The 115343-nt window shown below is 60.1% G+C and carries 103 protein-coding genes (2 of these 103 cut by a window edge); 33 read left to right on the top strand and 70 right to left on the bottom strand.

The window, feature by feature from the left end; genetic code table 11:
- The 6 genes from HV782_RS06720 to HV782_RS06695 form a co-directional block, all read right to left on the bottom strand.
- Positions 1-450, bottom strand: partial view of a protein-L-isoaspartate(D-aspartate) O-methyltransferase gene (locus HV782_RS06720; RefSeq protein ID WP_169841266.1) — the 5' portion only. It extends 186 nt beyond the left edge of the window; the window shows 450 of its 636 coding nt (coding positions 1-450); the start codon lies at positions 448-450; its stop codon lies off the left edge, out of view.
- Between the two features lie 41 nt (positions 451-491).
- Positions 492-1241, bottom strand: a complete 750-nt coding sequence (gene surE, locus HV782_RS06715; protein WP_123465116.1) for a 5'/3'-nucleotidase SurE — start codon at positions 1239-1241, stop codon at positions 492-494.
- Complete coding sequence (truD, locus tag HV782_RS06710) at positions 1229-2287, bottom strand: tRNA pseudouridine(13) synthase TruD (RefSeq protein WP_186745133.1); 1059 nt, start codon at positions 2285-2287, stop codon at positions 1229-1231. The genes surE and truD overlap by 13 nt, the downstream gene beginning before the upstream one ends.
- Positions 2284-2757: a 2-C-methyl-D-erythritol 2,4-cyclodiphosphate synthase gene (gene ispF, locus HV782_RS06705; protein WP_008057340.1), complete on the bottom strand. Its 474-nt coding sequence runs from the start codon at positions 2755-2757 to the stop codon at positions 2284-2286. Before ispF ends, truD begins: the two co-directional genes overlap by 4 nt.
- Before the next feature lie 43 nt (positions 2758-2800).
- On the bottom strand, positions 2801-3652 hold the full coding sequence (gene fghA / locus HV782_RS06700) for an S-formylglutathione hydrolase (protein WP_186745212.1): 852 nt from the start codon (positions 3650-3652) through the stop codon (positions 2801-2803).
- A gap of 90 nt (positions 3653-3742) precedes the next feature.
- Positions 3743-4855: an S-(hydroxymethyl)glutathione dehydrogenase/class III alcohol dehydrogenase gene (locus tag HV782_RS06695; protein WP_123465111.1), complete on the bottom strand. Its 1113-nt coding sequence runs from the start codon at positions 4853-4855 to the stop codon at positions 3743-3745.
- Positions 4856-4971: 116 nt separating this feature from the next.
- Between HV782_RS06695 and HV782_RS06690 the strand changes: the two genes are divergently transcribed.
- Positions 4972-5868 (top strand): LysR substrate-binding domain-containing protein, encoded by an 897-nt coding sequence (locus HV782_RS06690; protein ID WP_123465109.1) that lies wholly within the window; start codon positions 4972-4974, stop codon positions 5866-5868.
- A gap of 117 nt (positions 5869-5985) precedes the next feature.
- On the opposite strand, the gene ispD is transcribed toward HV782_RS06690, so the two are convergent.
- The 23 genes from ispD to rpsB form a co-directional block, all read right to left on the bottom strand.
- A complete protein-coding gene (ispD, locus tag HV782_RS06685; RefSeq protein WP_186745130.1) occupies positions 5986-6693 on the bottom strand; it encodes a 2-C-methyl-D-erythritol 4-phosphate cytidylyltransferase in 708 nt (235 codons plus the stop codon).
- Entirely contained in the window at positions 6690-6968 is a 279-nt protein-coding gene (gene ftsB, locus HV782_RS06680) for a cell division protein FtsB (protein WP_007964293.1), read from the bottom strand. The genes ispD and ftsB overlap by 4 nt, the downstream gene beginning before the upstream one ends.
- Before the next feature lie 171 nt (positions 6969-7139).
- Positions 7140-8429, bottom strand: a complete 1290-nt coding sequence (gene eno / locus HV782_RS06675) for a phosphopyruvate hydratase (protein ID WP_003222156.1) — start codon at positions 8427-8429, stop codon at positions 7140-7142.
- Between the two features lie 157 nt (positions 8430-8586).
- Positions 8587-9432 carry a 3-deoxy-8-phosphooctulonate synthase gene (kdsA, locus tag HV782_RS06670; protein ID WP_123465105.1) on the bottom strand — a complete coding sequence of 282 codons (846 nt, stop codon included), beginning with the start codon at positions 9430-9432 and terminating at the stop codon, positions 8587-8589.
- Positions 9433-9437: 5 nt separating this feature from the next.
- Positions 9438-11069, bottom strand: a complete 1632-nt coding sequence (gene pyrG, locus HV782_RS06665; RefSeq protein WP_123465103.1) for a CTP synthase — start codon at positions 11067-11069, stop codon at positions 9438-9440.
- 274 nt (positions 11070-11343) lie between these two features.
- On the bottom strand, positions 11344-12672 hold the full coding sequence (gene tilS, locus HV782_RS06660; protein WP_186745128.1) for a tRNA lysidine(34) synthetase TilS: 1329 nt from the start codon (positions 12670-12672) through the stop codon (positions 11344-11346).
- Between the two features lie 146 nt (positions 12673-12818).
- Positions 12819-13766 carry an acetyl-CoA carboxylase carboxyltransferase subunit alpha gene (locus HV782_RS06655; protein WP_123465099.1) on the bottom strand — a complete coding sequence of 316 codons (948 nt, stop codon included), beginning with the start codon at positions 13764-13766 and terminating at the stop codon, positions 12819-12821.
- Positions 13767-13905: 139 nt separating this feature from the next.
- The gene (gene dnaE, locus HV782_RS06650) at positions 13906-17427 is read right to left on the bottom strand and encodes a DNA polymerase III subunit alpha (RefSeq protein ID WP_128615930.1); all 3522 of its coding nucleotides are present in this window, start codon (positions 17425-17427) and stop codon (positions 13906-13908) included.
- Positions 17428-17503: 76 nt separating this feature from the next.
- Complete coding sequence (gene rnhB / locus HV782_RS06645) at positions 17504-18130, bottom strand: ribonuclease HII (protein ID WP_064586190.1); 627 nt, start codon at positions 18128-18130, stop codon at positions 17504-17506.
- 11 nt (positions 18131-18141) lie between these two features.
- Positions 18142-19272: a lipid-A-disaccharide synthase gene (gene lpxB, locus HV782_RS06640; RefSeq protein WP_123465095.1), complete on the bottom strand. Its 1131-nt coding sequence runs from the start codon at positions 19270-19272 to the stop codon at positions 18142-18144.
- Positions 19273-19274: 2 nt separating this feature from the next.
- The gene (lpxA, locus tag HV782_RS06635; protein WP_123465093.1) at positions 19275-20051 is read right to left on the bottom strand and encodes an acyl-ACP--UDP-N-acetylglucosamine O-acyltransferase; all 777 of its coding nucleotides are present in this window, start codon (positions 20049-20051) and stop codon (positions 19275-19277) included.
- Positions 20048-20488: a 3-hydroxyacyl-ACP dehydratase FabZ gene (gene fabZ / locus HV782_RS06630; RefSeq protein ID WP_003222142.1), complete on the bottom strand. Its 441-nt coding sequence runs from the start codon at positions 20486-20488 to the stop codon at positions 20048-20050. Before fabZ ends, lpxA begins: the two co-directional genes overlap by 4 nt.
- Positions 20489-20594: 106 nt before the next feature.
- Positions 20595-21650 (bottom strand): UDP-3-O-(3-hydroxymyristoyl)glucosamine N-acyltransferase, encoded by a 1056-nt coding sequence (gene lpxD / locus HV782_RS06625; protein ID WP_186745118.1) that lies wholly within the window; start codon positions 21648-21650, stop codon positions 20595-20597.
- A 3-nt stretch (positions 21651-21653) separates the two neighbouring features.
- The gene (locus tag HV782_RS06620) at positions 21654-22157 is read right to left on the bottom strand and encodes an OmpH/Skp family outer membrane protein (protein ID WP_007908849.1); all 504 of its coding nucleotides are present in this window, start codon (positions 22155-22157) and stop codon (positions 21654-21656) included.
- A gap of 45 nt (positions 22158-22202) precedes the next feature.
- A complete protein-coding gene (bamA, locus tag HV782_RS06615; RefSeq protein ID WP_128615929.1) occupies positions 22203-24593 on the bottom strand; it encodes an outer membrane protein assembly factor BamA in 2391 nt (796 codons plus the stop codon).
- 74 nt (positions 24594-24667) lie between these two features.
- Positions 24668-26020 carry a sigma E protease regulator RseP gene (rseP, locus tag HV782_RS06610; RefSeq protein ID WP_123465085.1) on the bottom strand — a complete coding sequence of 451 codons (1353 nt, stop codon included), beginning with the start codon at positions 26018-26020 and terminating at the stop codon, positions 24668-24670.
- Between the two features lie 54 nt (positions 26021-26074).
- On the bottom strand, positions 26075-27265 hold the full coding sequence (gene ispC / locus HV782_RS06605; RefSeq protein WP_123465084.1) for a 1-deoxy-D-xylulose-5-phosphate reductoisomerase: 1191 nt from the start codon (positions 27263-27265) through the stop codon (positions 26075-26077).
- Positions 27262-28068 (bottom strand): phosphatidate cytidylyltransferase, encoded by an 807-nt coding sequence (locus HV782_RS06600; RefSeq protein WP_123465082.1) that lies wholly within the window; start codon positions 28066-28068, stop codon positions 27262-27264. Before HV782_RS06600 ends, ispC begins: the two co-directional genes overlap by 4 nt.
- Positions 28068-28823 (bottom strand): polyprenyl diphosphate synthase, encoded by a 756-nt coding sequence (gene uppS / locus HV782_RS06595; protein ID WP_064120741.1) that lies wholly within the window; start codon positions 28821-28823, stop codon positions 28068-28070. The genes HV782_RS06600 and uppS overlap by 1 nt, the downstream gene beginning before the upstream one ends.
- 13 nt (positions 28824-28836) lie before the next feature.
- Entirely contained in the window at positions 28837-29394 is a 558-nt protein-coding gene (gene frr / locus HV782_RS06590; protein WP_123465080.1) for a ribosome recycling factor, read from the bottom strand.
- Positions 29391-30134 carry a UMP kinase gene (gene pyrH, locus HV782_RS06585; protein WP_011332683.1) on the bottom strand — a complete coding sequence of 248 codons (744 nt, stop codon included), beginning with the start codon at positions 30132-30134 and terminating at the stop codon, positions 29391-29393. Before pyrH ends, frr begins: the two co-directional genes overlap by 4 nt.
- A 210-nt stretch (positions 30135-30344) precedes the next feature.
- Entirely contained in the window at positions 30345-31208 is an 864-nt protein-coding gene (gene tsf / locus HV782_RS06580) for a translation elongation factor Ts (RefSeq protein WP_025110889.1), read from the bottom strand.
- A 190-nt stretch (positions 31209-31398) separates the two neighbouring features.
- Positions 31399-32136: a 30S ribosomal protein S2 gene (gene rpsB / locus HV782_RS06575; RefSeq protein WP_003222119.1), complete on the bottom strand. Its 738-nt coding sequence runs from the start codon at positions 32134-32136 to the stop codon at positions 31399-31401.
- 373 nt (positions 32137-32509) lie between these two features.
- On the opposite strand from rpsB, the gene map reads away from it, so the two are divergent.
- The 3 genes from map to dapC are packed head-to-tail and all read left to right on the top strand — an operon-like array spanning position 32510 to position 37279.
- A complete protein-coding gene (map, locus tag HV782_RS06570) occupies positions 32510-33292 on the top strand; it encodes a type I methionyl aminopeptidase (protein ID WP_007964271.1) in 783 nt (260 codons plus the stop codon).
- Between the two features lie 41 nt (positions 33293-33333).
- Positions 33334-36036 (top strand): [protein-PII] uridylyltransferase, encoded by a 2703-nt coding sequence (locus tag HV782_RS06565; RefSeq protein WP_123465076.1) that lies wholly within the window; start codon positions 33334-33336, stop codon positions 36034-36036.
- A 43-nt stretch (positions 36037-36079) separates the two neighbouring features.
- On the top strand, positions 36080-37279 hold the full coding sequence (dapC, locus tag HV782_RS06560; protein ID WP_186745116.1) for a succinyldiaminopimelate transaminase: 1200 nt from the start codon (positions 36080-36082) through the stop codon (positions 37277-37279).
- 48 nt (positions 37280-37327) lie between these two features.
- Here dapC and HV782_RS06555 read toward each other — a convergent pair whose 3' ends face one another.
- A complete protein-coding gene (locus HV782_RS06555) occupies positions 37328-38959 on the bottom strand; it encodes a Na+/H+ antiporter (protein ID WP_123465072.1) in 1632 nt (543 codons plus the stop codon).
- 293 nt (positions 38960-39252) lie between these two features.
- On the opposite strand from HV782_RS06555, the gene HV782_RS06550 reads away from it, so the two are divergent.
- The 4 genes from HV782_RS06550 to HV782_RS06535 all read left to right on the top strand — a co-directional run bounded on the left by HV782_RS06550 (position 39253) and on the right by HV782_RS06535 (position 42420).
- Positions 39253-39615, top strand: a complete 363-nt coding sequence (locus HV782_RS06550; protein ID WP_123465070.1) for an ArsC family reductase — start codon at positions 39253-39255, stop codon at positions 39613-39615.
- A gap of 32 nt (positions 39616-39647) precedes the next feature.
- Positions 39648-40682, top strand: a complete 1035-nt coding sequence (gene dapD / locus HV782_RS06545; RefSeq protein WP_186745114.1) for a 2,3,4,5-tetrahydropyridine-2,6-dicarboxylate N-succinyltransferase — start codon at positions 39648-39650, stop codon at positions 40680-40682.
- A 131-nt stretch (positions 40683-40813) separates the two neighbouring features.
- Positions 40814-42019 carry an aminotransferase class V-fold PLP-dependent enzyme gene (locus HV782_RS06540; protein ID WP_186745112.1) on the top strand — a complete coding sequence of 402 codons (1206 nt, stop codon included), beginning with the start codon at positions 40814-40816 and terminating at the stop codon, positions 42017-42019.
- Positions 42016-42420, top strand: a complete 405-nt coding sequence (locus HV782_RS06535; protein WP_186745109.1) for a SufE family protein — start codon at positions 42016-42018, stop codon at positions 42418-42420. Before HV782_RS06540 ends, HV782_RS06535 begins: the two co-directional genes overlap by 4 nt.
- A gap of 115 nt (positions 42421-42535) precedes the next feature.
- On the opposite strand, the gene tcdA is transcribed toward HV782_RS06535, so the two are convergent.
- The gene (gene tcdA / locus HV782_RS06530) at positions 42536-43354 is read right to left on the bottom strand and encodes a tRNA cyclic N6-threonylcarbamoyladenosine(37) synthase TcdA (protein WP_437180211.1); all 819 of its coding nucleotides are present in this window, start codon (positions 43352-43354) and stop codon (positions 42536-42538) included.
- A 214-nt stretch (positions 43355-43568) separates the two neighbouring features.
- On the opposite strand from tcdA, the gene HV782_RS06525 reads away from it, so the two are divergent.
- The 4 genes from HV782_RS06525 (at position 43569) to HV782_RS06510 (ending at position 48812) form a co-directional block, all read left to right on the top strand.
- Entirely contained in the window at positions 43569-46160 is a 2592-nt protein-coding gene (locus HV782_RS06525) for a glycosyltransferase (protein WP_123465060.1), read from the top strand.
- Positions 46161-46398: 238 nt separating this feature from the next.
- Positions 46399-47550, top strand: coding sequence for a succinyl-diaminopimelate desuccinylase (gene dapE / locus HV782_RS06520; protein ID WP_123465058.1), 1152 nt, complete (start codon positions 46399-46401; stop codon positions 47548-47550).
- Positions 47550-48359: a putative RNA methyltransferase gene (locus HV782_RS06515; protein ID WP_123465056.1), complete on the top strand. Its 810-nt coding sequence runs from the start codon at positions 47550-47552 to the stop codon at positions 48357-48359. Before dapE ends, HV782_RS06515 begins: the two co-directional genes overlap by 1 nt.
- A gap of 75 nt (positions 48360-48434) precedes the next feature.
- Positions 48435-48812, top strand: coding sequence for a hypothetical protein (locus HV782_RS06510; protein ID WP_039769649.1), 378 nt, complete (start codon positions 48435-48437; stop codon positions 48810-48812).
- 83 nt (positions 48813-48895) lie between these two features.
- Here the strand turns inward: HV782_RS06510 and HV782_RS06505 are convergent, their stop codons facing one another.
- A complete protein-coding gene (locus HV782_RS06505) occupies positions 48896-49105 on the bottom strand; it encodes a cold-shock protein (RefSeq protein ID WP_007908870.1) in 210 nt (69 codons plus the stop codon).
- 237 nt (positions 49106-49342) lie between these two features.
- On the opposite strand from HV782_RS06505, the gene plsB reads away from it, so the two are divergent.
- The 3 genes from plsB (at position 49343) to HV782_RS06490 (ending at position 53063) form a co-directional block, all read left to right on the top strand.
- A complete protein-coding gene (plsB, locus tag HV782_RS06500) occupies positions 49343-51844 on the top strand; it encodes a glycerol-3-phosphate 1-O-acyltransferase PlsB (protein ID WP_186745105.1) in 2502 nt (833 codons plus the stop codon).
- 103 nt (positions 51845-51947) lie between these two features.
- Positions 51948-52346: a YbaY family lipoprotein gene (locus HV782_RS06495; RefSeq protein ID WP_123465052.1), complete on the top strand. Its 399-nt coding sequence runs from the start codon at positions 51948-51950 to the stop codon at positions 52344-52346.
- 27 nt (positions 52347-52373) lie between these two features.
- Positions 52374-53063, top strand: a complete 690-nt coding sequence (locus HV782_RS06490; protein ID WP_123465050.1) for a DUF4197 domain-containing protein — start codon at positions 52374-52376, stop codon at positions 53061-53063.
- An 837-nt stretch (positions 53064-53900) separates the two neighbouring features.
- Here the strand turns inward: HV782_RS06490 and HV782_RS06485 are convergent.
- The gene (locus HV782_RS06485; RefSeq protein ID WP_186745095.1) at positions 53901-56969 is read right to left on the bottom strand and encodes an efflux RND transporter permease subunit; all 3069 of its coding nucleotides are present in this window, start codon (positions 56967-56969) and stop codon (positions 53901-53903) included.
- 6 nt (positions 56970-56975) lie between these two features.
- Positions 56976-58076, bottom strand: coding sequence for an efflux RND transporter periplasmic adaptor subunit (locus tag HV782_RS06480; protein ID WP_123465046.1), 1101 nt, complete (start codon positions 58074-58076; stop codon positions 56976-56978).
- Between the two features lie 94 nt (positions 58077-58170).
- Here HV782_RS06480 and HV782_RS06475 point away from each other — a divergent pair, with 94 nt between their 5' ends.
- A complete protein-coding gene (locus HV782_RS06475; protein WP_123465044.1) occupies positions 58171-58806 on the top strand; it encodes a TetR/AcrR family transcriptional regulator in 636 nt (211 codons plus the stop codon).
- A gap of 128 nt (positions 58807-58934) precedes the next feature.
- Here HV782_RS06475 and HV782_RS06470 read toward each other — a convergent pair whose 3' ends face one another.
- A complete protein-coding gene (locus tag HV782_RS06470; RefSeq protein WP_123465042.1) occupies positions 58935-59717 on the bottom strand; it encodes a class I SAM-dependent methyltransferase in 783 nt (260 codons plus the stop codon).
- 93 nt (positions 59718-59810) lie between these two features.
- Between HV782_RS06470 and HV782_RS06465 the strand changes: the two genes are divergently transcribed.
- Positions 59811-60431 carry an energy transducer TonB gene (locus tag HV782_RS06465; protein WP_123465988.1) on the top strand — a complete coding sequence of 207 codons (621 nt, stop codon included), beginning with the start codon at positions 59811-59813 and terminating at the stop codon, positions 60429-60431.
- Positions 60432-60434: 3 nt separating this feature from the next.
- On the opposite strand, the gene HV782_RS06460 is transcribed toward HV782_RS06465, so the two are convergent.
- The 6 genes from HV782_RS06460 to adk form a co-directional block, all read right to left on the bottom strand.
- Positions 60435-61127, bottom strand: a complete 693-nt coding sequence (locus tag HV782_RS06460; RefSeq protein ID WP_186745093.1) for an extensin-like domain-containing protein — start codon at positions 61125-61127, stop codon at positions 60435-60437.
- Positions 61128-61129: 2 nt separating this feature from the next.
- A complete protein-coding gene (locus HV782_RS06455; protein ID WP_186745091.1) occupies positions 61130-61966 on the bottom strand; it encodes an isocitrate lyase/PEP mutase family protein in 837 nt (278 codons plus the stop codon).
- Between the two features lie 29 nt (positions 61967-61995).
- Positions 61996-62856 (bottom strand): DUF72 domain-containing protein, encoded by an 861-nt coding sequence (locus HV782_RS06450; protein ID WP_123465036.1) that lies wholly within the window; start codon positions 62854-62856, stop codon positions 61996-61998.
- Positions 62856-63164, bottom strand: a complete 309-nt coding sequence (locus tag HV782_RS06445; protein ID WP_123465034.1) for a hypothetical protein — start codon at positions 63162-63164, stop codon at positions 62856-62858. Before HV782_RS06445 ends, HV782_RS06450 begins: the two co-directional genes overlap by 1 nt.
- A 221-nt stretch (positions 63165-63385) precedes the next feature.
- Entirely contained in the window at positions 63386-64060 is a 675-nt protein-coding gene (tsaB, locus tag HV782_RS06440) for a tRNA (adenosine(37)-N6)-threonylcarbamoyltransferase complex dimerization subunit type 1 TsaB (RefSeq protein ID WP_128615720.1), read from the bottom strand.
- 93 nt (positions 64061-64153) lie between these two features.
- The gene (adk, locus tag HV782_RS06435; RefSeq protein ID WP_123465030.1) at positions 64154-64804 is read right to left on the bottom strand and encodes an adenylate kinase; all 651 of its coding nucleotides are present in this window, start codon (positions 64802-64804) and stop codon (positions 64154-64156) included.
- On the opposite strand from adk, the gene HV782_RS06430 reads away from it, so the two are divergent.
- On the top strand, positions 64794-64997 hold the full coding sequence (locus HV782_RS06430) for a hypothetical protein (RefSeq protein WP_128615721.1): 204 nt from the start codon (positions 64794-64796) through the stop codon (positions 64995-64997). The two genes, adk and HV782_RS06430, sit on opposite strands and share 11 nt — an antisense overlap.
- Before the next feature lie 106 nt (positions 64998-65103).
- Here HV782_RS06430 and ppc read toward each other — a convergent pair whose 3' ends face one another.
- The gene (gene ppc, locus HV782_RS06425) at positions 65104-67734 is read right to left on the bottom strand and encodes a phosphoenolpyruvate carboxylase (protein ID WP_186745089.1); all 2631 of its coding nucleotides are present in this window, start codon (positions 67732-67734) and stop codon (positions 65104-65106) included.
- A gap of 214 nt (positions 67735-67948) precedes the next feature.
- Between ppc and HV782_RS06420 the strand changes: the two genes are divergently transcribed.
- The 3 genes from HV782_RS06420 (at position 67949) to lptF (ending at position 69909) form a co-directional block, all read left to right on the top strand.
- On the top strand, positions 67949-68293 hold the full coding sequence (locus HV782_RS06420; protein ID WP_186745087.1) for a pilin assembly protein: 345 nt from the start codon (positions 67949-67951) through the stop codon (positions 68291-68293).
- Between the two features lie 366 nt (positions 68294-68659).
- Complete coding sequence (locus HV782_RS06415; RefSeq protein WP_025112229.1) at positions 68660-69064, top strand: DUF4398 domain-containing protein; 405 nt, start codon at positions 68660-68662, stop codon at positions 69062-69064.
- A gap of 56 nt (positions 69065-69120) precedes the next feature.
- Positions 69121-69909, top strand: a complete 789-nt coding sequence (gene lptF / locus HV782_RS06410; protein ID WP_085712811.1) for a lipotoxin F family OmpA-related lipoprotein LptF — start codon at positions 69121-69123, stop codon at positions 69907-69909.
- A 241-nt stretch (positions 69910-70150) separates the two neighbouring features.
- On the opposite strand, the gene HV782_RS06405 is transcribed toward lptF, so the two are convergent.
- From HV782_RS06405 to HV782_RS06325, 17 genes are all read right to left on the bottom strand, one after another.
- Entirely contained in the window at positions 70151-70480 is a 330-nt protein-coding gene (locus HV782_RS06405; protein ID WP_034154859.1) for a PA3694 family proteiin, read from the bottom strand.
- On the bottom strand, positions 70477-71382 hold the full coding sequence (locus HV782_RS06400) for an alpha/beta hydrolase (protein ID WP_123465024.1): 906 nt from the start codon (positions 71380-71382) through the stop codon (positions 70477-70479). Before HV782_RS06400 ends, HV782_RS06405 begins: the two co-directional genes overlap by 4 nt.
- A 101-nt stretch (positions 71383-71483) precedes the next feature.
- Positions 71484-72761: a flavohemoglobin expression-modulating QEGLA motif protein gene (locus tag HV782_RS06395; protein ID WP_123465022.1), complete on the bottom strand. Its 1278-nt coding sequence runs from the start codon at positions 72759-72761 to the stop codon at positions 71484-71486.
- 24 nt (positions 72762-72785) lie between these two features.
- Positions 72786-73340, bottom strand: a complete 555-nt coding sequence (locus HV782_RS06390; RefSeq protein ID WP_186745085.1) for a hypothetical protein — start codon at positions 73338-73340, stop codon at positions 72786-72788.
- A gap of 162 nt (positions 73341-73502) precedes the next feature.
- A complete protein-coding gene (locus HV782_RS06385; RefSeq protein WP_123465016.1) occupies positions 73503-74216 on the bottom strand; it encodes a TetR/AcrR family transcriptional regulator in 714 nt (237 codons plus the stop codon).
- Between the two features lie 105 nt (positions 74217-74321).
- Positions 74322-75824, bottom strand: coding sequence for a lysine--tRNA ligase (gene lysS / locus HV782_RS06380; RefSeq protein WP_003222049.1), 1503 nt, complete (start codon positions 75822-75824; stop codon positions 74322-74324).
- 114 nt (positions 75825-75938) lie between these two features.
- Positions 75939-77034 (bottom strand): peptide chain release factor 2 gene (prfB, locus tag HV782_RS06375; RefSeq protein ID WP_099758102.1). Its coding sequence is split into 2 segments (ribosomal slippage): positions 75939-76961 and positions 76963-77034, totalling 1095 coding nucleotides; the frame shifts between segments, so codons are not numbered across the junction.
- 313 nt (positions 77035-77347) lie between these two features.
- Positions 77348-78349 (bottom strand): response regulator, encoded by a 1002-nt coding sequence (locus HV782_RS06370; protein WP_123465014.1) that lies wholly within the window; start codon positions 78347-78349, stop codon positions 77348-77350.
- A gap of 48 nt (positions 78350-78397) precedes the next feature.
- Positions 78398-79408 (bottom strand): chemotaxis response regulator protein-glutamate methylesterase, encoded by a 1011-nt coding sequence (locus HV782_RS06365; protein WP_123465012.1) that lies wholly within the window; start codon positions 79406-79408, stop codon positions 78398-78400.
- On the bottom strand, positions 79405-81681 hold the full coding sequence (locus HV782_RS06360; protein WP_186745083.1) for a hybrid sensor histidine kinase/response regulator: 2277 nt from the start codon (positions 81679-81681) through the stop codon (positions 79405-79407). The genes HV782_RS06365 and HV782_RS06360 overlap by 4 nt, the downstream gene beginning before the upstream one ends.
- On the bottom strand, positions 81678-82361 hold the full coding sequence (locus HV782_RS06355) for a chemotaxis protein CheW (RefSeq protein WP_123465008.1): 684 nt from the start codon (positions 82359-82361) through the stop codon (positions 81678-81680). Before HV782_RS06355 ends, HV782_RS06360 begins: the two co-directional genes overlap by 4 nt.
- On the bottom strand, positions 82358-83629 hold the full coding sequence (locus HV782_RS06350) for a CheR family methyltransferase (RefSeq protein WP_186745081.1): 1272 nt from the start codon (positions 83627-83629) through the stop codon (positions 82358-82360). Before HV782_RS06350 ends, HV782_RS06355 begins: the two co-directional genes overlap by 4 nt.
- Positions 83626-84144, bottom strand: a complete 519-nt coding sequence (locus tag HV782_RS06345) for a chemotaxis protein CheW (protein WP_186745079.1) — start codon at positions 84142-84144, stop codon at positions 83626-83628. Before HV782_RS06345 ends, HV782_RS06350 begins: the two co-directional genes overlap by 4 nt.
- Entirely contained in the window at positions 84144-85766 is a 1623-nt protein-coding gene (locus tag HV782_RS06340; protein ID WP_186745076.1) for a methyl-accepting chemotaxis protein, read from the bottom strand. The genes HV782_RS06345 and HV782_RS06340 overlap by 1 nt, the downstream gene beginning before the upstream one ends.
- Positions 85767-86044: 278 nt before the next feature.
- Positions 86045-87133: an acyltransferase family protein gene (locus tag HV782_RS06335; RefSeq protein WP_225931061.1), complete on the bottom strand. Its 1089-nt coding sequence runs from the start codon at positions 87131-87133 to the stop codon at positions 86045-86047.
- Entirely contained in the window at positions 87130-88227 is a 1098-nt protein-coding gene (locus HV782_RS06330) for an acyltransferase family protein (RefSeq protein WP_186745072.1), read from the bottom strand. The genes HV782_RS06335 and HV782_RS06330 overlap by 4 nt, the downstream gene beginning before the upstream one ends.
- Positions 88228-88499: 272 nt before the next feature.
- Complete coding sequence (locus HV782_RS06325) at positions 88500-89222, bottom strand: tellurite resistance TerB family protein (protein ID WP_123464997.1); 723 nt, start codon at positions 89220-89222, stop codon at positions 88500-88502.
- Positions 89223-89441: 219 nt separating this feature from the next.
- Between HV782_RS06325 and HV782_RS06320 the strand changes: the two genes are divergently transcribed.
- From HV782_RS06320 to HV782_RS06285, 8 genes are all read left to right on the top strand, one after another.
- Entirely contained in the window at positions 89442-90356 is a 915-nt protein-coding gene (locus HV782_RS06320) for a LysR family transcriptional regulator (protein WP_123464995.1), read from the top strand.
- Between the two features lie 100 nt (positions 90357-90456).
- On the top strand, positions 90457-91944 hold the full coding sequence (locus HV782_RS06315) for a gamma-aminobutyraldehyde dehydrogenase (RefSeq protein WP_186745070.1): 1488 nt from the start codon (positions 90457-90459) through the stop codon (positions 91942-91944).
- 112 nt (positions 91945-92056) lie between these two features.
- Positions 92057-93208 carry a putative ABC transporter substrate-binding protein YdcS gene (gene ydcS / locus HV782_RS06310; RefSeq protein ID WP_186745068.1) on the top strand — a complete coding sequence of 384 codons (1152 nt, stop codon included), beginning with the start codon at positions 92057-92059 and terminating at the stop codon, positions 93206-93208.
- A gap of 319 nt (positions 93209-93527) precedes the next feature.
- Positions 93528-94565, top strand: coding sequence for an ABC transporter ATP-binding protein (locus HV782_RS06305; protein WP_123464989.1), 1038 nt, complete (start codon positions 93528-93530; stop codon positions 94563-94565).
- A gap of 1 nt (position 94566) precedes the next feature.
- On the top strand, positions 94567-95502 hold the full coding sequence (locus HV782_RS06300) for an ABC transporter permease (RefSeq protein WP_186745065.1): 936 nt from the start codon (positions 94567-94569) through the stop codon (positions 95500-95502).
- On the top strand, positions 95492-96319 hold the full coding sequence (locus HV782_RS06295; protein WP_186745063.1) for an ABC transporter permease: 828 nt from the start codon (positions 95492-95494) through the stop codon (positions 96317-96319). The genes HV782_RS06300 and HV782_RS06295 overlap by 11 nt, the downstream gene beginning before the upstream one ends.
- Positions 96320-96485: 166 nt before the next feature.
- Positions 96486-97910 (top strand): gamma-aminobutyraldehyde dehydrogenase, encoded by a 1425-nt coding sequence (locus HV782_RS06290; protein ID WP_186745061.1) that lies wholly within the window; start codon positions 96486-96488, stop codon positions 97908-97910.
- 217 nt (positions 97911-98127) lie between these two features.
- The gene (locus HV782_RS06285; RefSeq protein ID WP_186745059.1) at positions 98128-99609 is read left to right on the top strand and encodes an APC family permease; all 1482 of its coding nucleotides are present in this window, start codon (positions 98128-98130) and stop codon (positions 99607-99609) included.
- A gap of 44 nt (positions 99610-99653) precedes the next feature.
- On the opposite strand, the gene HV782_RS06280 is transcribed toward HV782_RS06285, so the two are convergent.
- Positions 99654-100286: an RloB family protein gene (locus tag HV782_RS06280; RefSeq protein ID WP_186745057.1), complete on the bottom strand. Its 633-nt coding sequence runs from the start codon at positions 100284-100286 to the stop codon at positions 99654-99656.
- Positions 100283-101536 (bottom strand): AAA family ATPase, encoded by a 1254-nt coding sequence (locus HV782_RS06275; RefSeq protein ID WP_186745055.1) that lies wholly within the window; start codon positions 101534-101536, stop codon positions 100283-100285. The genes HV782_RS06280 and HV782_RS06275 overlap by 4 nt, the downstream gene beginning before the upstream one ends.
- 300 nt (positions 101537-101836) lie before the next feature.
- Between HV782_RS06275 and HV782_RS06270 the strand changes: the two genes are divergently transcribed.
- Complete coding sequence (locus tag HV782_RS06270) at positions 101837-102349, top strand: BRO-N domain-containing protein (RefSeq protein WP_186745053.1); 513 nt, start codon at positions 101837-101839, stop codon at positions 102347-102349.
- Between the two features lie 50 nt (positions 102350-102399).
- Here the strand turns inward: HV782_RS06270 and HV782_RS06265 are convergent, their stop codons facing one another.
- Entirely contained in the window at positions 102400-102585 is a 186-nt protein-coding gene (locus HV782_RS06265) for a hypothetical protein (protein ID WP_123464975.1), read from the bottom strand.
- 403 nt (positions 102586-102988) lie between these two features.
- Between HV782_RS06265 and HV782_RS06260 the strand changes: the two genes are divergently transcribed.
- A complete protein-coding gene (locus tag HV782_RS06260) occupies positions 102989-104617 on the top strand; it encodes a glucan biosynthesis protein D (protein WP_186745051.1) in 1629 nt (542 codons plus the stop codon).
- Between the two features lie 202 nt (positions 104618-104819).
- On the opposite strand, the gene HV782_RS06255 is transcribed toward HV782_RS06260, so the two are convergent.
- The 3 genes from HV782_RS06255 to HV782_RS06245 all read right to left on the bottom strand — a co-directional run bounded on the left by HV782_RS06255 (position 104820) and on the right by HV782_RS06245 (position 108501).
- Entirely contained in the window at positions 104820-105926 is a 1107-nt protein-coding gene (locus HV782_RS06255) for an NADH:flavin oxidoreductase/NADH oxidase (protein ID WP_186745049.1), read from the bottom strand.
- A 267-nt stretch (positions 105927-106193) separates the two neighbouring features.
- Complete coding sequence (gene recJ, locus HV782_RS06250; protein WP_128615251.1) at positions 106194-107903, bottom strand: single-stranded-DNA-specific exonuclease RecJ; 1710 nt, start codon at positions 107901-107903, stop codon at positions 106194-106196.
- 55 nt (positions 107904-107958) lie between these two features.
- Positions 107959-108501, bottom strand: a complete 543-nt coding sequence (locus HV782_RS06245; RefSeq protein WP_047601370.1) for a YaeQ family protein — start codon at positions 108499-108501, stop codon at positions 107959-107961.
- Between the two features lie 146 nt (positions 108502-108647).
- On the opposite strand from HV782_RS06245, the gene HV782_RS06240 reads away from it, so the two are divergent.
- Positions 108648-109847, top strand: a complete 1200-nt coding sequence (locus HV782_RS06240) for a CaiB/BaiF CoA transferase family protein (protein WP_128615252.1) — start codon at positions 108648-108650, stop codon at positions 109845-109847.
- A complete protein-coding gene (locus HV782_RS06235) occupies positions 109795-110754 on the top strand; it encodes a TIGR02285 family protein (protein WP_186745047.1) in 960 nt (319 codons plus the stop codon). The genes HV782_RS06240 and HV782_RS06235 overlap by 53 nt, the downstream gene beginning before the upstream one ends.
- Positions 110755-110929: 175 nt before the next feature.
- Here HV782_RS06235 and HV782_RS06230 read toward each other — a convergent pair whose 3' ends face one another.
- From HV782_RS06230 to HV782_RS06210, 5 genes are all read right to left on the bottom strand, one after another.
- Positions 110930-111211: a DUF3509 domain-containing protein gene (locus tag HV782_RS06230; protein WP_128615254.1), complete on the bottom strand. Its 282-nt coding sequence runs from the start codon at positions 111209-111211 to the stop codon at positions 110930-110932.
- A gap of 167 nt (positions 111212-111378) precedes the next feature.
- Entirely contained in the window at positions 111379-111783 is a 405-nt protein-coding gene (locus tag HV782_RS06225) for a response regulator (RefSeq protein WP_128615255.1), read from the bottom strand.
- Between the two features lie 118 nt (positions 111784-111901).
- The gene (locus HV782_RS06220; protein WP_186745045.1) at positions 111902-113275 is read right to left on the bottom strand and encodes a transporter substrate-binding domain-containing protein; all 1374 of its coding nucleotides are present in this window, start codon (positions 113273-113275) and stop codon (positions 111902-111904) included.
- A 120-nt stretch (positions 113276-113395) separates the two neighbouring features.
- Complete coding sequence (gene thrC / locus HV782_RS06215; protein WP_123464957.1) at positions 113396-114805, bottom strand: threonine synthase; 1410 nt, start codon at positions 114803-114805, stop codon at positions 113396-113398.
- A gap of 109 nt (positions 114806-114914) precedes the next feature.
- A protein-coding gene (locus HV782_RS06210) for a homoserine dehydrogenase (protein WP_123464955.1) crosses the window boundary here: on the bottom strand, positions 114915-115343 show its final stretch. It continues 876 nt past the right edge of the window; 429 of the gene's 1305 nt are visible here — the last part of the coding sequence; its start codon lies off the right edge, out of view; it ends in the stop codon at positions 114915-114917.

The following is a 115343-nucleotide window of genomic DNA, read 5'->3' as shown; positions in this document are numbered from 1 at the left end:
GGTGACGATAATGCCGTTATAAGGCGCCAGTGCAGGCCAGCCCTCCCAGCCATCGCCCCAGCGAAATACCACATTGCGCAGGTTCAACTCGACCAGGCGTTCCTTGGCCCGATCCTGCAAAACCTTGATGCGCTCCACCGAGAATACCCGCTCGACCAGTTGCGACAGCACCGCTGTCTGATAGCCAGAGCCGGTACCGATCTCCAGCACCTTGTCCAGCGGGCCGGCCTCCAGCAGCAGCTCGCTCATGCGCGCCACCATATAAGGCTGGGAAATGGTCTGGTTGTGGCCGATCGGCAGCGCCGTGTCTTCGTAGGCGCGATGTGCCAGCGCTTCGTCGACGAACAGGTGACGTGGCGTACGGCGGATCACTTCCAGCACCTTGGCGTTGGACAAGCCTTCTTCATATAGACGCTGGATCAGACGCTCGCGCGTGCGCTGCGACGTCATCCCGATGCCGCTGCGCATTCTGTCTTCGTGTTCACGAGCCATCAGCGCAGTCCCTCCAGCCAGCCGTCGAGACTTCTGAAGGCATCGTTGAAGGTGCGATCAAGCTGCAACGGGGTGATGGAAACGTAACCCTGCATCACCGCATGAAAGTCGGTGCCCGGCCCGCCGTCTTCGGCATCGCCGGCAGCCGCAATCCAGTAACCGGCCTTGCCACGCGGATCGACCACTTTCATCGGCGCCGCCGCCCGGGCGCGATGGCCGAGACGGGTCAGTTGAATACCGCGAATGTGGTCGATCGGCAGATTCGGAATGTTCACGTTGAGTACCGTGCGCGGCGGCAGATCGAGCCCGGCATGGGCCTCGACCAGTTTGCGCGCAAACCAGGCCGCTGTCGGCAGATTATCCACCTGGCGCGAGACCAGCGAGAAGGCGAACGACGGACGCTCGAGGAAGCGCCCTTCGAGAGCAGCCGCCACGGTGCCGGAGTACAGCACGTCATCACCCAGGTTGGCGCCGAGATTGATGCCGGACACCACCATGTCCGCCTCGCGCTCCAGCAGGCCGTTGAGGCCCAGATGCACGCAGTCGGTCGGGGTGCCGTTGAGGCTGATAAAACCGTTGGCCAGATATTGCGGGTGCAATGGACGGTCGAGCGTCAGCGAACTGCTGGCGCCGCTTTTGTCCTGCTCCGGGGCGATAACCACGCATTCGGTGTAATCCGCCAGCGCAGCATAAAGCGCGGCGAGACCGGGTGCAGTTACCCCATCGTCGTTAGAAATCAGAATACGCATGGGCTGTCCGTCTGCCCCACCGGCACCAGATCAACGAGTTCGCGCACCAATACGGTGGCGAAGCATCCGGCCGGAAGGACGAATTCCAGTTGCAGAATGTCAGGCTGGGGATAATGCCACGACAACCCGCCAATGGGCAGTCGCAGGATGCGACGTTCGTGGCTCATGCCGGCGTGAATCAACCAATCGCGCAGATCCGCCTCACGGGCGGCGATCCCCTGTTCGAGTTCATGGACAGCGCCTGCGGTCGGAGAGTCACCTTCGCCCCATTGCGGCCCGGTCGGGTGCAGGTCGAGAATCGCCAGACGCGGGTCACTGCACTCGGCTTCACCGGCCGGGAAAAAACTGCGGCTGTCGGTGAACGCCAACAGATCGCCGACCTGGGCTGTTTGCCAGGTGCCATCGGCGACCCGTGCTGCGAGCAGCTGATTGAACAGAAAACTGCGCGCCGTCGACAACAGTCGCGAACGCACATTGCGCTGTTCCGGCAAGGCTTTGCGCGCCGCCCAGGCACGAGCATCGACGACGTTGCCGCCGTCATGGCCGAAACGCTGGGCGCCGAAATAATTGGGAATGCCCTGCCTGGCGATCAGTTGCAGCCGCTGCTCGATCGCCGCCTTGTCGCCGGCGAACTGGGTCAGGCGCAGGGTAAAACCGTTGGCCGAATGCGCGCCGCGTTGCAGCTTGCGCTTGTGGCGCGTGGTCTTGAGGATCTTCAGCGTGTCGTTTTCCGCCGCCGACAGATCCGGGTCAGCCTTGCCCGGCAGTTGCACGCTGAACCACTGACGGGTCAACGCCTGCCGATCCTTGAGCCCGGCATAGCTGACGGTACGCAATGGCACACCCGCCGCCTTGGCAAGACGCCGCGCCGCTTCCTCGGTGTTCAGGCCACGTTTTTCGACCCAGATCCACAGGTGTTCGCCATCGCCGCTGAACGGGATGTCGAGCACTTCATCGACCTGAAAATCTTCGGCGATGGCTTTCAGTACCGCGGTGCCGAGCGGTTCGCCCCAGGCCCGCGGGCCGAGCAATTGCAGTTCGTTCATGCGCGCAGCAACAAGGCAACGGAATGCACGGCAATGCCTTCTTCGCGACCGACAAAGCCGAGCTTTTCGGTGGTAGTAGCTTTCACGTTCACTTGATCCAACTCAACTTGAAGATCGGCGGCGATCAACGCGCGCATGGATTCGATATGCGGAGCCATTTTCGGCGCCTGAGCGACGATGGTGTTGTCGACGTTGGCGACTTTCCAGCCTTTGGCGTGGATCAGCGCGACCACATGACGCAGCAGCACACGGCTGTCGGCGCCCTTGAATTGCGGGTCGGTGTCCGGAAAGTGCTTGCCGATATCACCCAGCGCGGCCGCGCCGAGCAAGGCATCGCTCAAGGCGTGCAGCAGGACGTCACCGTCGGAATGAGCGAGCAGCCCGAAGCCGTGTGCAATGCGCACGCCGCCCAGAGTAATGAAATCGCCTTCAGCGAAACGGTGCACATCATAGCCGTGGCCAATACGCATAAAAAAACGCCCCGATTTTTGTCAGGGCGTGATTCTACCTGCATTAGGCCCGAAGGGCGCGTGCGTGATGCTGCAAGTGGTCGTCAATGAAGCTTGAGATAAAGAAATAGCTATGGTCGTAGCCCGGCTGCAGACGCAGGGTCAGCGGATGACCCGCTTGTTTTGCCGCCTGTTGCAGGGCTTCGGGTTTGAGCTGAGTGGCGAGGAAGTCATCCCGATCACCCTGATCGACCAGCAACGGCAGCTTTTCAGTGGCCTCGGCGATCAGTGCACAGGCATCCCACTCTTTCCACTTCGAACGGTCTTCACCCAGATAGCGCGAGAACGCCTTCTGGCCCCACGGGCAATCCATCGGATTGTTGATCGGCGAAAACGCCGACACCGATTGGTAACGTCCCGGATTGCGCAGTGCACAGACCAGCGCCCCGTGGCCGCCCATGGAATGGCCGCTGATGCTGCGTTTTGCCGATGCCGGGAAATGCGCTTCAACCAGTGCTGGCAATTCCTGCACGACATAGTCATGCATCCGATAGTGCCGCGCCCACGGTTCCTGCGTGGCGTTCAGGTAAAACCCGGCACCGAGGCCGAAGTCCCAGGCGCCATCCGGATCACCCGGCACGTCCGGGCCACGCGGACTGGTGTCCGGCGCCACAATGATCAACCCCAGCTCAGCCGCCATGCGCATCGCGCCAGCCTTTTGCATGAAATTCTCGTCGGTACAGGTCAGGCCCGACAACCAATACAGCACCGGCAGCTTGCCGCCCTGCTCCGCTTGCGGTGGCAGATACACGGCAAACACCATGTCACAGCCGAGCACCTCGGAGCGATGGCGATAGCGCTTGTGCCAACCGCCGAAACTCTTCTGACAGGAGATGTTTTCCAGACTCATGGGGATTCTCCCAGCTGCAAGCGGCAAGCTTCGAGCTTCAAGAAAAGGCAAAAGCGCCCGGACTTGCAGCTTGAAGCTTGTAACTTGAGGCTGCTTTTAGAAATGAATGACGGTACGGATGCTCTTGCCTTCGTGCATCAGGTCGAAGGCCTTGTTGATGTCTTCCAGGCCCATGGTGTGGGTGATGAAAGTATCCAGCGGGATCTCGCCGCTCTGCGCCATGTCGACGTAGCTTGGCAGCTCGGTACGACCACGCACGCCGCCGAACGCCGAACCGCGCCAGACACGCCCGGTCACCAGTTGGAACGGACGGGTGGAGATTTCCTGACCGGCCCCGGCCACGCCGATGATCACCGACTCGCCCCAGCCTTTGTGGCAGCACTCAAGGGCTGCACGCATCAGTTGCACGTTGCCGATGCACTCGAAAGAGAAATCGACGCCACCGTCGGTCATGTCGACGATGACTTCCTGGATCGGGCGATCGAAATCCTTCGGGTTCACACAGTCGGTGGCGCCGAGCTGTCTGGCGATCTCGAACTTGGCCGGGTTGATGTCGATGGCAATGATCCGCGAGGCCTTGGCCTTCACGGCGCCGATCACGGCGGACAAACCGATGCCGCCCAGGCCGAAAATCGCCACGGTGTCACCTGGCTTGACCTTGGCGGTGTTGAGCACTGCACCGATACCGGTGGTCACGCCGCAACCGAGCAGGCAGACCTTTTCCAGCGGCGCATCCTTGGCGATTTTTGCCACGGAGATTTCGGGAAGCACGGTGTACTCGGAGAAAGTCGAGGTGCCCATATAGTGGAAAATCGTTTCGCCCTTGTAGGAAAAGCGCGAAGTACCGTCCGGCATCAGGCCTTTACCCTGAGTCGAGCGAATCGCCTGACACAGGTTGGTCTTGCCCGACTTACAGAATTTGCACTGGCCGCATTCCGGGGTGTACAGCGGGATCACGTGATCACCGACAGCTACCGAGGTCACGCCCTCGCCAATGGCTTCAACGATGGCACCGCCCTCGTGGCCAAGGATAGACGGGAAGATCCCTTCCGGGTCAGCGCCGGACAGGGTGTAGGCGTCAGTGTGGCAAACCCCGGACGCGACCACACGCAGCAACACTTCACCGGCCTTGGGCATGGCGACATCGACTTCTACGATTTCCAGCGGCTTCTTGGCCTCGAAGGCTACGGCGGCGCGCGACTTGATCATGCTGACTCTCCAGTGAATCCATTGAATAAAAAACCAGACAGCCAGTGTAGTTCAGCGCCAGGTGATGAATAATCGGGTCAAAAGCAAAACATTATTGCCATACAGGGATAATCCCGATGTCCGAAAACCGCTGGGAAGGCATTGACGAGTTCGTCGCCGTCGCCGAATGCAGCCAGTTCACCGCCGCCGCCGAACGCCTGGGTGTTTCTTCCTCGCACATCAGTCGCCAAATCGTACGGCTCGAAGAGCGTTTGCAGACACGCCTGCTCTACCGCAGTACCCGCCGCGTGACATTAACCGAGGCCGGACAAACGTTTCTGCAACATTGCCAACGCTTGCAGGACGGTCGCGAAGAAGCGCTGCGCGCGGTCGGCGACCTGACCAGCGAACCGAAAGGCATGCTGCGCATGACTTGCGCCGTGGCTTACGGCGAGCGTTTCATCGTGCCGTTGGTCACTCGATTCATGGGGTTGTACCCGCAGTTGCGCATTGATATTGAACTGTCCAACCGCCCACTCGATCTGGTTCATGAAGGCCTGGATCTGGCGGTCCGCCTGGGCCGATTGCAAGATTCACGATTAGTGGCCACGCGACTGGCGCCTCGGCGCATGTATCTGTGCGCGTCGCCGTCCTACCTCGAACGGTATGGACGCCCGCACAGCCTGTCGGAACTGAGTCGGCACAATTGCCTGATTGGCAGTTCGGATATCTGGCAGCTGGAACAGAACGGGCGGGAATTTTCCCAGCGGGTGCAGGGAAACTGGCGTTGCAACAGTGGGCAAGCGGTGCTGGATGCAGCGCTGCAAGGGGTCGGGTTGTGTCAGTTGCCGGATTATTACGTGCTGGAGCATTTGCACAGTGGCGCGTTGATTTCCCTGCTGGAGGCGCATCAGCCGCCGAATACGGCAGTGTGGGCGCTGTACCCGCAGCAACGGCATTTGTCGCCGAAGGTGCGCAAGTTGGTGGATTTTTTGAAGGAAGGGTTGGCTGAGCGGCCGGAGTATCAGGAATGAGTGTTGCGTTGGCTGTAAATGCGCTATCGCGAGCAGGCTCACGCCTACAGGCGAACGCATTTCAAAATGTAGGAGTGAGCCTGCTCGCGATGGCGATTCAACAGGCACCACAAAAATTCAGCGGCGGTTAGCCCAACGCTGACGCAACCACTCCAGGTCTTCCGGCCGGGTGACCTTGAGGTTATCCGCCCGCCCTTCGATCATACGTGGCGCCAGACCGGCCCACTCCATTGCCGAGGCTTCATCGGTAATCAGTGCATCCGCCACCAGACTGTCCGCCAGCGCTCGATGCAGCGCACCGAGGCGGAACATCTGCGGCGTGTAGGCCTGCCAGATCACGCTGCGATCGACCGTTTCGACCACACGGCCATGCTTGTCGACCCGCTTCAGCGTGTCGCGTGCCGGCACCGCCAGCAAACCACCCACCGGGTCATGCGCCAGCTCAGCCAGCAGCTTGTCGAGGTCATCACGGCCCAGGTTCGGTCGCGCGGCGTCATGCACCAGCACCCAATCCTCATCATCGGCACCTTGCGCATGCAGATGCAGCAAGGCATTGAGCACCGAGCCTGAACGCTCGGATCCGCCCTCGACACGCTGAATTCGCGAGTCGGTAGCGCACGCCAGGTTCGGCCAATAAGGATCGTCAACCGCCAGACTGACCACCAGGCCCTTCAGACTCGGGTGATCAAGGAAACAGCCAAGGCTGTGTTCGAGAATTGTACGTCCGCCCAGTTGCAGGTACTGCTTGGGACGGTCCGCGGCCATTCGGGCACCGACGCCCGCGGCAGGAATCACGGCCCAGAAGGCCGGCAGAGAAGCGATCATTGGGCCAGCTGGTAAAGGGTTTCACCGTCCTTGACCATGCCCAGTTCGTGACGAGCCCGCTCTTCCACGGTCTCCATGCCTTTCTTCAGCTCGCTGACTTCAGCGTCCATCACCCGGTTGCGCTCCAGCAGGCCTTCGTTCTCGGCGTGCTGATCAGCAATCTGCTGTTTCAGTTCGGCGACCTGCGCCAGACTGCCATTGCCCACCCACAGGCGGTACTGCAGACCGGCCAGCAGCAAGAGCAAAACGAGAAACAACCAGTAAGGACTGCGCATCGAATATCAGGTATCCAGTGAAAAAAGACAGCCACGCCAAAACTTTGAAACGTCTGATAGCACGAAGCCTGGAAGATCCAGGCTTGTGCATGTAAGGCATCAGATTAGTGGCAAATCCATCGCTGTCACGACTTTTCCGACACAATCCGGTGTCCTTCCATCAGTTTGTACTTAGCCGCGGAACTCGCTGCGACCGTTGTACTTGGCTTTGCCATTCAACTGCTCTTCGATACGCAGCAGTTGGTTGTACTTGGAAACGCGGTCGGAACGGCACAGCGAACCGGTCTTGATCTGGCCAGCCGAGGTGCCCACTGCCAGGTCGGCGATGGTCGAATCTTCGGTTTCGCCCGAACGGTGCGAGATCACTGCGGTGTAACCGGCGGCCTTGGCCATCTGGATGGCTTCCAGGGTTTCGGTCAGGGTGCCGATCTGGTTGAACTTGATCAGGATCGAGTTGGCGATCTTTTTATCGATGCCTTCTTTCAGGATCTTGGTGTTGGTCACGAACAGGTCATCGCCAACCAGTTGGGTCTTCTCGCCGATCTTGTCGGTGAGGATCTTCCAGCCAGCCCAGTCGGACTCGTCCAGACCGTCTTCGATCGAGATGATCGGATAACGTTCAGTCAGGCCTTTCAGGTAATCGGCGAAACCTTCAGCGGTGAACACCTGGCCTTCGCCGGACAGGTTGTACTTGCCGTCTTCGTAGAATTCGCTCGCCGCGCAGTCCAGCGCCAGGGTCACGTCGGTGCCCAGCTTGTAACCGGCGTTGGCCACTGCTTCGGAGATCACTTTCAGCGCGTCTTCGTTGGACGCCAGGTTCGGTGCGAAACCGCCTTCGTCGCCAACTGCAGTGCTCAGGCCACGAGCCTTCAGCACAGCTTTGAGGTGATGGAAAATCTCGGTGCCCATGCGCAGACCTTCCGAGAAAGTCTTGGCGCCAACCGGCTGCACCATGAATTCCTGGATGTCGACGTTGTTATCGGCGTGCTCGCCACCGTTGATGATGTTCATCATCGGTACCGGCATCGAGTAGACACCCGGGGTGCCGTTCAGGTTGGCGATGTGTGCGTACAGTGGCAGATCCTGATCCTGTGCAGCAGCCTTGGCCGCAGCCAGGGACACCGCGAGGATGGCGTTGGCGCCCAGGGTTGCCTTGTTTTCGGTACCGTCGAGCTTGATCATCGCGTGATCCAGGGCTTTCTGGTCGCTCGGGTCAGTGCCCAGCAGCAGATCGCGGATCGGACCGTTGATGTTGGCTACCGCTTTGAGCACGCCCTTGCCCAGGTAACGGCTCTTGTCGCCATCACGCAGCTCGAGCGCTTCACGCGAGCCAGTGGATGCACCGGACGGCGCGCAAGCGCTGCCGATGATGCCGTTGTCGAGAAGCACGTCCGCTTCCACGGTGGGATTGCCACGGGAGTCGAGAACTTCACGACCTTTGATGTCGACGATTTTTGCCATTGTTGTAAACACTCCAAAGTTGACGAAAACGACGCAGCTAGAGGAAATCTTTTTACCGTCGGCAAGGGGTGTGCAGCGGGCAGACTTGCAGACGATAACGCTCATGCCCGAGGGCATGAGCGACAAATCGTGCGGTACTTTACCGGAGAATTGAGGTTTACGCGGTTTCTACCGTCGGAAAACTCTTCACCAGTTCGTCCAAAGCTTTGAGCTGGGCCAGGAATGGCTCCAGTTTGTCCAGACGCAAGGCACAAGGGCCGTCGCATTTGGCGTTGTCCGGATCCGGATGGGCTTCGAGGAACAGACCGGCCAGCGACTGGCTCATGCCGGCCTTGGCCAGATCGGTGACTTGTGCACGGCGACCGCCGGCGGAGTCGGAACGACCGCCAGGCATTTGCAGCGAGTGGGTCACGTCGAAGAATACCGGGTACTCGAATTGCTTCATGATGCCGAAGCCGAGCATGTCGACCACGAGGTTGTTGTAGCCGAAGCTCGAACCACGCTCGCAGAGAATCAGTTGATCGTTACCCGCTTCCACGCACTTGTTCAGGATGTGCTTCATTTCCTGAGGCGCGAGGAACTGAGCTTTCTTGATGTTGATCACCGCGCCGGTCTTGGCCATCGCGACGACCAGATCGGTCTGGCGCGACAGGAAGGCCGGCAACTGGATGATGTCGCAGACTTCAGCGACGGCCTGAGCCTGATCAGGCTCGTGGACGTCGGTGATGATCGGCACGCCGAAGGCTTGTTTGATGTCCTGGAAGATACGCATGCCCTCTTCCAGGCCAGGACCACGATAAGAGGTCACAGAAGAACGGTTGGCCTTGTCGAAACTGGCCTTGAACACGTAAGGGATGCCGAGCTTTTCGGTGACCTTCACGTACTCCTCGCAAACCTGCATGGCCATGTCACGGCTTTCCAGCACGTTCATGCCGCCGAACAGCACCATGGGTTTGTCGTTGGCAATCTCGATGTCGCCGACGCGGATGATCTTCTGTGCCATCGGGGTTACGCCTTCTTCTGGTGTTGAGCCAATGCTGCTTTGACAAAACCGCTGAACAGCGGATGGCCATCACGTGGTGTCGAGGTGAACTCAGGGTGGAACTGGCAAGCGACGAACCATGGATGATCCGGTGCTTCGACCACTTCAACCAGCGCGGCGTCAGCGGAGCGACCGGAGATTTTCAGGCCGGCCTCGATGATTTGTGGCAGCAGGTTGTTGTTCACTTCGTAGCGGTGACGGTGACGCTCGACAATCACATCCTTGCCGTAGCAATCGTGCACCTTGGAGCCGGCCTCGAGCAGGCATTCCTGAGCGCCCAGGCGCATGGTGCCGCCCAGATCGGACGCTTCGGTACGCACTTCAACCGCGCCGGTGGCGTCTTCCCACTCGGTGATCAGACCCACGACCGGATGGCCGCTGGCGCGATCGAACTCGGTGGAGTTGGCGTCTTTCCAGCCCAGCACGTTACGGGCGAACTCGATCACCGCCACTTGCATGCCGAGGCAGATGCCCAGGTACGGAACCTTGTTTTCGCGAGCGTACTGAACGGCAGTGATCTTGCCTTCCACGCCGCGCAGACCGAAGCCACCCGGTACGAGGATCGCATCGACACCTTCGAGCAGCGCAGTGCCCTGGTTTTCGATGTCTTCGGAGTCGATGTAGCGCAGGTTGACCTTGGTACGGTTGCTGATGCCGGCATGACTCATCGCTTCGATCAGCGACTTGTAGGCGTCCAGCAGTTCCATGTACTTGCCGACCATCGCGATGGTCACTTCGTGTTCCGGGTTCAGCTTGGCATCAACCACAGCTTCCCACTCGGACAGGTCAGCGCTGCCGCACTGCAGGCCAAAACGCTCGACGACAAAATCGTCCAGACCCTGCGAGTGCAGGATGCCCGGGATCTTGTAGATGGTGTCGGCGTCTTCCAGCGCGATGACCGCACGTTCTTCAACGTTGGTGAACTGAGCGATCTTGCGACGCGACGAAACGTCGATCGGGTGATCGGAACGGCACACCAGCACGTCTGGCTGCAGGCCGATCGAACGCAGTTCCTTCACGGAGTGCTGGGTCGGCTTGGTTTTGGTCTCGCCAGCGGTGGCGATGTACGGCACCAGTGTCAGGTGCATCAACATCGCGCGCTTGGCGCCGACTTCGAAACGCAACTGACGGATGGCTTCAAGGAACGGTTGCGACTCGATGTCACCGACGGTGCCACCGATTTCGACCATTGCCACGTCAGCGTCACCGGCACCTTTGATGATGCGACGCTTGATTTCGTCGGTGATGTGCGGAATCACCTGAATGGTTGCACCCAGGTAGTCACCACGGCGCTCTTTGCGCAGCACGTGCTCGTAGACACGGCCGGTGGTGAAGTTGTTGTTCTGGGTCATGGTCGTGCGGATGAACCGCTCGTAGTGGCCCAGGTCCAGGTCGGTCTCGGCGCCGTCGTGGGTGACGAACACTTCACCGTGCTGGAACGGGCTCATGGTGCCCGGGTCGACGTTGATGTACGGATCCAGCTTAAGCATGGTGACCTTAAGCCCCCGCGCCTCCAGGATGGCCGCCAATGAAGCCGAGGCAATGCCTTTCCCCAATGAAGAAACAACACCGCCCGTGACGAATATGTAGCGCGTCATGAAAAACCCTAGAAGTCTGCGTTAAAGCGGTACGAGCCGCCGGGGAAAGCGAAGGAAGGCCGAAGCCCCCGATCACCTGCATTAATCACAGTGCACCTTTCAAAAAAACCGCCGCGTTGGGACAGACCGGCAGATGAAACACCGGTACGTTGCTCGCTACACATTTTTTGGAATCGCCCAGCAAAGACTGCTTGGTAATCGGCAACTCCTGCAATTCAGGCGAATCCACAGAAGTTGTATCAAGAAGGGAGCGTAGTCTACCGGAATGCTCCTTTCAGCTCAAACCTTGATCTTCGTCTGTTGGCTGCCAATGCAATTTCCAGCCATCGCGCCCATCGCCATCAAGCCCCGGCAGGTTCGCCACCGCGAGCAATTCTGCGCCACGAAACAGCAGCGGCAATCTGCCACGCACGAAGGCCGGCACTGCGCGCTCATTAAGCAGGCGTTTGAGATCGCGGTGGCCGCGATCGGCCAGACGCATCACTTCGCCGCCCTGCCGATAGGCAATGCGCAGCGGCCCGGCAGGCGCCTGCCCCATGAGCATGACACGGCCGTTATCGGGCAAGCGTAGCGCTGACGTCGGGGCTTGCCACTCGCCACCGATCACCGGCGTGCGCAGCCAGTTGCCACTGAGCCACCACAATCGACCGGCGCTGCGATGCAACTCGCCATCGGCCAGACGCCAGTTCGGTGAAGCATCGCTGGCGGCATGGCACAGATCGTCCCAACCCGACCAATGGTCAGTGTCGGGCAGTCGCGTCAGCGGTTCGAGCCAGTGCCTCAGCGCGTTTCGTTGACGGGCGGCAGACAGCCCGGACAGCGGGGCCAATGTCAGCGACGGCAGGCCCAGCCACTCGAAATCGTGGGCAGTGCCGGCCTGAGCCAGATCCATCTGCGCCAGCTCATCGAGCAAGCCTTGTGCGTCACGCAGATGCGCGGCGCTGCGGGCCATGTTCGCCTGCGCTTGCGGCCAGCGCTCGCTCAGCGCCGGCATGACCTGATGGCGCAGGTAATTGCGCGAGAACTGCCGATGCTGATTCGACGGATCTTCGATCCAGCTTAACGAGTGAGCCTGTGCATAACGTTCCAGCTCGGCGCGAGTGACAGCCAGCAACGGGCGAATCAACGTGCCCTGCCCCACAGGCCTTTGCTGCGGCATTCCCGACAATCCACGCACTCCCGCGCCACGCAGCAGCCGAAACAGCAACGTTTCCGCCTGATCATCACGGTGCTGGCCGGTGAGCAATACGTCATTGGCTAGTGTCTGGGCACTGAATACCGCGTAACGCGCATCCCGCGCCGCCCGCTCCAGACTCGCACCTGGCTGCACCTTCACCCGCTCGATCAGCAACGGCACCCCCAGCGCATCACACACGGCCTGGCAATGTTGCGGCCACGCATCAGCCGCAGTCTGAAGACCGTGATGGATATGGATGGCGCTCAGTGCAGGCAGTGATTCGGTTTTTGCCAGATCGGCAAGCAGGTGCAGGAGGACGGTGGAATCGAGACCACCGGAAAACGCGATGCGCCAATGCGCGGCGTTGCGCCACTGCTCAAGGTTGCGCAAAAGCCGTGAAGGCAAATCAATCGAAAGCGGACTCATTTTTTACCTTCACGGAAAGCCAATGTGGGAGCGAGCTTGCTCGCGAAAGCGGTTCAACATTCAACATTTTCGTTGTTTGTTATAACGCCTTCGCGAGCAAGCTCGCTCCCACAGTGTTTTGCATTGTCAGCCGAATCGGCTTTCGATTAGAGACCGTAGCTCATCAGTCGATCGTAACGGCGCTTCAACAGCGCTTCGTTGTCGAACTTCTTCAGCATCGCCAGTTGCGAGCTCAGCTCGGCGCGGATCGACGCAGCGGCAGCTGCCGGATCACGGTGGGCGCCACCCAGTGGCTCGCTGATCACCTTGTCGACAATGCCCAAGCCTTTCAGGCGCTCGGCGGTGATGCCCATCGCTTCAGCGGCATCCGGCGCTTTTTCGGCGGTTTTCCACAGAATCGAAGCGCAACCTTCCGGCGAGATCACCGCGTAGGTCGAGTACTGCAGCATGTTCAACTGGTCGCAGACACCGATCGCCAGTGCACCGCCGGAACCACCCTCACCGATCACGGTGGCGATGATCGGGGTTTTCAGGCGCGACATCACGCGCAGGTTCCAGGCAATCGCTTCGCTCTGGTTACGCTCTTCGGCGTCGATACCTGGATAAGCACCCGGGGTGTCGATGAAGGTCAGGATCGGCATTTTGAAACGCTCGGCCATCTCCATCAGACGGCACGCCTTGCGGTAGCCTTCCGGACGCGGCATGCCGAAGTTGCGGCGTACCTTCTCGCGCACTTCACGGCCCTTCTGGTGGCCGATGATCATCACCGGCTGGTCTTCCAGACGTGCCACGCCGCCAACGATTGCCGCGTCGTCGGAGAAGTGACGGTCGCCGTGCAGTTCGTCGAACTCGGTGAAGATGTGCTCGATGTAGTCCAGGGTGTACGGGCGTTTCGGGTGACGCGCCAGGCGTGCGATCTGCCAGCTGGTCAGCTTGCCGAAGATGTCTTCGGTCAGCGTTTTGCTCTTGTCCTGCAGGCGGGAGATCTCATCGCCGATATTCAGCGAATTGTCATTACCGACCAAGCGCAACTCTTCGATCTTGGCTTGCAGGTCGGCGATCGGCTGTTCGAAATCTAGAAAATTCGGGTTCATAGGCGTCCGTCTTGGGTCGTGTCCCAAATGAGCTTGGGCCGGCCGGTTGTCTATTCGCGCCCTACCTTAAGGGAGAGGCGCGCTCAGGTCGAGATTAAAAATTCAGGTTTCAGGCAAGCGCAATGATGGCACCTGCCGGTCAACGGTATTGGAGGAAGACGTTGTCTCGCCCGAACTGGTCACGCAGGGCTTGAATCAAGGCATCCGCCGGGTCGATCCGCCAGGTCTCGCCGAACTGCAGCAAGGTCTTCGCATCGGGACTGGTGTATTCCATGGTGATCGGGCACGCCCCGCGATGACGCTTGAGCAAATCCCCCAACCAGCGTAGCTGATCGCCTTTCAGATCCTGAGTCTGCAGCTTCAAACGCAGACTCTCGGCCAGGTTGGTGCGCGCATCTTCCATGCTCATCACGCGCTTGACCCGCAGGCGCAGGCCGCCGGAGAAGTCGTCGTTGCTGACCTCGCCTTCGACCACCACCATTGCATCGGTCTGCAACAGCGACTGTGCGGAGTGGAACGCATCGGCGAACAGCGACGCCTCGATCCGCCCCGAGCGGTCGTCGAGGGTAATGAAGCCCATCTTGTCGCCCTTCTTGTTCTTCATCACCCGCAGGGCAATGATCATCCCGGCCACGGTTTGCGTGTCGCGGGCCGGCTTCAGGTCGATGATGCGCTGCCGGGCGAAACGGCGGATCTCGCCTTCGTATTCGTCGATCGGGTGACCGGTCAGGTACAGGCCCAGGGTGTCTTTCTCACCTTTGAGACGTTCCTTGAGGGTCAGCTCCTTGGCCTTGCGATGCGACGCATAAACGTCGGCGTCTTCCTCGACGAACAGCCCGCCAAACAGATCGGCGTGACCGCTGTCGTGGGTACGCGCGGTTTGTTCGGCGGCCTTGATCGCCTCTTCCATCGCCGCCAGCAGCACGGCGCGGTTACGGTCGATGTTGGCCTGATAAGCCTTTTGTTCGTCGTGAAAGTACGGTCCGAGGCGATCCAGTGCACCGCTGCGGATCAAACCGTCCAGCGTGCGCTTGTTGATGCGTTTGAGATCGACCCGGGCGCAGAAATCGAACAGATCCTTGAACGGACCTTCCTGACGCGCTTCGGTAATTGCCTCAACCGGACCTTCGCCGACGCCTTTGATCGCCCCGAGGCCATACACGATGCGGCCGTCGTCGTTCACCGTGAACTTGAACTCGGAAGTGTTCACGTCCGGCGCGTCGAGGCGCAGCTTCATGGTGCGCACTTCCTCGATCAAGGTCACGACCTTGTCGGTGTTGTGCATATCCGCCGAGAGTACCGCGGCCATGAACGGCGCCGGGTAGTGGGCTTTCAGCCAGGCGGTCTGGTACGAAACCAGGCCGTAAGCGGCGGAGTGGGATTTGTTGAAGCCGTAACCGGCGAATTTCTCTACGAGATCGAAGATGTTACCGGCAAGGTCGGCGTCGATATTATTGGTCGCGCAACCTTCAATGAAACCGCCGCGCTGCTTGGCCATTTCTTCCGGTTTTTTCTTACCCATCGCCCGACGCAGCATGTCCGCACCACCGAGGGTGTAACCGGCCATGACCTGGGCAATCTGCATCACCTGTTCCTGATACAGGATGATGCCGTACGTCGGCGCCAATACCGGCTTGAGGCCTTCGTACTGGTAGTCCGAGTGCGGGTACGCCAGTTCGGCGCGACCGTGCTTACGGTTGATGAAGTCGTCCACCATGCCGGACTGCAGCGGGCCCGGACGGAACAACGCCACCAGTGCGATCAAGTCTTCCAGGCAGTCGGGCTTGAGCTTTTTGATCAGCTCCTTCATGCCGCGGGATTCAAGCTGGAACACTGCTGTAGTTTCAGCTTTCTGCAACAGCGTGTAGGTCGGTTTGTCGTCCAGCGGGATAAACGCGATATCCAGCGGCGGCTCGTTGACCTTGGCGCGGTCGCGGTTAATGGTTTTCAGCGCCCAGTCGATGATCGTCAGGGTCCGCAGACCGAGGAAGTCGAACTTCACCAGACCGGCGGCTTCAACGTCGTCCTTGTCGAATTGGGTTACCAGACCGTCGCCGGCCTCGTCGCAATAGATCGGCGAGAAGTCGGTCAGTTTGGTCGGCGCGATAACCACGCCACCCGCGTGCTTACCAACGTTACGCACCACACCTTCGAGCTTACGCGCCATCTCCCAGATTTCAGCCGCTTCTTCATCGACCTTGATGAAGTCACGCAGGATCTCTTCCTGCTCGTAGGCTTTTTCCAGGGTCATGCCGACTTCGAACGGAATCATCTTCGACAGACGATCCGCCAGGCCGTAGGACTTGCCCTGCACCCGCGCCACGTCGCGCACCACAGCCTTGGCGGCCATGGAACCGAAGGTGATGATCTGGCTCACCGCGTTGCGGCCGTATTTCTCGGCCACGTAGTCGATCACCCGGTCACGACCGTCCATGCAGAAGTCGACGTCGAAGTCGGGCATCGAAACCCGTTCCGGGTTAAGGAAACGTTCGAACAGCAGGTCGTATTCCAGCGGATCGAGGTCGGTGATCTTCTGCACATAAGCCACCAGCGAGCCGGCACCCGACCCCCGGCCAGGACCTACTGGCACGCCGTTGTTCTTGGCCCACTGGATAAAGTCCATCACGATCAGGAAGTAACCGGGGAAGCCCATCTGGATGATGATATCCAGCTCGAAATTCAAGCGATCGACGTAGACCTGACGCTTGGCTTCGTAGTCTTCGGTGGTGTCCTTGGGCAGCAGCACCGCGAGACGCTCTTCGAGACCGTCGAAGGACACCTTGCGGAAGTATTCGTCGATGGTCATGCCATCGGGGATCGGGAAGTTGGGCAGGAAGTGCGTGCCCAGCTTCACCTCAATGTTGCAGCGCTTGGCAATCTCGACGGTGTTTTCGATGGCGTCGGGAATGTCGCTGAACAGCTCGGCCATTTCCTCGGCGCTTTTGAGGTATTGCTGATCGCTGTAATTCTTCGAACGCCGCGGATCGTCGAGGGCACGGCCCTCACCGATGCATACACGGGTTTCGTGGGCCGCGAAGTCTTCCTGCTTGATGAAGCGCACATCGTTGGTCGCCACCAGCGGCGCGCCGAGCTTGTCGGCCAAGGCCACGGCGCCGTGCAGTTGTTCTTCGTCATTGGGACGGTTGGTGCGCTGGATTTCCAGGTAGAAACGATCCGGGAACACCGCCATCCATTCACGCGCCAGCGCTTCGGCTTCCGCGGGGTTGCCGCCGATCATGGCCATGCCGATCTCGCCTTCTTTGGCGGCGGACAGCATGATCAGGCCCTCGTTGGCCTCGGCGACCCACTCGCGCTCGACGATGATCATGCCGTTGCGCTGGCCTTCGATGAAGCCGCGCGAGATCAACTCGGTGAGGTTGCGATAGCCCTTGGCGTTCATCACCAACAGACTGATCCGGCTCAGCGGCGCATCCGGATCCTTGTTCGACAGCCACAGGTCGGCGCCGCAGATCGGCTTGATGCCTGCGCCCATGGCGTTTTTATAGAATTTGACCAGGGAACACATGTTGTTCTGGTCGGTGACTGCCACCGCGGGCATGTTCATGCCGGTCAGGGCCTTGACCAGTGGCTTGATCCGCACCAGCCCGTCGACCAGGGAGTATTCAGTGTGCAGGCGTAGATGAACGAATGAAGCCGGCATAGTGATCCTGTCCAGTTACATAGAGACAACAAGGCCCGGATTGTACCGGGCCTCGAACAAAACATCAGCCTTGCGACTAAACCTGCGTCAGGCCTTCCAGCGCCTCGTAAGCCTGACGCACCGGGGCAAACGAGCGCCGGTGAATCGGCGTCGGCCCGAGCCGGGCCAACGCTTCCAGATGAACGGGCGTCGGATAGCCTTTATGGCCGCCGATGCCGTAACCCGGGTAGATCAGTTCGAACGCGGCCATTTCACGGTCGCGGCTGACCTTGGCCAGGATCGACGCCGCCGCAATCGCGGGAACCTTGCCATCACCCTGCACCACCGCTTCGGCGCGCATCGGCAGTTTCGGGCAGCGATTGCCGTCGATCATCGCCAGTTTCGGCTGCACATGCAGGCCAGCCACAGCGCGCTGCATGGCCAGCATGGTGGCGTGGAGGATGTTGAGCTCGTCGATTTCCTCGACTTCGGCGCGGGCGATGCACCAGCTCAGGGACTTCTCGATGATCTCGTCGTAGAGCTTTTCGCGTTTGGCTTCGGTGAGTTTCTTCGAGTCGTTGAGACCAAGGATCGGCCGGTTCGGGTCGAGAATCACTGCTGCCGTGACCACCGCACCGCATAACGGGCCACGACCGACTTCATCGACACCGGCGACCAGTTCCTCGACTTCGGCGACCAGGGTGAAATCCAGGCCCATCTGCATAGTTTTCTTGCTCATCGTGATTGACCGATCAGGTTGAGGACGGCGTCCGCCGCCTGATTGGAAGCGTCCCGCCTCAGCGTGCGATGAATCTCGTCAAAGCCGCGGGTCTGCTCCTCGCCACCGTCGATCAAGGGCGACAGGGTCTGCGCCAACGCCTCGACTGTCGCATCATCCTGCAACAGTTCTGGTACCAGCAGCCGCTGAGCCAACAGGTTTGGCAGCGACACATAAGGGCTCTTGACCATGCGCTTGAGAATCCAGAACGTCAGCGGCGCCAGGCGATAAGCCACCACCATTGGCCGCTTGTACAGCAGCGCCTCAAGCGTGGCCGTGCCGGAAGCGATCAGTACGGCATTGCACGCCGCCAGGGCCAGATGGGATTTGCCGTCGAGCAGGGTCACCGGCAGGTCGCGGCCAACCAGCAGCGCTTCGATCTGCGCACGACGCTCGGCATTGGCGCACGGCAGGACGAAACGCAACCCCGGGTGCATGGCACGCAGGCGCTCGGCCGTATCGAGGAAAAGTGCACCGAGACGGCCGACTTCGCCACCCCGACTGCCCGGCATCAACGCGACCAGCGGACCGTCGGGCAGGCCCAGTTCGGCGCGCGCCGCAGCGCGATCGGCTTCCAGCGGGATGGTATCGGCCAGCGTGTGACCGACGAAGCGGACCGGCACGCCCTTCTCTTCGTAAAACCTGGCTTCGAACGGCAACAGCGTCAGCATCAGGTCGCAGCCTTCGCGAATCTTCAGCACGCGCTTCTGCCGCCACGCCCATACCGACGGGCTGACGTAGTGCACGGTTTTGATTCCGGCCTGACGCAGCTTGAGTTCGATATTGAGGTTGAAGTCCGGGGCATCGATACCGATGAATACGTCCGGTTTCGCCGCGATCAGCGTGGCGATCAGATCCTTGCGACGCTTGAGCAATTCGCGCAACCGCCCAAGGACTTCCACCAGGCCCATGACCGACAGGCGCTCCATGGGAAAGCAGGACGTCAGCCCCTCGGCCTGCATCAAGGGCCCGCCGACACCGATGAACTCGACCGCCGGGTGTTGTGCCTTGAGGGCGCGCATGAGACCGGCGCCCAAAATGTCACCGGAAGCCTCACCCGCTACCAGCGCAATACGCAGATTGGCCATGATCAGCGGGTGATGCCGCGAGTCGACGACAGGATGGAGTCACGGAACATTGCGACTTCCGGGAACTGGGCAGCAGGTTCGGCCAGTTCCGCCAAAGCCTGTTCAACCGTCAGCCCCTGGCGATAAACAGTCTTGTAGGCGCGACGCAAGGCGTGAATCGCCTCTTCGCTGAAACCGCGACGGCGCATGCCTTCGAAGTTCATGCTGCGGGCTTCGGCCGGGTTGCCGAACACGGTGACAAACGCAGGCACATCCTTGCCGATCGCCGTGCCCATGCCGGAAAAGCTGTGGGCGCCGATGTGGCAATACTGGTGAACCAGGGTGAAGCCGGAGAGGATCGCCCAGTCATCAACATGAACATGGCCGGCCAGCGCGGTGTTGTTGACGAGGATGCAGTGATTGCCAATGACGCTGTCGTGACCGATGTGGGCATAGGCCATGATCAGGTTGTGATCGCCCAGGGTGGTTTCGGAACGATCCTGTACCGTGCCGCGGTGAATCGTGACGCCTTCACGGATGACGTTGTGGTCACCGATCACCAGGCGGGTTTCTTCACCCTTGTATTTCAGATCAGGCGTGTCTTCGCCTACCGAGGAAAACTGGTAGATACGATTGTGCTTGCCGATGCGGGTCGGGCCTTTGAGGATCACATGCGGCCCGATCACGGTACCCTCGCCGATTTCCACACCTGCGCCGATGATCGACCACGGGCCGACCTCGACGCCGTCAGCCAGAACGGCCGACGGATCGATGATTGCGCGAGGGTCAATCAAACTCATAGCTTGCGTTCCGCACAGATGATTTCAGCCGAGCAGACCGGCTTGCCATCAACCGACGCCTGGCATTCGAACTTCCAGATCTGACGCTTGCAGCTGATGAATTTCGCTTCCAGGATCAGTTGGTCGCCGGGCAGCACTGGCTGGCGGAAACGCAGTTTGTCGGAACCGACGAAGTAGTAAAGCGTGCCATCGGCCGGCTTCACATCAAGCATTTTGAAACCGAGGATCCCGGCAGCCTGAGCCATCGCTTCGATGATCAGCACGCCCGGCATGATTGGATGCGCCGGGAAGTGACCATTGAAGAACGGTTCATTGATGCTGACATTCTTGTAGGCGCGAATGCGCTTGCCTTCAGTGTCCAGTTCCACCACCCGGTCCACCAGCAGGAACGGGTAACGGTGAGGCAGGTATTCGCGAATCTCGTTGATGTCCATCATTTCGGGGGGAAGCCTATGTAAAGATTGGGAGCGCGACTGACGCGCACTCCTCTAGCAAATCAAGGAGGCAGTCTAGAGGCTGTGCACACTTGATATGGAAATGGTATCAGCCATCTGATGAAGCATTACCGTCAGGGGTCACTTCCCCTACGCGCTTTTCCAGCTGTTTCAACCGTCGCGCGATATCGTCGAGCTGACGGATGCGGGCCGCGCTTTTGCGCCATTCGGCCGCCGGTTGCATGGCTGTTCCAGATGAATAGGCACCCGGCTCGGTAATCGAGTGGGTCACCATGGTCATCCCGGTCAGGAAAACGTTGTCGCAGATATCAATGTGCCCAACCAGGCCGACACCACCGGCGAGCATGCAGTGCTTACCGATTTTGGTGCTGCCGGAGATCCCCACGCACGCGGCCATGGCGGTGTGATCACCGACCTGGACGTTGTGGGCAATCTGGATCTGATTGTCGAGCTTCACGCCATTACCGATCACGGTATCGGCCAACGCACCGCGGTCGATGGCGGTATTCACGCCAATCTCCACATCGTCGCCGATGGTCACGCCACCGATCTGGGCGATTTTCTGCCAGATACCCTTCTCGTTGGCAAAGCCGAAGCCTTCACCACCGAGCACCGCACCGGACTGGATCACCACGCGCTTGCCGATGCGCACGTCGTGATACAGCGTCACTCGCGGAGCAAGCCAGCCGCCTTCGCCGATTTCGCTGCGCGCGCCAACTACGCAATGCGCACTCAGCGTCACGTGGGCAGCAATCCGCGCCCCCGCCTCGATCACCACGAACGGACCGATGCTGGCGGTTGGATCAACCACGGCATCCGCCGCAATCACCGCTGTCGGGTGGACACCCGCTACGGCTTTTGGCTTGGGATCGAACAGATGAGAAATGCGTGCGTAAGCCAGATAAGGATCCGGCACCACCAATGCATTACCGGCAAAGCCTTCGGCGTCGGCCGCTTTGAGCAACAGAGCTGCCGCCTGCGAGCCCGCCAGGTATTTGCGATATTGAGGGTTTGCCAGAAAGCTCAACTGAGCTGGGCCAGCCTCTTGCAAAGTGGCTAGCCCAGTAATTTGCGTCTCAGGGTCGCCACGCAAGGTGGCGCCGAGGAACTCGGCCAACTGGCCGAGCTTGATAGTCACGGTCATGGGTTACTTCAGCTGATTCATGCGCTCGATGACCTGGCGCGTGATGTCGTACTGAGGTTTGACATCAATCACTGCGCCACGCTCGAACACCAGGTCAAAACCACCTTTCTTGATGACTTCTTCCACTGCGCTATCCAGTTTCGGCTTCAGTTGCTTGAGCATTTCGCGGTCGGCAACGGCTTTGGCTTCGTTCAGTTCCTTGGACTGGAACTGGAAGTCACGGGCCTTTTGCTTGAATTCAAGCTCCAGACGCTCACGCTCGCCTTGCTGCATTTTGTCGCCACCGGCCATCAGACGGTCCTGAATGCCCTTGGCGCTGCTTTCCAGCGTCTTCAGCTTGGTCAGTTGCGGACCGAACTTCTTCTCGGCATCCACGGCGTATTTCTTGGCCGCGTCCGATTCCAGCAAGGCCATCTGATAGTTCAGAACGGCAATTTTCATGTCGGCAAATGCCGGGCCTGCCACCATCAAGGAGGCCAGGAGAACCAATTGAGTCAACTTACGCACGATGCACTCCTACAAAATCCATTGTCGTTATCTTGGGTCAGACGCTTAGAACGTCTGGCCGAGGGAGAATTGGAACACTTGGGTTTCAGCGTTATCCGGTTTCTTGACAGGCATCGCCAGGGCAAAACTCAGAGGACCCAGTGCGGTGACCCAGGTCACACCCACACCAACGGAACTGGCCATGTTGCTCAGGCTGATGTCGTTGCACTGCGTGGATGACGTGGAGCCTGCGGTCGCGTTGGTGGTCTTCTGGCATTTGGAATCGAATACGTTACCCACATCCCAGAATACCGAAGTACGCAGGGAGCGCTGATCCTTCACGAATGGCAGCGGGAACAGAACCTCTGCACCACCCTGAATCAGCACGTTACCACCGAATGGCAATGGATCCTGATCCGGGTCGGCAATCGTACCGGCGTTACCGGTAACCCCCTGACCACGACTCGGCGTACTGCGAGGACCCAAGGTGCTGTCCTTAAAGCCACGTACCGAGTTGAAACCACCAGCATAGTAGTTTTCATAGAAAGGCAAGCCATCGGTCGAACCGTAACCGTCGCCATAACCCAGCTCGGTGTGCAGACGCAGGGTGTAGTTCTCGGTGATCGGCTGGAACAGCTGGCCACGGTAGTCGAGTTTGTAGAACGACAGGTCGCTGCCCGGAATCGTGGTTTCCAGCGTCAGGCTCTGCGAACGGCCACGGGTCGGCAATACGCCCTTGTTCAGGGTCGACTCGGACCAGCCGGCCGAAGCCTTGAAGTTCAGATACTGATCGCCTTCCTTGTTAACGAAGTCGAAGATCTCGTCAACGGTGTACTGACCGGTCTTGATCTTGTCCTGTTGAGCGGACAGACCGAAGGTCAGGCGCGAAGTCTCGCTGATCGGGTAGCCAACGTTGACACCGGCACCCAGGCTGTCTACCGCATAGCTGGCTACGTCGATGTTGAGATCTTTGTAGTCGGTGGTGCGATAGAACGCGTTGTAGCCCAGGCTCACGCCATCGGCGGTCCAGTACGGGTCAACGTAGCCGAAGTTGTAGCGGCTCTGGTATTCGCTTCGGGTCAGGCCGACGCTGACGCGGTTACCGGTACCGAGGAAGTTGTTCTGGGTGATCGAACCACCGAGGATCAAACCGGCGCTCTGGGCGAAACCGACGCTGGCGGTAATCGAACCGGAAGCCTGTTCTTCAACGGCGTAATTCACGTCAACCTGATCGTCGACACCCGGAACGGCCGGCGTCTCGACGTTCACTTCTTTGAAGAAGCCCAGACGCTCAAGACGGGTCTTGGACTGGTCGATCAGGTAGGTCGAAGCCCAGCCACCTTCCATCTGACGCATTTCGCGACGCAGCACTTCGTCTTCGGACTTGGTGTTGCCACGGAAGTTGATGCGGTTGACATAGGCACGCTTGCCCGGATCGACAGCAAACAGGATGTCCACCGTGTGATCGTCGTCATGCGGCTGAGGCACACCATTGACGTTGGCGAAGGTGTAGCCCTCGTTACCCAGGCGACGGGTGATCAGTTCGGAGGTGGTGGTCATCAGCTTGCGCGAGAACACCTGGCCCTTCTGCACCAGCAACAGGGACTTGACCTGGTCTTCAGGGACTTTCAGGTCACCGCTGAGCTTGACGTCACGAACGGTGTACTTTTCACCTTCGGTCACGTTGACGGTGATGTAGACGTGTTTCTTGTCCGGGGTGATGGACACCTGGGTCGAAGCGATATCCATGTTGATATAGCCGCGGTCCAGGTAGTAGGAACGCAGACGCTCCAGGTCACCGGAAAGCTTTTCACGGGCGTACTTGTCGTCGTTCTTGAAAAACGACAACCAGTTGGTGGTTTTCAGTTCGAACAGGTCGGTCAGGTCTTCTTCAGGGAAAACCGTGTTGCCCACCACGTTGATGTGCTGAATGGCGGCAACGGTGCCTTCGTTGATCTTCACTTTCAGACCGACGCGGTTACGCGGCTGCGACACCACTTCGGTATCGACGGTAGCCGAGTAACGACCTTGCGCGACGTACTGGCGCTGCAGCTCGTTACGCACGCCTTCGAGGGTGGCACGCTGGAAGATCTCGCCTTCGGCCAGACCGGATTGCTTGAGGCCTTTCATCAGGTCTTCGGTAGAGATCGCCTTGTTACCTTCGATCTCGATACTTGCGACGGATGGACGCTCGACAACCGTGATTACCAGAACGTTGCCTTCGCGGCCCAGCTGGATATCTTGAAAGAAACCGGTTTTGAACAACGCACGAGTGGACTCCACCAGGCGACGATCATCCGCCTGCTCGCCGACGTTCAACGGCAAGGCACCAAAGACACTACCCGCGGAGACCCGCTGGAGGCCGTTGACGCGAATATCAGAGATAGTGAAGGACTCGGCGTGAACTTCGGCGATCATCAATACGGTGAGAACCGCAGTTAGCAGCAGACGTTTCATGAAGTCCTTTCTTATTCCAACTGGCAATAAACAAACTGCCGCAAAATGCGGCAGATTCGCAATTCAGCGAAGCGTTACAGTCGACCCAGATCGTTGACCAGAGCAAGCAACATCACCCCGACCACCAAACTGATACCGATCTGTATCCCCCAACCTTGCACCCGATCCGACAAGGGACGACCACGCGCCCACTCGATCAGATAAAACAACAAATGCCCCCCATCCAGTACAGGGATGGGCAGCAAATTCAGAACCCCCAGGCTAATACTCAGATAAGCAAGGAAATTCAGGAAATCAGCGACGCCCGACTGGGCAGAAGCGCCCGCCACTTTAGCAATGGTTATCGGTCCACTCAAGTTTTTTACCGAGAGCTCGCCGAACAGCATTTTCTTCAGCGAATCCAGCGTCAGAATGCTCATGGTCCAAGTGCGACGGGCACCCTCGCCAATAGCGGCCAACGGCCCGTAACTGACCTCGCGGATCATCTCCGGCGGCCAGTCGACCGCTTTCACGCCAGCACCCAGATAGCCGCTTGGCGACTTGCTTTCACCACGCGCTGCCAAAGTCACCGGGACGTCGATTTGAGCACTGTCGCGCTCGATGCGCAGCATGATTTTGGTATCAGGACGCGTACGAACCGTATCAACCACTTGCTGCCAGTCATTGAGCGCCTGCCCATCAAGGGCCAGCAACCGGTCACCGGTCTTGAGCCCGGCAGCCTGAGCCGGCCCCTTCGGGTCAAGCTCGGCCAGCACCGGCGGCAGGGCCGGACGCCATGGACGAATACCCAACGAACGAATCGGGTCGGGCTCATCAGCACCCTTGAGCCAGTTATCCAGAGCCAGCGTTCGCGGCGAATCGGCGCTCGAGCCTTGTTCGCGCACCAGCAATTGCAGGGAACCACTCTCACCGAGGCGGCGCACCAGTTGTAGATTCACGGCAGCCCAACCGGAAGTCGGCTCACCATCAATCGCGACGATTTCCTCGCCCGCGCTCAAACCGGCCTTTGCCGCAATGCTGCCGGACTCGACTGCACCAATGACCGGACGCACCTGCTCGCTGCCCAGCATGGCCAGCACCCAGAAAAACACCAGTGCCAGGAGGAAGTTGGCAATCGGGCCGGCAGCGACGATGGCGATGCGCTGACGCACGGACTTGCGATTGAACGACTGATGGAGCTGATCGGGTGGAACCTCGCCCTCACGCTCGTCGAGCATCTTGACGTAGCCACCCAGCGGAATCGCGGCAACCACGAACTCGGTGCCCTGCCTGTCGTGCCAGCGCAACAACGGCATGCCAAAGCCCACGGAAAAACGCAGAACCTTGACGCCACAGCGACGCGCGACCCAGAAATGGCCGAATTCGTGAAAGGTGACCAGCACACCCAAGGCGATCAGGGTGCCGGCAATCATATAGAGCGCGCTCATCTATTTTCTCCGCAATCCCGTTCAGTGCCGCGTGTAGCCATTTTGTAGCAAAATCTATCGACCGTGACGCTGCAACCATTGCCCGGCCAGAACCCGCGCCTTCGCATCCGCAGTAAACACGGCTTCGAGATCGTCCAGGGCCACCACCGGCTCCAGACTCAAGACTTCCTCGATGATACTCGCGATTTCCAGGTAACGTACCCGTCCGTCGAGAAACGCCGCCACCGCTACTTCGTTGGCCGCGTTAAGCATCGCCGGCGCGCTGTCACCCGCTTCGGCAGCTTGCCGCGCCAGACGCAGGCAAGGGAAACGCTGCTCATCCGGAGCTTCGAAGTCCAGACGTGCGATTGCAAACAGATCCAGCGGTGCCACGCCCGAATCGATGCGCTCCGGCCAGGCCAGGGCGTTGGCGATCGGCGTACGCATATCGGGATTGCCCAATTGCGCCAGCACCGAACCGTCCACATAGTCGACCAGCGAATGGATCACGCTCTGCGGATGAATCACGACCTCGACTTGCGACGGCCTTGCATCGAACAACCAGCAGGCTTCGATCAATTCGAGCCCCTTGTTCATCATGCTGGCCGAATCCACGGAGATCTTGCGCCCCATGGACCAGTTCGGATGGGCGCAAGCCTGGTCAGGCGAAACATGCGCCAGCTCGGCCATCGGTGTCTGCCGGAAGGGACCGCCGGAGGCTGTCAGTAAAATCCGACGCACGCCCACTGAGCTCAACCCACGAGCAAAATCCTGAGGCATGCACTGGAAAATCGCATTGTGTTCGCTGTCGATCGGCAACAGCACCGAGCCGCTCTTGCGTACCGCCTGCATGAACAAGGCGCCGGACATCACCAGCGCCTCTTTGTTGGCCAGAAGGATTTTCTTGCCGGCCTCGACCGCCGCCAGCGTCGGGCGCAACCCCGCCGCACCGACAATCGCCGCCATGACCGCATCGACCTCAGGGGCTGCAGCCACCTGACACAAGCCCTCCTCCCCGACCAACACACGGGTCGGCAGACCGGCCGCACGCAAGTCGTCCTGCAGACCGCGCGCGGCAGCGACTTCCGGCACCACGGCGAACTGCGGCACATGGCGCACACACAGGGCGAACAGCTCACTCAGGCGAGTGAAGCCGCTCAGTGCGAACACCTGATAGCGCTCAGGGTGACGAGCAATGACATCGAGGGTGCTCAGACCGATCGAGCCGGTCGCCCCAAGGACGGTAATCTGCTGTGGGCGACTCACGGTGCAGCCATCCACAACAGCACGGCAAATACCGGAATCGCCGCCGTGAGGCTGTCGATACGATCAAGCACGCCACCATGACCCGGAAGCAGATTACTGCTGTCCTTGATGCCGGATGAGCGTTTGAACATGCTTTCGGTGAGATCACCGACAACCGAAATGAACACGATCAGCGCAGCGCCGATCAGGCCTTTAAGCAGCTCGGCAACCGTCCAGTCGCGCACCAGACCGACAATGGCGGTAATCACCAGACTCAGCGCCAGACCGCCATAGACACCTTCCCAGCTCTTGCCCGGACTGACCTGCGGTGCAAGCTTGCGCTTGCCGAAAGCTCGACCGGAGAAGTAAGCGCCAATATCTGCGCCCCAGACCAGCACCATCACCGCCATGATCAACCAGTTGCCCAGTGGGTACTGCTTGATCTGCACCAGGCCTTGCCAGGCCGGCAACAGGATCAACAGACCGATCACCAGCCTGGTCGCCGCACTGGACCAGTGCTCGCTCGACTGCGGATAGGTCAGTACCAGCCAGGTCGCCACCATCCACCACAGTACTGCCGCGCCCAGCACCCACGGCGCGAGGCCGGGCAAGATGTACATGACGAACAGCATCAGCGCGACCGCGGCGGCATAACCGACACGGAACGTCTGGCCATTGAAACCGGCAAGCCGCGCCCACTCCCACGCGCCCAGACTGACCACCAGCCCGATGAACAGCGCAAAGCCGGAACCTTCGAGCAGGAAAAAACCGCACAAGGCTATCGGCAACAGGATCAGCGCAGTGATGATTCGTTGTTTAAGCATTAAACCCGGGCTCCAGCTTCAATCTGCTCACTCGTTTTACCGAAGCGACGCTGACGCGAAGCGAAATCGGCCAGCGCATTGCGCATGGCATCGTGTTTGAAGTCCGGCCAGAACAGGTCGGAGAAGTACAGCTCGGCGTAGGCCAGCTGCCACAGCAGGAAATTGCTGATGCGGTGCTCACCACCCGTGCGGATACACAGATCCGGCAACGGCAGGTCGCCGGTGGCAAGACAAGTCTGCAGCAGATCCGGCGTGATGTCCTCCGGACGCAGGTGTCCGGCCTGGACTTCCCTTGCCAGACGCTGCGCAGCTTGTGCGATATCCCACTGACCGCCGTAGTTGGCTGCGATCTGCAGAATGAAGCGGTTGGCACCGGCGGTCATGGCTTCGGCCTCGCGCATCGCCGCCTGAAGCTCAGGGTGAAAGCGCGAACGATCGCCAATGATCCGCAAGCTGATGTTGTTGTCGTTGAGGCGCTTGGCCTCACGACGCAACGCCTTGAAGAACAGATCCATCAAGGCGCTGACCTCATCGGCCGGGCGCTGCCAGTTCTCACTGGAAAACGCGAACAGGGTGAGCACTTCGACCTTGGCCTCAGCGCACACCTCGATCACTGCCCGCACAGCATCCACGCCCGCTTTATGCCCGGCGACACCCGGCATAAAGCGTTTTTTCGCCCAGCGATTGTTGCCATCCATGATGATCGCGACATGGCGCGGCACCGCGGACGGCGCAGTCTGCTTGGTCTTGTCCATTAAAACTCGACCCTTATACGGCCATCAGGTCTTTTTCTTTCTCAGCCAGTTTCGCGTCGATCTCGGCCACGTACTTCTTGGTCAGATCGTCGATTTCGCCAGTGGCGCGACGCTCTTCGTCTTCGCTGATTTCCTTTTCCTTGACCAGATCCTTCAGCGAGCTGTTGGCATCGCGACGGATGTTGCGCACGGCAACACGGGCGTCTTCGGCCACATCACGCGCCTGCTTGGTGAAACCACGACGGGTTTCTTCGGTCAGGGCCGGCATGCTGATCAGCAGCAATTCACCCAGGTTGGTCGGGTTCAGGTTCAGACCTGCACTGCCGATCGCCTTGTCGACAGCACCGAGCATGTTGCGCTCGAACGCAACCACTTGCAGGGTACGGGCGTCTTTGACGGTGATGTTGGCGACTTGCTTGATCGGGGTGTCCGCGCCGTAGTACGGCACCATCACGCCTTCCAGAATGCTTGGGTGCGCCTGGCCGGTACGGATACGGCCGAAGTTGTGAGCCAGAGACTCAACGGACTTCGTCATGCGCTCTTTGGCGTCTTTCTTGATTTCGTTGATCATTGTTGAACTTCCTCGATCAGGGTTCCTTCAGCGCCGCCGTGTACGATGTTCAGCAGGGCGCCGGGCTTGTTCATGTTGAATACGCGCAGCGGCATCTTGTGATCGCGGCACAGGCAAATAGCTGTCAGATCCATTACACCCAGCTTGCGATCCAGTACTTCATCATAAGTCAGATGATCGAACTTCTCGGCATGCGGGTCCTTGAATGGGTCAGCGGTGTAAACGCCATCGACCTTGGTTGCCTTGAGCACGACATCGGCGTCGATTTCAATGGCGCGCAGGCAGGCTGCCGAATCCGTTGTGAAGAACGGGTTGCCGGTACCGGCCGCGAAAATCACCACGTCCTTGGAGTTCAAGTGGCGCATGGCTTTGCGACGATCATAGTGATCGGTTACGCCCACCATGGAAATGGCCGACATCACGATGGCCGAGATATTGGCACGTTCCAGCGCGTCGCGCATGGCCAGGGCATTCATCACAGTGGCCAGCATGCCCATGTGATCGCCTGTCACCCGATCCATGCCAGCCTTGCTCAAGGCTTCGCCACGGAACAGGTTACCACCGCCGATCACCAGACCGACCTGAACGCCGATACCGACCAGTTGGCCGACTTCCAGCGCCATGCGATCCAGAACCTTCGGATCGATCCCGAACTCTTCCGAGCCCATCAGGGCCTCGCCGCTAAGCTTGAGTAGAATGCGTTTATAGCGAGCCTGATAACCACTGCCCTGCTGAGCCATTGCGAATCTCTCCTGCGGCGTATTTAAAAATTCTTTGCGAGCTGTTTACAGCTGGCGTTCACTCTAGCTTGGCGCTGCTTCAGCGCCATCGGAACATGGCTTTGTAAGTCAGTTCCAAGTGGAAACCAATTAAAAATTGGTAACCCCATCTGAAAAGAGGCTGCGCGCGTGAGCGGGCAGCCTCTTTCGGGCGACAGTTGAAAAACCGTCTTATTGCTTGGCTGCAGCCAGCTGGGCAGCAACTTCTTCAGCGAAGTTGTCGACCGGCTTCTCGATGCCTTCGCCTACTTTGAAGTAGGTGAAGGAAACGATTTCTGCGCCGCCTTTCTTGGCCAGCTCGCCAACCTTGATTTCAGGGTTCTTGACGAACGCCTGCTCAACCAGGCTCGCTTCTGCCAGGAACTTGCTGATACGGCCTTTGACCATGTTCTCAACAATGTTTTCTGGCTTGCCTTTGATCTTCTCTTCGTTCAGCTGCAGGAACACAGCTTTTTCACGCTCGATCGCTTCAGCCGAAACTTGCGAAGGCAGCAGGAACTCAGGGTTGCTGGCAGCTACGTGCATCGCGATGTCTTTGGCCAGCTCGACGTCACCGCCTTTCAGAGCCACGACAACACCGATCTTGTTGCCGTGCAGATACGAACCTACAACGTCACCTTCGATACGGGTCAGACGACGGATGTTGACGTTCTCGCCTACTTTGGCAACCAGTGCTTCGCGAGCGGCTTCTTGAGCAGCGATCAGCGGAGCAGCGTCGGTCAGCTTGTCAGCGAAGGCTTTTTCAACGCTGGCAGCAACAAAGTTTTTGAAGTCGTCTTGCAGGGCCAGGAAGTCGGTCTGCGAGTTCACTTCCAGGATAACGGCAGCTTTACCGTCGTCCTTGATTGCGATTGCGCCTTCAGCGGCAACGTTGCCAGCCTTTTTCGCAGCCTTGATCGCGCCCGAAGCACGCATGTCATCAATGGCTTTTTCGATGTCGCCGTCAGCCTTTTCCAGGGCTTTCTTGCAGTCCATCATGCCTTCGCCGGTACGCTCGCGCAGTTCTTTAACCAACGCTGCAGTAATTGCTGCCATTTTCAAATTCCTCTTGGATAGGTTTTCAACCATTCCACCCGATCGAACGGGCGTTCAATTCTTCCCGAACCAGCTTGTAGCCGCTGCAAGTTACAGATGCTGTAGCTGCGCCGCCGACAAATGGTTTTCGAGGTGGCAAAAAGGGGGCCAAGCCCCCTTTTTGCTTACTGAGTCAACGCCAAGGCGTCAATTACTCAGCTGCAGCCTGAGTTTCTTCAGCTGCGAATTCTACAGTGCCGCCAGCAACGTTGTTGCGACCACGGATAACAGCGTCAGCCATCGAACCCATGTACAGCTGGATAGCGCGGATGGCGTCATCGTTACCTGGGATGATGTAGTCAACGCCTTCCGGGCTGCTGTTGGTATCGACAACGCCGATGACCGGGATGCCCAGCTTGTTGGCTTCGGTGATCGCGATGCGCTCGTGGTCAACGTCGATCACGAACAGTGCGTCAGGCAGACCGCCCATGTCCTTGATGCCGCCCAGGGAGCGATCCAGCTTTTCCAGGTCACGGGAGCGCATCAGCGCTTCTTTCTTGGTCAGCTTGGCGAAAGTACCGTCTTCGGCTTGAACTTCAAGATCACGCAGACGCTTGATGGAAGCACGAATGGTTTTGAAGTTGGTCAGCATGCCGCCCAACCAGCGGTGATCGACGTACGGCGAACCGCAACGTGCTGCTTCTTCAGCAACGATCTTGCCAGCGGAACGCTTGGTGCCGACGAACAGAATCTTGTTTTTGCCCTGGGCCAGACGCTCTACGAAAGTCAGAGCTTCGTTGAACATTGGCAGGGTTTTTTCAAGGTTGATGATGTGAATCTTGTTACGCGCGCCGAAAATGTACTTACCCATTTTCGGATTCCAGTAACGGGTTTGGTGACCGAAGTGCACACCGGCCTTCAGCATATCGCGCATGTTGACTTGGGACATGATAGTTCCTTAATAAGTCGGGTTTGGCCTCCACGTATCCCAATGACCAACCAGTGGCATAAAGCCAAAAGCACCCAGGTCATCGTGTCGACACGTGTGTGGATTTAAGCTTTTCGGGGTATCCCCGGAAAGCGGCGCATTTTATACCACAGGGTGCGCAGAAACGGAACCCGGAATCTGTAATCGCACCCGGGACATGGACGCAGCCCCCTTGGAATCGCCTTCAAGCGCACCATTGTATAGAGAGACACGATGCACGCAGGCGCGGATTTGCTCCTTTCGTCTGTTAGAATCGGGTTTTTCAGGGTCGCAAAACGCACATGTGCCACCCAATACGTATCAACAAGCGCCGCCGAGCGTAGAGAGAGCCTGTATGACCGTCAACCTCAAAACCCCCGAGGACATCGCTGGCATGCGTGTCGCCGGCAAACTGGCCGCCGATGTGCTGGAAATGATTGCCGAACACGTCAAACCGGGCGTTACCACCGATCAACTGAACCAGATCTGCCACGACTACATCGTCAACGTGCAGCAGGCCATCCCCGCCCCACTGAATTACAAGGGTTACCCGAAGTCGATCTGCACTTCGATCAACCATGTGGTCTGCCATGGTATTCCGAACGACAAGCCGCTGAAAAACGGCGACACCCTGAACATCGACGTGACCGTGATCAAGGACGGCTACCACGGTGATACCAGCCGCATGTTCCACGTCGGCGAAGTACCGGTCTGGGCCGAGCGCCTGTCGCAAGTCACTCAGGAATGCATGTACAAGGCCATCGAGATCGTCAAACCTGGCTGCCGCCTCGGCGATATCGGCGAAATCATCCAGAAGCACGCGGAAAAGAATGGCTTCTCGGTGGTTCGCGAATTCTGCGGCCACGGCATCGGCAAGGTGTTCCACGAAGAACCGCAGATCCTGCACTACGGTCGCGCCGGCACCGGCATGGAACTGAAGGCCGGCATGACCTTCACCATCGAACCGATGATCAACCAGGGCAAGGCCGACACCAAGGTGCTGGGTGACGGCTGGACCGCGATCACCAAGGACCGCAAACTCTCGGCGCAGTGGGAACACACCTTGCTGGTCACCGACACCGGCTATGAGATCTTCACCCTGCGCGCCGACGACACCATCCCGCGCGTATCGGCCTGATCCGCAACGCTCCCAGCCTTATATAGAAGGAAAGCCAACCGATGCCGCAGGTGGATCCCGAACTCTTCGACCGCGGCCAGTTCCAGGCAGAACTGGCTCTGAAAGCGAGTCCTATTGCGGCGTTCAAAAAGGCGATCCGCCAGGCTCGCGAAGTGCTCGACGCGCGTTTTCGCAGTGGCCGCGATATCCGCAGGCTGATCGAAGACCGCGCCTGGTTCGTCGACAATATCCTGCAAAAGGCCTGGGAGCAGTTCAACTGGAGCGAGGACGCCGACATCGCGCTGGTTGCGGTCGGCGGTTATGGCCGGGGGGAGTTGCATCCCTATTCCGACATCGACTTGCTGATCCTGCTGGACAGCGCCGATCACGAAGTTTTCCGTGATTCCATTGAGCGCTTTCTGACCTTGCTGTGGGACATCGGCCTGGAAGTAGGTCAGAGCGTTCGCTCGGTCGACGAGTGCGCCGAAGAGGCCCGTGCCGACCTGACGGTGGTCACCAACCTCATGGAAAGCCGCACCATCTGCGGCCCCGAGCATCTGCGCCAGCGCATGCTCGACGTCACCAGCACTGCGCACATGTGGCCGGCCAAGGAGTTCTTCCTGGCCAAGCGCGCCGAACAGAAGGCCCGTCACCACAAATACAACGACACCGAGTACAACCTGGAACCCAACGTCAAAGGCTCGCCGGGCGGCCTGCGGGATATCCAGACGATTCTGTGGGTGGCCCGTCGTCAATACGGCACCCTCAACCTGCGCGCCCTGGCCGGCGAAGGCTTTCTGGTCGAGAGTGAAAACGCACTGCTGGCCTCCTCCCAGGAATTTCTCTGGAAGGTGCGCTACGCCCTGCACATGCTCGCCGGTCGCGCCGAAGACCGCCTGCTGTTCGATCATCAGCGCACCATCGCCGGTTTGCTGGGGTTTGAAGGTGACGACGCCAAGCAGGCCGTCGAAAACTTCATGCAACAGTATTTCCGCGTCGTGATGAGCATCGCTCAACTCAGCGACCTGATCATCCAGCATTTCGAGGAAGTCATCCTCGCCCCCGAAGATGAAGCACCGCCGCAGCCAATCAATTCGCGCTTCCAACTGCATGACGGCTATATCGAAGCACGCAACGACAACGTGTTCCGCCGCACGCCGTTCGCCATGCTCGAGATTTTCGTGCTGATGGCCCAGCAGCCGGAAATCAAAGGCGTACGGGCAGACACCATTCGTCTGCTGCGGGAGAACCGTCACCTCATCGACGACAATTTCCGCAACGACATCCGCAATACCAGCCTGTTCATCGAGCTGTTCAAGTGCAAGATCGGCATCCACCGCAATCTGCGGCGGATGAATCGCTACGGCATTCTCGGGCGTTACCTGCCGGAGTTCGGCTTTATCGTCGGGCAGATGCAGCACGACCTGTTCCACATCTACACGGTTGATGCGCACACCCTGAACCTGATCAAACATCTGCGTAAGTTGCAGTACACCCAGGTGTCGGAAAAATTCCCGCTGGCCGCCAAGCTCATGGCCAAGCTGCCCAAGCCCGAACTCATTTACATGGCGGGGCTGTACCACGACATCGGCAAGGGCCGGCATGGTGATCACTCGGAAATCGGCGCGGTCGATGCCGAAGCGTTCTGCCAGCGCCATCAATTGCCGGTGTGGGACAGCCGCCTGATCGTCTGGCTGGTGCAAAACCATCTGGTGATGTCGACCACTGCCCAGCGCAAGGATTTGTCCGACCCGCAGGTGATCCACGATTTCGCTCAGGCCGTCGGCGACGAAACCCGCCTCGACTACCTGTACGTGCTGACCGTGGCCGACATCAACGCGACCAACCCGACCCTGTGGAATTCATGGCGCGCCAGCCTGTTGCGCCAGCTCTACACCGAGACCAAGCGCGCCTTGCGTCGCGGCCTGGAGAACCCGGTGGATCGTGAAGAACAGATCCGCCAGACCCAAAGCGCTGCGCTGGATATTCTGGTGCGCGGCGGCACCGATCCGGACGACGTCGAGCAATTGTGGGCGCAGTTGGGCGATGACTATTTCCTGCGGCACACCGCCGGCGACGTGGCCTGGCACAGCGATGCGATCCTGCAGCAGCCGGCCGATGGCGGGCCGCTGGTACTGATCAAGGAAACCACCCAGCGCGAATTCGAGGGCGGTACGCAGATCTTCATTTATGCCCCGGACCAACACGACTTCTTCGCCGTGACCGTGGCGGCAATGGACCAGCTCAACCTGAACATTCACGACGCCCGGGTCATCACGTCCAGCAGCCAGTTCACCCTCGATACCTACATTGTGCTCGACAACGACGGGGAATCCATCGGTGACAACCCGGCACGGATCAAGCAGATACGCGAAGGCCTCACCGAAGCCCTGCGTAACCCGGACGACTACCCGACGATCATTCAGCGCCGGGTCCCGCGCCAGCTCAAGCATTTCGCCTTTGCACCGCAGGTGACGATCCATAACGACGCCCAGCGTCCGGTGACCGTGCTGGAACTGACCGCGCCTGACCGGCCAGGTTTGCTGGCACGCATCGGCGGGATTTTCCTCGAGTTCGACCTGTCGCTGCAGAACGCCAAGATTGCGACCCTGGGCGAGCGGGTGGAAGACGTGTTCTTCATCACCGACGCGCACAACCAGCCGCTGTCCGACCCGTTGCTGTGCAGCCGTTTGCAGGATGCGATCGTTGAGCAACTGAGCGTCAATCAGGAACCCGATATCAAATTGTCGCGCATCAGTATCTGATGGCGCCCCGGATTCAAATGGCTTTGCGAGAGACCCTGCCCCAATGAACAACGCTCTGAACCAGCTCCAGCCGTACCCGTTCGAAAAGCTCCGCGCCCTGCTCGGCAGCGTAACGCCAAATCCGGACAAACGCCCGATCGCCCTGTCGATCGGCGAGCCGAAACATCGCTCGCCAAGTTTTGTCGCCGAAGCGCTGGCCAACAGTCTGGATCAGATGGCGGTATACCCGACCACCCTCGGCATCCCGGCCCTGCGCGAAGCCATCGCTGGCTGGTGCGAGCGTCGTTTCGGCGTGCCGAGCGGCTGGATTGACCCGGCGCGCAATGTGCTGCCGGTCAACGGTACCCGTGAAGCGTTGTTCGCCTTCACCCAGACCGTGGTCAACCGTGGCGATGACGCCCTGGTGGTCAGCCCGAACCCGTTCTATCAGATCTACGAGGGCGCGGCGTTTCTCGCCGGCGCCAAGCCGCACTACCTGCCATGCCTGGACGAGAATGGCTTCAACCCGGACTTCGACGCGGTATCGCCAGAGATCTGGAAACGCTGCCAGATCCTGTTCCTGTGCTCGCCGGGCAACCCGACCGGCGCACTGATCCCGGTCGATGTGCTGAAAAAACTGATCGCCCTGGCCGACGAATACGACTTCGTCATCGCCGCCGACGAGTGCTACAGCGAACTGTACTTCGACGAACAGACGCCACCGCCGGGCCTGCTCAGCGCCTGCGTCGAACTGGGCCGCAAGGATTTCAAGCGCTGCGTGGTGTTCCACAGCCTGTCCAAGCGCTCCAACCTGCCGGGCCTGCGCTCGGGATTTGTTGCCGGTGATGCCGACATCCTCAAGGGCTTCCTGCTGTATCGCACCTACCACGGCTGTGCGATGCCGGTGCAAACGCAACTGGCCAGCGTGGCCGCGTGGAACGACGAAGTGCACGTGCGCGCCAACCGTGCGCTGTACCGCGAGAAGTTCGACGCGGTCCTGGCAATCCTCAGCCCGGTGATGGATGTGCAGCGTCCGGATGGCAGTTTCTACCTGTGGCCAAACGTGCAAGGTGATGACGCGGCGTTTTGCCGGGAGCTGTTTGCTGAAGAACACGTGACCGTGGTGCCCGGCTCCTACCTGTCCCGCGATGTAGATGGTGTCAACCCGGGTGCCGGTCGCGTGCGCATGGCACTGGTTGCGCCACTGGCTGAATGCGTCGAAGCGGCGGAACGTATTCGCGCCTTCATCACACGGCACAAGTAAGCATCCGATTGCCCGCGCCAGACGCTCTGGCGCGGGCAACTCCGCAGGCTATTTGACCTGTCCCAGATTCGCCTCACTCAAATCCAGCTCACCCAAGACCTCCCGCAACACGTCATCGCCAATCTGATGCTGCCGACTGAGGCTATACAGTTCGAGGCGCTGCGCCCGTAGGGCCTTCAAACGCAGCCGGCGCTCCAGCAGATCCATCTGAAACGCCAACGCCTGGGCTTCGGCGGAATCGTTGAAGACCTCAAGTTGATGGCGATACTCGGACATGATCCGCGCTTTCAGTTCCGCCGAGAGTGCCGCCTGAGCGGCGTCCTGCGGGGCGACCTCTTCGGTTTCCAGCGCATGGATCGCCGCCTCGGCAGTCTTGCGCCAGGCATCGCGCACTTCCTGACGGCGCTTGTCATCCGGGCTTTTTTCGATGCCCCGCAGCAACAGTGGCAGCGCGATACATGCCGAGATCAGCGACAGCAGAATTACCCCGGCGGCGATGAAGATCAGCAGGTCACGCTCGGGGAAAGCCTCGCTACCCATCAGCATCGGCACCGACATCACACCGGCCAGCGTCACCGCACCTCGCACCCCACCGACAGTCAACAGCCAGCAGGAACGCGCCGTCGGCACTTGCGTCAGCTCGCCCTTGCCGCGCAAACGTCGCAGCAGCACCGACAAGCGCCAGATACTCTGCACCCAGATAAACCGCAGCAGTACCAGCGCGAGGAAAATCGCCACGACATCAAGGCAGCGATAGAACAGCGTCGGCCACAACGTCGGCTCGTGGCTGACCACGGCTTTGATGATGTCCGGCAATTGCAGGCCGAGCAGCAGGAAGATCAAACCATTGAAGGCAAACTCCAGCAATGACCAGACGCTGCGATTGAGCAAGCGGGTGCTGGTCTGACGTGGCAACAGATCGAGCCAGCTCTGCATCATCCCCGCCGCCACCGCCGAAAGAATGCCGGAAGCGCCCAACCGCTCGGCCAGCACATACGCCGCGAAAGGCAGCAGTAACATGAACACCACGTGGGTGGCCGGATCATCCCAGCCGCGAGCGATCATCCACGCACGCAAGCGCCCGACCAGCCAGCTCAGCGCGACGCCCACCGCCAGGCCACCAACCGCCACCAGTACAAACGTCAGACTGGCATTGGCCAGCGAAAATACTCCGGTCACTGCGGCAGCGAGGGCGAACTTGAATGTCACCAGGCCTGAAGCGTCGTTCATCAGCGCCTCGCCCTGCAACATGTGCATCAGTGGCGTCGGCAAGCGGTTCTGCGAAATCGCCGAGACGGCCACCGCATCCGTCGGCGACAGCACGGCGGCCAGGGCGAAAGCCACCGGCAGCGGAATCGTCGGCAGCAGCCAGTGAATGAAGTAACCCGCTCCGACCACGGTGAACAGAACGAGTCCGACCGCCAGGGTCAGAATCGGCCCGCGCAACTGCCAGAACTCGCGCTTGGGCATGCGCCAGCCATCGGAAAACAGCAACGGTGGCAGGAATAGAAACAGGAACAATTCGGGATCAAGGGCCACATGCAGACCGAGGGTCGGCCAGGCGAGCAAGGCGCCAGCGGCGATTTGCACCAGAGGAAGCGGCAGCGGGATGACCCGTCCGACCAGCCGCGAGACGCTGACCAGCATCAGCAGGATCAGGACGGTATAAGCGGTTTGCATAAAGCGGAAATCTCAGACGATCGACAGCGTTGAACTGCCATATTAGCCGCTTAGGATGCGTCTGGCGTTTGCACCTATGTCGCACGCGTACACGCCGCACCAGTGTGGGAGCGAGCTTGCTCGCGAAGGGGCCGTGTCAGTCAAAATCTCTGTTAATGACACACCGTATTCGCGAGCAAGCTCGCTCCCACAGGGTTTTGCATTGCCAAATCGACCTGAGGCGCCGCGAACCGGTTTGGTCATGGCATAATCCGACACCATTTTTCTCCAGCACCTGTAAAGGGGGCGATTCCTTGACCGTTTCAAGTAAAACGTTGCACCTTTTCGGCATCAAAGCCTGCGACACCATGAAGAAGGCGCGCACCTGGCTCGATGAACACGCTGTCAGCTACGACTTTCATGATTACAAAACCGCCGGTATCGACCGTGAGCACCTGACTCAATGGTGTGACGAGCACGGCTGGCAAACGGTGTTGAACCGTGCAGGCACGACCTTTCGCAAACTCGACGACGAACGTAAAGCCGATCTCGACCAGTCGAAAGCCATCGAACTGATGCTCGCTCAACCCTCGATGATCAAGCGCCCGGTGCTCGATCTCGGTGACCGAACCCTGATTGGCTTCAAGCCAGACATCTACGCGGCTGCACTCCAGTAAGCAGCCCGTCACTTATTGCTAGAGGTATTCACATGTCCAAATCCCTGTTCAGCATCGCCTTTGGTGTCGGCACTCAGAACCGTCAAGGCGCGTGGCTGGAAGTGTTTTACGCCCAGCCACTGCTCAACCCGTCGGCCGAACTGGTCGCCGCTGTTGCGCCGATCCTCGGCTACACCGAAGGCAACCAGGCCATCGCCTTCACCACCGCGCAGGCTGCGCAACTGGCTGAAGCGGTCAAAGTCATCGACGCCGTGCAAGGCAAGCTGCTGACCCGTCTGGCCGAGAGCCACAAGCCGCTGGTCGCCACCCTGCTGGCGGAAGACGCACAGCTGACCTCGACACCTGAGGCCTACCTCAAGCTGCACCTGCTGTCCCACCGTCTGGTCAAGCCGCACGGCGTGAGCCTGGCCGGGATCTTCCCGCTGCTGCCGAACGTGGCCTGGACCAGCCAGGGCGCGATCGACCTGAGCGAACTGGCCGAGATGCAACTCGAAGCCCGCCTGCGCGGCGAGCTGCTGGAAGTGTTCTCGGTGGACAAGTTCCCGAAAATGACCGACTACGTGGTTCCGGCCGGCGTGCGCATCGCTGACGCTGCGCGTCTGCGTCTGGGTGCCTACGTGGGCGAAGGCACCACCGTGATGCACGAAGGCTTCATCAACTTCAACGCCGGCACCGAAGGCCCGGGCATGATCGAAGGCCGCGTGTCCGCTGGCGTGTTCGTCGGCAAGGGCTCGGATCTGGGCGGCGGCTGCTCGACCATGGGCACCCTGTCGGGTGGCGGCAACATCGTGATCAAGGTCGGCGAAGGCTGCCTGATCGGTGCCAACGCCGGTATCGGTATCCCGTTGGGCGACCGCAACACCGTCGAGTCGGGCCTGTACGTGACCGCCGGCACCAAGGTGGCACTGCTGGACGAGCACAACAACCTGGTCAAGGTGGTGAAGGCGCGTGAGCTGGCCGGTCAGACTGACCTGCTGTTCCGTCGCAACTCGGAAACCGGTGCCGTGGAGTGCAAAACCCACAAATCGGCAATCGAGCTGAACGAAGCGCTGCACGCTCACAACTAAGCAGCACATCGACCTCCTGTGGGAGCAAGCTTGCTCGCGAAGCTTTTGGCGTATTCAAGAACGCCTTCGCGAGCAGGCTCGCTCCCACAGTGTCTTGTGTACATCCCGCCCAAGTTCACAGGGCTGAACAAATGATGATTCCCTCCCCCTGGCGCGCCGACTTTCCGGCCATCGCCGCCCTGCAACGGCAAGACCAGACCTATCTGGACAACGCCGCCACCACGCAAAAACCGCAAGCCCTGCTTGACGCACTGACGCATTACTACGCCAACGGCGCGGCCAATGTGCATCGTGCGCAGCACCTGCCCGGCGCTCACGCGACGCAGGCGTTCGAAGACAGTCGGCTCAAGGCGGCCCAGTGGCTGAATGCCGGTGACAGCGGGCAGATCATCTTCACTCACGGCGCCACCAGTGCGCTGAATCTCCTGGCCTATGGCCTGGAACATCTTTTCCACCCGGGCGATGAAATTGTCATCAGCGCCCTGGAGCATCACGCCAACCTGCTGCCGTGGCAGCAACTGGCGCAGCGGCGCGACCTGAAACTGGTGATCCTGCCGCTGAATGACGCCGGTTTGATCGACCTCGCGGCCGCCGTGCAACTGATCGGCCCGCGTACACGTTTGCTGGCGGTCAGTCAGTTATCCAATGTGCTCGGTGCCTGGCAGCCATTGCCAGCGCTATTGGGCATGGCCAAGGCACAGAACGCCCTGACCGTGGTCGATGGCGCGCAAGGTGTGGTGCACGGTCGCCACGACGTGCAGGCGCTGGGTTGTGACTTCTATGTGTTTTCCAGCCACAAGCTGTACGGCCCCGATGGCCTCGGCGTGCTGTTCGGGCGCAACAAGGCGCTTGAGCAACTGAAGCCCTGGCAGTTCGGCGGCGAAATGGTGCTGGAAGCCAATTATCACGATTCACGTTTTCGCCCTGCTCCGCTGGGTTTCGAGGCGGGTACGCCGCCGATCGCCAGCGTGATCGGCCTCGGTGCGACCCTCGACTATCTGGCCGGCCTGGACCAGGACGCAGTGTCCGCGCACGAAGCGGCGCTGCATGACTATCTGCTCAAGGGCCTGCACGCTCGCAATGGCATCCGTCTGCTGGGCAAGCCGCAACTGGCGTTGGCCAGTTTTGTCGTCGAAGGCGTGCACAACGCCGATCTGGCGCACCTGCTGACCGAGCAAGGCATCGCCGTGCGCGCCGGGCATCACTGCGCCATGCCGTTGCTGAAAAGCCTGGAGCTGGCCGGGGCGATTCGTGTTTCGCTGGCGTTGTACAACGATTCCGAGGATCTGGAACGCTTCTTCGAAGCGCTGGATCAGGCACTGGAGTTGTTGCGATGAGTCTGCCGCCCGCCGCTGCCGAAGCGCTGCACACTTTTCAGAATGCCGCCGGTTGGGAACAGCGTGCGCGGTTGCTGATGCAGTTTGGCGATCGCCTGCCACCGCTGGACGATGCAGATAAAAACGACGCCAACCGCGTGCATGGTTGTGAAAGCCAGGTGTGGTTGGTGGGCTCGCTGAATGACGGCCACTGGCAGTTTTCGGCAAGTAGTGATGCGCGGATGATTCGCGGGTTGGTGGCGTTGTTGCTGTTGCGGGTCAATGGTCTGAGCGCTGCTGAATTGCAGCAAGTGGATCTGCCGGACTGGTTCAACGAACTGGGGCTTTCGCGGCAACTCTCGCCTTCGCGCAGTAATGGTCTCAATGCCGTACTTCAGCGGATGAATGAGTTGGCCGGTTAATCGCCATCGCTGGCAAGCCAGCTGCCACAGGGTTCTATGGTCTTCACAAATGCAGTGAACCAACCAAATACCTGTGGGAGCTGGCTTGCCAGCGATGAGGCCATAAGCCCCGACATCAAACCTGAGGCTTGAGCCGATCCACCGGGCGCCGGACACCCGCCACAATCTTGTCCACCGCCTTGGTCGCCGCGACCATGCCGAATGTCGCCGTCACCATCATCACCGCGCCAAACCCGCCGGCGCAGTCGAGCTTCACGCCATCGCCGACAAAACTCTTCTGCAAACAGATACTGCCGTCCGGTTTCGGATAGCGCAGCTGTTCGGTGGAGAACACGCACGGCACGCTGTAATGGCGGGTCACGGTGCGCGAGAAGCCGTAGTCGCGACGCAAGGTCGAACGCACTTTTGAAGCCAGTGGATCGTTGAACGTACGGTTCAGGTCGCACACCTGAATCAACGTCGGATCAATCTGCCCGCCCGCACCGCCGGTGGTGATGATCTGGATCTTGCGCCGCTTGCACCAGGCAATCAGCGCAGCCTTGGCGTTGACCGCGTCGATGCAGTCGATCACGCAGTCAATGTTCGGCGTGATGTATTCGGCCATGGTCTCGCGGGTGACGAAATCGGCCACGGCGTGCACCGTGCAGTCCGGGTTGATCCCGCGCAGGCGCTCGGCCATCACTTCGACCTTGGGTTTGCCAACGGTGCTGTCCAGCGCATGCAACTGCCGGTTGGCGTTGCTGACGCAGACGTCGTCGAGGTCGAACAGCGAAATCTCGCCGACACCACAGCGGGCCATGGCTTCCGCCGCCCAGGAGCCGACGCCACCGACGCCAACGATCGCCACATGGGCCGCGCGCAGGCGCTCGAGACCCTCGATGCCATACAAACGGGCGATGCCTGCAAACCGTGGATCTTCTGTACTCATGACCATTACCCCAAAAACCGGCGCGCATTATAGGGCTACGCAGCGACAAGTTTTAACCTTCGAGCTAAAAGTGTAAGAACTTAAGTCAAAGTCGGATGCCCAATATCCGGCATTTCCTTGTCTGGTGTACGACTAGTGGAGTGCCGGTGTAGGATTCGCGCCCTTTTGGCGTAAGCCGATCCGTTCCTTCGTTCCACAGCCTTTGGAACCCGAAATAGCTATGTCATCGCGTAAATTTGGTCTCAACCTGGTGGTGGTTCTGGCAATCGCCGCCCTGTTCACCGGTTTCTGGGCGCTGATCAACCGCCCGGTCTCCGCGCCCAACTGGCCGGAGCAGATTTCCGGTTTCTCCTATTCGCCATTCCAACAGGGACAATTCCCACAGAAGGATCAGTATCCGACTGACGATGAAATGCGCCGCGACCTGGAGATCATGAGCAAGCTGACGGACAACATCCGCATCTACTCGGTCGACGGTTCGCTGCAGGACATCCCGAAACTGGCGGAAGAATTCGGTCTGCGCGTGACGCTGGGGATCTGGATCAGCCCTGACCAGGAACGCAACGAGCGGGAAATCCAGCGCGCCATCGAACTGGCGAACACTTCGCGCAGCGTGGTTCGCGTGGTGGTCGGCAACGAAGCGATCTTCCGCAAGGAAATCACCGCCGAACAACTGAGCGTGCTGCTTGATCGCGTGCGGGCGGCCGTCAAGGTGCCGGTGACCACCTCCGAGCAATGGCACGTCTGGGAAGAACACCCGGAGCTGGCCAAGCACGTCGACCTGATCGCGGCGCACGTCCTGCCCTACTGGGAATTCATTCCCGTGGACAAGGCCGGGCAGTTCGTCTTCGACCGCGCCCGCGACCTGAAAAAGCTGTTCCCGAAAAAACCGCTGCTGCTGTCCGAGGTCGGCTGGCCGAGCAACGGTCGCATGCGCGGTGGCGCCGATGCGTCGCCGGCGGATCAGGCGATTTACCTGCGCACGCTGGTCAACAAACTTAACCGTCAGGGCTTCAACTACTTCGTGATCGAAGCCTTCGACCAGCCGTGGAAGGCCAGTGACGAAGGTTCGGTGGGCGCCTACTGGGGCGTATTCAATGCCGCGCGTCAGCAGAAGTTCAACTTCGAAGGCCCGGTGGTGGCGATCCCGCAATGGCGCGTACTGGCCATCGGTTCGGTGGTGCTGGCGCTGCTGTCGCTGACCCTGCTGATGATCGACGGTTCGGCCCTGCGTCAGCGCGGCCGTACCTTCCTGACCTTTATCGCGTTCCTCTGCGGTTCGGTGCTGGTGTGGATCGGCTACGACTACAGCCAGCAATACAGCACCTGGTTCAGTCTGACCGTGGGTTTCCTCTTGGCGCTGGGTGCGCTCGGGGTATTTATCGTGCTGCTCACCGAGGCCCATGAACTGGCCGAAGCGGTGTGGATTCACAAGCGGCGACGCGAATTCCTGCCGGTGATCGGTGATTCGGACTATCGACCGAAAGTCTCGATTCACGTGCCCTGCTACAACGAGCCGCCAGACATGGTCAAACAGACCCTCGATGCCTTGGCTGCCCTCGATTATCCGGACTATGAAGTCCTGATCATCGACAACAACACCAAAGACCCCGCGGTCTGGGAGCCGGTGCGCGACTACTGTGAAACCCTGGGGCCGCGCTTCAAGTTCTTCCACGTCTCGCCCTTGGCCGGGTTCAAGGGCGGCGCGCTGAACTACCTGATTCCGCACACCGCCAAGGACGCCGAAGTGATCGCGGTGATCGACTCCGACTACTGCGTGCACCCGAACTGGCTCAAGCACATGGTGCCGCACTTCGCCGATCCGAAAATCGCCGTGGTGCAGTCGCCGCAGGATTACCGCGACCAGAACGAAAGCACCTTCAAGAAGCTCTGCTACGCCGAATACAAAGGCTTCTTCCACATCGGCATGGTCACCCGCAACGACCGCGACGCGATCATCCAGCACGGCACCATGACCATGACCCGCCGCTCGGTTCTGGAAGAACTGGGCTGGGCCGACTGGTGTATCTGTGAGGACGCCGAACTGGGTCTGCGCGTGTTCGAAAAAGGCCTGTCGGCGGCGTATTACCACGACAGTTACGGCAAGGGCCTGATGCCGGATACCTTCATCGACTTCAAGAAACAGCGTTTCCGCTGGGCTTACGGCGCGATCCAGATCATCAAACGCCACACCGGCAGCCTGTTGCGCGGCAAGGACACCGAGCTGACCCGCGGTCAGCGTTACCACTTCCTTGCGGGCTGGTTGCCGTGGGTCGCGGACGGCATGAACATCTTCTTCACCGTCGGCGCGCTGTTGTGGTCGGCGGCGATGATCATCGTGCCGCAACGGGTCGATCCGCCGCTGCTGATTTTCGCGATCCCGCCGTTGGCGCTGTTCGTGTTCAAGGTCGGCAAGATCATCTTCCTGTACCGTCGCGCCGTCGGCGTGAACCTCAAGGATGCGTTCTGCGCGGCGCTGGCCGGGCTGGCGTTGTCGCACACCATCGCCAAAGCGGTGCTGTACGGCTTTTTCACCAGCAGCATTCCGTTCTTCCGCACACCGAAAAACGCCGACAACCATGGCTTCTGGGTGGCGATTTCCGAAGCACGGGAAGAGCTGTTCATCATGTTGCTGCTGTGGGGCGCGGCGCTGGGGATCTACCTGGTGCAAGGCATTCCGAGCAACGACATGCGCTTCTGGGTGGCGATGCTGCTGGTGCAGTCGCTGCCTTACGTCGCGGCACTGATCATGGCGTTCCTCTCGTCGCTGCCGAAACCTTCGGCGGCCCCTGAGCCGGCGCCTGTCGTCTAATTCCTCGACGAAGCACTAAACGGCGGCCAATGGCCGCCGTTTTGCTTTAAGATAACCGCCATTTTGCGGGGCTTGGCGTGATACGCGGTGTAACTGACCGAACCCAATCCCTGTGGGAGCGAGCTTGCTCGCGAAGGCTTTGTAACATTCAACCCTTATGTTGCCTGATACACCGCTTTCGCGAGCAAGCTCGCTCCCACATTGGCCCTCGCTCGAATTCATGATCCCGGAGTTTTCCATGACGGCCCACGCCGACCTTTCGCCGACCCTCCAACTCGCCATCGACCTGATCCGCCGCCCGTCCGTGACGCCAGTCGACGCCGATTGCCAGAAGCAGATGATGCAGCGCCTGGGCGATGCCGGTTTCACCCTGGAGCCGATGCGCATCGAGGATGTGGATAACTTCTGGGCCACCCACGGCAATGACGAAGGCCCGGTGCTGTGCTTCGCCGGCCACACCGACGTGGTGCCGACCGGTCCGGTGAGCGCCTGGCAGATCGACCCGTTCAACGCCGTCATTGATGAACACGGCATGCTCTGCGGCCGTGGCGCAGCGGACATGAAAGGCAGCCTGGCGTCGATGACCGTGGCCGCCGAGCGCTTCGTCGCCGACTACCCGAACCACAAGGGCAAGGTCGCGTTCCTGATCACCAGCGACGAGGAAGGCCCGGCGCACCACGGCACCAAGGCTGTGGTGGAACGTCTGGCAGCGCGCAACGAACGTCTGGACTGGTGCATCGTCGGCGAACCGTCGAGCACTACCCTGGTCGGCGACGTGGTGAAAAACGGTCGGCGCGGCTCCCTCGGTGCCAAGCTCACTGTTCGAGGTGTTCAGGGCCATGTGGCCTACCCGCATCTGGCGAAGAACCCGATCCACCTCGCCGCCCCGGCGCTGGCCGAACTGGCTGCCGAGCACTGGGATCACGGCAACGATTTCTTCCCGCCGACCAGCTTCCAGATTTCCAACGTCAACTCCGGCACCGGCGCGACCAACGTGATCCCGGGCGATCTGGTGGCGGTGTTCAACTTCCGCTTTTCCACCGAATCGACCGTCGAAGGCCTGCAGAAGCGCGTGGCCGACATCCTCGACAAACACGGTCTGGACTGGCACATCGACTGGGCGCTGTCCGGCCTGCCGTTCCTCACCGAGCCGGGCGCGCTGCTCGACGCGGTGTCGTCGAGCATCCGCGACATCACTGGCCGCGAGACCAAGGCGTCCACCAGTGGCGGTACGTCCGATGGCCGTTTCATCGCGACCATGGGCACCCAGGTGGTTGAACTGGGCCCGGTCAACGCGACCATCCACCAGGTCAACGAGCGCGTGCTGGCAGCCGATCTCGACGTACTGACCGAGATCTACTACCAGACCCTGATCAAGTTGCTCGCCTGATGCTCGCGTGCCCGATCTGCAGTGAACCGCTTAACAGCGTGGACAACGGCGTGGTCTGCCCTGCCGGCCACCGCTTCGACCGTGCGCGTCAGGGTTACCTGAACCTGTTGCCGGTGCAGCACAAAAACAGCCGCGATCCCGGCGACAACCAGGCCATGGTCGAAGCGCGCCGCGACTTCTTGAATGCCGGGCATTATGCGCCGGTGGCCAAACGCCTGGCCGAACTGGCGGCGAGTTACGCCCCGGATCGCTGGGTCGATATCGGTTGTGGCGAGGGTTACTACACCGCACAGATCGCCGAGGCTTTGCCAAACGCAGATGGCTACGCGCTGGACATCTCCCGCGAAGCCGTCAAACGCGCCTGCAAGCGCAACCCGGCCCTGACCTGGTTGATCGCCAGCATGGCTCGCGTGCCGTTGGCGTCGGGCAGTTGCCAGTTTCTCGCCAGCGTTTTCAGCCCGCTGGACTGGGAAGAGGCCAAGCGCCTGCTCAGTGTCGGCGGCGGCCTGATGAAGGTCGGCCCGACCAGCGGCCATCTGATGGAACTGCGCGAACGGCTGTACGACGAAGTGCGCGAATACACCGACGACAAGCATCTGGCCCTGGTGCCCGAAGGCATGGCGCTGGCGCACAGCGAAACCCTGGAATTCAAACTGACGCTGGACAAGCCCGAGGATCGCGCCAACCTGCTGGCAATGACACCCCACGGCTGGCGCGCCAGTGCCGAGCGTCGTGCAGCGGTGATCGAACAGGCCGAGCCGTTCGTGACCACCGTGTCGATGCGCTACGATTATTTCGTTCTTCAATAACTTTTGGTCTCGGGCGAGTGCCCGGGGCCGGCTAAATCCGCGAATGGATTTTTCAGACCCGCAGTGAGGACATCCATGCGCCAACCGGATATCGAGATTTACCTGAAAGACGCCGACGTCGACCACAAGGCCATTTCCGCCTGGCTCGGCGCCGCGCTGGGCCCGTGCAGCGACTGGGTACAGAAAGGCCAGACTTACAAATGCAAGGCCGGCAACATCCCGGTGACCTGGCTGCCGAAAGCCGTGGGCAAGTGGAACAGCCTGTACCTGGAAAGCGATGCGACCCCATGGGACGACGACATCGCCTGCGCCCGCGCCGCCTTCGCCGCGTTGAACGTGGAGGTGCGTTGCGCGCCAGGGACGTGGGTTGAAGAAGAAGGTGAAGAGACGGCGGATCGCTGGATTCGCATCAGCGCCGATGGTGAAGAAGAGATCACCTGGAAAACTGCTTAACAGCAGCTGCAGGTTACGAGCTGCAAGCTGCAAGTCTCAAGCTGAACGGCTTGTAGCTTGTGGCTTGCAGCTTGAAACCGCTGTTACAAGCCGACTACATCCTCAGCCTGCAAACCCTTCTCGCCAGTAATCACTGCGTATTCAACCTGCTGGCCTTCAGTCAGCGACCGGTGCCCTTCGCCGCGAATCGCGCGGTAGTGCACGAACACGTCCACCCCGTCTTCGCGCTGAATAAAGCCGTAGCCCTTGGCGTCGTTGAACCACTTCACATTGCCGGTTTCACGTGTTGCCATCTGTTCATACTCCTTTTTTATTATTGAACAGGCTTTTCGCAGGAAAGCCTTCGCGGAACGTCAGCCTGCGTCCGACGTCCATAAAAGGGCCCCGGCGACAGACCGCCGAGTATATGACAGGTGCGAAAAGTCTCAACAGGAGATTACTTCGCCGCTTTTTTGCCGATTTTCGGTGAATACGGCAAACTGTCGACCTCCCGAGCAAACGCTCGGTTTATCAACTCACGCAGAAGCCGTATGACCCGTTCCCCGTTCCGCCGTCTTGTGTTTGGCACCTTGCGCCGACTGTTGTATCTCTGGGTGCGATCCGAGACGATCAACCAGTCGTCGTTCACCCTCAACCTCGACCGCAGTCGTCCGGTGTTCTACGTCCTGCAAAACCCTTCACTGACCGATCTGGCCGTGGTCGACACCGAGTGCACCAAGGCTGGCCTGCCGCGTCCGGTGCTGCCGGTGTCGGTCGGTTCGCTGATCGAGCCGGCGGCGTTTTTCTATCTGACGCCGGACCCCGACTGGCTCGGTCGCCAGGATAAACGCGGCGCACCGCCAACCCTGACCCGTCTGGTCAGCGCCCTGACCCAGAACGCCGCCGAAGACGCACAGATCATTCCGGTCAGCGTGTTCTGGGGCCAGTCGCCGGACAGCGAAAACAGTCCGTGGAAGTTGCTGTTTGCCGACAGCTGGGCCGTGACCGGGCGCCTGCGTCGCCTGCTGAGCATCATCGTCCTCGGCCGCAAGACCCGCGTGCAGTTCTCGGCGCCGATCCACCTGCGCGAACTGATCGAGCATAACAAGGGCCACGAACGCACGGTGCGCATGGCCCAGCGCATCCTGCGCGTGCACTTCCGCAATCTGAAAGCCGCCGTCATCGGCCCGGACATTTCCCACCGCCGTAACCTCGTCAAAGGCCTGCTCAACCAGCCACTGGTCAGGCAAGCGATCGTCGAAGAGGCCGAGCGCGAGAACATCTCCCTGGAAAAAGCCAAGGCCCAGGCCCTGCGCTACGGCAACGAGATCGCTTCGGACTACACCTACACCGCGATCCGCTTCCTCGAAGTGGTGCTGAGCTGGTTCTGGAACAAGATCTACGACGGCATCAAGGTCAACCACATCGAAGGCGTGCAGAAGGTCGCCCAGGGTCACGAAGTGATCTACGTGCCGTGCCACCGCAGCCACATCGACTATCTGCTGCTGTCGTACTTGCTGTTCCGCAACGGCTTGACCCCACCACACATCGCCGCCGGGATCAACCTCAACATGCCGGTGATCGGCAGCCTGCTGCGCCGTGGCGGCGCGTTCTTCATGCGCCGCACGTTCAAGGGCAATCCGCTGTACACCTCGGTGTTCAACGAATACCTGCACACCCTGTTCACCAAAGGTTTCCCGGTCGAGTACTTCGTCGAAGGTGGCCGCTCACGCACCGGGCGCATGTTGCAACCGAAGACCGGCATGCTCGCCATCACGATGCGCAGCTTCCTGCGTTCGTCGCGGATGCCGATCGTCTTCGTGCCGGTGTACATCGGTTACGAGCGCGTGCTGGAAGGTCGTACCTACCTCGGAGAATTGCGAGGCGCGAGCAAGAAGAAAGAATCGATCTTCGACATCTTCAAAGTCATCGGCGCGCTCAAGCAGCGCTTCGGCCAGGTAGCGGTGAACTTCGGCGAACCGATCAAACTCGCGGAATTCCTCGACAGCGAACAGCCGGGCTGGCGCCAGCAGGAACTCGGTCCACAGTACAAACCGGCATGGCTTAACGAAACCACCAACCGCCTCGGCGACAAAGTCGCGCAACACTTGAACGAAGCGGCGGCGATCAACCCGGTCAATCTGGTGGCGCTGGCATTGTTGTCGACCACCCGCCTGGCGCTGGATGATCGCGCGATGGCGCGGGTGCTGGATCTGTACCTGGCCCTGTTGCGCAAGGTGCCGTACTCGCCACACACGACCTTGCCGGAAGGCGATGGCCGCGCATTGATCGAGCACGTGAAGGACATGGATCTGCTGTCCGAGCAGAACGACGCCCTGGGCAAAATTCTCTACCTGGACGAGCAGAACGCCGTCCTGATGACCTACTACCGCAACAACGTGCTGCACATCTTCGCCCTGCCGGCACTGCTGGCGAGCTTTTTCCAAAGCACGTCGCGCATGAGTCGCGAACAGATCCTGCGCTACACCCGCGCACTGTATCCGTACCTGCAATCGGAGCTGTTCATTCGCTGGACGCTGGACGAGCTCGACGGGGTCGTCGATCAGTGGCTGGAAGCGTTCGTCGAACAGGGGCTGCTGCGCTTCGAGAAAGAGCTGTACTTGCGACCGGCACCGAGTTCGCGGCATTTCGTGCTGCTGACCTTGCTGTCGAAAAGCATCGCGCAGACGTTGCAACGCTTCTACATGACGGTGTCGTTGCTGCTCAACGCCGGCCAGAACAGCATCAGTGCCGAAGAGCTGGAAGACCTCTGCACGGTCATGGCCCAGCGCCTGTCGATCCTGCACGGCCTCAATGCCCCGGAATTCTTCGACAAGAGCCTGTTCCGCCACTTCATCCAGACCCTGCTCGACCTCGACGTTCTTCGTCGCGACGAAGCCGGCAAACTGAGCTATCACGAACTGCTCGGCGAACTGGCCGAAGGCGCGGCCAAACGCGTGCTGCCCGCGGAGATTCGCTTGTCGATCCGCCAGGTGGCGTTGCACCGCAGTGAAGATGCAGCAGACCAACCGACCAGCCAGTCCGAAGCCTGATGCAATACCTGTAGGAGAGAGCCGGCTCGCGGTGGGGCAGACAACAGGGATGTTGAACCGCCATCGCGAGCAAGCCCACTCCCACATTGAAAGGAGATTTACCATGAAAAAACTCACCGTTCTCGCTGCCGCTGCCCTGCTCAGCGCCTGCCAGTCGACCACCCCCGCCGGCAAAGTCGGCCTCGACGGCGAAGTGTTCTACCTGCAACGCATCGCCCTGCCACCGAGCGCGACCCTGAGCGTGAGCCTGCAAGACGTGTCGCTGGCCGATGCACCGGCGGTGGTCCTCGATGAACAGAAAGGCCCGGTCAAAGGCCAGGTTCCGTTGCCGTTCCACTTGAGCTACGATCCGGCCCAGGTCAAACCCGGCCACCGTTACTCAGTCAGCGCGCGCATTGAAGTCAACGGCGAGCTGATGTTCATCACCACCGAAAACCACGCCGTGCAACTCGACGGCAACGACCCGCAACCGCTGAAAATCCGCGTCGACGCTGTTCGTTAATTCATTTTCTGCAACAAGGAAGCCGCCATGCTCCGCCCTACCCTTCGCTTCGCCGGCCTGTGCGCAGGCCTGATGATCTGCGCCAACGCGATGGCACTGTCGCTTACCGACCTGTCGCAACAAGACGCCGCCGGCGGCCTCAAGGATGCGCTGGCTCAAGGCGCGCAAATCGCCGTCAAACAACTCGGCACCCCGGGTGGGTTCAGCAATAACCCGGACGTGAAGATCGAATTGCCGGGCAAACTCGGCAAAGCCGCCAGCAAAATGAAAGCCTTCGGCATGGGTGCCCAGGTCGAAGAACTGGAAACCGCCATGAACAAGGCCGCCGAATCCGCCGTGACCCAGGCTCAGCCCATCCTGATCGACGCCGTGAAAAAAATGAGCGTGGCTGACGCCAAAGGCATCCTCAGCGGCGGCAAAGATTCGGCCACTCAATACCTGGACAAATCCAGTCGCGAACAGATCCGCGCCAAGTTCCTGCCGATCGTCAAACAAGCCACTGACAAAGTCGGCGTGGCCCAGAAATACAACGCCTTCGCCGGCCAGGCCGCCACCTTCGGCGTCGTCGACGCCAAGAGCGCCAACGTTGAAAACTACGTCACCGAACAAGCGCTCAATGGCCTGTTCGAAATGATCGGCAAACAGGAAGAAACCATCCGCCAGAACCCGGCCGCTGCCGCGACCAGCCTGGCGAAGAAAGTGTTCGGGACGCTGTAAATCCCGAACGACAAAAAGCCCGCTGACCTCCACCGGCTCAGCGGGCTTTTTTGTGGGCGCCAATGTTGCGAATCGACTTGATCGAGGCTCACTCCTACAGTTGGATCGTGAGCAATCCGTTAGAGACTGGTCGGCTGGGGGGCCGTCATCGCTGGCAAGCCAGCTCCCACACAAGCGCACGAGCAAAACACGCACACCTCGTCCCGCCTCGCTCCTCACCACTCAACAGGATGAGCGTTAGCTCGGCTGCAGCTTTTGATCTTCATCTCCCAAAGGTTGGAAAGAGTCCATGCAGAGAGAGATTGGGAGGCTGTGCGGGCCTCATCGCCAGCAGGCTGGCTCCTAAAGTTGATTGCGTACATCTAAAAAAAACAGGTCGGCTATCAGGCCGCCATCGCTGGCAAGCCAGCTCCCACAGAAGCGCACGAGCACAACGCGCACACCTCATCCCGCCTCGCTTCTCACCACTCAACAGGATGAGCGTTAGCTCGGCTGCAGCTTTTGATCTTGATCCACAGGCCCCGTCGGCAGGCTGAGTGGAGGGATTGATCCGGGGGTGGGAGCGCAGCGACCGTTTGGCGAAGCCAAACACATCGAGAGGAGGTGCAGCGAAGCAAACCGGAGGCGATGCGCCCGGAACAATCCCGGAGCGAAGGAACCCCGAGCCCCAGCGAGCGGGCCGAACGTTGGGGCAAAGACCTTTGGTTCCTTTGGGGCGTTTGCCAAAGGGACTCGCCGTAAGGGCGAAACCGCCAGCCGCAACCCCCAAACCAACGGATATTCACCCAAAACCCCAAGAACCTGGCCGGCCCGAAGGCCGCCACGTCAAACCAAAGATCAACCCTCGCGACGAACCCTGAACCAAGCCGCATACAACGCCGGCAAAAACAACAACGTCAGCGCCGTCGCCACAATCAACCCACCCATGATTGCCACCGCCATAGGCCCGAAAAACACACTCCGAGACAAAGGAATCATCGCCAGAACCGCCGCCAGCGCCGTCAACACAATCGGCCTGAAGCGTCGTACGGTCGCCTCGATAATCGCCTGCCACGGCCTGAGCCCGGAGGCAATATCCTGCTCGATCTGATCCACCAGAATCACCGAGTTGCGCATGATCATCCCCGACAGCGCGATCGTCCCCAGCATCGCCACAAAGCCGAACGGCTGACGGAACACCATCAAAAACAACGTCACCCCGATCAACCCCAACGGCGCCGTCAAAAACACCATCACCGTGCGCGAGAAGCTACGCAGTTGCACCATCAGCAAGGTCAGCACCACAACGATGAACATCGGCACCCCGGCGTTCACCGACTTCTGCCCACGCGCCGAGTCCTCCACCGTACCGCCGACATCCAACAGATAACCATCCGGCAATTCAGCACGAATCGAATCCAGCGTCGGCATGATCTGTTTGACCAGTGTCGCTGGCTGCTCCTTGCCATAAATATCGGCACGCACGGTCACGTTCGGCAGGCGATTGCGGTGCCAGATAATGCCCTCCTCGAAGCCATATTCCAGCGTGGCGATCTGCGACAACGCCACACTGCGGCCGTTGTCCGTCGGCACCGCCAGACTCGGCAACAACGACAATTCAGTGCGCTCATGCACCGTGCCGCGCAGCAGAATCTCGATCAACTCGTTGTCTTCGCGGTACTGACTGACACTTGAGCCGGTCAACGAACTCTGCAGGAATTTCGCCAGATTGGCGGTGCTCACCCCGAGTGCCCGAGCGCGGTCCTGATCGATATTCAGATACACGACCTTGCTCGGTTCTTCCCAATCCAGATGCACATTGACCACATGCGGATTCTCGCGAACCTTCGCCGCCACCTTGCGCGCCAGCGCGCGGACTTCCTCGATGTGTTCACCGGTGACGCGGAACTGCACCGGGTAACCCACCGGCGGCCCGTTCTCCAGACGCGTCACCCGCGAGCGCAGGGCCGGGAACTGCTCGTTGAGCGTGTCGATCAGCCAGGTGCGCAGCACCTCGCGCTCCTCGATGGTTTTCGCCAACACCACAAACTGGGCGAAGCTCGCTGCCGGCAATTGTTGATCCAGCGGCAGGTAGAAACGCGGCGAACCGGTGCCGACATACGCCACGTAGTTGTCGATGCCGGCGTGATCCTTGAGCAGCGCTTCCAGGCGCTTGACCTCGCCGGCGGTGTTGGCCAAAGACGCGCCTTCGGCGAGTTTCAGATCGACCATCAATTCCAGCCGGTTGGAGGCTGGAAAGAACTGCTGCGGCACGAACCGGAACAACATCACCGAGGCGATGAACAGCCCCAGCGTCATCACGATCACGGTTTTGCGATGCACCACGCACCACTCCACCAGCCGCCGCACCCGCTGATAGAACGGCGTGCCGTAAGGGTCTGACTGGCCATCAGCCGTTCCGTGTTTGGCCGCATGAATCTTCGCCAGATCCGGCAGCAGTTTTTCCCCCAGATACGGCACGAACATCACCGCCGCCACCCACGAGGCGAGCAACGCGATGGTCACCACCTGGAAGATCGAGCGGGTGTATTCGCCGGTGCCGGACTGCGCCGTGGCAATCGGCAGAAAACCTGCGGCAGTGATCAACGTGCCAGTGAGCATCGGGAATGCGGTGCTGGTCCAGGCATAGCTCGCCGCGCGAATACGGTCGAAGCCCTGCTCCATTTTGATCGCCATCATTTCCACGGCAATGATCGCGTCGTCTACCAGCAAGCCCAGCGCCAGCACCAACGCGCCGAGGGAAATCTTGTGCAGGCCGATGCCCAGGTAATACATGCAGGCGAAGGTCATCGCCAGCACCAGCGGAATGGTCAGCGCCACCACCATGCCGGTGCGCACGCCAAGGGAAAAGAAGCTCACCAGCAACACAATCGCCAGCGCTTCCACCAACACCTGAACGAACTCGCCGACCCCGGTTTTCACCGCTGCCGGCTGGTCGGAGACCTTGCGCAACTGCATGCCGGCCGGAAGGTTTTTCTGGATCCGCGAGAACTCGCCTTCCAGTGCTTTGCCGAGCACCAGAATGTCGCCGCCATCTTTCATCGCCACGGCCAGCCCGATCGCGTCCTCACCCATGAAGCGCATGCGCGGCGCCGGTGGATCGTTGAAACCCCGGCGGACATCAGCGACGTCGGAGATGCGGAACGTGCGATCGCCGACGCGGATCGGGAAGTTCTTTATCTCATCGACGGTCTTGAAATTCCCCGTAACCCTTAGCTGCAAACGCTCGCTGCCGGTCTCGAAGAAGCCGGCGGTGGACACCGCGTTCTGTTCTTCCAATGCCTGCTGCACGGCTGCCAGCGGCAAGCCGAGGGTGGCGAGTTTGACGTTGGACAGTTCGACCCAGATCTTCTCGTCCTGCAAACCGAGCAGGTCGACCTTGCCGACGTCCTTGACCCGTTGCAGCTGGATCTGAATGCGGTCGGCGTAATCCTTGAGCACGGCGTAGTCGAAACCATTGCCGGTCAGCGCATAGATATTGCCGAACGTGGTACCGAATTCATCGTTGAAAAACGGCCCCTGAATCCCCGGCGGCAAGGTCTGCCGGATGTCGCTGACCTTCTTGCGCACCTGATACCAGAGGTCAGGAATCTGGTTGGAATGCATGGAGTCGCGGGCGATGAAGGTGACCTGCGACTCACCCGGGCGAGAGAACGAGACGATGCGTTCGTACTCACCGGTTTCCATGAGTTTCTTTTCAATGCGCTCGGTGACCTGACGCGAGACTTCCTGCGCGGTCGCCCCCGGCCAACGGGTCTGGATGACCATGGCCTTGAAGGTGAACGGCGGGTCTTCACTCTGGCCCAGTTTGGTGTAAGACAAGGCGCCGACGACGGCCAGCAACAGCATCAGGAACAGGACGATCTGGCGATTACGCAGCGCCCATTCGGAAAGGTTGAAGCGCATCGGGACTTACTCCTTGTCCGCCAGATGGACCACACGGTTGGAGCGATCCACGGGGCGCACCTGCTGACCTTCGAGCAGCACATGCACGCCAGCGGCGACCACCCAGTCGTTGGCGTTGAGGCCTTCGAGCACCGGCACGGTTTTTTCGCCGAACGGACCGACGCGTACCGGGGTTTTCTTCAGCGTGTTGTTGGCGCTGACGACCCAGACATAGGTCGCGCCGTTTTCGGCGGTCAGTGCCGAGAGTGGCACCGACAACGGCACGGCATCGGCCGACTGCACGAACACCCGGGCGCTCTGGCCCAGCTCGGCCGGGACCTTGCCGCTGGTGAAGGCAATGCGCGCGGCGAAGGTGCGGGACTTTGGATCGGCTGCAGGCGACAGTTCGCGGATCTGCCCGGCGAAGCGCTGGTTCTGTTGCGTCCACAGTTCAACGGTCACCGGCTGACCGACCTTGAACCGGCCAAAACTTTGTTCCGGCAGGCTGATGAGCACTTCGCGCTCGCCGTCGGTGGCGAGGGTGAACACGGTTTGCCCGGCCGCGACCACCTGACCGACTTCCACCGAACGCTTGGCCACTACGCCGTCCTGCGGCGCGCGCAGTACCGCGTAACTGGCCTGGTTGGTCGAGACGTTGAATTCGGCTTTGATTTGTTTGAGGCGGGCTTCACCGGAGCGGTAAAGGTTTTCGGCGTTGTCGTAAGCCGAGCGGCTGACCATCTGCCGGTCCATCAGGGTCTTGTAGCGGTCGCGTTCGGCGCGCACCAGATTGAGGTTGGCTTCGGCAGCAGCGACCTGGGCGCGGGTGGCCTCCAGTTGCAGGCGGACATCCTGCGGATCGAGCTCGGCCAGCGGTTGATCGGCCTTGACGCGTTGGCCCTCATCAACCAGTCGTCGGCTGACTTTGCCGCCGATGCGGAACGCCAGATCGGGCTCGTAGCGCGCGCGCACCTCGCCCGGGAAACTTTCCATCGCCTGCGTCGAAGGCTCTGGCTGCACCACCATGGCCGGTCGCACGGTCACTTGCACCGCCTCCTCCTGACCACACGCCGACAACAAAAACGCCAGACTGGCTGGCAACGCAAAGGACAACGCATGGCGGAACATGGTGACGGACCTTTCGCTAATGGTGCTTGGAATATTTATACTGGCCGGTATGGTATTAATAGCAAACTCACCAGTCCAGTATTAAAAGCGAAGAATGTCGAACAATCTTTCAGCTCCAAACGGCCCGGGCCGTCCGAAGGATCCGGCCAAGCGCCGGGCGATCCTCGATGCGGCGAAAATCCTGTTTCTGAGTCAAGGCTACGCCAACACCAGCATGGACGCGGTCGCCGCCGAGGCTGGCGTGTCGAAGTTGACGGTTTACAGCCACTTCAACGACAAGGAGACGCTGTTCTCCTCCGCCGTGATGGCCAAATGCGAGGAGCAGTTACCGCCGCTGTTCTTCGAATTGCCTGCCGGCATCGCCGTGGAAAATGTGTTGCTGAACATTGCGCGAGGCTTTCATCAGCTGATCAACAGCGAAGAGTCGGTGAATTTGCACCGTTTGATGATGGCGCTGGGCACACAGGATCCGAAGCTCTCGCTGATCTTCTTTGAGGCCGGCCCCGAACGCATGGTGCAAGGCATGGAGCGGCTGCTGAAGCGCATCCACGAGACCGGCGCGTTGAGCATCGACCAACCGCGTAACGCGGCCGAGCACTTCTTCTGCCTGATCAAGGGCGCGGGGAATTTTCGCTTGCTGTATTGCTGCGGTGAGCCGCTGAGTGAAGAGGCGGCGGAGATCCATGTACAGGAGGTGGTGGGGTTGTTCATGCGGGCGTATCGGCCCTGATTATTCAGGGTCTGTGCTGACGCCATCGCTGACACGCCAGCTGCCACAGGGGTTGTGGTAAACACCCATCGTGCGAACGACACAAAAACCTGTGGAGCTGGCTTGCCAGCGATTGGAGCGACTCGGTTTTACGGCTTGAGCGCTTTCTTCGGGTAAATATCGTATCGGCTGGACTTGCCATCCAGCGCATGACTCGGCTTCGGCCCTTCGATACACGGCGCCTTGCGCGGACGCTTGACCACCACCCGGTGCGTCGCCAGTGCCAGCGCTGCTTCAAGCAAGGCCGGGGCATCCGGATCATCCCCGACCAACGGCCGGAACAGGCGCATTTCCTTCTTCACCAACGCGGTTTTCTCGCGATGCGGGAACATCGGGTCGAGATAGATCACCTGCGGCGGCTCGCCTTCCCAGTTACGCATGACCTCGATGGAGTTGCCCTTGAGCAGCTTCATCCGCGCCACGATCGGCGCCACCTCGAAATCTTCCGCCGCCCGCGCCAGACCGTCCTCCAGCAGCGCACCGATCAGTGGCTGGCGCTCGATCAGGCTCATCTCGCAACCGAGGCTGGCCAGCACGAACGCATCCTTGCCCAGCCCCGCCGTGGCATCCAGCACCCGTGGTCGCACGCCCTGGGCGATGCCGACGGCCTTGGCGATCATCTGCCCGCTGCCGCCACCGTACAACCGCCGATGCGCCGCGCCGCCCTCGACAAAATCGACGCGTACCGGCCCCGGTGCATCCGGGCCCAACTGCTGCAGTTGCAAACCCTGCTCGCCGACCTGCAAGGCGAACTCACCGTCGGCCACTGCCAGCGGCAGGCCCAGACGCTCGGCCCACTGCTCGGCTTGCGCTTCAAACGCCGGGCCGAGGGCCTGGACATGGATGCGGCAGGCCGCGGGTTGCTCAATCATGAAAACACGCTCAAAAAAGTTAAGGATCGGCAAAAAGTGGCCGATAAACCAATCAACGCGCATTTTGCCAGAGCTGAGCGTCAACCGAAAAAAATGTCAGGCATTCTTCCCACATCGATTGGCTACATTTCGCCCCATGGCGACTTCAGCCGTCAAAACACTCAAGCACTGAGCGGCGTCAGTCACCTGTGGCAGGATTTCTTTGCCCAGGCGCTGGCCGAACAGACGAGTGAAGTGGTACCCGCCTGCGGCACATTCCCCCCGGTTGACCTGAGCAGCCCTGAAGAACCGACCCTGGGCAGCGAACTGCACGCGCACATCATCAGCCAGCGCGAATGCGATGTGGTCGAAACCGAAGTGCGTCCGCCGGAGCCGCTGTTCCTGCCGATCGCCGAATTCGAAATGGAATTGCTGGACAAGCCGTTCCCGCCGTTCCCGCCTGAAGAGCTCAAGGCTCAGCAAGAGCAGCAGGATTTCGACAGCAGCTGGGTACGCCCGATCGTGATCAACAACGGCCAGCCAACACCAGAGCCTGGCCCGGCCCCGCAGAAGAAGCCGCTGTACCTGCCGATTGCCGAGTTCGATCTGGATCTGCTGCAAAAGCCTTGTCCGCCATTCCCGCCAGAAGAAATCGCCGAGCAACAGAAGGCGCTGGACTTCGATAACGGCTGGGCCCGCCCGATCGTTCTGCAGAACCTGCGCCTCGCCGCCTGACCCTCAGCGACACACGCTCCAGCGCCCGACATCGACATGAAAGTGATTACGGTGAGCGGCGTTGTAATCCGGGCTCAATACCACACTGAACGCCTCACAGGCGCCGTCACGCACCTGGCGTAGGAACTGCGCGTCGCGAGTTTGCCCTGGCCAGTCCTTGAGGACGCTGATGCTGCGCCCGCTGGCCAGACGAAATCCGGCGATATCCAGCGCATCGGCACTGGCATGCCGGCTGAGTGCGCCGCTCTCACGGTTATAGACATTGCGGCAGGCGAAGCTGCCAAGGTGATCGAGACGGCTGACTTTCTCGCCGTAAACGGCTTGAGCGACGGGTTGCAGGGTGTGGCGCTCAAACAAGGCGTAGGCCACCGCCAGCGGACAACTGGCGAGGAAACCGCTGCTCAGCGCGACCTCGCCGCCCTGCACGCGTAAGGTGCCGATCAGCGGACACTTGGCATCGGGGCTGTCGGATTGCCGTGTGACACGCAGTCCAGAGCTGCTCAGCGCCTGTGCACAGAGTTCGGGATCGCTGCGCAAGCGCATCAGTTTGTAGCCGGTCAGCCAGTTGGGGACTGCCTTCACATCCAGCGGCGCCCACGGATTCCACTCGGCTGGCACATCCAGCCAGCCACGCCAGACACTGACCATCGCACCGCCAATCAGCAGCAGCACACTCAGCGCAAACCAGCGTCCCACGTTCAGCCTTTGAAAAACTGATTGGCCTGGGCGTAGGGCATCGACTGCGAAGTAAACCCGAAGGTGCCCGTTTGCTGGATCTCTTCAGCGGCGCGCAAGAATCCGCCGAACGCGGCCAGTGCCAGTGCCGAACCGGTGCTGATGCGCCGCACGCCCATTTCTTCGAGTTCCTGCAACGTCAACTTCAAACCGCCGGACATCAACACGTTGACCGGCTTCGGCGCCACCGCACGCACCACTGCCAACACTTCTTCGGCACTGCGCAAACCCGGCGCATACAGCACGTCGGCACCGGCTTCGGCGAACGCCTGCAAGCGGCGGATGGTGTCGTTGATATCGGGATGGCCGTGCAAGTAGTTTTCCGCACGGGCGGTCAGGGTGAAGGGAAAAGGCAGCGTACGCACAGCGGCGACGGCGGCTTCGATGCGCGCCACCGCGTGTTCGAAGCAATAGATGGGCGCGTCGACGCGGCCTGTGGCGTCTTCGATTGAACCACCCACTGCGCCCGCCTCGGCGGCACGCAACAGGCTGTTGGCGGATTCGAGCGGGTCATCGGCGAAGCCGTTTTCCAGATCCACCGCCACCGGCAGATCCGTGGCCGCGACAATCGCCCGGACGTTGGCCAGGGTCTCATCGAGCGTCAACGCACCATCGGCCTTGCCTTGGGAAAACGCGTAACCGGCGCTGGTCGTGGCCAAGGCCTGATAGCCGAGACTGGCGAGCATCTTCGCCGAGCCAGCATCCCATGGGTTGGGGATGACGAAAATGCCCGGCCGTTCATGCAGGGCTTTGAAAGCGTGGGCTTTACGGGCTTGTTCTTCGCGGGCTTGGGCGTCCATCGGCAGGCTCCTGGGCAGAAAAAACCGCCTCAGAGCAGGCCAAGTTGCTCGGCGGCGGGTTCTCTGTATAGCTCAGGCAGCGATGGCAGGCCAGGCAAACGTTGCATCAATTGCGTGTGAAAACGTTGCGCCAGTTTCGCCGCCAGCAGGTTGTCGGCGGTGTGCAGAAAGATATAAGGCGTGCGGCCCTCTTCGATCCACTCGGCGATTTTTGTTACCCACGGCACGAGGAAGGGATCGTTGGCTTCGAGTTCGGGATGCCCGATGAAGCGTACTTGCGGGGACTGCGTGAAGGCCGCCGGGCGCGTCGGCACACGGGGCTTTTTGGACTGCGCGTGAATCACCGAAGATTCGGTCGACAGGCAACTGAACAGCGCCCGCGGATCGAGGCAGATGCGTTCGACGCCACGGTCGAGCAGCAGACGATTGAGCAGGCGCTCACTCTCGCCCTTGGCGAAGAACTGCTCGTGACGCACTTCCACCGCCAGCGGGCAATCCAGCGCATCAATGAACCCCGCCAGTTCCGGCAGGCGCTGCGGCGTGAAGCTTTTCGACAGTTGCAGCCAGAACGGCGCGACGCGTCCGCCCAGCGGCTGCATCAACTGCAAAAAGGTTTCGGCGGCGGTCAGTTGCTCGCGCAGGTCACCGCTGTGGCTGATGTCGCCGGGGAACTTGGCGGTGAAGCGAAAGTGCTCGGGCATGACCTCGGCCCAGCGCTGCACGGTGGCCGGCGACGGGCTGGCGTAGAAGGTCGTATTGCCTTCCACGGCGTTGAACACTTGGGAATAGAGACCGAGAAAGTCGGAGGTTTTCGCGTCTACCGGGTACAGATACTCGCGCCAGGCATTTTCGCTCCAGGACGGGCAACCGAGGTAGTAAGGCAGCGCCATCAGATGTACAAATCGAGGCCCAGCACGTCTGCATCCCAATCGACAAAACCGGCGGTGCTCAGGTAACTGGCCAAGGCCATCGCTACGCTCTTTTTCATCGCACGGTGATAAATCATGTCTTGCTGACGGGCAGGCAGATTGCTCAGGCGTTGTGCCGAGGCTTTGGCAGCACGGGCGGCCAGTTGCTCTTCAGTCGGGAACTCCAGCTCGCCGTCGATATCGTCGACGGATTCATCCAGCGCCACATTGCCTTTGCGAGGCTTGCGCTTGATGGGATAGGACTGAGAGGAAACGCCGTCTATACGCATAAATTCATGCTCGGTATCAATGATGGCAATTTAGCGGCACCTGACCGACTTAGCAAATCGCCGAGTGATAACTAGAACACATAAAGCGCAAAAGGTTTAAAGCGCGGGGTTGGAAACTGACGATTGGCAGGATTTGGAATAAGGCACTGAATTGCGGCTGAGTGTTTTTGTCGCGAAGGAGCAAGCTCCCTCGCCACAATGGACCTCGCCGTTTTGATTGATCAGCGAGCCTTGGGGGTGGCGACTTTGTCGCGCAGGTAAACCGGTTGCGCGTCATCGGCCGGGATCGACTCACCGCGCTCCCAGGCGAAGCGCGCCAGGGTCAGCAAGTCTTCGGCATGGGGCAACATGCCCGCATCGGAACCGCTCGGTTTGACGGCAATACGCTCGCCGTAGCCCCAACCGGTACCGGCACCGAACCACTCGCCGCTGGCGTCTTGCGGCAGCGCTGCAACCTCGGGTGGCAACACCGCTTCGGCACCGACCAGACGCATCTCGCCGGCAGTCTCGCGGTAGCAGCCCCAATACACTTCATCCATCCGCGCATCAATGGCCGCTGCAACCTGGCTGACGCCGTGCTCGCGATGAGCCCGTTGCGCCAGCACCGCCAGGTTCGACACCGCAAGCACCGGACGGTCGAGGGCAAACGCCAGCCCCTGCACTACACCGATGGCGATCCGCACACCGGTGAATGCACCCGGGCCGCGACCGAACGCGATGGCGTCCACCGCTTGCAGCGTGGTGCCGGCGTCGGCCAGCAGTTGCTGGATCATCGGCAACAGCTTTTGCGCATGCAGGCGCGGGATCACCTCGTAATGGCTCGTGACCTTGCCGTCGTGCAGCAAGGCAACGGAGCAAGCTTCAGTCGCGGTGTCCAGGGCCAGCAAGGTGCTCATTGATGTATCCAAAACAGGTGGGAAAAAGGTGCGTCAGTATAAACAACTACGGCCCGCAAGCGGGCCGTGGATGATGCAGCAGAATCAGCTTTTTCAGCTCAGCGCCTCAAGTACCTTGGCGGTGATGGCTTCAACCGAACCGACACCCGGGATGTGGCTGTACTTCGGCTTGCCGGCATTGGTAGCGGACAGCTTCTGGTAGAAGTCCACCAGCGGCTTGGTCTGCGAATGGTAGACCGACAGGCGATGACGCACGGTTTCTTCAGTGTCGTCCTTGCGCTGTACCAGTTCTTCACCGGTGATGTCGTCTTTGCCAGCGATTTTCGGCGGGTTGTAGACGATGTGGTAAACGCGGCCGCTGGCCTCGTGCACACGACGACCGGCGATACGCTGCACGATCTCTTCGTCTTCAACGGCGATTTCAACCACGGCGTCCAGTTCGACACCGGCAGTCACCAGCGCTTCGGCCTGCGGAATGGTGCGCGGGAAGCCGTCGAACAGAAAGCCATTGGCGCAGTCAGCTTGAGCGATGCGATCCTTGACCAGCGCGATGATCAGGTCATCCGACACCAGGCCACCGGCATCCATGATGCTCTTGGCCTTGATGCCCAGCTCGGTGCCGGCCTTGACCGCAGCACGCAGCATGTCGCCAGTGGAGATTTGCGGAATGCCGAATTTTTCGGTGATGAACTTTGCCTGAGTACCTTTACCGGCCCCGGGAGCTCCCAGCAGAATGACGCGCATCGATGTGCTCCTCAATTTTTTATATAAAAGCTTTACAAAACAAAGGATTCGCTACTTGGCGGCGAATCCTGAAAATACGGGTCGTGGCCACACAAACGGCCAAAGGCTGATCAAGATACACAGCAGGCTGCGCCCACACAAGACGCCAAAAGTCGGAGAAACCGACGCCCGCCGCGACCTTGCGACACGGTGACCCAAGTCGCAACCCCATCATTAACTGTCGCCTGGCGGCACATTTCCCCTGTGCAGCAAACGACAGCCGAGGCATGCATCGGCTGCCGCATCCTACGGAAAAAACCTTAGCCGGTATTTCGCAAACCGGCGGCAATCCCCGCCACAGACACCAGCAACGCCTGTTCCACCGGGCTGCCCTGCTCGACATTCTGCTGCCGCGAACGCGCCAGCAGTTCGGCCTGCAATAGATGCAGCGGGTCGAGGTAGGTGTTGCGCAGACGGATGAATTCGAGCGTATCAGGGCTATGTGCCAGCAGTTGCGACTGACCGGTCAGGCCGAGCACTACCGCACACGCCTGCGACAATAGGTCGCGTAACTGCGCGCCCAACGGCAGCAAGTCCGGCTCGACCAGACGCTGGTCGTAAGACAGCGCGATGTCCGCGTCAGCCTTGGCCAGGACCATTTCCAGCATGTCGATGCGCGTGCGGAAGAACGGCCACTGCTCGCGCATCTGCCCGAGCAATTGACCTTCACCGCGCTCCAGCGCCTTGCTCAGCGCCGACTCCCAGCCGAGCCACGCGGGCAACATCAATCGCGTCTGCGTCCAGCCGAAGATCCACGGAATCGCCCGCAGACTTTCGATGCCACCGGCACGGCGCTTGGCCGGACGACTGCCCAGCGGCAGACGCCCCAACTCCTGCTCCGGCGTGGACTGGCGGAAATACTCGACGAACTGCGGATTTTCCCGCACCACCGCACGGTAGGCACTGACCCCGTCCGCCGCCAACTCGTCCATCAGATGCCGCCACTCGGGCGTCGGTGGCGGTGGTGGCAACAGCGTTGCTTCGAGCACGGCAGCCAGATACAGATTGAGGTTCTGCTCGGCGATGTCCGGCAGGCCAAATTTGAAACGAATCATTTCCCCCTGCTCGGTAGTGCGAAAGCGCCCCGCCACCGATCCTGGCGGCTGCGAGAGAATCGCCGCGTGGGCCGGACCACCGCCTCGGCCGACAGTGCCGCCGCGACCGTGGAACAGCAGCAGTTCGACTTGCTGCTCCCGACAGATTTCTACCAGACGTTCCTGCGCCCGGTATTGCGCCCAAGCGGCAGCGGTGGTGCCGGCGTCCTTGGCCGAGTCGGAGTAGCCGATCATCACTTCCTGCGGGCCCTGCAGGCGCGCGCGATAACCCGGCAGCAGCAACAGACGCTCCATCACCGGGCCGGCGTTGTCGAGGTCTGCGAGGGTTTCGAACAACGGCACGACACGCATTGGTCGCAGCACACCGGCTTCTTTAAGCAGCAGTTGCACCGCCAGCACATCGGATGCAGCCCCGGCCATCGAGATCACGTAGGACCCCAGTGACGCGCCTGGTGCGGCGGCGATTTCCTTACAGGTATTGAGCACTTCCGCCGTATCGGCGGAGGGTTTGAAATGCGCCGGCAGCAACGGACGACGGTTGCTCAGCTCCCGTGTCAGGAAGCCGATGCGCTGCTCTTCGTCCCAGTCTTCGTAGCGCCCCAGGCCCAGATAATCGGTAATTTCGGTCATCGCCGAGCTATGGCGCGACGAGTCCTGACGCACATCGAGGCGCACCAGAAACAGGCCGAAGGTCACTGCGCGGCGCAGGCAATCGAGCAGCGGGCCATCGGCAATCACGCCCATGCCGCATTCGTGCAGCGAGTTGAAACACAACTCCAGCGGATCGAGCAGATCGCGGTTGTTGTGCAGTACGTCGGCGGGGGCCGGGGTCGGCGCGGTCAGCGAGGCCTGCGCCCAGTTGCGGGTGGCGCGCAGGCGTTCGCGCAATTGCTTGAGCACTGCGCGATAAGGTTCGGCGCTGTCGCCGGCCCGGGCTTTCAATGCATCACTGGCCTGCTGCATCGACAACTCGGCCGCCAGATGATCGACATCGCGCAGGTACAGATCGGCGGCCATCCAGCGCGCCAGCAATAACACTTCACGGGTCACGGCCGCAGTGACGTTGGGGTTGCCGTCACGGTCGCCGCCCATCCACGAGGCAAAGCGTATCGGCGCAGCTTCCAGCGGCAGACGCAGGCCCGTCGCTTCATGCAACGCCTTGTCGGCCTTGCGCATATGGTTGGGGATCGCCTGCCACAGCGAATGCTCGATCACCGCGAAACCCCACTTGGCCTCGTCCACTGGCGTCGGCCGCGTACGGCGGATTTCTTCGGTGTGCCAGGCTTCGGCGATCAGCCGTTGCAAGGTAGTGTGGATCTGCTCGCGCTCGGCGCTGGTCAGGTCGCGATGATCCTGAGCGGCCAGTTGCGCGGCAATCGCGTCGTACTTCTGAATCAACGTGCGCCGCGCCACTTCGGTCGGGTGCGCGGTCAGCACCAGTTCGATTTCCAGGCGCGCCAGTTGCCGGGCCAGGGATTCGGCGCTGTGCCCTTCGTTGCGCAGGCGCGCCAGCAGTTCCGGCAGCACACGGGATTCGAATGGCGCCGGCTGCGACTCCTCGCGACGATGGATCAACTGATACTGCTCGGCGATGTTCGCCAGATTGAGGAACTGGTTGAACGCCCGCGCCACCGGGAGCAATTCGTCTTCGCTCAATTGATTGAGGCTGGCGCTGAGCTCGGCGTCCATCGAGCCACGCCGGTCGGCCTTGGCGCCCTTGCGAATCTGCTCGATCTTGTCGAGAAACGCCTCGCCGTACTGGTCTCGAATGGTGTTGCCCAACAACTCGCCGAGCAGGTGAACATCTTCGCGCAAGCGTGCATCAATATCGGTCATCAGCAGTTCTCCAGCGGTAATCCGGGCGGCCTAGAAACGAGTGCATGACCTAGAGAGTGCCGCTCTGCGACGCTTCTTACAAGCAGGCCGACGAAGGGACTTTAAACCTTGTGACCGAAAGCTAGTCTCAACAGTAAGCCGTACAACGGCTTGCCACCGGCCACGCCGGACACTCACCCAGACCTGCCACGAGCAGGTGCGAAATGAGGTCATCATGAAAATCCGTGAGCTCGCCCAGCATTGGGAAGAAACCGCCAAAGGTCGCCTGACCGACACCGGCTACGCGATTCATCTGGACGTTGAGGCCGCTGCGCGTCTGGCAGCGATTACCGAGATGTACCCCAAACGTCATGTCGAAGAACTGCTTGGCGAACTGATCGGCGCGGCGCTTGAAGAGTTTGAAGCGAGCCTGCCCTATGTGAAAGGTTCGACAGTGGTGGCGACCGATGAGGAAGGTGATCCGCTGTACGAGGATGTCGGGCCTACACCGCGTTTTCTGGCCCTTTCGCGCCGTCATTTGCATGACCTCTCGGCGGCTGCCGGCAAGCAGAAACACTGACACCCGATTGCGTTAAACCTGTGGGAGCTGGCTTGCCAGCGATGGCGTCCGTTCAGTCACCGACGTGTTGAATCTGACGGCCCCATCGCTGGCAAGCCAGCTCCCACAGGACCGCATTTTCCCTCAAGAATCATGTTGTTTTCCCCCGCGCGTACCACTCTCCTCGGCCAAAGTTCCCGCCCCAGAGCCTTGTCCATTCGGTCAAAAATTTTTTTGGCGATAGGCCATCTTTTCTGAACTTTTGAAAAATGCCTCCGGTCGGAACGAGTAACCACGCCTGGAACGAGCGTTTCAAAAACGCGCTTTCATACGACGCTTTAGGCTCCTCGACCAGGATGGATTTTCGGTTTTATCAGGAGTTAAACAATGGAGTTGAAGACCATGAAGACCCAAACCTCGTTCTCTCACCTGCGCGGTCTGAAACTGGCTGCTCTGGCCATCGGCACCAGCTTCGTGCTGGCCGGTTGCGCCGGTAACCCGCCGACCGAGCAGTACGCCGTGACCCAGTCGGCAGTCAACAGCGCCGTCAGCGCCGGTGGTACCGAATTCGCCGCCGTCGAGATGAAGCAGGCGCAGGACAAACTCAAACAAGCTGAAATCGCCATGCACGACAAGAAGTATGACGAAGCTCGCACCCTCTCCGAGCAGGCCGAATGGGACGCTCGCGTAGCGGAACGCAAGGCTCAGGCAGCGAAAGCCGAACAGGCACTGAAGGATTCCCAGAAAGGTGTTCAGGAACTGCGTCAGGAAAGTCAGCGCACCGTGCAGTAAGCGCGCATCCCGAATCGCAAAGCTGAAACTTTTAACGATAGAAAGGACGACAAATTATGCGTAAGCAACTGATGATCCCCGCTCTCCTGGCTGCAAGCGTTGCCCTGGCTGCCTGCTCCACCCCGCCTAACCCGAACCTGGAACAGGCGCGCACCAACTACGCCGGCCTGCAAGCCAACCCACAAGCCAGCAAAGTCGCAGCCCTGGAAACCAAAGACGCCAGCGATTACCTGGACAAGGCCGACAAGGCTTACCTGGACAAAGAAAACGCGGCCAAGGTTGACCAGCTGGCCTACCTGACCAACCAGCGTGTGGAAGTGGCCAAGCAGACCATCGCCCTGCGCACCGCTGAAAACAACCTGAAGAACGCCGCAGCCCAGCGTGCCCAGGCGCGTCTGGATGCTCGCGATCAGCAGATCAAACAGCTGCAGGACAGCCTCAACGCCAAGCAGACCGATCGCGGCACCCTGGTGACCTTCGGTGACGTGCTGTTCGCCACCAACAAGGCTGATCTGAAATCCAGCGGTCTGGTGAACATCAATAAACTGGCGCAGTTCCTCCAGGAAAACCCTGATCGCAAAGTGATCGTCGAGGGTTACACCGACAGCACCGGTGCGGCTTCTTACAACCAGTCGCTGTCCGAGCGTCGTGCGACCTCGGTACAAGTCGCGCTGATCAAGATGGGCGTAGATCCTTCGCGCATCGTGGTTCAGGGTTATGGCAAGGAATACCCGGTTGCCGATAACGGCAGCGTTTCCGGCCGTGCGATGAACCGTCGTGTGGAGGTGACTATCTCCAACGACAACCAGCCAGTGATGCCACGTTCGGCGGTCAGCTCGAACTAAGCGTCACGCGGTAACGCAAAAGCCCCGCCTGAGTGATCAGGCGGGGCTTTTTTGTGCAGGCTGAAATCGCGGCCCCTCACCCCAGCCCTCTCCCGAGGGAGAGGGAGCCGAAGGGGGGATGCCCAAGAAATACATCGACCTGAAAGTGCCTGGCCGAATCCATAATCGACACAATCCTTCAGGTCGGCGTCTAGCGAAAGACAATTCGGTCAGCCTCAGGGTGAGGGCTGAACCTGCAGAATCACTGTTCCAGCTTCTGCGGAGTCTCCTCCCCCATGCAGCGCACGGCTTTTTTCTGCGCGTTGATCAACACACCGGTCAGGCCTTTCTGCTCGGTGTCGAACAGCACCAGCACCCCGTCAATGCACTGCGCGACTTGCGGCGCCGGGTCCAGCGAGACTTTGTAGTCCTCGCCGGGCACGGTCTTGAGCATGGTGAATTCGTTGAGCAGCAACGCATCCTCAGGCTTGGCGAAGTGCAGGTAGCCGTAGTACCACAGCGCCCCGACGGTGCCGAGGATGCTGCAGATACCGGTGATGATCAGCGGGATGGCGTTACGTTCTTCAGTCATTGCGGACTCTCATCTTCAGAATTCGGAGGTGGCGGATAATTCGGGATTTCGCCGAGACGGCGCAGGCCATTGAAGTGTTCGGGATCTTCCAGATAGCGCAGCATCACCTGGCGCCAGACCGGGTCGCCGAAGGTCTGCACGTGGCCGCCACGGGTCAGCTGCAGCACCCTCGGAGGCGGTGCCGCCTGATACAGACGGATGCCATTGGCAAGCGGTACCAGCGGGTCGTCGATGCTGTGAAAGATCAGTTTCGGCACGCCCTTGAGCTGCGGCATCGAATTGATTGCACTGTCGCCGTCCGGCACCAGCCACGACAGCGGCACCTGGAACGGCCAGGTCAGCCACGAGGTACTGAGGGCGTACTGGCCAACGCTGCGATAGCTGGCGGGTACACCGTCGAGGACGAAGGCCTTGAGTTGTTTCTGCCGCTCCGGGTGCTGCACCAGCCAATGCACGGCCATCGAACCACCGAGACTTTGCCCCAGCAGAATCAGCGGTTTGCCTTTGACCTCTGGCGCCTGGTCGAGCCAGGCGAATGCGGCGTCGATGTCCTGATAGATCGCCGGCAGGCTCGGCTCGCCCTCGGACAAACCGTAACCGCGATAGTCCACCAGCAACACTTGATAGCCGTTTTTCGGCAACCACCAACTGCCACCCAGGTGCATCGGCAAATTGCCGCCATTGCCGTGCAGGTGCAGGACTGTGCCTTTGACCTCGACACCGGGTTTGGCCGGCAGCCACCAGGCATTCAGCTTGAGGCCGTCGGCGGTGGTCAGGGTAACGGTGCGGTATTCGAGCTTGGCTTTTTCCGGGGTAAAGATCTGGCCGGGCTCGGGGTAGAACAACAGCGAACTGCAACCGCCGAGGGTCAGGAGCAGGCAAAAGATGCCGAGGATTCTCATCCGGTGAAACCTCGCAACAGAAGTTGGCAATACGATCCAGAGAAAAACAAATAACCCTGTGGGAGCTGGCTTGCCAGCTGCCACAGGATTTGCATGTTGGCTCAGAGGATATTGGAGTAATCCGCCTCGATCCGGTCCAGGCTCAAGTGATTGAGGAAGTTGGAGAAACACATCCACGCCGACAACGCGTTCAGATCGCGGAACTGCTCCGGCAGATACTTCGGCGGCACCACCAGTCCTTCATCCACCAGCTGACGCAGGGTACGCATGTCCTCCAGCGTGGTCTTGCCGCAGAACAACAGCGGAATCTGCTCGAGCTTGCCTTTACGCACGGCCAACTGAATGTAGTTGTAAACCATGATAAAGCCCTTGAGGTAGGACAAGTCTTTGGTAAATGGCAGACCAGTCGGTGTCGAACCACGGAAAACGCGACTGGCGTTGCCGTAACTTTCTGCCATTTCAAAGCCCTGCTCGCGGAAGAACTCGAACACCTGCAGGAAATCCGCGCCCTCCTCGACCATATGAATGGCGCGGGTGCGGTTGGTCAGTTTGCGCAGGCGACTCGGGTAGGAGGCGAACGTGATGATCTCCATCAAAATCGCCAGGCCTTCCTGGGTCACCGTCGACGACGGTGGGCCTTTGGACAGGAAAGTGCAGATCGGCTGGTTCAAGCCATTGAGCGTGGTGCCGACGTGCACCAGGCCTTCGTGGACTTCCAGTGCGCGCACATCGCGATCGTTGAACAGCGCGTCGGTGCGGATCTTGATGTAGTCGGCGCCTGCCGCCGCGTCAGCCACGATGCCGTCGGACTCGAACACGCGGATGGTTTCCTCGGCCTCGCCGAACACCTTGTTCAAACGGGTTTGCAGCAGGTGCACGGCATCCTTGGCGGTGAGGATCTTCGGCTCGTCCTTCAGGTCGCCACGGCCATCAATGTTGTTCAGGTAGTCGGACATCATCAGGCCGAGGTCGGCCAGGGTCGGGTCGCCGGCGTGAAACGCATCGGAGGCGGCGCCGTAGAGTTCCTGGGAGATCAGGCCGAAATCCTCGGTGCCGCGCGCTTCGAGCATGCGCACCACCATGCGGTATTCCTTGCACATACGGCGCATGATCTGCCCGACCGGGTTGAACTGACCGAGCTGACGGGTGATGTCACGCTCGATGTTCTGGAACTCCAGCTTGACCTTGCTCGAATCGAAGGACAGCGGTCGATTGAGGTAGTAGTCGCGATCCACCGCCGGCATTTCCTTGCCCTTGGCCTTGAGAAAGCCCTTGCGGATGTTTTCGTCCCACTTCACCGCATCGAGGACGCGGATCGGTGTCTGCGCCAGCACAATGCGATCGGACAGCGTGCGTATCGTCTGCTGGTAATCGTCCACCCGAAACTCCTGTAGAAAACTGAATTATTTGACGCGGGCCTGACGCTGATAGCGCGCGGCTTCGACGAACACATCGGAATTGGCCGGATCGTCGAGGTAAGCAAAGACCTTGTCCAGGTTGCTGTCGACCTGCACGCCGTCGCCATCGTCGGTCTGGAAGGCCTGACCGTCGAGGGCTTTCTGTTTGATCGCTTGATTGATCTGTTCGAGATCGAGGTTGTAGATCACCAGTTCGTGTTTATCGGTGAGCTCGAAACCGGCGATGGTGTAATGGCCGCCGTACTGCGCCGGGACTTTCGCCGACAGATACCAGCGGCTGCCGTGGCGCGAAACGGTGAACGGATAGGCTTCGCGTTCGCGGGGCTTGGCCTTGAAGTACGTGACAGCCTGATAGCGGTCCTTGCCCAGGCGCGTCAGTTCAAGGTTCATCGGTTCGCCCCAGGCATTGGTACTCGACCATTTGCCGAGCAGGCCCTTGGGCGCCGGGTCACTGGCGGTCAGCGGCTCCTTGAAGGTCACCAGACAGCCACTGAGCAGCAGGAACGACAAGGCGATCAGCACGCCACACCAGGCTTTCATTCAATACTCCCTATGAACATTCGCCACCCTCGAATACACCACTGAACCTGTGAGAGCGAGCTTGCTCGCGAAAGCGGTGGTACTGCCAACATTAATGTTGAATGTCAGTCCGTCTTCGCGAGCAAGCTCGCTCCCGCAGGGTCAGGTGTTTCCCCCAGAGGGTCAGACCGACGCGAGCACCAGGTGCATGTAGCGCGTCAGAATGCCGAGCATGTCCTGTTCGGCCAAAGGCTCGGCGTCGTTGAGCAGGCCCTGATATTCCATCCGTCCGATAATCGCCGTCAACACCTTGGCATCCTGCTGCGGTTCGCGCGAGCCCAGCACCTGGAACAACTGGCAGGTGCCCTGCAGCAAAATCTGCTGATGCGAACGCACCAGATCCGCCAGACGCGGGTTGAGCAGCGCCTCTTGGCGGAAGGCCTGCTCGGCCATCAGATGCTCGCGACGGTTGAGCAGTTGCCGGTGCACATAATCGGCCATCAGCCGCGCAATATTATCGGCCAGTTGCGAGCGTGACTCGGGGCTGCCGTCGCCGCTGACCACCATCTCGCGCAGCAGTCCTTCGTTGTTGATCCACAGCTTGGCCATGTACGCCGCACTGCGCTCGACATACTGGGCGAAGGTATCGGTGAGCAGGTCGTCGATATCCTTGAAGTAATAAGTGGTGGCCGACAGCGGCACACCAGCCTCGGCCGCCACCGCGCGATGGCGCACAGCCCGCACGCCGTCACGCACGACAATGCGCATCGCCGCGTCGAGAATGTCCTGGCGACGCTGCTCGCTGCCCTGTCGGCTGGCCTTGCGGCCCTGGTACTGAACACTTTCAGCGACCGCAGTGGCGATACCCGCTGCACCTTCTTGAGCAATTGCAACCATCACGACTGGACTTCCTCTGCTATTTCAAAAGTAACCAACTGATACATTTGTACCAGACAGGCAATAAAAAGCCGCCTGTTTTAGGCGGCTTTTCAACTGAAACGTTTACGCTTGCGGTCGCATGTGCGGGAACAGGATCACATCGCGGATCGACGGCGAGTTGGTCAGCAACATCACCAGACGGTCGATGCCGATGCCTTCACCGGCCGTTGGCGGCATGCCGTACTCCAGCGCACGCACGAAATCGGCGTCGTAGTGCATGGCTTCGTCGTCGCCGGCGTCCTTGTCGGCCACCTGCGCCATGAAGCGCTCGGCCTGGTCTTCCGCGTCGTTCAACTCGGAGTAGGCGTTGGCGATTTCACGGCCGCCGATGAACAGTTCGAAACGGTCGGTGACGTTCGGGTTCTCGTCGTTACGACGGGCCAGCGGCGACACTTCGAACGGGTATTGAGTGATGAAGTGCGGCTGCTCCAGCTTGTGCTCGACCAGCTCTTCGAAAATCATCACCTGCAGCTTGCCCAGACCTTCGAAGCCCAGCACCTTGGCACCGGCTTTCTTGGCGATGGCGCGCGCCTTGTCGATGTCGTTCAGATCATCGGCGGTCAGCTCAGGGTTGTACTTGAGGATCGAGTCGAACACTGACAGACGGGCGAACGGCTCGCCGAAGTGGAACACCTTGTCGCCGTACGGCACGTCGGTGCTGCCCAGTACCAGCTGCGCCAGTTCACGGAACAGTTCTTCGGTCAGGTCCATGTTGTCTTCGTAGTCGGCGTAAGCCTGGTAGAACTCCAACATGGTGAATTCAGGGTTGTGACGCGTCGAAACGCCTTCGTTACGGAAGTTGCGGTTGATCTCGAACACTTTCTCGAAACCGCCAACCACCAGACGCTTGAGGTACAGCTCAGGCGCGATACGCAGGAACATTTCCATGTCCAGCGCGTTGTGGTGGGTTTCGAACGGCTTGGCCGCAGCGCCGCCCGGAATGGTCTGCAGCATCGGCGTTTCGACTTCGAGGAAGTCGCGCTTCATCAGGAAGCTGCGGATGTGCGCGATCACTTGCGAACGCACGCGGAACGTCTGGCGCACGTCTTCGTTGACGATCAGGTCAACGTAACGCTGACGGTAGCGCTGTTCGGTGTCGGTCAGGCCGTGGTGCTTGTCCGGCAGCGGGCGCAGCGACTTGGTCAGCAGGCGCACGTTGGTCATTTCCACGTACAGGTCGCCCTTGCCGGAACGCGCCAGGGTGCCTTCGGCGGCAATGATGTCGCCCATGTCCCAGGTTTTCACGGCGGCCAGGGTGTCTTCGGACAGGGTCTTACGGTTGACGTAGACCTGGATGCGACCGGTCATGTCCTGGATCACCATGAACGAGCCACGGTTGAGCATGATGCGACCGGCAACCTTGACCGGAATTGCAGCCTCGGCCAGCTCTTCCTTGGTCTTGTCCGCGTACTTCTTCTGCAGATCTTCGCAGTAGTTTTCGCGGCGGAAGTCGTTCGGGAAGGCATTGCCCTTGGCGCGCTCGGCAGCCAGCTTTTCCTTGCGCAGGGCGATCAGGGAGTTTTCTTCCTGTTGCAGGGCTTGCGGGTCGAGTTGTTGGTCGCTCATGTCTTTAGATATTCCATCAGGTTCGTTGCCCCCGGGCCTGGCGGCCCGGAGATCGCCAGCTGGGCTGGCTCCTACAGGGATCGGGTTGAATCAGCCGATGCTGTATTGCGTCTTTTACAGCCCTGATTTCAGGCTGGCTTCCAGGTATTCGTCGATGTCGCCGTCGAGCACCTTGTCACAGTCGCTGCGTTCGATGTTGGTGCGCAGGTCCTTGATCCGCGACGCGTCAAGCACGTAGGAGCGGATCTGGTGACCCCAGCCGATGTCGGACTTGGTGTCTTCCAGGGCCTGGGATGCGGCGTTGCGCTTCTGCATTTCCTGCTCGTACAACTTGGCCCGCAGCATTTTCATGGCGGTGTCCTTGTTGGCGTGCTGGGAACGTTCGTTCTGGCAGCTGACCACGGTGTTGGTCGGTACGTGGGTGATACGTACGGCCGAGTCGGTGGTGTTTACGTGCTGACCACCGGCACCGGAGGAACGATAGGTGTCGATCCGCAGGTCTGCCGGGTTGATCTCGATTTCCACCTTGTCGTCGATCTCTGGCGAGACGAACACCGCGGAGAACGAGGTGTGGCGACGGTTGCCGGAGTCGAACGGGCTCTTGCGCACCAGACGGTGGACGCCGATCTCGGTACGCAGCCAGCCAAAGGCGTATTCACCCTTGATGTGCACGGTCGCACCTTTGATACCGGCGACTTCACCGGCCGACAGTTCCATGATGGTCGCGTCGAAACCGCGTTTGTCAGCCCAGCGCAGGTACATGCGCAGCAGGATGTTGGCCCAGTCCTGGGCTTCGGTGCCGCCGGAACCGGCCTGGATGTCCAGGTAGGCGTTGTTCGGGTCCATCTCGTGGCTGAACATGCGGCGGAATTCCAGCTTGGCCAGATTCTCCTCGAGACGGGCCAGTTCGGCGACGACATCGCCCACTGCACCTTCGTCGTTTTCTTCGACAGCCATGTCCAGCAGGTCGCGGCAATCGGCCAGACCGCCGTTCAGTTCGTCGAGGGTGTCGACGATCTGCGCCAGCGCGGCGCGCTCGCGGCCCAGTTCCTGGGCGTATTCAGGTTTGTTCCAGACACTCGGATCTTCAAGCTCGCGATTGACCTCGGTCAGACGCTCATGCTTTTGATCGTAGTCAAAGATACCCCCGAATAGTTTCGGAGCGCTCGGACAGGTCCTTGATGGTGTTCAGGATCGGGTTGATTTCCATGACGGGCAGCACTCGTTGGCGAACTTTTGAAAGCCGGCGAGTATAACGTAATCACGCTGTCACGGCAGCCCGTCTGGCGGGTGTGGGGGGGTGAATGGCTTGAGATTTCTGCCTGAGTGGAGATTGCCAACCCTCACCCTAGCCCTCTCCCAGAGGGAGAGGGAACCGATTGGGGGATATTGGGGAGGTACGCCGACTTGAAATGGCTTTGCCGAATCCGGAATCGCCGAGGTCTTCCTGGTTGATGCAGGGCCAAGGACACCTCGGTCGGCCCCCTCTCCCTCCGGGAGAGGGCTGGGGTGAGGGTCAGCCGTTACTCGATACCAACCTGATTACGCCCGCTGTTCTTCGCCAGATACAACCCACGATCTGCCGCCGAAATCAGCAACCGGCAATCGCTCCCCGCCTGCGGCACCATCGTCGCCAAACCAATACTGATCGTCAGGCTCGCCCCTTCCGCCGGAGTGTTGTGCGGAATTTTCAGTGCCGCCACGGTCTGGCGCAGTTTCTCCGCCACCAGCCGCGCGCCGCCCGGCGAGGTGTTCGGCAGCACCAGCGCGAACTCCTCACCGCCATAACGCGCCGGCAGGTCCGACGGCCGGGCGCTGGCGTCGCGGATCGCCGTGGCGACCTTGCGCAAGGCCTCGTCACCCTCGACATGGCCGAAGGTGTCGTTGTAGGACTTGAAGTAATCGACATCAATCATCAGCAACGACAGCTGACTCTGATCACGCAGCGAACGGCGCCATTCCAGCTCCAGGTATTCGTCGAAATGCCGGCGGTTGGACAGCCCGGTCAAGCCATCGGAGTTCATCAGCCGCTGCAGCACCAGGTTGGTGTCGAGCAACTGTTGCTGGCTGACCCGCAACGCACGGTAGGCCGCATCCCGTTGCAACAGGGTCATGTAGGAGCGCGAGTGATATCGGATGCGCGCCACCAGTTCGATGGTGTCCGGCAGCTTCACCAGATAATCGTTGGCGCCGGCGGAAAACGCCGCGCTCTTGATAAGCGGGTCTTCCTTGGTCGACAGGACGATGATCGGAATGTCCTTGGTCGCCGGGTGATTGCGGTATTCGCGCACCAGGCTCAGGCCATCGAGGCCGGGCATCACCAGATCCTGGAGGATCACCGTCGGTTTGATCCGCACGGCCTGGGCAATGGCCTGATGCGGGTCGGAACAGAAGTGGAAGTCGATGTTCTCTTCGTTCGACAGCCCACGGCGCACGGCCTCGCCGATCATCGCCTGATCGTCCACCAACAACACCATGGCGGCGTTTTCGTCGGTTTTAATGTCGTCGATCTGTAAGTCACTCATGGGCGGTCACCTGTGTACTGCGGGAGCCAGGATTGCGGATAAATCTGTTCATGTGGGGAAAATCTCCAGCAATCGTGGCGCTATCTTTTCCAGTGGACGGATTTCCACAGCGGCATCAATAGCCGCAGCGGCCTTGGGCATGCCGTACACCGCACTGCTTTGCTGGTCCTGCGCAATGGTCAAATAACCCTGCTGGCGCATGAGCTTAAGCCCTTGCGCCCCGTCGCGTCCCATCCCGGTCAATAAAACCCCGACGGCGTCGCCGTTCCAGTAACTGGCGACGCTCTCGAAAAACACGTCGATCGACGGCCGATAAATCTCGTTGACCGGCTCGGCGGTGTAGGCCAGCGTACCGTTTTTCAATAAACGAATATGGTGATTGGTGCCGGCCAGCAGCACCGCGCCGGCCTGCGGCGGCTCGCCTTCGCGGGCCAGGCGCACGTCGAGGCCGCTGGCGCTGGCCAGCCATTCGGCCATGCCGGCAGCGAACACTTGGTCCACGTGCTGAACCAGCACGATGGCCGCCGAGAAATCGCGCGGCAGGCCCTTGAGCAGCACCTCGAGCGCCGCCGGCCCGCCCGCCGACGAACCGATCGCCACCAGCCGCTGGCGCGAAGCCGAACTGCGCGGGGGAGTCGGCGCCGGACGCGAGCGCGGGGTTTTCTCGCCGATCAGCCAGCCGATATTGAGGATTTTGCGCAACAGCGGCGCGGCGGCTTCCTGGGCATTGCCGGCACCGAGAGCCGGGGTATCGACCACATCCAGCGCGCCGTAGCCCATGGCTTCGAAAACCCGGTGCACATTCTGCTGGCGGTCGACCGTGACAATCACGATGGCGCACGGGGTTTCCGCCATGATCCGCCGAGTGGCTTCGACACCATCCATGATCGGCATGATCAGGTCCATCAGGATCAGGTCCGGAGTGTTTTGCGCGCACAGTTGCACCGCCTCGGCACCGTTTCTGGCGACCCAGACCACCTGATGTGCCGGCTCGAAGGCCAGCGCCCGGCGCAGCGCTTCCACCGCCATCGGCATGTCGTTGACGATTGCGATCTTCATGCCCGCGCGCCTCCGATCAGCTCGACCACTGCATCGAGCAGAGCGTCGTCATGAAAACTGGCTTTGGCTAAATAATAGTCCGCCCCGGCGTCCAGTCCACGGCGTCGGTCTTCTTCACGATCCTTGTACGACACCACCATCACCGGCAGCGATTGCAGGCGGTTGTCGCGGCGCAACAGGGTGACCAGTTCAATGCCGTCCATGCGTGGCATGTCGATGTCGGTGATCAGCAAATCGAAGTCCTCCGAACGCAGCGCGTTCCAGCCGTCCATACCGTCCACCGCGACGGCCACGTCGTAGCCGCGATTGAGCAGCAGTTTGCGTTGCAGTTCGCGCACGGTCAGCGAGTCGTCCACCACCAGCACCCGCTTGCGCGCAGCTTCCGCCGCCTGATTGCCGTGGCGGGCAATGCGTTCCAGGCGTCCGGTGTTGAGCAGCTTGTCCACCGAGCGCAGCATGTCCTCGACATCGACGATCAACACCACCGAACCGTCGTCGAGCAAGGCCCCGGCGGAGATGTCCTGGACTTTGCCCAGACGCTCGTCGAGGGGCAACACCACCAGGGTGCGTTCGCCAATGAAGCGTTCGACCGCGACGCCGTAAATCGCATCGCGCTCTCGGATCACCACGACTTTAAGGGTTTCGCCGCTGTTCTGGCTGGCCGGGCGGTTAAGCAATTGACTGGCGGCGACCAGCCCGACGTGCCGGCCTTCGTGCCAGAAATGCTGACGCCCTTCGACCTGCACAATGTCGTCCGGCACCAGGTCGCACATGCGTTCAATGTGCGCCAGTGGAAAGGCGTACGCTTCGTCGCCGACTTCCACCACCAGGCTGCGCACCACCGACAGCGTCAGCGGCACTTCCAGATGAAAGCGACTGCCCTCGCCCGCCGTTTGCTCCAGCACCACCGCTCCGCGTAACTGGCGGACCATGTGCTGCACCGCGTCGAGGCCGACGCCCCGCCCGGAGACTTCGGTGACCGTGTCGCGCAGGCTGAAACCGGGCAGGAACAGGAAGGTCAGCAACTCTTCTTCACTCAACTGCGCCGCAGTTTCTGCTGGCGACAACTGCCGTTCGACGATGCTGCGGCGAACCTTTTCCAGATCGACGCCATTGCCGTCATCGCTCAATTCCAGCACCAGCAGACCGGCCTGATGGGAAGCGCGCAGGCGGATCAGGCCTTCTTCGGGTTTGCCCTTGAGCAGGCGCTGCTCCGGGGTTTCGATGCCGTGATCGACGGCGTTGCGCAGCAAATGGGTCAGCGGCGCTTCGAGTTTTTCCAACACATCGCGGTCGACCTGGGTTTTCTCGCCCTCGATTTCCAGCCGCACCTGTTTGCCGAGGCTGCGCCCCAGGTCGCGGACCATGCGCACCTGACCGGTGAGCACGTCGGCAAACGGCCGCATGCGGCAGGCCAGCGCGGTGTCGTAGAGCACCTGCGCACGCTGACTGGCTTGCCAGGCGAACTCGTCGAGTTCGGCGTTTTTCTCGCTCAGCAGTTGCTGGGATTCGGCGAGCAGGCGTCGCGCATCTTCCAGGGCTTCCAGCGCTTCAAGACTCAGCGCGTGTTCCTTTAAATGCACGTTGAGGTTTTCCAGCGCGCGCAGACCATTGTTCTGCATGCGCTTGAGGCGTTGCATGATCGCCAGATGCGGTTTGAGGCGCTGGGTTTCCACCAGGGATTTGCTCGACAGATCGAGCAGGCTGTTCAGGCGCTCGGCGGTGACCCGCAGTACCCGCTCGCCGCCTTCGGTGGTGCGCTTGTTCTTGCGCGGCGCGGGTTCAGCGGGCTCGAGCGGAACCTCGGGAGCGGGCGCAGGCACCGGCGGCGCTTCAAGTTGCAACTCGGCCATCGGCGCAGCGGCAAACGTTGCCGGTGCAGCCGAGGGGTCGGCGAGGCTCGCCATCAGCGCCACGTAGGTTTCGATATCGGTGGGTTGCGGAGCATTGGCCGGGGTGGCAATACGCATCAACAGATCGGTGCCCTGCAACAGCGCGTCGATGTGCTCCGGGCGCAGCAGCAAGCGCCCTTCTTGCGCGCTGACCAGGCAATCTTCCATCACATGCGCGACGCTGACACCGCTGTCGATGCCGACAATCCGCGCCGCCCCTTTCAGCGAGTGCGCCGCACGCATGCACGATTCGAGTTGATCGGCCTGGGTCGGGTTGCGTTCCAGCGCCAGCAGCCCGGCACTGAGGACCTGGGTCTGGGCTTCGGCTTCGAGGCTGAACAGCTCCAGCAAGGAAGCGTCGCGCATTTGCTCGGGGGTCATGTGAGGCTCCGGGTCACGGCGGACAGCAGCTGTTCTTCATCCAGCCAACGCAGGCTGCGCCCGCGAAATTGCAGCACGCCACGTGTGTATCTGGCATTGGCTTGCGCAGCGGATTGCGAAGCGGCGTCGAGGATCCGCTCATCAATGGCATGAATGCCGTCGACCTCGTCCACCGGCACCACAACGGGCCCGCCGTGGGCGGCGATGATCAGCATGCGCGGCATGATCCGCGCGCCATTGGCCGGTGCGGCGTTGCCATCCAGATCGAGCAATTCGACCAGCGACAGGCACGCCACCAGCGCGCCGCGCACGTTGGCCACACCCAGCAAGGCCCGCGAACGCTGATGCGGCAACGAGTGAATCGCCTGCAACGGCGCGACCTCCACCAGACTGCGAGTCGCCAGACCCAACCATTCTTCGCCGATACGGAACATCAGCAACGAACGGGTTTTCAGTTCGGCTTCGACGGTGGTCGCCACCGGGTCGCGTTCGTCCTGCTGCAACGCATAACGGTCGAGCAGGCGCGTGGCGGCGGCGGAATACACCGAACAATTGCGGCAGTGAATGTGTTCGGCCAGCAACGGGCAGGACTTGTCGCCGTGGATACCGATGCGGTTCCAGCAATCGTCGATGGCCCGGGCGTCTTCGTGGGTGACGTTCAAGGTGTCGGACGGGATCATCGTTTACGCTCACTGTCGGCGGTGCGGCCGCTGCGCGCGGCGCGCTCCTGCAATCGTCTGGCGCCGGCGCTGTCGCCCTGGGCCTGGAGTAACGCGGCCAGGTGCATCAACGCTTCAGGGTGTTGCGGTTCGAGGTACAAGGCCTTGCGGTAATAACTCTGGGCTTCGAGTGCAGAGCCGGAAACATCGCTGAGCAGGCCGAGCCAATAGAACACCTGCGCCACCGGTTCGTGACTGCGCAGGAACTGCTCGCATGCCGCACGGGCTTCGGCACTCTTGCCTTCGTTGGCCAGCGCAGCGATGTTGGCGAGCAAGGTCGCCGCGTCCGGGTTGGCGCTTTTGCTGCTGACCGGCAACGGTGCAACGCTGGCAAACGGACGCGGGCGCACTGGCGGTGGTGGCGGACTGCGCAAAGGTTGACGCACGGGTAATGGCGTCGGGGTCGGTAATGACAGCAGTTCCGGTGCCGGATCATTGTGTCGACTGAAGGCAAACGACTGCGGAATGCCGATCGAGCGCATGCCCAGGCGCCCGAGCAGACTGCCTTCGGCCGGACCGATGAACAGCACGCCATCGACGTGAGTCAGACGCTTGAGTACGGCGAAAACCTGCTGCTGGGTCGGCTGATCGAAATAGATCAGCAGGTTGCGGCAGAACACAAAGTCGAACGGCGGCTCGCTGGCCAGCAGTGTCGGATCCAGCACATTGCCCGCCTGCAGGCGCACCTGTTCGCGCACGGCATCGCTGACCCGATGGCCGTCCTGCTCGGCCGTGAAATGACGCTCGCGAAAGTCCAGATCCTGACCACGAAACGAGTTCTTGCCGTACAGCGCGCGCCGCGCCTTGTCCACCGACAGCGGGCTGACATCCATGCCGTCGACCTTGAACTGATGGGGTTTGAGGCCGGCATCGAGCAAGGCCATGGCAATCGAATAGGGCTCCTCGCCGGTCGAGCACGGCAGGCTGAGGATGCGCAGCGCGCGCATGTTGTTCAATTCGTCCAGACGCTTGCGCGCCAGCTTGCCGAGTGTGGCGAAGGATTCCGGATAACGGAAAAACCAGGTTTCGGGGACGATCACCGCCTCGATCAATGCCTGCTGTTCGTCACGCGAACCTTGCAGCAGTTGCCAGTATTCATCGCTGTGCGCCGCTTGCGAGAGCGTGGTGCGCTGGCGCACCGCGCGCTCGATGATCGCCGGCCCGACCGAGGTGACATCCAGACCGATGCGTTCCTTGAGGAAATCGAAAAACCGCTGGTCGCTGCTCATGACTGCGCCTCAAGCGGCGCCGGAAACAGCAGGCTACGCACCGCGTCATCCAGCAAGTCGTTGACCCGCACCCACTGCACCAGCCCCTGGGCATCTTCGCGCACCGGGCCGAGGTACGGCGCCTGACGATTGTCCAGGCCATACGGCTGAAAATCTTCAGGGTTGCAGCGCAGCGTGTCGGTCGCCTGCTCAAGGATCAGCCCCAGCCAGCGCGGCGGTTGCAGTGCATCCGGGCGGTAATGCACCAGCACCAGCCGCGTACTGGTGCGCGCCTCGGCGGGATGGCCGAAGGTCAGTGCACTGAGGTCGATCGCCGGCACCACTGCACCCCGATAGGCAAACACCCCGGCAACCCAGTTCGGCGCCTGGGCAATCGGCTTCAACGGCAGGAGCGGCAGCACTTCCGCCACCTCGGTGGCGCGCAAGGCGTAGCGTTCGTTGCCGATCCGAAACAGCAGGAACAACGCCCGTTTCGCCACCGGCGCAGCGCCGCGTTTGGCGGTGATTTCGCTCATCAGACTTTGAATCGCGAAACGCCGCTGCGCAGCCCGACGGCCACCTGGCTCAGTTCGTCGATGGCGAAACTGGCCTGACGCAGCGATTCAACGGTCTGGCTGCTGGCGTCGCCCAACTGCACCAGCGCGTGGTTGATCTGTTCGGCCCCGGTGGCCTGGGCCTGCATGCCCTCGTTGACCATCAATACGCGCGGTGCCAGCGCCTGCACTTGATGGATGATCTGCGACAGTTGTTCGCCGACCTGCTGCACTTCGGCCATGCCGCGGCGCACTTCCTCGGAGAACTTGTCCATGCCCATCACCCCGGCGGACACCGCCGACTGGATCTCGCGGACCATTTGCTCGATATCGTAGGTGGCGACGGCGGTCTGATCCGCCAGACGCCGCACTTCGGTGGCGACCACGGCGAAACCGCGACCGTATTCGCCAGCCTTCTCCGCCTCGATCGCCGCGTTGAGCGACAACAGGTTGGTCTGGTCGGCAACTTTGACGATGGTCACCACCACCTGATTGATGTTGCCGGCCTTCTCATTGAGGATCGCCAGTTTGGCGTTGACCAGATCGGCCGCGCCCATCACCGAGTGCATGGTGTCTTCCATGCGCGCCAGGCCTTGCTGGCCGGAACCGGCAAGCACCGAGGCCTGATCGGCAGCGGTGGACACTTCGGTCATGGTGCGCACCAGGTCCCGCGAGGTGGCGGCGATCTCACGGGAGGTCGCGCCGATTTCGGTGGTGGTGGCCGCGGTTTCGGTGGCGGTGGCCTGCTGTTGCTTGGAGGTGGCGGCAATCTCGGTCACCGAGGTGGTCACCTGCACCGATGAACGCTGGGCCTGAGACACCAGCGCGGTCAGCTCGGTCATCATGTCGTTGAAGCCGGTTTCCACTGCGCCGAATTCGTCCTTGCGCTCAAGGTTGAGGCGGCTGCTCAAGTCGCCGGTGCGCATGATGTCCAGGATCTGCACAATGCGGTTCATCGGGGCCATGATCGCGCGCATCAGCAGCAGGCCACAGGCACCGGCTGCCAGGACGGCGACCAGCAGCGAGACAAACATACTGACCTTGGCCGCGGCCACCGCTTCATCAATGTTGGCCATGGCCTGATCAGCGACTTTCTTGTTCTCACCAATGATGTCATTGAGTTTCATGCGGCCGGTGTACCACGCAGGGGTCAGCTTCTCGCTGAACAGCTTGACCGCCTCGACTTCCAGATTGCGTTTGTGCAAATCAAGCACTTGATCCTGGATCTGCATGTAAGCGTCGTGATCTTTTTCGAATGCCGCGAACTCGATACGGTCCTCGTCGGTGGTGATGGTGCTGCGATAGCTGGCCATCTGCTCTTGCAGGCGATTCTCGAACGCCTTGTAGTCGGCCACGTCTTCGCTACTGATGCCCTGCCCTTCCTTGAGGCCCAGCAGTTCCTGAGTCTGCAGGTAACTGTCGACCCACGCACCGCGAATCATCGAGCTGTAATAGACGCCAGGAATCGCATCGTCCCGTACGCTGCTTTCACTGGCCTCGATCTTCAGCAAGCGTGAATACGAGACGACGACCATCAGCAGCATGATGGCGATAATCACCGCAAAGCTCGCCAAAATGCGTTGGCGCAACGTCCAGTTCTTCACAGTGATTCCTCGTGCCTAAGTCGAAATGCGGGGAGTATAGCCGAGGGCGGTGTTTCATTTATAAGACGCTTTTCAACCCTCGGGCCCCACCGACAGGGTTTGGCGGGCGGCTCTGGAATGGGACTGTCCGCCAATCTGGGGCTGGCGTGCCAGTGGGGTAATGGCAAAAAGGGGCGACGGATCGGCCATAGCGGGTGTTGCGCGGCCGAAAACGTAATCGCATGTTGAGGCTGTAAACAAAAACCGAGGCCCACTTTTACCGGGAATTGCAGTTTGTCTCAGGCCTGCGCTCTTTGCCTGAAGCTTCCCTGCAATCTCGCATTGATCGCTCTTGCCATGCCGATACTTGGCCTTTCCAGCAAGGCATAACTGAAACTGGCCAGCACCAGCGTCGCTACCAGGTAGCTCAGAAAAACCCCCACATTGAATTGGGCTCGCATGTCTGTCGCGTACGCCGCCCACTCCAGAAAAAATGGGTGTATCAGGTACACCGAATAACTGATCGTGCCCAGAAACGTCAGGCTCTTGAGGGTTCTGCGCAGGTACAAGGTCACGACAAGCGCAGAGGCCATACCGATCAAGTAGCTGATCAGATAAGTGAACGGATTTTCCTTATACCCATGGTCGGTGGTGTAAGCCAGCAGGCATATAGGCACAAGCAAAACCACAAACAATGCCAGCCAGACAGCGACCAATCGGCGAACGTGTGAGTCCGCCACGCCAAGGCTGACGTCGCGCCACAGACTGCCAAAAAACATGATCGACAGACACAACGGCAGCGCTACGGGGATCTTTTTGGCCAGATAGAATCTGCCGATCGCAAAGATCAGCGCCACGGCCAGCAGGCCGATTGCCACGCCGAATCGCACCCAGGCTTTGCCCAGAAGTCCCACGCTGAATAACGCCGCGCAGGCCACGTAGAAAAACATCTCGATGATCAGCGTCCAGTAAACGCCGAACAGATCCGGTGTTTTCAGAACAGCCTGGAACATCGTCATGTTGATCAACACAGTCGACAGCGATACAGGCGTCGATAAAAACCAGTCCAAACTCGCAACCGCCAGTGCAATGGAAAACCAGTACGCCGGGTACAACCTGAAAAACCGGGAAACGGCAAAAGTCGCCAGCGCGTGCCGCCCCTCCTTCAGGCTATAGGGAATGACCATCCCGCTGAGCAAGAAGAAGATCACCACGCCCACTTGCCCCAGGTTCACCCAGGTGAAAAAAAACGTGTCCTTGAGCGGGGTTCTTTCAATGAAGTGTGCGACCACCACCAACATTGCAGCGATGCCCCTTAAGGCATCCAGATGCGTCAGTCGACACCGTGGGCTTCCTGCCCCGTTATCAGCGAAAGTTAATGTATTCAATCAACTTGAACTCCCGCTTCGAGTGCTGATGCCTTCGCTCTGCTGATCGCACTCCTGCGCGTCAACCGTGCATCGAGGTGCGCATTGATCTGCCGCCCCAATCCGATCGAGCGTTTCTCTATCAGAAAATAACAAAGCGATGAGAGGACAAGCGTGCCCAGGCAATAAAGAACAAAGACGGGAAGATTGAAACCGTTTTGCAAATTAACTTTCGAGTCAGCCAACTCCAGAAAAAACGGATGAGTCAAGTAGACCGAATAACTGATCGCCCCGAGAAAGGCGAGCATCCGGTTTTCCAGCTTCAATACCGTGGTAGTTAACATGAAGAACAGCAGCGCAGCCCAATAACTGCCGATAAAATTCCAGGCACTTTCTCGCAGCCCTTGATCAACATCGTAGGCCAACAGTGCAATGATCGGAAAGGCGATAACGAATACAGCAATCCAGATGAAACTGTAGCGTTCTGCCTTGGGATCCCGATCAATCTGAAAGTTACGCCACAATCCCCCAAACAACATCAACGACAGCGATGACAAGATTCCGACGGGGGCCGGGAGCGCATAATAATAGCGACCTGCTGCCCCCACCAGCGAGAGCATCAGCAACGCTATCGCCAACCAGAAGCGTGCTTTGAGATGCCCCAGCAACCCGACCAGGCTCAGTGCAATACACAGTCCATAAAAGACCAACTCGACAAATAAAGTCCAATACACGCCAAACAAGTTGGAGTATCCGATCATCGTTTGAAGCATGGTGACATTCGCCAGCACTCTCGCCCGATCAAGTTCGCCCGAAACAAAAAAAGCAATGGCAACACAGGCCAGCACTATTGAAAGCCAATAGGCAGGGTACAGCCTGAAAAATCTTGAAAGTATGAAACGCCTGGTTTTTCCCGGACCGTCCTTGAAACTGAACGGGATCACGAAACCACTGACCATGAAAAAAACCACCACGCCGAACTGACCGGGACGGAAGTAATCGAAAATCGCCCAATTGAACAGCGGTGTTCTTTCAATATAGTGAGAAATGACCACCGCCAATGCTGCCAGAGCTCTGACAGAATCGAGGTAAGTCAAACGATGGGGGCTGACCATTTTGCTTGAAGATTCCTTCTTCAGTGGATGTTGCTCCGTTGAGCGAGTTTCCCGAACTGGTATTCGGAAGAACCCCAAAAAAGCGACGGACGTTTATCCGAGGACTCACTTCATGGCCTCGGTTTTCTGCTTTCTGGTTTTTAGTGCAGGACGCCAACGGATGCCTGGGGTCAACCCTGCGATGAGGATCACAAAGGCTGAGCCAACAAGCCCCCGTTCGCGAAGGTCAATGACTGGTCGGCATTGACCTTAACGCGATGAAACCTGAAAGGTTACTGGGTCGCTTGTCGCACCTGCTTTTCAAGCTCGGTTTTCAACCCCGGTTCAAGTTTGAGTTGGCGCGCCAATTCATCGAGATAGGATTTCTCCATGAAGTTTTCCTCGTCCACCAGCATCACGCTGGCGATGTACATTTCAGCGGCCATTTCCGGCGTGCTGGCAGCGCGAGCGACATCCGTCGGGTCGAGGGGTTTGTTGAGCTCGGCGTGCAGCCAGTGCTGCAGTTCCTGGTCGTTGTCGAGCTTGGTGAATTCACCTTCGATCAGTTGGCGTTCACGATCGTCGATGTGGCCGTCGGCCTTGGCGGCGGCAACCAAGGCTTTGAGGATGGCCTGACTGTGTTGCTCGGCTTGCGCCGCAGGGAGGCGATCGAGGGTCTGCGGCTCACGTTGCGGGGTCAGGCCTTTCTGCGCGTTCCAGTTGCCGTAGGCTTTGTAGGCGAGCACACCCAACGCAGCGAGACCACCGTAAACCGCGACTTTGCCACCGACCTTGCGGGCCTTTTTGCTACCGATCAACAAGCCCATGGCACCCGCCGCCAAGGCACCACCGCCCGCGCCGGAGAGCAAGCCACCGAGGCCGCCGGAGCCTGAAGAACCGCCAAGCAAACCGCCCAGACCGCCGGCAGCCGATTTGTTCTGCGCCGCGCCGGCCTTGTTCTGCAACAGATCCTGGCCAGACTTGAGCAATTGATCGAGTAATCCACGGGTGTTCATGTTCCGCCTCCAAACAGGGGTTATCCGGATCTACAAGGCCCTCAGCCTAGATCGAAAGTGCCTCCGCCCGGCGTTCGAGTGTGCTTCCAGATGTTGCTCAACGCCTCTGTGGCGAGGGAACTTGTTCCCGCTGGGCGGCGAAGCAGCCCCACTCTGCATCTAAAAAACAGATATACACTCAGGCCAATCTATAAAAACCGCCCACTGGGTACCCTTCTCATGATGACCCTGCGTCAGATCCGTCACTTCATCGCCGTGGCCGAAACGGGCTCGATCTCCGCCGCTGCGCAAACCGCGTTCATTTCCCAATCGACCCTGACGCTAGCGATCCAGCAACTGGAGGAGGAAATCGGTGTCAGCCTGTTCAGCCGGCACGCCAAGGGCATGACCCTTACACATCAAGGTCATCAATTCCTGCGCCAGGCGCACCTGATTCTGGCCACCGTGGATAACGCCAAGCGCAGCCTGCAACAGAGCACCGATCAGGTCGCCGGACAGTTGATCGTCGGTGTGACCAGTCTGGTCGCCGGTTATTACCTGGCGGATTTGCTCACCCGTTTCCAACGTGCCTATCCCAACGTGGAGATTCGGGTAATGGAAGATGAACGCCCCTACATCGAGCATTTGCTGGTCAGCGGCGAGATAGATGTCGGCGTGCTGATCCTCTCCAACCTTGAAGACCGCCATGCCTTGCAGACGGAAGTGCTGACTCATTCACCGCATCGTTTGTGGCTACCGGCCCAGCATCCGCTGCTGGAACACGACAGCATCAACCTCGCCGACGTCGCCGGCGAGCCGCTGATTCAGCTCAACGTCGACGAGATGGATCGCAATGCCCAGCGTCTATGGCGTGGCGCCGGGCTGCAACCCAAGATCACCCTGAGAACCGCGTCCACCGAGGCCGTGCGGAGCCTGGTCGCCGCCGGTTTGGGTGTGTCGATTCAGCCGGACATGACCTATCGCCCATGGTCACTGGAGGGCGACATCATCGAAGCGCGACCAATCGCCGACCTTAACCAGACCCTTGACGTCGGGCTGGCCTGGCGTCGCGGCACCGCGCGGCCGGCACTGGTAGACCCCTTCCTCACCGTCGCCCGCGAACAACCCCACGGTGGACGCAAGCCATCTATTTAATCGAATGCCACCTTCAGTATTTAGAATTTGTCGACCTCGGAGCCGCGCACTAGTCTTGCTGCATCTATAAGACGGTCGGCTCCCGGGTACGGGAGCAACAATGGCCACACAAGAAAAGAGATCGCGGAAAATGGCTGGCGCGCAAACCCCGATGTGTACCGCGTTGTTGATCGACGGCGAACTGGTCGCCGGGCAGGGTTTTGTCGAACCGATTCTCAACCCGGCCACCGGAGAAATCCTTACGCACATCGCCGAGGCCAGCACTGAGCAGGTCGAAGCCGCCATCCTCGCCGCCCATCGCGCCTTCGCCGAATGGTCGCGCACCACACCGCAGCAACGCTCGAACCTGTTGCTCGATATCGCCAACGCCGTTGAAAAACACGCCGACCACCTCGCCCGTCTCGAATCGTTGAACTGCGGCAAGCCGTTGCACCTGGCGCGTCAGGACGATCTGACCGCCACTGTCGATGTGTTTCGCTTCTTCGCCGGCGCCGTGCGCTGCCAGACCGGTCAGCTCAGCGGCGAATACCTGCCGGGCTACACCAGCATGGTGCGCCGTGATCCGATTGGTGTGGTCGCCTCGATTGCGCCGTGGAACTACCCGATCATGATGGCCGCGTGGAAGATCGCCCCGGCCCTCGCCGCCGGCAACACGCTGGTGTTCAAACCGTCCGAACACACGCCGTTGTCGATCCTCGCACTGGCGCCAGCACTGGCCGAAATCCTGCCGCGTGGAGTGATCAACATCATCTGCGGTGGCGGCGAAGGCGTCGGCAGCCATTTGGTCGGCCACGCGAAGGTGCGCATGGTCTCGCTGACCGGCGATATCGTCACCGGCCAGAAGATCCTGCAGGCTGCGGCGAAAACCCTGAAACGCACGCATCTGGAACTCGGCGGCAAAGCGCCGGTGATTGTCTGCAATGACGCCGACATTCAAGCGGTGGTCGAAGGCGTGCGCACCTACGGTTACTACAATGCCGGCCAGGACTGCACCGCCGCCTGCCGGATCTACGCGCAGGCCGGGATTCACGACAAACTGGTCGCCGAACTCGGCGCCGCCGTCGGTAGTCTGCGTTTCGCCGGTAAACGCGATGCCGACAACGAGATCGGCCCGCTGATCAGCACCCGCCAGCGCGACCGCGTCGCCAGCTTCGTCGAACGCGCCCTCGGTCAGCCACACATCGAGCGCGTGACCGGTGCGGCGGTGCATTCCGGTGCCGGCTTCTACTATCAACCGACCTTGCTCGCCGGTTGCAAACAGACTGACGAAATCGTCCAGCGCGAAGTGTTCGGCCCGGTGGTCACCGTGACCCGTTTCGACGAGCTTTCGCAGGCCGTCGACTGGGCCAACGATTCGGAATACGGCCTCGCTTCGTCGGTGTGGACGCAGAATCTGGACAAGGCGATGCAGGTCGCCGCCCGCTTGCAGTACGGCTGCACGTGGATCAACAGCCATTTCATGCTGGTCAGCGAAATGCCCCACGGCGGACTGAAACGTTCGGGTTACGGCAAAGACTTGTCCAGCGACTCGCTGCAGGACTACAGCGTGGTGCGACACATCATGGCCCGGCATAGCCGGGAGCTTTAAGCGGCGAGCTACAAGCCGCAAGTTAAAAGCAAATCCGCTGTGTCTTGCAGCTTGGAGCTTGGAGCTTGCGACTACTCTTAACAAAAACCTAATAAACAAAGAGGTGTGTCCCATGTTCGTGCACAAGACCGCACTGTTCAGTGCAATCACCACGGCTTTGCTGGCCAGCGCCAGCCTGCAAGCCGCCGAGCCGCTGAAGGCCGTCGGCGCCGGCGAAGGTCAGCTGGATATCGTGGCGTGGCCGGGTTACATCGAACGTGGCGAAAGCGACAAGGCCTACGACTGGGTGACCGGTTTCGAGCAGGAAACCGGCTGCAAGGTCAACGTGAAGACCGCCGCCACTTCTGACGAAATGGTCAGCCTGATGGCCAAGGGCGGTTACGACCTGGTCACTGCGTCGGGCGATGCGTCGCTGCGGTTGATCGTCGGCAAGCGCGTGCAACCGATCAACACTGCGTTGATCCCGAACTGGAACACCCTCGACCCGCGCCTGAAAGATGCGCCGTGGTACGTGGTCAACAAGCAGACCTACGGCACCCCGTACCAGTGGGGCCCGAACGTGCTGATGTACAACAGCAACGTGTTCAAGACACCGCCGACCAGTTGGAACGTGCTGTTCGACGCGCAGAACTTCCCCGACGGCAAGCCAAACAAGGGCCGTGTGCAGGCGTATGACGGGCCGATCTACATTGCCGACGCGGCGCTGTACCTGAAGACCGCCAAGCCTGAACTGGGGATCAAGGACCCGTATCAACTCACCGAAGATCAGTACAAAGCCGTGCTTGAACTGTTGCGCCAGCAGCAGCCGCTGATCCACCGCTACTGGCATGACACCACGGTGCAGATGAGCGACTTCAAGAACGAAGGCGTGGTCGCGTCCAGCGCCTGGCCATATCAGGTCAACGGTCTGATCAACGAGAAGCAGCCGATCGCCTCGACCATCCCGAAAGAAGGCGCCACCGGCTGGGCCGACACCACCATGCTGCACGCCGAAGCCAAGCACCCGAACTGCGCCTACAAGTGGATGGACTGGTCGTTGAAACCGAAAGTCCAGGGTGATGTGGCGGCGTGGTTTGGTTCGTTGCCAGCGGTGCCAGCGGCGTGCAAGGAGAGCGAATTGCTCGGCGCTGAAGGTTGCAAGACCAACGGTTTCGACCAGTTCGACAAGATCGCCTTCTGGAAAACCCCACAGGCTGAGGGTGGCAAGTTTGTGCCTTATAGCCGCTGGACTCAGGACTACATCGCGATCATGGGCGGGCGCTAAGCCCGGGAGCACCTCGGTCGAGCTTCCTTTCCCCCTTGGGGGAGAGGGCTGGGGTGAGGGGGTAGCTTTTGACTTTGCTCTTGATTGAAGGGCAATGGCCAATAAAGCCACCCTCACCCCCCGCCCTCTCCCGGAGGGAGAGGGAGCTAAGAGCGGATCGCATCTCGCCCGCCGAATGAGGGCGCTAAGAGCGGATCGTATCTCGCTCGCCGAATGAGGGCGCTAAGAGCGGATCGCATTCACCGTTAGATGTTTCAGATTTTTCAGAAGTCCAGGCAGGGCCGCTGCGACGGCCCGCGCCTTTTTGGAGCACCGCACCATGACGCTTGCAGTCCAGTTCACCAACGTTTCCCGGCAGTTCGGCGAAGTGAAGGCCGTTGACCGGGTTTCCATCGACATCCAGGACGGCGAGTTCTTTTCCATGCTCGGCCCATCCGGCTCGGGCAAAACCACGTGCCTGCGCCTGATTGCCGGTTTCGAACAACCGAGCGCCGGCTCGATCCGCATCCACGGCGCCGAGGCGGCTGGCCTGCCGCCGTACCAACGTGACGTCAACACCGTATTCCAGGATTACGCGCTGTTCCCGCACATGAACGTACTGGACAACGTCGCCTACGGTTTGAAGGTCAAAGGCGTGAGCAGAACCGAGCGCCATAAACGCGCTGAAGAGGCGTTGGACATGGTCGCCCTCGGCGGTTACGGGGCACGCAAGCCAGTGCAGTTGTCCGGCGGTCAGCGCCAACGTGTCGCCCTCGCCCGCGCGCTGGTCAATCGTCCGCGCGTGCTGTTGCTGGATGAACCCCTTGGTGCTCTCGACCTCAAGCTGCGCGAGCAAATGCAAAGCGAACTGAAGAAACTGCAGCGCCAACTCGGCATCACCTTCATCTTCGTCACTCACGACCAGACCGAAGCGCTGTCGATGTCCGATCGCGTCGCAGTCTTCAACAAGGGCCGCATCGAACAGGTCGACACTCCGCGCAATCTGTACATGAAACCGACCACCACATTCGTCGCCGAATTCGTCGGCACCTCGAACGTGATTCGTGGCGACCTGGCACGCCAGCTCAGCGGCCATCCGCAGCCGTTTTCGATCCGCCCGGAACATGTGCGTTTCGCCGAAGGCCCGCTGGCCGCCCACGAGATCGAAGTCAGCGGCCTGCTCCACGACATCCAGTATCAGGGCAGTGCCACGCGCTATGAACTGAAGCTGGAAAACGGCCAGACCCTGAGCATCAGCCACGCCAACAATCAGTGGCTCGACAGCAGCGCGCAGCATCAGACCGGCCAGCGCCTCAGTGCACGCTGGGCGCGGGAAGCCATGGTTGCGCTGCACGACACCGTTGCCGGCGAGGTGTGAGATGAGCACGCTCGCGATGACTCAATCGCCGCCCTTGCGCCGGTTTTCCAACCTGCTCTATCGCAAGCCCAACCTGTATTTGTCGCTGCTGCTGGTGCCGCCGTTGCTGTGGTTCGGCGCGATCTACCTCGGTTCACTGCTGGTGCTGTTGTGGCAGGGTTTCTACACCTTCGACGACTTCACCATGGCGGTCACCCCTGACCTGACGCTGGCCAATTTTGCCGCGCTGTTTCAGCCGTCGAACTTCGACATCATCCTGCGCACGCTGGGCATGGCCATCGTTGTGTCAATCGCCAGCGCCATCGTCGCGTTCCCGATTGCCTACTACATGGCGCGCTATACCACCGGCAAGACCAAGGCGTTTTTCTACATCGCGGTGATGATGCCGATGTGGGCCAGTTACATCGTCAAGGCTTACGCCTGGACGTTGCTGTTGGCCAAGGGCGGCGTGGCGCAGTGGTTCGTGCAGCACTTGGGGCTGGAGCCGGTGTTGCAGTTCATCCTCGGCATTCCCGGCGTGGGCGGCAGCACCTTGTCGACCTCGCATCTGGGGCGGTTCATGGTGTTCGTCTACATCTGGCTGCCGTTCATGATTTTGCCGATTCAGGCGTCGCTGGAGCGCTTGCCGCCATCGCTGTTGCAGGCTTCCGCCGACCTCGGCGCCAAGCCGCGCCAGACGTTCATGCAGGTGATTTTGCCGCTGTCCATTCCCGGGATTGCGGCAGGTTCGATCTTCACTTTTTCGCTGACCCTGGGCGACTTCATCGTGCCGCAATTGGTCGGGCCGCCCGGCTACTTCGTCGGCAGCATGGTCTACGCGCAGCAAGGTGCGATCGGCAACATGCCAATGGCGGCGGCGTTCACGCTGGTGCCGATTGTGTTGATCGCGGTTTACCTGTCTATCGTCAAACGTCTGGGGGCCTTCGATGCGCTCTAATTCAGAAAAGCAGGGGGACAAAGCCTCTCCAGGCCTGAAAATCGCGGCCTGGGGCGGGTTGGTGTTTCTGCACTTCCCGATCCTGATCATCTTCCTCTACGCCTTCAACACCGAAGAGGCCGCGTTCAGTTTTCCGCCGAAGGGCTTCACGTTGCACTGGTTCAGCGTGGCGTTTTCGCGGCCGGACGTTTTGGAGGCGATCAAGCTTTCATTGCAGATCGCAGCCATTGCCACGTTGATTGCGATGGTGCTCGGCACCTTGGCTTCGGCAGCGCTGTACCGCCGGGATTTCTTCGGCAAGCAGGGCATTTCGCTGATGCTGATCCTGCCGATTGCGCTGCCCGGGATCATCACCGGGATTGCCTTGCTGGCGACGTTCAAGACGCTGGGGATCGAGCCGGGGATGTTCACCATCATCGTCGGTCACGCGACCTTCTGTGTGGTGATCGTCTACAACAACGTCATCGCCCGCCTGCGCCGGACTTCGCACAGTCTGATCGAGGCCTCGATGGACCTCGGCGCCGATGGCTGGCAGACCTTCCGCTACATCATCCTGCCGAACCTCGGCTCGGCGTTACTGGCGGGCGGCATGCTGGCGTTCGCGCTGTCGTTCGACGAAATCATCGTCACCACGTTTACCGCCGGGCATGAACGCACGTTGCCGTTATGGCTGCTCAATCAGCTGAGCCGGCCACGGGATGTGCCGGTGACCAACGTCGTCGCCATGCTGGTGATGATGGTGACCATGTTGCCGATTCTGGGCGCGTATTACCTGACACGCGGTGGCGAAAGCGTCGCCGGCAGTGGCGGTAAATAAACATCCAACAGACACCCAAAATCCCCCTGTGGGAGCGAGCCTGCTCGCGAAGAGGCCGTCACACCCGACATTGATGTCGACTGATACACCGCTTTCGCGAGCAAGCTCGCTCCCACAGGGCTCTCGATTCGGCCAGAACAATAAAAGTGTTAGTGAGGACAAAATCATGCAAACCAGACTCTTGATCAACGGCCAACTGGTCAACGGCGAAGGCCCGGCGCAGGCGGTGCTCAACCCTTCCCTCGGTGAAGTATTGGTGGAAATCAATGAAGCCTCCGAGGCTCAGGTCGATGCCGCCGTACGCGCCGCCGACAGCGCTTTTGCCGACTGGTCGCAAACCACGCCGAAAGATCGTTCGCTGCTGCTGCTCAGACTCGCCGACGCCATCGAAGCCCACGGCGAAGAACTGGCGAAACTCGAATCCGCCAACTGCGGCAAACCCTACAGCGCCGCGCTCAACGACGAGATCCCGGCAATCGCCGACGTGTTCCGCTTCTTCGCCGGCGCCAGCCGTTGCATGAGCGGTTCGGCGGCTGGCGAATACCTGCCCGGCCACACCTCAATGATCCGCCGCGACCCGGTGGGCGTGATCGCCTCCATCGCACCGTGGAACTACCCGCTGATGATGGTCGCCTGGAAAATCGCCCCGGCCCTCGCTGCCGGTAATACCGTGGTGCTCAAGCCGTCGGAACAAACCCCGCTGACCGCGTTGCGTCTGGCCGAACTGGCGTCGGACATCTTCCCGGCCGGTGTGCTCAATCTGGTGTTCGGTCGTGGTCCTACCGTGGGCAGTCCGCTGGTCACGCATCCGAAAGTGCGCATGGTCTCGCTGACCGGTTCGATCGCCACCGGTTCGAACATCATTTCCAGCACCGCCGACAGCGTCAAACGCATGCACATGGAACTGGGCGGCAAGGCGCCAGTGATCATCTTCGATGACGCTGACATCGACGCTGCGGTTGAAGGCATCCGTACCTTTGGTTTCTACAACGCCGGGCAGGATTGCACCGCTGCGTGCCGGATCTACGCGCAGCAAGGCATCTACGAACAGTTCGTCGAGAAGCTCGGCGCAGCGGTCAGCAGCATCAAATACGGCTTACAGGATGATCCGTCCACCGAGCTGGGACCGCTGATCACTGCGCAGCATCGCGACCGCGTCGCCGGGTTTGTCGAACGTGCCGTGGCGCAGCCGCACATCCGTTTGATCACCGGTGGCAAGGCTGTTGAGGGCAACGGTTTCTTCTTCGAACCGACGGTGCTGGCCGACGCGCAACAGGATGACGAAATCGTCCGCCGCGAAGTGTTCGGGCCGGTGGTCTCGGTGACCAAATTCACCGATGAAGCGCAGGCGCTGGAATGGGCCAACGATTCGGACTACGGCCTCGCCTCCTCGGTGTGGACGGCGGATGTAGGACGCGCACATCGCTTGTCCGCCCGTTTGCAGTACGGCTGCACCTGGGTCAACACGCACTTCATGCTGGTCAGCGAAATGCCCCATGGCGGTCAGAAATTGTCCGGCTACGGCAAGGACATGTCCATGTATGGGCTGGAGGACTACACCACGGTTCGGCATGTGATGTTCAAGCACTAAAAGCATCGCCAGCAGGCTGGCTCCTACAGGGATCGCATTCCAAATTGTAGGAGTGAGCCTGCTCGCGATGGCGTCACCCCGGCTTCAAGGCAGAAACCGGCTCTGCGCACCACCAGGATTCAACACCTGACAATAACTACCGACCCGGGCGGCGCCCACCAAGCCCCGCCACGGCCTCGGCCATCCGAAATCTGCCGATTTCACGGAGCAAACACACATGAGTGCCTCACCCGATCTCGCCGCCGTTGCCGACAGCGATGCCGAACAACTGCGCCAGCTGGGCTACACCTCGAACTTCAACCGCAGCATGAGCCTGTGGGAAAACTTCGCTTTGGGCTTCACTTATCTGTCACCGGTTGTAGGGGTTTATACCCTGTTCGGCCTGTGCCTCGCCGCCGGCGGCCCACCGATGTTCTGGGCTTACTTGCTGGTCGGTTGCGGCCAGTTACTGGTGTGCCTGATCTTCGGCGAAGTGGTTTCGCAGTTCCCGATTTCCGGTGGCGTTTACCCTTGGGCGCGCCGTTTAGTGGGCAAGAAATGGGCGTGGATGGTCGGCTGGATCTACTCCATCGCCCTGTGTGTAACCATCGCCGCCGTGGCCGTCGGTGCCGGCCCGTACCTCGCGGCCATGCTGGGTTTTGAGCCAAGCAATAACACCAACATCGTCATCGCTCTGGTGCTGACCCTGTTCGCCACGCTGGTCAACCTGAGCGGCACCAAAGCACTGGCGCGGATCGCCATGTTCGGCTTCCTCTGCGAACTGGTCGGCGCGGTGATCGTCGGCGTTTACCTGCTGGTGTTCGAGCGTCACCAACCGCTGAGCGTACTGTTCAACACCTTCGACATCAGCGTCGACGGCTCGTACCTGCCGGCATTTCTCACCGCCTCGCTGGCGGGGATGTTCCTCTACTACGGCTTCGAGGCCTGTGGCGACGTCGCCGAAGAAACCCCGAACCCCAGCGCAAAAATCCCGGTGGCGATGCGCATGACCATCTACATCGGCGGCATCGCGGCGATGTTCGCCTGCCTGGCGCTGATCCTCGCCGTGCCAGACATGCAAGCGGTGATCAACGGCACCGACAAGGACCCGGTCACCACCATCCTCAACAACGCCTTCGGCCCAATCGGCTCGAAAGTGGTGATGGGCGTGGTGATGATTTCCTTCATCTCCTGCGTCATCAGCCTGCAGGCCGCCGCGAGCCGTCTGCTGTACTCCTACGCTCGCGACGAAATGGTCATCGGCAGCCGCCTGCTGAAGAAGATTTCTCCTACGACTCAAGTGCCGGTTGCCGCGCTGTTCGTGTCCGGCGTCCTGCCGGCCCTGATCATCGCCCTCGGCTTCTTCCTGCAAGACGCCGTGGCCACCATCGTCAGCTTCGCCGCCATCGGCATCTACCTCGCGTTCCAGATGATCGTCCTGGCCGCGCTGTACGCCCGCAGCAAAGGCTGGAAACCGAGCGGCAAATTCACCCTCGGCGCCTGGGGCTGGCCGGTGAACATCGGCGCGCTGGTGTACGGCGTCGGCGCGATCATCAACATGGCCTGGCCACGTACGCCGGATGCGGCGTGGTACGTGAACTATGCGATGGTGTTGAGCACCGCGATCGTGATTGGCTTGGGGCTGGTTTATATGTGGATTGGCAAGCCGTATGACCATGGCAAGGCGCCGTCTGGGGATGCTTGGAAGGTGAGTCGCTAGAGAGAAATAACCTGCCCGCAGTAATGCGGGCACGGTTTGTGATGCTAGATCAGTTGAGGCTTTGAAAGGGTTTCGAACTCATCGATCAATAAGTGAATTTCAGTGCTTGGGTTGTGTTCGCCACTAAGGGCGACATCCTCAAGAACTTTGGGGGCCAGCGCTCTAGCCTGCTGAAATGGCTTTCCGAGTAGTTGAGCGAAGTAGCTGACGTCTTTGCCTTTCTGATAGTCAGCCATGCAGGGTTTTGCTCTGAGGCTCTTGGTCACCAAATCAGCCGGAGAGTTTTTTCCGACTGTGCTGAACGGTTTGCGACTGTAGCCAAAGTGCAGTAGTAGCCAAAACTCGAAGCACGGATAAGATGCGATGACTTGGATTTTTGGATAAGACTTCGCCGCATTCAACGCTCGCTCGAAGCACACGTGGGTGTCTCGATCCAAAACACAGAACACCTTATCGAAGCTTTTTTGCCTTACGACTGCTCGCTCAACAATGCCGCTTGGATGTGTAACACCGCAGTGGACGATCTCAACCTGAGCCTTGGCCCGAAAGTAAAACGCGGCTTCCTCCAGATAACGTTTCCCTGACTTACTGTCTTCACACAACACCAGCACCTTAGGCTGCGGTTTGAAGCGGGGAGCCTTGCGATCAAACGATTTGAACGAACTCACTACCCTCACCCCCGCCTTATCAGCGGCAGCCCGCGATAACGCCCTTCGAAGTAACGCTTCTCGACATCCTCGCTTTCCCGGCCTCCAAAATCGTGTACGGAAAACAGGCTCGTGGCGCCATGCGCATCACGCTCTGTAATCCAGAACTGGTCACGCCGCAGAATCTTTTCATTCATCAGATGGGTATCGTGTGTCGTGAAAATCAGTTGGGTATCCAAGCCACTGTCCAGATGCTTTGCGATCAAGTCAGCGACGATTTCGGGATGAAGACTGCTATTCAGTTCGTCGACACAGAGGATCCCACTGCCACCGGCCTGATTCATCATGAACCAGGGCAACCAGAAACCAATCAGGTTCTTGGTTCCGCAAGACTCCTCCGAGAAGTCGAACTGCGCATCGCCTGATATGCTGGAGTGCGTGAGGGTCAGTTTGTCCTTTTGAGCCGCCGCGAAGAACTCCTTCAAGGTCAGTTTTCTGTTGCTAAAGTCTGCAGAGGCGTCATCCGGGTCGAGCCGTATCGCAGACACAGGAATATCCAGCGCACTGAGAAAATCGCGCAGGTTGCTCGTATGATTTTTGACCATTTGCAGAAAGCGAATCGAGGCTGTGGATAAGCCAAGCATGTTGTTCTGTTCTATGACTAGCAGTCCGGTTTGAAACCAATTAAATGGAGTGCGCAGTTGACTCAACTCTTCGCTGCTATGAGTAACGGCTTGTGCAATAAACAGCATCGTCGGACTGGTCAATCGGCGCCAGGCGCAATGCACTTCCTTGCCGCCCTCAAGGGTTTTACCAAACAGGTAATGCTCACCTTCAGCATCAAACCGGCGGTCATAAAGCAGTGTTTCCTTACCTTTCGGGTAAGCAGTCAGTTGTTCCTGAACAATCCTCTGTGCGGTCAACCCGAGGACAAACCGATAGCGCAGTCCGCCCTGAATAAAGTCGTACTCAAAGACACTGGGCGCATCGCTCAGAGTGCCATCAAATCGAAAAGGTGAAACGGGCAGCGCTTCGTCATTTGAACCACGTGGTGTCGCTAGCAAGCGTCCGACGATGCCCATTGCGCGGATCAGTGAAGACTTTCCGGAGGCGTTCGGACCGTAAATAGCTGCAACCTTCAACAGCTCCGGAAGCTTTTCTGCGCTCGTGGAGGCTTTGAACGTATTGCGCGTTTTGCTCAGACGAGGGCTCGCCGCCATGGACAGGGTTTGCCTGTCCCGAAATGAGCGGTAATTGGATACCGAGAATTCGATCAACATGGAGAAAACCTGCAGTTCATTGCTTGGGTTTTCATGAATAAACGAAAAAACAGGCTTCAGATGCAGACAGACTGCAGCGAGTGCAAAAACAGGCATTTCCTACAGACATAGCCTTCCTGAAAAAGCCCCGTTTCCTACAGTTTTTGTCGATAGAGCAGACTTGGCGCGTAGAACACACGGCAGATAGTCTTCTTTCCGGCTGTGAAATCAGCAGCCCGGTGTCGAAGCCGGAACAAAATCAACATGGCGCAACCGCGCTCATTTGAGTGGCGGCTCTATTTTCAATATTGGAGTCGACAAATGCCTAAACACATCAAAAACACCTCTGAAAACTTTCCTTACTTCACCCCCACCGCCTTCACCCGCCACAACCGCTTCCTCCACGCCTTCATGCAAGACCACGAAACCTGGTTCTGCGTGCAAGATCTCGGTCGCTTGATGGGTTACCCCCTGAACGAACGCCTCACCCTGAAACTCGATCCCGACCAACGTCGCCATGTCCTCCTACGTCGGGACGGCGAAATCGTCGATTGCGCGATGGTCAGCGAGTCCGGCCTGTTTGCCCTGCTCGTCCATCACTTCGTCCCGGAAAACCGTCACCTGCGCCAATGGCTGAGCCATGAAGTCATCCCGATGCTGCGCGAAACCCAATCAAGCCCTGTGGAAAACCACCCGAGCCTGAGCTCAATGCATTGGGCAGGCGTCACGGTGCCGTTGCTGCACTGGCAACAGCAAGCGTGGGTCAAATGGCGGGATGTGCCGGAGTTGATGCACGGCCAGCGGCCGTATCCAGTACTGGGAACGTGTAGCTGATCCAAATAAAAAAGGGGCGGACCTTTCAGTCCGCCCCTTTTTATTTCCACTCAAAACCGCGAAACACTCCGCATCGCATCCACCAGATAGCGCATCGCAATCCGGTCCCCTTCTGATAGCTCTCGATAACGCTCCACCAGTTTCAGTTCGTCGGAGCTCAACCGACGTCTTTTGCGGCCGCTGCCGAGGCAGGGAAAGATGCCCAACATTTCGGTGATGCCTTGTATTTTTGCCATGGACGATGTCCTTCTCTAATACGTCAAAGAACTGCTAAACCACCACATCGCCCTGCCCCTTACAGCAGTGTCGTGTGCCTCACCGGTTCTTCTGGTCACACCGGTCATGCCCATAGAATAGAAATTAAATCGGCGCTGAAAAGCAGTTTTTAGAGTAATTAGTCGAAAAAAGCAGATATGCCGTGTAAATCAGAACGCCCTGTCAGACTTTTAACCGACATGTCTTGTTTCATTGACACACTGGCGTAGTGAATCAACGAATTTTGCTCGGCGAGCGAACCGTTTAAGCTAGCCGGCATCTGTTTATAGTCCGTTGCGTTTGGCCGAAGGCTTGTCCGAACCGTTATTTCTGATCCAGCACGTGCCAGGAAAGGCGCGGGATTGCACACGACAGGTTGTATTTATGCACCGCAGGAATTTGCTCAAAGCGTCCATGGCCATTGCGGCTTACACCGGTCTTTCGGCCACCGGCCTGCTGGCCACCCGTGCGTGGGCAGCCAATGGCGGCGCCGCCGATGGCGAGGCGCAGGCGTTCGACTTCGAAGCGCTGAAGCGCCAGGCCAAGCAACTGGCCGGCAACGCTTATCAGGACACCAAACAGGTGCTGCCGCCGACACTGGCGACCATGACCCCGCAAAACTTCAACGCGATCCGCTACGACGGCGAGCATTCGTTGTGGAAGGAGAACAAGGGTCAACTGGACGTGCAGTTCTTCCACGTCGGCATGGGTTTCCGTCAGCCGGTGCGCATGTACAGCGTCGATCCCAAGACCCGCACCGCCCGCGAGGTGCATTTCCGCCCGGCGCTGTTCAACTATGAAAACACTTCGGTCGACACGCAGCAGTTGAAAGGTGATCTGGGTTTCGCCGGCTTCAAACTGTTCAAGGCACCGGAGCTGGATCGCCATGACGTGGTGTCGTTCCTCGGCGCCAGCTATTTCCGTGCGGTGGATGCGACTGGCCAATATGGCCTCTCCGCTCGCGGCCTGGCGATCGACACTTACGCCAAGAAGCGCGAAGAATTCCCTGACTTCACCAAATTCTGGTTCGAGACGCCGGATCAGAACGCCACGCGTTTTGTCGTCTACGCGCTGCTCGATTCGCCGAGTGCGACCGGCGCCTACCGCTTCGACATCGACTGCCAGGCCGAACGCGTGGTGATGGAAGTCGACGCCCACATCAATGCGCGCACCGCCATCGAACAACTGGGCATTTCACCGATGACCAGCATGTTCAGTTGCGGCACTCACGAACGCCGCATGTGCGACACCATCCACCCGCAAATCCACGACTCCGATCGCCTGGCGATGTGGCGCGGCAACGGCGAGTGGATCTGCCGCCCGCTGAACAACCCGGCGACCCTGCAGTTCAACGCTTTTGCCGACAAGGATCCAAAAGGCTTCGGTCTGGTGCAGACCGACCATGAGTTCGCCAACTATCAGGATACCGTCGACTGGTACAGCAAGCGCCCAAGCCTGTGGGTCGAACCGACCACAGCATGGGGCGAAGGCTCTATTGATCTGCTGGAAATTCCTACAACCGGCGAAACCCTGGACAACATCGTTGCGTTCTGGACGCCGAAGAAACCGGTGGCGGCCGGCGACTCGCTGAATTACGGCTACAAGCTCTACTGGAGCGCCCTGCCGCCGGTCGGCACGCCATTGGCGCGGGTGCATGCAACCCGTTCCGGCATGGGCGGCTTTACTGAAGGCTGGGCACCGGGCGAGCATTATCCGCCGGTGTGGGCCCGCCGTTTTGCCGTGGACTTCACCGGAGGCGGCCTGGATCGCCTGCCGCAGGGCACCGGGATCGAACCGGTGGTCACGTGTTCCAACGGCAAGGTGCAGGACTTCAGCGTGCTGGTGCTCGACGACATCAAGGGTTACCGGATCCTGTTCGACTGGTACCCGACCAATGACAGCGTCGAGCCGGTGGAACTGCGTTTGTTCATTCGCACCAATGACCGCACGCTGAGCGAGACCTGGTTGTACCAGTACTTCCCGCCGGCGCCGGACAAGCGCAAGTACCCTTGATGATTTGAGGCGCCTGCACGGGCCTCATCGCTGGCAAGCCAGCTCCCACAGTGATGGGTGTTGATCACAGATTTTGCGTACGCCACCAAATCTGTGGGAGCTGGCTTGCCAGCGATGGCGGCAGCATCGCAGCGAAAGACCAACAGACAAAACAAAGCCCCGGCCATCACTGACCGGGGCTTTTTGCTTTATTGCGACTCACTCAATCGCGCAAGTCTGACTCGTGAATCGGCTGATCACGATGAGTGGCGCGCTGATATTGCGCCGGCCACACCGCTTTGCGCCCACCCAGATCATCGTCGGCGTGCAGCGGCCAGTACGGATCACGCAGCAGCTCACGGGCGAGGAAGATGATGTCGGCCTGACAGGTGCGCAGAATGTGCTCAGCCTGCGCCGGCTCGGTAATCATGCCCACAGTGCCAGTGGCGATGCCTGACTCCTTACGCACACGTTCGGCGAAGCGCGTCTGATAGCCCGGCCCCACTGGAATCTCGGCATTCGCTGCGGTGCCACCCGAAGACACATCAATGAGATCCGCGCCAAGCGTGTGCAGGCGTCGCGCCAGCTCCACGGTTTCATCCGGGTTCCAGCCGTCCTCCACCCAGTCAGTGGCCGATACGCGGACAAACACCGGCAATTCCTCAGGCCAGACCGCCCTCACCGCCTCGGTGACTTGCAGCACCAGGCGAATGCGGTTTTCAAACGAACCACCATATTGATCGCGGCGCTGATTGCTCAGTGGCGAAAGAAACTGATGCAATAGATAACCGTGCGCGGCATGCACCTCAACCACACTGAAACCCGCCGTCAACGCTCGTTTGGCAGCATCGACAAAGGCCTGAATGACATCAGCGATCTGCCCTTCATCCAGCTGTTTCGGTTGCGTGTGTTGCGGGTCGAAAGCAATCGGCGAAGGCCCGACCGGGGTCCAGCCGCCATCATCGGGTTTGACGCTGCCATGCTTGCCGATCCACGGCCGATGGGTGCTGGCCTTGCGCCCGGCATGGGCCAGTTGGATGCCGGCGACCGCGCCTTGGGACGTAATAAATCGGGTAATGCGTTGCAACGGTGCAATCTGTTCGTCGTTCCACAGACCGAGGTCTTCAGCGGTAATCCGCCCGTCGGCGGTGACCGCCGTGGCTTCGGTGAAGACCAGGCCGGCGCCGCCGACGGCGCGACTGCCGAGGTGCACCAGATGCCAGTCGTTGGCCAGGCCGTCGACGCTGGAATACTGGCACATCGGCGACACGGCGATGCGATTGGGCAGGGTCAGTTGGCGAAGGGTGAAGGGTTCAAGCAGCAGACTCATGGGGCACCTCTCGAATCAGTGGGCAGGCTCCAGGGTTCTGTTTGAATAGTCGACGAGTGACAGGAAAAAGGTACAACACCCGCCCCCGCGGGCAAAACATTCGACAAGACGTCACAAGGCCAATCAAGCAGTGCTTAGAGCCTAGTCGACAACTGAGGAGGAGGCAGGGTTCAGAGTAATTCTGTGTGTGAAAGTCGGCCTTCGCGAGCAAGCCCGCTCACAAGAACAACTCCGTCCAGCTGGGAGCGGGCTTGCTCGCGAATGGCGTCAGCGCGGTTCGATGTGGGCAATCATCAGTTGCACGGTCTCGTTGCCACGAAACTCGTTGACGTCGAGCTTGTAGGCCAGTTCAACCCATTGAATGGTCGGATTCGGCCAGACATCGCGGTCGATACCAAAGGCAATGCCGTCGAGCTTCACCGAACCGCACTCGCTTTTCAGCACCACTTTCAGATGCCGCTCACCCACCACACGCTGCTCGACCAACTGAAACACGCCGTGGAACAGCGGCTCCGGGAAGTGCTGGCCCCAAGGCCCGGCATGGCGCAAGGCACGGGCCAGTTCGAGGTGGAATTCCTCAACCGCCAGTGTTCCGTCCGACAGCATGCGCCCGGTCAGGTCTTCTTCGCGAAGTTGCCGACGCACTTCAGCATCGAATGCCTCGGCGAACAGCGCAAAATTCTCCTGTGGCAAGGTCAGGCCGGCCGCCATGGCGTGACCACCGTATTTGGCAATCAGGTTCGGATGCTGCGCCGCCACCACGCTCAGGGCGTCGCGAATATGGAAGCCCTGCACAGAACGCCCGGAGCCCTTGAGCAGACCGTCACCGGCATCAGCGAAGGCAATGGTCGGACGGAAATAACGCTCTTTCATCCGCGACGCGAGAATACCGATGACGCCCTGGTGCCACTCGGGATCGAACAGGCACAGACCGAACGGCATCGACTCCACCGGCAAGTCCTTGAGTTGGGCCAGCGCCTCGCGCTGCATGCCCTGCTCGATGGATTTGCGATCCTGATTCATGCCGTCCAGTTGCGCGGCCATTTCCCGAGCGCGGTTGGCGTCGGCGGTCAGCAGGCATTCGATACCCAGACTCATGTCGTCCAGGCGCCCCGCCGCGTTCAGGCGTGGGCCGACGATAAAACCGAGGTCGGTGGACGTAATACGTGCAGCGTCGCGCTTGGCCACTTCGAGGATCGCCTTGATCCCCGGCCGTGCGCGCCCGGCGCGAATCCGCTCCAGGCCCTGATGCACCAGAATCCGGTTGTTGGCATCCAGCGGCACCACGTCGGCAACGCTGCCCAGCGCCACCAGATCGAGCAGTTCGCCGATATTCGGTTGTGGTTTGCTCTCGTACCAGCCGAGGCTGCGCAGGCGCGCACGCAAGGCCATCAGTACATAGAAAATCACGCCCACGCCGGCCAGCGCCTTGCTCGGAAATTCGCAGCCCGGCTGGTTCGGGTTGACCAGCGCATCGGCCTGCGGCAGTTCATCGCCGGGCAAGTGGTGGTCAGTGATCAAGACCTTGAGCCCGGCCTTTTTCGCAGCGGCCACGCCTTCGACACTGGAGATGCCGTTGTCGACGGTAATCAGCAACTGCGGCTCGCGGGTCAGGGCGACTTCGACGATTTCCGGGGTCAGGCCATAGCCGTATTCGAAGCGGTTCGGCACCAGATAATCGACATGCGCCGCGCCCAACAGGCGCAACCCGAGCATGCCCACGGTGCTGGCGGTCGCACCGTCCGCATCGAAGTCGCCAACGATCAGAATGCGCTGGCGCTGCTCCAGTGCCGTCACCAGCAAGTCGACCGCCGCATCAATGCCCTTGAGTTGCTGGAACGGGATCAAGCGCGCCAGGCTCTTGTCCAGTTCGGCCTCGGACTGCACGCCCCGCGCGGCGTACAGGCGGGTCAACAGCGGTGGAATATCACCGAGAAAAGGCAGAGTGGCAGGCAGCTGACGAGGTTCGATACGCATGGGGTGACAGAAACTTCTCTTGAATACGTGGGTTTAATCCGGTGGCGGCGCAGGATCAGCCGCGCTCACCTTGCAGCCATTGCAACTGGACTTCGTGCTGACCACGGTCGTCGGTGACGAAGATCGTCCCTTCGCTGATCATCACGTCCCACTTGATGACGCGGGGCATGTCCTTGGCCAGGGTCTCCAGCACCTCTTGCGGCACGGCGGCGATGTTGACGTTCTTCAGGTTCTTGATCGCCGGGATCACCTTGGTTTCCCAGACGCGCAGGCTGCCGTACGCCAGCAGGCTGGTGCGCTCGGTGCGACGCGAGCACCAAGTCAGACGATCGGCATCCGGCTGGCCGACTTCGATCCAGTGCAGGACACGGTCGTCCAGGCTCTTTTCCCACAGTGCAGGTTCATCCACGTCCGACAGACCACGACCGAACGACAACTGCTCGTTGTACCAGAGGGCGTAGGCCAGCAGCCGCACGGTCATGCGCTCTTCGGTCTCCGAAGGGTGACGGGCGATGGTCTGCTTGACGCTCTCGTAGATGCTGCGGTCGAGGTCGGTGAGGTTCAGTTCAAACTTGTACGTGGTCGAAGGCTGGGCCATGAACGGGCTTCTTGATACGAGGAAAGTCGGCAAGTCTAACCGATGCGGTAGGCAATCATCGAATTGATGGCGATCAAGCTGCGGCGTCTGACAGCCGGCTATGTTAAAACGCTGTATCTGCTCAGCCTTGTCCTACAGGATTCTGTATGCCGTTCGCCAACAAACCGCTCAGCGGTGTGAAAGTCATTGAATTGGGTACGTTGATTGCCGGGCCGTTTGCCTCGCGTATTTGCGGCGAGTTCGGTGCCGACGTGATCAAGATCGAGTCGCCGGACGGCGGTGATCCCTTGCGCAAATGGCGCAAGTTGTACGAAGGCACGTCGCTGTGGTGGTTCGTGCAGGCGCGCAATAAAAAGTCGCTGACGCTGAACCTCAAGCATCCCGACGGCCTGGCCATCCTGAAGAAATTGCTCGGCGAAGCCGACATTCTCATCGAGAATTTCCGCCCCGGCGTTCTGGAGAAACTGGGGCTGGGTTGGGAAACCCTGCACGCGCTGAACCCGAAACTGGTGATGGTGCGCCTCTCGGGTTTCGGTCAGACCGGACCGATGAAGGATCAGCCGGGGTTCGGCGCAGTCGGTGAGTCCATGGGCGGGTTGCGCTACATCACCGGTTTCGAGGACCGGCCACCGGTGCGCACCGGGATTTCCATCGGCGATTCGATTGCCGCGCTGTGGGGTGTGATCGGCGCACTGATGGCGTTGCGTCATCGCGAGGTCAACGGTGGCCTCGGCCAGGTGGTTGATGTGGCGCTATATGAAGCGATCTTCGCCATGATGGAAAGCATGGTCCCGGAGTTCGATGTGTTCGGTTTCATCCGTGAGCGCACCGGCAACATCATGCCGGGCATTACACCGTCGTCGATTCACACCAGTGCCGACGGCAAGCATGTGCAGATCGGCGCCAACGGCGATGCCATTTTCAAGCGCTTCATGATGATCATTGGCCGGGACGATCTGGCCAATGACCCGGCACTGGCGAGCAACGACGGACGCGACAATCGTCGCGACGAGTTGTATGGGGTGATCGATCGCTGGGTCAATTCGTTACCGCTGCAAACGGTGCTCGACCTGCTCAATCAGGCCGAGGTGCCCGCGAGCCGGATCTTCAGCGCCGAAGACATGTTCAACGATCCGCAGTACCTGGCGCGGGAAATGTTCCTGCACGCCAAGCTGCCGGACGGCAAGGACTTCAAGATGCCGGGCATCGTGCCGAAACTCTCTGAGACACCGGGCTCTTCCGAATGGGTCGGGCCACAGCTCGGTGAACACAACGCGCAGGTACTCCACGACCTTGGCTACGACGAGCAACAGATCGCCCGGTTGCGCGAAGACGGAGCCATTTAAGCTGAAACGCCAGCAGACATCTGAGGCCAACCGCGCCCATCACTGGTGGACGTGGCGCCTGTTCGGCCTGCTGTTTCTGCTGGCCGTGTCGACCGCAGCACAGGCCAAACCGACGCTGATCTGGTTGTTGCGCGACCTGCCGCCCCTGACGATATTAGAAGGCCCGAAAAAGGACCAGGGCGTGATCGATCAATTGATGCCGCTGCTGATCGCCGGCCTGCCGCAATACGAACACACACTGATGCGGGTCAATCGCGCCCGTGGCCTGCAGATGCTGCACGAAAACCCTTTTGCCTGTGACCCCGCGCTGTTGTGGAACAAGGACCGCGCGCAATGGGTCGTGTATTCGATCCCGGCGATACGCGTGGTGAGCAATGGTCTGGTGGTTCGTCAGCAAGACCGTTCGCTGCTCGAACCCTATCTGGTGGGCGGCGAGGTCGACCTGTCGGCGCTGTTGGCCGCCACCGACAGAAAAGTCGGCGTGGTCGCTGAACGCAGCTACGGCGAGTTCATCGACAACATACTCCATCAAGCCCACAGCGGTGCGCTGACCCCCCATTACGGTAACGACGCCCTGAGCAATCTGCTGTCGATGCAGCGTCTGGGCCGATTGCAGGTGGTGCTGGGTTACTGGCCGGAAATCCGCTATCAGGCGAAACAGGCGAAGATCGCCGAGGACGAGCTGGCGTTCTACCCCATCCAGGGCACCGGGAAATATCTCTCGGGTTACGTCGCCTGTTCCGACACAACTCAGGGACGTCAGGCGATCAGTGAAATCAACCAACTGTTGCGCACCCTGCCCCACGCGCATCTGAATCAGCTCTACGCGGCGTGGCTCGATCCCGAGCGGCAGGCTGATTATCTGGAGCAGGCCCGTGTCTTTTTCGAGCAGCAGGCGACCCATTAAGCAAACGCCGGACAAAAGAAACCCCGAGAAGTGGGGAGACGACTCGGGGTTAAACGTGGTCTACAAAGGACCCGTAGCAGCAAGCGACAAGCACCGGAGCACAATGCTTGATCCTGCTGTTATGGGGTCTGACTGACAGGGATGCAGGAAGGTTCCCACAAAAAATATTTCATCTTCAGAGCGCCGGACGCTTGTCCAGTGCTGCGTTGCGCAATGCCGCGATCACACAGGGTTCCAGGCGCCCTTCGGCGATCAGAATGTCACGGTGCAGACCATCGACCACATCCGTCAGCAGGCGTTTGTCGCTCAACTGCGCCTGATTGAATTCGCGTTCCACCACAATTGCGCCGTTGCTGTTCTTCAAGGTCACCCGGCATTCGCCACGGGCGCCGCTTGCAGACAACGAAACCTGATACGGGCTCAGAGCCTCACCGAGCAATAGACTGATACTTTCCATCTCGATCTCCACTCAATAGTCCGAAAACATTGTGTCTGGGGCATGTCCACAGTAAATGACCACCGGCCCGAGAAGAAAGTTCTGCCTGCCGGTTGCTCCATCCCTGGAAGCGTTACCGGTCTGTCAGAGCATGCACGGTGAAGATGACAGAAAAATAACCGTACGCTTCAGGCCCGCGCCGCCATGGGCGCGAGCAGATAACTGTCCAGCAAACCTCTCATCAGCACCGCCGAGACCGGTGTTTGCAGGCACCCCAGCATTCGCAGGCGATGCTCGCACAGCAAGCGTTCAAGATCGCCCAACACACTCGATGCGACCGCCCCCAGCAGGATCAAAGCCCGAGCTTGATCCTGTTGCGCCAGATGATGGATCAGGGCCAGGCCATCGCCACCCTTGAGCTGCGGATCGCAGATGGCGATATCGACCGCGCCGCGATGCCCCAGGGAACACAAGGCCGATGCCAGCGACGGCGCGGTCAGAACGTCATAGATGCCGATGGCGTTGAGCATTTGATGCAACGCCATCAGTTGAAACGGATTGGGTTCAAGAATCAGGATTTTAAGCGAGCGCATAGGCGACCTCTAAAGCGACAATCGCGGACTCTCACCGCAGTTGTCGTTCACTCTAGGGCAGTCGTCTTAAGCCTCCCATCGGAAAAGTAGTCGCGTCCTATAGGACATTTCCTAATCCTCAGTGCGGACATCGGCATCCGCTTTCCGTCCTACGCTGGGTGATATCGGTCCAGCCGCCCAACAGACCGCGCAACTGGCCGTCGGCACTGTAGAACGGCACAGTCCACTGATAGACCTCACGCGGGCCATTTTTGAATTGCAATTGCCGTTTGCTGAAACGTGACTTGCGCGTGCGCAATTGCACCATGAACTCGTCGTGCAGCATTGAGGCCGTCGCTTCGGGCAATGCATCGACTTCGAACAGCAAGCGGCCCTGCACTTGATCCTGGCGAACCGAAAGCGCTTCTTCATAGCTGCGGTTGCACATGATCAGACGCCCTTGCAGATCGCGGACGAACATCGGGTCAGGCATGGAGTCGATCAGCGCGTGTTGAAACGCCAGTTGATCGCCCAGATCCTTCTCGGCCTCGCGGCGCAACTTGATCACCGCCGTCAGGCGCCGGTTCCACACCAGCGACAACAGACCGAAAATACTCCACCCGCCCATCACCCAGCAGCCCCATTCGATCATCCGCTGCCAGATCGACTGCTCCGGGACAGGTGCAACGCCCTCCAGCCATTTCAGGCGAATGGCCCGTAACTCGGTCGCGGGAAACGCCTCAAGTGCCTTGTTGAGAATACTCAGTAGCTCCGGCATGCCTTTGCGCACCGCCAGATGATCAGCTTCCCACTTGCCTTCCAGCAGCCCGCCCACCCTGAGCAATCCCAAGGGATAGAGCTGCGCCCCGATTTCATTTTCGATGGTGGCATAGGCTTCGCCGCTCTCGACCAATGCGCGGGCTTCGGCGTACGTCTTGACCGAACGCACTGTGATCAGCGGGAAATCGCGCCGAATCAGGTCTTCCAGAGCATGCCGGGCCGGCAGCACAACGACACGTCCGGCCAACTGCTCGAACGATTCCACCCGCGGCGCGCCGATGTGGCCAACGAACACCCAGCCTGCGCCACCGAAGGCATGGCTGAAATCCAGAAACACCTTGCGCTCGTCACTCATGGCCAACGTCGTGCTGATGTCCGCCGCCCCGCTCTCCAGTCGCTCAAGCAGGTGGTCGGTGGAGAACGACTCCTGATGCACAAACTGCAGCCCGGTCATCGCACTGACGCGTTTGAGCACGTCGTTGTTCAAACCGCTCCATTGCCCGTGTTCATCCTGAAACAGGTACAACGGATATTGCACCGATGCCACCGTTACCCGAGGGTTTTCGTGAATCCATTGGCGCTCGCGGGCGTCCAGTTCCACAGGTTGAACATTGAATGCCGCGACCTCTTCGTGCAGCGCCAGCTGCGCCGCCAGACTGCAACGCATCAACCCCAGTAATCCAAACAACAACATCCAGCCCAGTGCCGGTTTCAAACCTCTATAAAACAGCATTGCCACTTCCTTCGTGATCGACTCACCCGTCCTTCGTGGGTGAAAACCCGAGCAGTGTGGCAGCAGAAACAAAAAAGCCCGTCAGGAGACGGGCTTCAAAATGTGACAGCTTTTACTGGCTTAAAGCGGCTTGCCGCGGTTGCCATGCTGGCTGACAAAGGCCTGTACGGCTTTCAGCTCGTTTGGCAGAACGGTGCAGCGTTCATTTCGCTCAAACAAATCAGAAAGATGTGCAGGCAGTTCGAGTGCTTTTCCTACACCGGCTTTCTCTACCGCATCCGGGAACTTCACCGGGTGAGCGGTGCCCAGAATTACCATCGGAATGTCCAGGCTGCGGCGGCATTCGCGGGCGGCCTTGACGCCGATCGCGGTGTGCGGGTCCAGCACTTCGCCGCACTGCTCGTAGACTTCAGCGATGGTTTCGCAGGTCTGCGCGTCATCCACGGCGAGCGAGTCGAACAGCTTGCGGGCTTCAGTCCAGCGCTCTTGCTCGACGCTGAAACCACCACCCTGCTTGAACGAGTCCATCAGCCCGGCGATCGCTGCACCGTTGCGACCGTGCAGGTCGAACAGCAGGCGCTCGAAGTTCGACGAGACCATGATGTCCATCGACGGCGACAGCGTGGCGTGCAGGGTTTCCTTGACGTACTGATTGCCGCTCATGAAGCGGTGCAGGATGTCATTGCGGTTGGTGGCGACGATCAACTGGTTGATCGGCAGGCCCATGTTGCGCGCCAGGTAACCGGCGAAGATGTCGCCGAAGTTACCGGTCGGCACCGAGAACGCCACCGAACGCGCCGGGCCGCCCAACTGCAGGGCGGCGTGGAAGTAGTAGACGATCTGGGCCATGATCCGCGCCCAGTTGATCGAGTTCACCGCCACCAGACGCGTGCCTTTGAGGAAGCTCTGGTCAGCGAAGCTGTTCTTGACCATTTCCTGGCAGTCATCGAAGTTGCCTTCGATGGCGATGTTGTGGATGTTCTCACCGAAAATCGTCGTCATCTGCCGACGCTGCACTTCGGACACGCGGTTGTGCGGGTGCAGGATGAAGATGTCGACATTTTCGCAGTGCTTGCAGCCTTCGATGGCAGCCGAACCGGTATCACCGGAGGTGGCGCCGACAATCACCACGCGCTCGCCGCGTTTTTCCAGCACGTAGTCGAGCAGGCGGCCGAGCAGTTGCAGGGCGAAGTCCTTGAACGCCAGGGTCGGGCCGTGGAACAGCTCCAGCACCCATTCGTTGCCGTTCAGTTGACGCAGCGGCGCGACGGCGCTGTGCGAGAACACGCCGTAGGTTTCTTCGAGAATCTTTTTGAAATCGGCGTCAGGAATGCTGCCGGTGACAAACGGGCGCATGACGCGGAATGCCAGCTCGTGATACGGCAGGCCGGCCCAGGAAGCGATTTCTTCCTGGGTGAAACGTGGCAGGTTTTCCGGGACGTACAGACCGCCATCGGTGGCCAGACCGGCCAGCAGGACGTCTTCGAAATTCAGGGCCGGTGCCTGGCCGCGGGTACTGATATAACGCATGTTTTCAAACCTTCGGTTTGAGCTTCAAGCTACAAGCTACAAGCTGCAAGTAAAAGCCAGACCGCTTTTCTCTTGCCACTTGCAGCTCGAAGCTTGCAGCTGCTTCTGTTTAGTTCAGGTGCTCGACGCGGATCCGTACAACCGGACCATTCACGCCGGCCAGCGCCTCGAGGGCGGCGATCGCATCGTTGATACGCTGCTCGACCACGCGGTGGGTCAGCAGGATCATCGGCACCAGACCGTCTTGCTCTTCGACTTCCTTCTGCATGATCGACTCGATGTTGATGCCGCGCTCCGAGAGGATGCTCGCCACCTGAGCCAGTACGCCCGGATGGTCCTTGGCCTGAATGCGCAGGTAATACGCGCTTTCGCAGGCTTCGATCGGCAGGATCGGATGGGCCGACAGCGAGTCCGGCTGGAAGGCCAGATGCGGCACGCGGTTTTCCGGGTCGGAGGTCATGGCGCGAACCACGTCGACCAGGTCGGCGATCACCGACGACGCGGTTGGCTCCATGCCGGCGCCAGCGCCGTAGAACAG

This window comes from Pseudomonas monsensis, assembly GCF_014268495.2.
Classification (GTDB): Bacteria; Pseudomonadota; Gammaproteobacteria; order Pseudomonadales; family Pseudomonadaceae; genus Aquipseudomonas; species Aquipseudomonas monsensis.
This window is presented reverse-complemented; position numbering and strand designations above follow the sequence as displayed.

Bases quoted from the DNA above. Each gene is read 5' to 3' on its own strand.
- HV782_RS06465 (WP_123465988.1), top strand. From the start codon at position 59,811: ATGTCAGGCATTCTTCCCACATCGATTGGCTACATTTCGCCCCATGGC.
- HV782_RS06515 (WP_123465056.1), top strand. From the start codon at position 47,550: ATGCTCGCGTGCCCGATCTGCAGTGAACCGCTTAACAGCGTGGACAAC.
- HV782_RS06290 (WP_186745061.1), top strand. From the start codon at position 96,486: ATGCAAACCAGACTCTTGATCAACGGCCAACTGGTCAACGGCGAAGGC.
- HV782_RS06240 (WP_128615252.1), top strand. From the start codon at position 108,648: ATGCCGTTCGCCAACAAACCGCTCAGCGGTGTGAAAGTCATTGAATTG.
- kdsA (WP_123465105.1), bottom strand. From the start codon at position 9,432: ATGGCACAGAAGATCATCCGCGTCGGCGACATCGAGATTGCCAACGAC.
- HV782_RS06600 (WP_123465082.1), bottom strand. From the start codon at position 28,068: ATGCTTAAACAACGAATCATCACTGCGCTGATCCTGTTGCCGATAGCC.
- HV782_RS06400 (WP_123465024.1), bottom strand. From the start codon at position 71,382: ATGAGAATCCTCGGCATCTTTTGCCTGCTCCTGACCCTCGGCGGTTGC.
- HV782_RS06485 (WP_186745095.1), bottom strand. From the start codon at position 56,969: ATGCGCTTCAACCTTTCCGAATGGGCGCTGCGTAATCGCCAGATCGTC.
- HV782_RS06285 (WP_186745059.1), top strand. From the start codon at position 98,128: ATGAGTGCCTCACCCGATCTCGCCGCCGTTGCCGACAGCGATGCCGAA.
- HV782_RS06690 (WP_123465109.1), top strand. From the start codon at position 4,972: ATGTCCGAAAACCGCTGGGAAGGCATTGACGAGTTCGTCGCCGTCGCC.
- HV782_RS06365 (WP_123465012.1), bottom strand. From the start codon at position 79,408: ATGAAGATCGCAATCGTCAACGACATGCCGATGGCGGTGGAAGCGCTG.
- HV782_RS06350 (WP_186745081.1), bottom strand. From the start codon at position 83,629: ATGAGCAGCGACCAGCGGTTTTTCGATTTCCTCAAGGAACGCATCGGT.
- HV782_RS06305 (WP_123464989.1), top strand. From the start codon at position 93,528: ATGACGCTTGCAGTCCAGTTCACCAACGTTTCCCGGCAGTTCGGCGAA.
- HV782_RS06390 (WP_186745085.1), bottom strand. From the start codon at position 73,340: ATGAAAGCCTGGTGTGGCGTGCTGATCGCCTTGTCGTTCCTGCTGCTC.
- lpxA (WP_123465093.1), bottom strand. From the start codon at position 20,051: ATGAGTTTGATTGACCCTCGCGCAATCATCGATCCGTCGGCCGTTCTG.
- HV782_RS06225 (WP_128615255.1), bottom strand. From the start codon at position 111,783: ATGCGCTCGCTTAAAATCCTGATTCTTGAACCCAATCCGTTTCAACTG.
- ydcS (WP_186745068.1), top strand. From the start codon at position 92,057: ATGTTCGTGCACAAGACCGCACTGTTCAGTGCAATCACCACGGCTTTG.
- HV782_RS06535 (WP_186745109.1), top strand. From the start codon at position 42,016: ATGAGTCTGCCGCCCGCCGCTGCCGAAGCGCTGCACACTTTTCAGAAT.
- HV782_RS06355 (WP_123465008.1), bottom strand. From the start codon at position 82,361: ATGATCCCGTCCGACACCTTGAACGTCACCCACGAAGACGCCCGGGCC.
- frr (WP_123465080.1), bottom strand. From the start codon at position 29,394: ATGATCAACGAAATCAAGAAAGACGCCAAAGAGCGCATGACGAAGTCC.
- tsf (WP_025110889.1), bottom strand. From the start codon at position 31,208: ATGGCAGCAATTACTGCAGCGTTGGTTAAAGAACTGCGCGAGCGTACC.
- HV782_RS06415 (WP_025112229.1), top strand. From the start codon at position 68,660: ATGGAGTTGAAGACCATGAAGACCCAAACCTCGTTCTCTCACCTGCGC.
- rpsB (WP_003222119.1), bottom strand. From the start codon at position 32,136: ATGTCCCAAGTCAACATGCGCGATATGCTGAAGGCCGGTGTGCACTTC.
- HV782_RS06405 (WP_034154859.1), bottom strand. From the start codon at position 70,480: ATGACTGAAGAACGTAACGCCATCCCGCTGATCATCACCGGTATCTGC.
- HV782_RS06505 (WP_007908870.1), bottom strand. From the start codon at position 49,105: ATGGCAACACGTGAAACCGGCAATGTGAAGTGGTTCAACGACGCCAAG.
- HV782_RS06420 (WP_186745087.1), top strand. From the start codon at position 67,949: ATGAAAATCCGTGAGCTCGCCCAGCATTGGGAAGAAACCGCCAAAGGT.
- pyrH (WP_011332683.1), bottom strand. From the start codon at position 30,134: ATGGCTCAGCAGGGCAGTGGTTATCAGGCTCGCTATAAACGCATTCTA.
- HV782_RS06315 (WP_186745070.1), top strand. From the start codon at position 90,457: ATGGCCACACAAGAAAAGAGATCGCGGAAAATGGCTGGCGCGCAAACC.
- map (WP_007964271.1), top strand. From the start codon at position 32,510: ATGACCGTCAACCTCAAAACCCCCGAGGACATCGCTGGCATGCGTGTC.
- HV782_RS06230 (WP_128615254.1), bottom strand. From the start codon at position 111,211: ATGGAAAGTATCAGTCTATTGCTCGGTGAGGCTCTGAGCCCGTATCAG.
- HV782_RS06320 (WP_123464995.1), top strand. From the start codon at position 89,442: ATGATGACCCTGCGTCAGATCCGTCACTTCATCGCCGTGGCCGAAACG.
- HV782_RS06430 (WP_128615721.1), top strand. From the start codon at position 64,794: ATGACGCGCATCGATGTGCTCCTCAATTTTTTATATAAAAGCTTTACA.
- ftsB (WP_007964293.1), bottom strand. From the start codon at position 6,968: ATGCGCAGTCCTTACTGGTTGTTTCTCGTTTTGCTCTTGCTGCTGGCC.
- HV782_RS06525 (WP_123465060.1), top strand. From the start codon at position 43,569: ATGTCATCGCGTAAATTTGGTCTCAACCTGGTGGTGGTTCTGGCAATC.
- HV782_RS06385 (WP_123465016.1), bottom strand. From the start codon at position 74,216: ATGGTTGCAATTGCTCAAGAAGGTGCAGCGGGTATCGCCACTGCGGTC.
- lysS (WP_003222049.1), bottom strand. From the start codon at position 75,824: ATGAGCGACCAACAACTCGACCCGCAAGCCCTGCAACAGGAAGAAAAC.
- tilS (WP_186745128.1), bottom strand. From the start codon at position 12,672: ATGAGTCCGCTTTCGATTGATTTGCCTTCACGGCTTTTGCGCAACCTT.
- bamA (WP_128615929.1), bottom strand. From the start codon at position 24,593: ATGAAACGTCTGCTGCTAACTGCGGTTCTCACCGTATTGATGATCGCC.
- HV782_RS06265 (WP_123464975.1), bottom strand. From the start codon at position 102,585: ATGGCAAAAATACAAGGCATCACCGAAATGTTGGGCATCTTTCCCTGC.
- HV782_RS06480 (WP_123465046.1), bottom strand. From the start codon at position 58,076: ATGTTCCGCCATGCGTTGTCCTTTGCGTTGCCAGCCAGTCTGGCGTTT.
- HV782_RS06360 (WP_186745083.1), bottom strand. From the start codon at position 81,681: ATGACCCCCGAGCAAATGCGCGACGCTTCCTTGCTGGAGCTGTTCAGC.
- HV782_RS06450 (WP_123465036.1), bottom strand. From the start codon at position 62,856: ATGGCGCTGCCTTACTACCTCGGTTGCCCGTCCTGGAGCGAAAATGCC.
- HV782_RS06370 (WP_123465014.1), bottom strand. From the start codon at position 78,349: ATGAGTGACTTACAGATCGACGACATTAAAACCGACGAAAACGCCGCC.
- HV782_RS06475 (WP_123465044.1), top strand. From the start codon at position 58,171: ATGTCGAACAATCTTTCAGCTCCAAACGGCCCGGGCCGTCCGAAGGAT.
- HV782_RS06295 (WP_186745063.1), top strand. From the start codon at position 95,492: ATGCGCTCTAATTCAGAAAAGCAGGGGGACAAAGCCTCTCCAGGCCTG.
- lptF (WP_085712811.1), top strand. From the start codon at position 69,121: ATGCGTAAGCAACTGATGATCCCCGCTCTCCTGGCTGCAAGCGTTGCC.
- ispD (WP_186745130.1), bottom strand. From the start codon at position 6,693: ATGATCGCTTCTCTGCCGGCCTTCTGGGCCGTGATTCCTGCCGCGGGC.
- rnhB (WP_064586190.1), bottom strand. From the start codon at position 18,130: ATGCAGATGGGCCTGGATTTCACCCTGGTCGCCGAAGTCGAGGAACTG.
- plsB (WP_186745105.1), top strand. From the start codon at position 49,343: ATGACCCGTTCCCCGTTCCGCCGTCTTGTGTTTGGCACCTTGCGCCGA.
- HV782_RS06490 (WP_123465050.1), top strand. From the start codon at position 52,374: ATGCTCCGCCCTACCCTTCGCTTCGCCGGCCTGTGCGCAGGCCTGATG.
- HV782_RS06655 (WP_123465099.1), bottom strand. From the start codon at position 13,766: ATGAACCCGAATTTTCTAGATTTCGAACAGCCGATCGCCGACCTGCAA.
- HV782_RS06330 (WP_186745072.1), bottom strand. From the start codon at position 88,227: ATGGTCAGCCCCCATCGTTTGACTTACCTCGATTCTGTCAGAGCTCTG.
- tcdA (WP_437180211.1), bottom strand. From the start codon at position 43,354: ATGGTCATGAGTACAGAAGATCCACGGTTTGCAGGCATCGCCCGTTTG.
- HV782_RS06245 (WP_047601370.1), bottom strand. From the start codon at position 108,501: ATGGCCCAGCCTTCGACCACGTACAAGTTTGAACTGAACCTCACCGAC.
- tsaB (WP_128615720.1), bottom strand. From the start codon at position 64,060: ATGAGCACCTTGCTGGCCCTGGACACCGCGACTGAAGCTTGCTCCGTT.
- recJ (WP_128615251.1), bottom strand. From the start codon at position 107,903: ATGCGTATCGAACCTCGTCAGCTGCCTGCCACTCTGCCTTTTCTCGGT.
- HV782_RS06510 (WP_039769649.1), top strand. From the start codon at position 48,435: ATGCGCCAACCGGATATCGAGATTTACCTGAAAGACGCCGACGTCGAC.
- rseP (WP_123465085.1), bottom strand. From the start codon at position 26,020: ATGAGCGCGCTCTATATGATTGCCGGCACCCTGATCGCCTTGGGTGTG.
- HV782_RS06555 (WP_123465072.1), bottom strand. From the start codon at position 38,959: ATGCAAACCGCTTATACCGTCCTGATCCTGCTGATGCTGGTCAGCGTC.
- HV782_RS06565 (WP_123465076.1), top strand. From the start codon at position 33,334: ATGCCGCAGGTGGATCCCGAACTCTTCGACCGCGGCCAGTTCCAGGCA.
- pyrG (WP_123465103.1), bottom strand. From the start codon at position 11,069: ATGACGCGCTACATATTCGTCACGGGCGGTGTTGTTTCTTCATTGGGG.
- HV782_RS06220 (WP_186745045.1), bottom strand. From the start codon at position 113,275: ATGCTGTTTTATAGAGGTTTGAAACCGGCACTGGGCTGGATGTTGTTG.
- eno (WP_003222156.1), bottom strand. From the start codon at position 8,429: ATGGCAAAAATCGTCGACATCAAAGGTCGTGAAGTTCTCGACTCCCGT.
- fabZ (WP_003222142.1), bottom strand. From the start codon at position 20,488: ATGATGGACATCAACGAGATTCGCGAATACCTGCCTCACCGTTACCCG.
- HV782_RS06260 (WP_186745051.1), top strand. From the start codon at position 102,989: ATGCACCGCAGGAATTTGCTCAAAGCGTCCATGGCCATTGCGGCTTAC.
- HV782_RS06495 (WP_123465052.1), top strand. From the start codon at position 51,948: ATGAAAAAACTCACCGTTCTCGCTGCCGCTGCCCTGCTCAGCGCCTGC.
- lpxB (WP_123465095.1), bottom strand. From the start codon at position 19,272: ATGGCCAATCTGCGTATTGCGCTGGTAGCGGGTGAGGCTTCCGGTGAC.
- ppc (WP_186745089.1), bottom strand. From the start codon at position 67,734: ATGACCGATATTGATGCACGCTTGCGCGAAGATGTTCACCTGCTCGGC.
- dapE (WP_123465058.1), top strand. From the start codon at position 46,399: ATGACGGCCCACGCCGACCTTTCGCCGACCCTCCAACTCGCCATCGAC.
- HV782_RS06445 (WP_123465034.1), bottom strand. From the start codon at position 63,164: ATGCGTATAGACGGCGTTTCCTCTCAGTCCTATCCCATCAAGCGCAAG.
- ispF (WP_008057340.1), bottom strand. From the start codon at position 2,757: ATGCGTATTGGCCACGGCTATGATGTGCACCGTTTCGCTGAAGGCGAT.
- dapC (WP_186745116.1), top strand. From the start codon at position 36,080: ATGAACAACGCTCTGAACCAGCTCCAGCCGTACCCGTTCGAAAAGCTC.
- HV782_RS06270 (WP_186745053.1), top strand. From the start codon at position 101,837: ATGCCTAAACACATCAAAAACACCTCTGAAAACTTTCCTTACTTCACC.
- uppS (WP_064120741.1), bottom strand. From the start codon at position 28,823: ATGGACAAGACCAAGCAGACTGCGCCGTCCGCGGTGCCGCGCCATGTC.
- HV782_RS06255 (WP_186745049.1), bottom strand. From the start codon at position 105,926: ATGAGTCTGCTGCTTGAACCCTTCACCCTTCGCCAACTGACCCTGCCC.
- HV782_RS06455 (WP_186745091.1), bottom strand. From the start codon at position 61,966: ATGGACGCCCAAGCCCGCGAAGAACAAGCCCGTAAAGCCCACGCTTTC.
- surE (WP_123465116.1), bottom strand. From the start codon at position 1,241: ATGCGTATTCTGATTTCTAACGACGATGGGGTAACTGCACCCGGTCTC.
- HV782_RS06470 (WP_123465042.1), bottom strand. From the start codon at position 59,717: ATGATTGAGCAACCCGCGGCCTGCCGCATCCATGTCCAGGCCCTCGGC.
- thrC (WP_123464957.1), bottom strand. From the start codon at position 114,805: ATGCGTTATATCAGTACCCGCGGCCAGGCACCGGCCCTGAATTTCGAA.
- HV782_RS06345 (WP_186745079.1), bottom strand. From the start codon at position 84,144: ATGAGCGAAATCACCGCCAAACGCGGCGCTGCGCCGGTGGCGAAACGG.
- adk (WP_123465030.1), bottom strand. From the start codon at position 64,804: ATGCGCGTCATTCTGCTGGGAGCTCCCGGGGCCGGTAAAGGTACTCAG.
- lpxD (WP_186745118.1), bottom strand. From the start codon at position 21,650: ATGACCGTGACTATCAAGCTCGGCCAGTTGGCCGAGTTCCTCGGCGCC.
- HV782_RS06275 (WP_186745055.1), bottom strand. From the start codon at position 101,536: ATGTTGATCGAATTCTCGGTATCCAATTACCGCTCATTTCGGGACAGG.
- HV782_RS06300 (WP_186745065.1), top strand. From the start codon at position 94,567: ATGAGCACGCTCGCGATGACTCAATCGCCGCCCTTGCGCCGGTTTTCC.
- HV782_RS06540 (WP_186745112.1), top strand. From the start codon at position 40,814: ATGATGATTCCCTCCCCCTGGCGCGCCGACTTTCCGGCCATCGCCGCC.
- truD (WP_186745133.1), bottom strand. From the start codon at position 2,287: ATGAACGAACTGCAATTGCTCGGCCCGCGGGCCTGGGGCGAACCGCTC.
- HV782_RS06325 (WP_123464997.1), bottom strand. From the start codon at position 89,222: ATGAACACCCGTGGATTACTCGATCAATTGCTCAAGTCTGGCCAGGAT.
- dnaE (WP_128615930.1), bottom strand. From the start codon at position 17,427: ATGCCGGCTTCATTCGTTCATCTACGCCTGCACACTGAATACTCCCTG.
- dapD (WP_186745114.1), top strand. From the start codon at position 39,648: ATGTCCAAATCCCTGTTCAGCATCGCCTTTGGTGTCGGCACTCAGAAC.
- HV782_RS06695 (WP_123465111.1), bottom strand. From the start codon at position 4,855: ATGATCAAGTCGCGCGCCGCCGTAGCCTTCGAGGCCAAGAAGCCGCTG.